113 protein-coding genes, 1 tRNA gene and 1 other RNA gene (2 of these 115 cut by a window edge) are annotated in these 115,343 nt (G+C 28.5%); 57 read left to right on the top strand and 58 right to left on the bottom strand.

Annotated features, from left to right (window positions below):
* The 3 genes in view from Q0958_RS06680 to Q0958_RS06690 are tightly spaced (at most 48 nt apart) and all read left to right on the top strand, a layout consistent with a single transcriptional unit that may run on beyond the window.
* Positions 1 to 169: the 3' portion of a histidine kinase gene (locus Q0958_RS06680; RefSeq protein WP_299121359.1), read on the top strand. Its footprint begins 764 nt before the window's first position; 169 of the gene's 933 nt are visible here — the last part of the coding sequence; its start codon lies off the left edge, out of view; its stop codon occupies positions 167 to 169.
* A gap of 2 nt (positions 170 to 171) precedes the next feature.
* Positions 172 to 876 (top strand): LytTR family DNA-binding domain-containing protein, encoded by a 705-nt coding sequence (locus Q0958_RS06685; protein ID WP_299121364.1) that lies wholly within the window; start codon positions 172 to 174, stop codon positions 874 to 876.
* A gap of 48 nt (positions 877 to 924) precedes the next feature.
* Entirely contained in the window at positions 925 to 2,106 is a 1,182-nt protein-coding gene (locus tag Q0958_RS06690) for a tetratricopeptide repeat protein (protein WP_299121366.1), read from the top strand.
* Positions 2,107 to 2,188: 82 nt separating this feature from the next.
* On the opposite strand, the gene Q0958_RS06695 is transcribed toward Q0958_RS06690, so the two are convergent.
* The 19 genes from Q0958_RS06695 to Q0958_RS06785 all read right to left on the bottom strand — a co-directional run bounded on the left by Q0958_RS06695 (position 2,189) and on the right by Q0958_RS06785 (position 18,386).
* The gene (locus Q0958_RS06695; protein WP_299121369.1) at positions 2,189 to 3,217 is read right to left on the bottom strand and encodes an alpha/beta hydrolase; all 1,029 of its coding nucleotides are present in this window, start codon (positions 3,215 to 3,217) and stop codon (positions 2,189 to 2,191) included.
* Between the two features lie 9 nt (positions 3,218 to 3,226).
* Positions 3,227 to 3,769: a nuclear transport factor 2 family protein gene (locus tag Q0958_RS06700; protein WP_299121372.1), complete on the bottom strand. Its 543-nt coding sequence runs from the start codon at positions 3,767 to 3,769 to the stop codon at positions 3,227 to 3,229.
* A 1-nt stretch (position 3,770) separates the two neighbouring features.
* Positions 3,771 to 4,298, bottom strand: coding sequence for a nuclear transport factor 2 family protein (locus tag Q0958_RS06705; protein WP_299121375.1), 528 nt, complete (start codon positions 4,296 to 4,298; stop codon positions 3,771 to 3,773).
* Positions 4,299 to 4,385: 87 nt separating this feature from the next.
* On the bottom strand, positions 4,386 to 5,294 hold the full coding sequence (locus Q0958_RS06710; protein ID WP_299121377.1) for a helix-turn-helix transcriptional regulator: 909 nt from the start codon (positions 5,292 to 5,294) through the stop codon (positions 4,386 to 4,388).
* A 103-nt stretch (positions 5,295 to 5,397) separates the two neighbouring features.
* Complete coding sequence (locus Q0958_RS06715) at positions 5,398 to 5,814, bottom strand: hypothetical protein (RefSeq protein ID WP_299121379.1); 417 nt, start codon at positions 5,812 to 5,814, stop codon at positions 5,398 to 5,400.
* Between the two features lie 2 nt (positions 5,815 to 5,816).
* On the bottom strand, positions 5,817 to 6,347 hold the full coding sequence (locus tag Q0958_RS06720) for a cytochrome b/b6 domain-containing protein (protein WP_299121382.1): 531 nt from the start codon (positions 6,345 to 6,347) through the stop codon (positions 5,817 to 5,819).
* 60 nt (positions 6,348 to 6,407) lie between these two features.
* Complete coding sequence (locus tag Q0958_RS06725; protein WP_299121384.1) at positions 6,408 to 6,842, bottom strand: MarR family transcriptional regulator; 435 nt, start codon at positions 6,840 to 6,842, stop codon at positions 6,408 to 6,410.
* A gap of 83 nt (positions 6,843 to 6,925) precedes the next feature.
* Complete coding sequence (locus Q0958_RS06730; protein ID WP_299121387.1) at positions 6,926 to 8,053, bottom strand: methionine aminotransferase; 1,128 nt, start codon at positions 8,051 to 8,053, stop codon at positions 6,926 to 6,928.
* Between the two features lie 37 nt (positions 8,054 to 8,090).
* Complete coding sequence (locus Q0958_RS06735) at positions 8,091 to 8,729, bottom strand: hypothetical protein (protein WP_299121390.1); 639 nt, start codon at positions 8,727 to 8,729, stop codon at positions 8,091 to 8,093.
* A gap of 349 nt (positions 8,730 to 9,078) precedes the next feature.
* On the bottom strand, positions 9,079 to 9,852 hold the full coding sequence (locus Q0958_RS06740) for a LexA family transcriptional regulator (protein WP_150898633.1): 774 nt from the start codon (positions 9,850 to 9,852) through the stop codon (positions 9,079 to 9,081).
* Positions 9,853 to 10,028: 176 nt separating this feature from the next.
* The gene (locus tag Q0958_RS06745; RefSeq protein ID WP_299121393.1) at positions 10,029 to 10,337 is read right to left on the bottom strand and encodes a hypothetical protein; all 309 of its coding nucleotides are present in this window, start codon (positions 10,335 to 10,337) and stop codon (positions 10,029 to 10,031) included.
* A 94-nt stretch (positions 10,338 to 10,431) separates the two neighbouring features.
* Positions 10,432 to 11,532 carry a slipin family protein gene (locus tag Q0958_RS06750; protein WP_299121396.1) on the bottom strand — a complete coding sequence of 367 codons (1,101 nt, stop codon included), beginning with the start codon at positions 11,530 to 11,532 and terminating at the stop codon, positions 10,432 to 10,434.
* A 720-nt stretch (positions 11,533 to 12,252) separates the two neighbouring features.
* Positions 12,253 to 12,783: a hypothetical protein gene (locus tag Q0958_RS06755; RefSeq protein ID WP_299121399.1), complete on the bottom strand. Its 531-nt coding sequence runs from the start codon at positions 12,781 to 12,783 to the stop codon at positions 12,253 to 12,255.
* 4 nt (positions 12,784 to 12,787) lie between these two features.
* Complete coding sequence (gene prfH / locus Q0958_RS06760) at positions 12,788 to 13,480, bottom strand: peptide chain release factor H (RefSeq protein WP_299121402.1); 693 nt, start codon at positions 13,478 to 13,480, stop codon at positions 12,788 to 12,790.
* Between the two features lies 1 nt (position 13,481).
* Complete coding sequence (locus Q0958_RS06765; RefSeq protein ID WP_299121405.1) at positions 13,482 to 14,873, bottom strand: RtcB family protein; 1,392 nt, start codon at positions 14,871 to 14,873, stop codon at positions 13,482 to 13,484.
* 675 nt (positions 14,874 to 15,548) lie between these two features.
* A complete protein-coding gene (locus tag Q0958_RS06770; protein WP_150898627.1) occupies positions 15,549 to 15,845 on the bottom strand; it encodes a phage repressor protein in 297 nt (98 codons plus the stop codon).
* A 133-nt stretch (positions 15,846 to 15,978) separates the two neighbouring features.
* On the bottom strand, positions 15,979 to 16,614 hold the full coding sequence (locus tag Q0958_RS06775; protein WP_299121411.1) for a hypothetical protein: 636 nt from the start codon (positions 16,612 to 16,614) through the stop codon (positions 15,979 to 15,981).
* 14 nt (positions 16,615 to 16,628) lie between these two features.
* Positions 16,629 to 16,997, bottom strand: coding sequence for a hypothetical protein (locus Q0958_RS06780; RefSeq protein WP_299121414.1), 369 nt, complete (start codon positions 16,995 to 16,997; stop codon positions 16,629 to 16,631).
* A gap of 3 nt (positions 16,998 to 17,000) precedes the next feature.
* Positions 17,001 to 18,386 (bottom strand): RtcB family protein, encoded by a 1,386-nt coding sequence (locus Q0958_RS06785; RefSeq protein WP_299121754.1) that lies wholly within the window; start codon positions 18,384 to 18,386, stop codon positions 17,001 to 17,003.
* A gap of 173 nt (positions 18,387 to 18,559) precedes the next feature.
* Here Q0958_RS06785 and Q0958_RS06790 point away from each other — a divergent pair, with 173 nt between their 5' ends.
* From Q0958_RS06790 to Q0958_RS06800, 3 genes are read left to right on the top strand one after another with little or no spacing between them, the layout of a single operon-like run.
* On the top strand, positions 18,560 to 19,174 hold the full coding sequence (locus Q0958_RS06790) for a hypothetical protein (protein ID WP_299121416.1): 615 nt from the start codon (positions 18,560 to 18,562) through the stop codon (positions 19,172 to 19,174).
* A gap of 28 nt (positions 19,175 to 19,202) precedes the next feature.
* Positions 19,203 to 21,509, top strand: a complete 2,307-nt coding sequence (locus Q0958_RS06795) for a CAP domain-containing protein (RefSeq protein WP_299121419.1) — start codon at positions 19,203 to 19,205, stop codon at positions 21,507 to 21,509.
* 2 nt (positions 21,510 to 21,511) lie between these two features.
* Entirely contained in the window at positions 21,512 to 22,513 is a 1,002-nt protein-coding gene (locus Q0958_RS06800; protein ID WP_299121421.1) for a WYL domain-containing protein, read from the top strand.
* Between the two features lie 163 nt (positions 22,514 to 22,676).
* Here Q0958_RS06800 and Q0958_RS06805 read toward each other — a convergent pair whose 3' ends face one another.
* The 3 genes from Q0958_RS06805 to Q0958_RS06815 are packed head-to-tail and all read right to left on the bottom strand — an operon-like array spanning position 22,677 to position 25,291.
* Positions 22,677 to 24,449 carry a serine hydrolase gene (locus Q0958_RS06805; protein WP_299121424.1) on the bottom strand — a complete coding sequence of 591 codons (1,773 nt, stop codon included), beginning with the start codon at positions 24,447 to 24,449 and terminating at the stop codon, positions 22,677 to 22,679.
* A gap of 4 nt (positions 24,450 to 24,453) precedes the next feature.
* Positions 24,454 to 24,783 carry a hypothetical protein gene (locus Q0958_RS06810; protein ID WP_299121425.1) on the bottom strand — a complete coding sequence of 110 codons (330 nt, stop codon included), beginning with the start codon at positions 24,781 to 24,783 and terminating at the stop codon, positions 24,454 to 24,456.
* Positions 24,773 to 25,291, bottom strand: a complete 519-nt coding sequence (locus tag Q0958_RS06815) for a sigma-70 family RNA polymerase sigma factor (RefSeq protein WP_299121427.1) — start codon at positions 25,289 to 25,291, stop codon at positions 24,773 to 24,775. Before Q0958_RS06815 ends, Q0958_RS06810 begins: the two co-directional genes overlap by 11 nt.
* 184 nt (positions 25,292 to 25,475) lie before the next feature.
* On the opposite strand from Q0958_RS06815, the gene Q0958_RS06820 reads away from it, so the two are divergent.
* Positions 25,476 to 26,321: an NAD(P)-dependent oxidoreductase gene (locus Q0958_RS06820; RefSeq protein ID WP_299121428.1), complete on the top strand. Its 846-nt coding sequence runs from the start codon at positions 25,476 to 25,478 to the stop codon at positions 26,319 to 26,321.
* 32 nt (positions 26,322 to 26,353) lie between these two features.
* Here Q0958_RS06820 and Q0958_RS06825 read toward each other — a convergent pair whose 3' ends face one another.
* From Q0958_RS06825 to Q0958_RS06860, 8 genes are all read right to left on the bottom strand, one after another.
* The gene (locus Q0958_RS06825) at positions 26,354 to 26,518 is read right to left on the bottom strand and encodes a hypothetical protein (RefSeq protein ID WP_299121429.1); all 165 of its coding nucleotides are present in this window, start codon (positions 26,516 to 26,518) and stop codon (positions 26,354 to 26,356) included.
* A gap of 192 nt (positions 26,519 to 26,710) precedes the next feature.
* Positions 26,711 to 27,385 carry a CPBP family intramembrane glutamic endopeptidase gene (locus Q0958_RS06830; protein WP_299121431.1) on the bottom strand — a complete coding sequence of 225 codons (675 nt, stop codon included), beginning with the start codon at positions 27,383 to 27,385 and terminating at the stop codon, positions 26,711 to 26,713.
* Positions 27,386 to 27,395: 10 nt separating this feature from the next.
* A complete protein-coding gene (locus tag Q0958_RS06835) occupies positions 27,396 to 28,829 on the bottom strand; it encodes a serine hydrolase (protein WP_299121432.1) in 1,434 nt (477 codons plus the stop codon).
* Between the two features lie 104 nt (positions 28,830 to 28,933).
* Positions 28,934 to 29,647 carry a LytTR family DNA-binding domain-containing protein gene (locus tag Q0958_RS06840; RefSeq protein ID WP_299121434.1) on the bottom strand — a complete coding sequence of 238 codons (714 nt, stop codon included), beginning with the start codon at positions 29,645 to 29,647 and terminating at the stop codon, positions 28,934 to 28,936.
* Entirely contained in the window at positions 29,644 to 30,393 is a 750-nt protein-coding gene (locus tag Q0958_RS06845) for a histidine kinase (RefSeq protein ID WP_299121435.1), read from the bottom strand. The genes Q0958_RS06840 and Q0958_RS06845 overlap by 4 nt, the downstream gene beginning before the upstream one ends.
* A 362-nt stretch (positions 30,394 to 30,755) precedes the next feature.
* Positions 30,756 to 32,096: an NAD(P)/FAD-dependent oxidoreductase gene (locus Q0958_RS06850; RefSeq protein ID WP_299121437.1), complete on the bottom strand. Its 1,341-nt coding sequence runs from the start codon at positions 32,094 to 32,096 to the stop codon at positions 30,756 to 30,758.
* 6 nt (positions 32,097 to 32,102) lie between these two features.
* The gene (locus Q0958_RS06855; RefSeq protein ID WP_299121438.1) at positions 32,103 to 33,296 is read right to left on the bottom strand and encodes an NAD(P)/FAD-dependent oxidoreductase; all 1,194 of its coding nucleotides are present in this window, start codon (positions 33,294 to 33,296) and stop codon (positions 32,103 to 32,105) included.
* Between the two features lie 142 nt (positions 33,297 to 33,438).
* A complete protein-coding gene (locus Q0958_RS06860; protein WP_299121441.1) occupies positions 33,439 to 34,572 on the bottom strand; it encodes an AraC family transcriptional regulator in 1,134 nt (377 codons plus the stop codon).
* 290 nt (positions 34,573 to 34,862) lie between these two features.
* Between Q0958_RS06860 and Q0958_RS06865 the strand changes: the two genes are divergently transcribed.
* The gene (locus Q0958_RS06865) at positions 34,863 to 35,762 is read left to right on the top strand and encodes a DMT family transporter (protein ID WP_299121443.1); all 900 of its coding nucleotides are present in this window, start codon (positions 34,863 to 34,865) and stop codon (positions 35,760 to 35,762) included.
* Between the two features lie 199 nt (positions 35,763 to 35,961).
* On the opposite strand, the gene Q0958_RS06870 is transcribed toward Q0958_RS06865, so the two are convergent.
* Together Q0958_RS06870 and Q0958_RS06875 are read right to left on the bottom strand one after the other, a co-directional pair.
* Positions 35,962 to 36,414 (bottom strand): histidine triad nucleotide-binding protein, encoded by a 453-nt coding sequence (locus tag Q0958_RS06870; protein ID WP_299121446.1) that lies wholly within the window; start codon positions 36,412 to 36,414, stop codon positions 35,962 to 35,964.
* A gap of 131 nt (positions 36,415 to 36,545) precedes the next feature.
* A complete protein-coding gene (locus Q0958_RS06875) occupies positions 36,546 to 37,829 on the bottom strand; it encodes a phosphatidylserine decarboxylase (RefSeq protein ID WP_299121448.1) in 1,284 nt (427 codons plus the stop codon).
* 325 nt (positions 37,830 to 38,154) lie between these two features.
* Between Q0958_RS06875 and Q0958_RS06880 the strand changes: the two genes are divergently transcribed.
* From Q0958_RS06880 to Q0958_RS06900, 5 genes are all read left to right on the top strand, one after another.
* Entirely contained in the window at positions 38,155 to 38,376 is a 222-nt protein-coding gene (locus Q0958_RS06880; protein ID WP_299121451.1) for a phosphate ABC transporter substrate-binding protein, read from the top strand.
* A 139-nt stretch (positions 38,377 to 38,515) separates the two neighbouring features.
* Positions 38,516 to 39,685 (top strand): redoxin domain-containing protein, encoded by a 1,170-nt coding sequence (locus Q0958_RS06885; protein ID WP_299121453.1) that lies wholly within the window; start codon positions 38,516 to 38,518, stop codon positions 39,683 to 39,685.
* 12 nt (positions 39,686 to 39,697) lie between these two features.
* Positions 39,698 to 40,147, top strand: a complete 450-nt coding sequence (locus tag Q0958_RS06890; protein WP_299121455.1) for a hypothetical protein — start codon at positions 39,698 to 39,700, stop codon at positions 40,145 to 40,147.
* A gap of 46 nt (positions 40,148 to 40,193) precedes the next feature.
* Complete coding sequence (locus Q0958_RS06895; protein ID WP_299121457.1) at positions 40,194 to 40,571, top strand: DUF2200 domain-containing protein; 378 nt, start codon at positions 40,194 to 40,196, stop codon at positions 40,569 to 40,571.
* 14 nt (positions 40,572 to 40,585) lie between these two features.
* Positions 40,586 to 40,993: a hypothetical protein gene (locus tag Q0958_RS06900; protein WP_299121459.1), complete on the top strand. Its 408-nt coding sequence runs from the start codon at positions 40,586 to 40,588 to the stop codon at positions 40,991 to 40,993.
* On the opposite strand, the gene Q0958_RS06905 is transcribed toward Q0958_RS06900, so the two are convergent.
* Positions 40,990 to 41,892: a helix-turn-helix domain-containing protein gene (locus Q0958_RS06905; protein ID WP_299121461.1), complete on the bottom strand. Its 903-nt coding sequence runs from the start codon at positions 41,890 to 41,892 to the stop codon at positions 40,990 to 40,992. The two genes, Q0958_RS06900 and Q0958_RS06905, sit on opposite strands and share 4 nt — an antisense overlap.
* A gap of 162 nt (positions 41,893 to 42,054) precedes the next feature.
* Between Q0958_RS06905 and Q0958_RS06910 the strand changes: the two genes are divergently transcribed.
* The 18 genes from Q0958_RS06910 (at position 42,055) to Q0958_RS06995 (ending at position 61,384) form a co-directional block, all read left to right on the top strand.
* Positions 42,055 to 42,294 (top strand): DUF2798 domain-containing protein, encoded by a 240-nt coding sequence (locus tag Q0958_RS06910; protein WP_299121463.1) that lies wholly within the window; start codon positions 42,055 to 42,057, stop codon positions 42,292 to 42,294.
* 230 nt (positions 42,295 to 42,524) lie between these two features.
* Positions 42,525 to 43,508, top strand: a complete 984-nt coding sequence (locus tag Q0958_RS06915; RefSeq protein WP_299121465.1) for a hypothetical protein — start codon at positions 42,525 to 42,527, stop codon at positions 43,506 to 43,508.
* A 150-nt stretch (positions 43,509 to 43,658) separates the two neighbouring features.
* Positions 43,659 to 44,564, top strand: a complete 906-nt coding sequence (locus Q0958_RS06920; RefSeq protein ID WP_299121469.1) for an alpha/beta hydrolase — start codon at positions 43,659 to 43,661, stop codon at positions 44,562 to 44,564.
* A gap of 62 nt (positions 44,565 to 44,626) precedes the next feature.
* The gene (gene gmk / locus Q0958_RS06925) at positions 44,627 to 45,196 is read left to right on the top strand and encodes a guanylate kinase (RefSeq protein ID WP_299121472.1); all 570 of its coding nucleotides are present in this window, start codon (positions 44,627 to 44,629) and stop codon (positions 45,194 to 45,196) included.
* A 95-nt stretch (positions 45,197 to 45,291) separates the two neighbouring features.
* Entirely contained in the window at positions 45,292 to 46,113 is an 822-nt protein-coding gene (locus tag Q0958_RS06930) for an alpha/beta hydrolase (protein ID WP_299121476.1), read from the top strand.
* 144 nt (positions 46,114 to 46,257) lie between these two features.
* Positions 46,258 to 46,938, top strand: coding sequence for a DUF4386 domain-containing protein (locus tag Q0958_RS06935; protein ID WP_299121481.1), 681 nt, complete (start codon positions 46,258 to 46,260; stop codon positions 46,936 to 46,938).
* A gap of 186 nt (positions 46,939 to 47,124) precedes the next feature.
* A complete protein-coding gene (locus Q0958_RS06940) occupies positions 47,125 to 48,855 on the top strand; it encodes a hypothetical protein (protein ID WP_299121485.1) in 1,731 nt (576 codons plus the stop codon).
* Positions 48,846 to 49,286 carry a hypothetical protein gene (locus tag Q0958_RS06945; protein WP_299121489.1) on the top strand — a complete coding sequence of 147 codons (441 nt, stop codon included), beginning with the start codon at positions 48,846 to 48,848 and terminating at the stop codon, positions 49,284 to 49,286. Before Q0958_RS06940 ends, Q0958_RS06945 begins: the two co-directional genes overlap by 10 nt.
* 708 nt (positions 49,287 to 49,994) lie before the next feature.
* On the top strand, positions 49,995 to 51,713 hold the full coding sequence (locus Q0958_RS06950; RefSeq protein WP_299121493.1) for a hypothetical protein: 1,719 nt from the start codon (positions 49,995 to 49,997) through the stop codon (positions 51,711 to 51,713).
* 4 nt (positions 51,714 to 51,717) lie between these two features.
* A complete protein-coding gene (locus Q0958_RS06955; RefSeq protein ID WP_299121497.1) occupies positions 51,718 to 52,512 on the top strand; it encodes a hypothetical protein in 795 nt (264 codons plus the stop codon).
* 126 nt (positions 52,513 to 52,638) lie between these two features.
* Positions 52,639 to 53,061: a hypothetical protein gene (locus Q0958_RS06960; protein ID WP_299121501.1), complete on the top strand. Its 423-nt coding sequence runs from the start codon at positions 52,639 to 52,641 to the stop codon at positions 53,059 to 53,061.
* Between the two features lie 81 nt (positions 53,062 to 53,142).
* On the top strand, positions 53,143 to 53,571 hold the full coding sequence (locus Q0958_RS06965) for a hypothetical protein (protein ID WP_299121504.1): 429 nt from the start codon (positions 53,143 to 53,145) through the stop codon (positions 53,569 to 53,571).
* Between the two features lie 141 nt (positions 53,572 to 53,712).
* A complete protein-coding gene (locus Q0958_RS06970; protein WP_299121507.1) occupies positions 53,713 to 54,075 on the top strand; it encodes a hypothetical protein in 363 nt (120 codons plus the stop codon).
* 128 nt (positions 54,076 to 54,203) lie between these two features.
* The gene (locus tag Q0958_RS06975; RefSeq protein WP_299121511.1) at positions 54,204 to 54,809 is read left to right on the top strand and encodes a hypothetical protein; all 606 of its coding nucleotides are present in this window, start codon (positions 54,204 to 54,206) and stop codon (positions 54,807 to 54,809) included.
* 196 nt (positions 54,810 to 55,005) lie between these two features.
* Positions 55,006 to 55,078, top strand: a tRNA-Lys gene (locus tag Q0958_RS06980).
* A gap of 120 nt (positions 55,079 to 55,198) precedes the next feature.
* The gene (locus tag Q0958_RS06985; RefSeq protein ID WP_299121515.1) at positions 55,199 to 55,993 is read left to right on the top strand and encodes a carboxypeptidase-like regulatory domain-containing protein; all 795 of its coding nucleotides are present in this window, start codon (positions 55,199 to 55,201) and stop codon (positions 55,991 to 55,993) included.
* A gap of 58 nt (positions 55,994 to 56,051) precedes the next feature.
* Positions 56,052 to 59,783, top strand: a complete 3,732-nt coding sequence (gene purL, locus Q0958_RS06990; RefSeq protein WP_299121756.1) for a phosphoribosylformylglycinamidine synthase — start codon at positions 56,052 to 56,054, stop codon at positions 59,781 to 59,783.
* Between the two features lie 191 nt (positions 59,784 to 59,974).
* Positions 59,975 to 61,384, top strand: coding sequence for a cytochrome P450 (locus Q0958_RS06995; protein ID WP_299121517.1), 1,410 nt, complete (start codon positions 59,975 to 59,977; stop codon positions 61,382 to 61,384).
* Here Q0958_RS06995 and Q0958_RS07000 read toward each other — a convergent pair.
* The 7 genes from Q0958_RS07000 to Q0958_RS07030 all read right to left on the bottom strand — a co-directional run bounded on the left by Q0958_RS07000 (position 61,379) and on the right by Q0958_RS07030 (position 70,708).
* Positions 61,379 to 62,623 (bottom strand): Hsp70 family protein, encoded by a 1,245-nt coding sequence (locus tag Q0958_RS07000; RefSeq protein WP_299121519.1) that lies wholly within the window; start codon positions 62,621 to 62,623, stop codon positions 61,379 to 61,381. The genes Q0958_RS06995 and Q0958_RS07000 overlap by 6 nt on opposite strands.
* A gap of 126 nt (positions 62,624 to 62,749) precedes the next feature.
* Positions 62,750 to 63,517, bottom strand: a complete 768-nt coding sequence (locus Q0958_RS07005; RefSeq protein WP_299121522.1) for a DUF2807 domain-containing protein — start codon at positions 63,515 to 63,517, stop codon at positions 62,750 to 62,752.
* Complete coding sequence (locus tag Q0958_RS07010; protein WP_299121525.1) at positions 63,510 to 65,921, bottom strand: ABC transporter permease; 2,412 nt, start codon at positions 65,919 to 65,921, stop codon at positions 63,510 to 63,512. The genes Q0958_RS07005 and Q0958_RS07010 overlap by 8 nt, the downstream gene beginning before the upstream one ends.
* Before the next feature lies 1 nt (position 65,922).
* The gene (locus Q0958_RS07015; RefSeq protein WP_299121528.1) at positions 65,923 to 68,340 is read right to left on the bottom strand and encodes an ABC transporter permease; all 2,418 of its coding nucleotides are present in this window, start codon (positions 68,338 to 68,340) and stop codon (positions 65,923 to 65,925) included.
* Positions 68,341 to 68,350: 10 nt separating this feature from the next.
* Positions 68,351 to 69,052, bottom strand: coding sequence for an ABC transporter ATP-binding protein (locus Q0958_RS07020; protein WP_299121530.1), 702 nt, complete (start codon positions 69,050 to 69,052; stop codon positions 68,351 to 68,353).
* Positions 69,053 to 69,063: 11 nt separating this feature from the next.
* Positions 69,064 to 69,456, bottom strand: a complete 393-nt coding sequence (locus tag Q0958_RS07025; RefSeq protein ID WP_299121532.1) for a hypothetical protein — start codon at positions 69,454 to 69,456, stop codon at positions 69,064 to 69,066.
* A gap of 7 nt (positions 69,457 to 69,463) precedes the next feature.
* The gene (locus Q0958_RS07030; RefSeq protein WP_299121535.1) at positions 69,464 to 70,708 is read right to left on the bottom strand and encodes an HlyD family efflux transporter periplasmic adaptor subunit; all 1,245 of its coding nucleotides are present in this window, start codon (positions 70,706 to 70,708) and stop codon (positions 69,464 to 69,466) included.
* Between the two features lie 167 nt (positions 70,709 to 70,875).
* Here Q0958_RS07030 and Q0958_RS07035 point away from each other — a divergent pair, with 167 nt between their 5' ends.
* The 3 genes from Q0958_RS07035 (at position 70,876) to Q0958_RS07045 (ending at position 74,408) form a co-directional block, all read left to right on the top strand.
* Positions 70,876 to 72,246, top strand: a complete 1,371-nt coding sequence (locus Q0958_RS07035; protein WP_299121538.1) for a sigma-54 dependent transcriptional regulator — start codon at positions 70,876 to 70,878, stop codon at positions 72,244 to 72,246.
* Positions 72,247 to 72,248: 2 nt separating this feature from the next.
* Positions 72,249 to 73,571: a HAMP domain-containing sensor histidine kinase gene (locus tag Q0958_RS07040; RefSeq protein ID WP_299121541.1), complete on the top strand. Its 1,323-nt coding sequence runs from the start codon at positions 72,249 to 72,251 to the stop codon at positions 73,569 to 73,571.
* A gap of 432 nt (positions 73,572 to 74,003) precedes the next feature.
* A complete protein-coding gene (locus tag Q0958_RS07045) occupies positions 74,004 to 74,408 on the top strand; it encodes a helix-turn-helix transcriptional regulator (RefSeq protein ID WP_299121544.1) in 405 nt (134 codons plus the stop codon).
* 223 nt (positions 74,409 to 74,631) lie between these two features.
* Here the strand turns inward: Q0958_RS07045 and fabG are convergent, their stop codons facing one another.
* The 9 genes from fabG to Q0958_RS07090 all read right to left on the bottom strand — a co-directional run bounded on the left by fabG (position 74,632) and on the right by Q0958_RS07090 (position 85,583).
* Positions 74,632 to 75,378, bottom strand: coding sequence for a 3-oxoacyl-[acyl-carrier-protein] reductase (fabG, locus tag Q0958_RS07050; protein ID WP_150898578.1), 747 nt, complete (start codon positions 75,376 to 75,378; stop codon positions 74,632 to 74,634).
* A gap of 92 nt (positions 75,379 to 75,470) precedes the next feature.
* Positions 75,471 to 78,443 carry a M16 family metallopeptidase gene (locus Q0958_RS07055; RefSeq protein WP_299121548.1) on the bottom strand — a complete coding sequence of 991 codons (2,973 nt, stop codon included), beginning with the start codon at positions 78,441 to 78,443 and terminating at the stop codon, positions 75,471 to 75,473.
* A 101-nt stretch (positions 78,444 to 78,544) separates the two neighbouring features.
* Positions 78,545 to 79,417 carry a succinate--CoA ligase subunit alpha gene (gene sucD, locus Q0958_RS07060; RefSeq protein WP_150898576.1) on the bottom strand — a complete coding sequence of 291 codons (873 nt, stop codon included), beginning with the start codon at positions 79,415 to 79,417 and terminating at the stop codon, positions 78,545 to 78,547.
* Positions 79,418 to 79,490: 73 nt separating this feature from the next.
* Positions 79,491 to 80,411 (bottom strand): UDP-3-O-(3-hydroxymyristoyl)glucosamine N-acyltransferase, encoded by a 921-nt coding sequence (locus tag Q0958_RS07065; RefSeq protein WP_299121552.1) that lies wholly within the window; start codon positions 80,409 to 80,411, stop codon positions 79,491 to 79,493.
* Between the two features lie 34 nt (positions 80,412 to 80,445).
* Positions 80,446 to 81,012 carry an elongation factor P gene (gene efp / locus Q0958_RS07070; protein WP_299121555.1) on the bottom strand — a complete coding sequence of 189 codons (567 nt, stop codon included), beginning with the start codon at positions 81,010 to 81,012 and terminating at the stop codon, positions 80,446 to 80,448.
* Between the two features lie 66 nt (positions 81,013 to 81,078).
* On the bottom strand, positions 81,079 to 81,864 hold the full coding sequence (lpxA, locus tag Q0958_RS07075; RefSeq protein ID WP_235275295.1) for an acyl-ACP--UDP-N-acetylglucosamine O-acyltransferase: 786 nt from the start codon (positions 81,862 to 81,864) through the stop codon (positions 81,079 to 81,081).
* A 1-nt stretch (position 81,865) separates the two neighbouring features.
* Complete coding sequence (locus Q0958_RS07080) at positions 81,866 to 83,257, bottom strand: bifunctional UDP-3-O-[3-hydroxymyristoyl] N-acetylglucosamine deacetylase/3-hydroxyacyl-ACP dehydratase (RefSeq protein ID WP_299121559.1); 1,392 nt, start codon at positions 83,255 to 83,257, stop codon at positions 81,866 to 81,868.
* A complete protein-coding gene (gene lpxD, locus Q0958_RS07085) occupies positions 83,250 to 84,290 on the bottom strand; it encodes a UDP-3-O-(3-hydroxymyristoyl)glucosamine N-acyltransferase (RefSeq protein ID WP_299121562.1) in 1,041 nt (346 codons plus the stop codon). Before lpxD ends, Q0958_RS07080 begins: the two co-directional genes overlap by 8 nt.
* Positions 84,291 to 84,350: 60 nt before the next feature.
* Positions 84,351 to 85,583 (bottom strand): HD domain-containing protein, encoded by a 1,233-nt coding sequence (locus tag Q0958_RS07090; RefSeq protein ID WP_299121566.1) that lies wholly within the window; start codon positions 85,581 to 85,583, stop codon positions 84,351 to 84,353.
* Positions 85,584 to 85,732: 149 nt separating this feature from the next.
* On the opposite strand from Q0958_RS07090, the gene Q0958_RS07095 reads away from it, so the two are divergent.
* From Q0958_RS07095 to Q0958_RS07110, 4 genes are read left to right on the top strand one after another with little or no spacing between them, the layout of a single operon-like run.
* A complete protein-coding gene (locus Q0958_RS07095) occupies positions 85,733 to 87,280 on the top strand; it encodes a bifunctional response regulator/alkaline phosphatase family protein (RefSeq protein WP_299121569.1) in 1,548 nt (515 codons plus the stop codon).
* Positions 87,280 to 87,843 carry a DUF1287 domain-containing protein gene (locus tag Q0958_RS07100; protein ID WP_299121572.1) on the top strand — a complete coding sequence of 188 codons (564 nt, stop codon included), beginning with the start codon at positions 87,280 to 87,282 and terminating at the stop codon, positions 87,841 to 87,843. The genes Q0958_RS07095 and Q0958_RS07100 overlap by 1 nt, the downstream gene beginning before the upstream one ends.
* Positions 87,844 to 87,882: 39 nt before the next feature.
* On the top strand, positions 87,883 to 88,287 hold the full coding sequence (gene tsaE, locus Q0958_RS07105; RefSeq protein WP_299121575.1) for a tRNA (adenosine(37)-N6)-threonylcarbamoyltransferase complex ATPase subunit type 1 TsaE: 405 nt from the start codon (positions 87,883 to 87,885) through the stop codon (positions 88,285 to 88,287).
* Positions 88,288 to 88,300: 13 nt separating this feature from the next.
* Positions 88,301 to 89,497, top strand: a complete 1,197-nt coding sequence (locus Q0958_RS07110; protein WP_150898566.1) for an alanine dehydrogenase — start codon at positions 88,301 to 88,303, stop codon at positions 89,495 to 89,497.
* Here the strand turns inward: Q0958_RS07110 and Q0958_RS07115 are convergent.
* Together Q0958_RS07115 and Q0958_RS07120 are read right to left on the bottom strand one after the other, a co-directional pair.
* Complete coding sequence (locus Q0958_RS07115) at positions 89,492 to 90,997, bottom strand: HAMP domain-containing sensor histidine kinase (protein WP_299121584.1); 1,506 nt, start codon at positions 90,995 to 90,997, stop codon at positions 89,492 to 89,494. The genes Q0958_RS07110 and Q0958_RS07115 overlap by 6 nt on opposite strands.
* On the bottom strand, positions 90,960 to 91,706 hold the full coding sequence (locus Q0958_RS07120; protein WP_299121587.1) for a response regulator transcription factor: 747 nt from the start codon (positions 91,704 to 91,706) through the stop codon (positions 90,960 to 90,962). Before Q0958_RS07120 ends, Q0958_RS07115 begins: the two co-directional genes overlap by 38 nt.
* Positions 91,707 to 91,862: 156 nt before the next feature.
* Between Q0958_RS07120 and Q0958_RS07125 the strand changes: the two genes are divergently transcribed.
* The 5 genes from Q0958_RS07125 to Q0958_RS07145 all read left to right on the top strand — a co-directional run bounded on the left by Q0958_RS07125 (position 91,863) and on the right by Q0958_RS07145 (position 96,837).
* A complete protein-coding gene (locus tag Q0958_RS07125) occupies positions 91,863 to 93,497 on the top strand; it encodes an AMP-binding protein (protein ID WP_299121590.1) in 1,635 nt (544 codons plus the stop codon).
* Between the two features lie 5 nt (positions 93,498 to 93,502).
* Positions 93,503 to 94,816, top strand: a complete 1,314-nt coding sequence (locus tag Q0958_RS07130; RefSeq protein ID WP_299121592.1) for a hypothetical protein — start codon at positions 93,503 to 93,505, stop codon at positions 94,814 to 94,816.
* A gap of 26 nt (positions 94,817 to 94,842) precedes the next feature.
* Complete coding sequence (locus tag Q0958_RS07135) at positions 94,843 to 95,616, top strand: enoyl-CoA hydratase-related protein (RefSeq protein WP_299121595.1); 774 nt, start codon at positions 94,843 to 94,845, stop codon at positions 95,614 to 95,616.
* Between the two features lie 4 nt (positions 95,617 to 95,620).
* Complete coding sequence (locus Q0958_RS07140; RefSeq protein ID WP_299121598.1) at positions 95,621 to 96,331, top strand: DUF6733 family protein; 711 nt, start codon at positions 95,621 to 95,623, stop codon at positions 96,329 to 96,331.
* A 131-nt stretch (positions 96,332 to 96,462) separates the two neighbouring features.
* Positions 96,463 to 96,837 carry a DUF4258 domain-containing protein gene (locus Q0958_RS07145; protein ID WP_299121601.1) on the top strand — a complete coding sequence of 125 codons (375 nt, stop codon included), beginning with the start codon at positions 96,463 to 96,465 and terminating at the stop codon, positions 96,835 to 96,837.
* Here the strand turns inward: Q0958_RS07145 and Q0958_RS07150 are convergent.
* Positions 96,834 to 97,427 carry a DUF1801 domain-containing protein gene (locus tag Q0958_RS07150; RefSeq protein ID WP_299121605.1) on the bottom strand — a complete coding sequence of 198 codons (594 nt, stop codon included), beginning with the start codon at positions 97,425 to 97,427 and terminating at the stop codon, positions 96,834 to 96,836. The two genes, Q0958_RS07145 and Q0958_RS07150, sit on opposite strands and share 4 nt — an antisense overlap.
* Positions 97,428 to 97,463: 36 nt before the next feature.
* Complete coding sequence (recQ, locus tag Q0958_RS07155; RefSeq protein ID WP_299121607.1) at positions 97,464 to 99,662, bottom strand: DNA helicase RecQ; 2,199 nt, start codon at positions 99,660 to 99,662, stop codon at positions 97,464 to 97,466.
* 144 nt (positions 99,663 to 99,806) lie between these two features.
* Here recQ and Q0958_RS07160 point away from each other — a divergent pair, with 144 nt between their 5' ends.
* From Q0958_RS07160 to Q0958_RS07190, 7 genes are all read left to right on the top strand, one after another.
* Positions 99,807 to 100,778: a KpsF/GutQ family sugar-phosphate isomerase gene (locus tag Q0958_RS07160; protein ID WP_299121609.1), complete on the top strand. Its 972-nt coding sequence runs from the start codon at positions 99,807 to 99,809 to the stop codon at positions 100,776 to 100,778.
* A gap of 1 nt (position 100,779) precedes the next feature.
* Positions 100,780 to 101,601 (top strand): twin-arginine translocase subunit TatC, encoded by an 822-nt coding sequence (gene tatC / locus Q0958_RS07165; protein ID WP_299121611.1) that lies wholly within the window; start codon positions 100,780 to 100,782, stop codon positions 101,599 to 101,601.
* Positions 101,576 to 101,923 (top strand): carboxymuconolactone decarboxylase family protein, encoded by a 348-nt coding sequence (locus Q0958_RS07170; protein ID WP_299121614.1) that lies wholly within the window; start codon positions 101,576 to 101,578, stop codon positions 101,921 to 101,923. Before tatC ends, Q0958_RS07170 begins: the two co-directional genes overlap by 26 nt.
* A 75-nt stretch (positions 101,924 to 101,998) precedes the next feature.
* Positions 101,999 to 102,733, top strand: coding sequence for an LPS export ABC transporter ATP-binding protein (lptB, locus tag Q0958_RS07175; protein WP_272149322.1), 735 nt, complete (start codon positions 101,999 to 102,001; stop codon positions 102,731 to 102,733).
* 117 nt (positions 102,734 to 102,850) lie between these two features.
* Positions 102,851 to 104,140, top strand: a complete 1,290-nt coding sequence (locus Q0958_RS07180) for an APC family permease (protein WP_299121620.1) — start codon at positions 102,851 to 102,853, stop codon at positions 104,138 to 104,140.
* The gene (locus Q0958_RS07185) at positions 104,140 to 105,027 is read left to right on the top strand and encodes a mechanosensitive ion channel family protein (RefSeq protein ID WP_299121622.1); all 888 of its coding nucleotides are present in this window, start codon (positions 104,140 to 104,142) and stop codon (positions 105,025 to 105,027) included. Before Q0958_RS07180 ends, Q0958_RS07185 begins: the two co-directional genes overlap by 1 nt.
* Positions 105,027 to 105,896 (top strand): YihY/virulence factor BrkB family protein, encoded by an 870-nt coding sequence (locus Q0958_RS07190; protein WP_299121625.1) that lies wholly within the window; start codon positions 105,027 to 105,029, stop codon positions 105,894 to 105,896. The genes Q0958_RS07185 and Q0958_RS07190 overlap by 1 nt, the downstream gene beginning before the upstream one ends.
* 7 nt (positions 105,897 to 105,903) lie before the next feature.
* Here Q0958_RS07190 and Q0958_RS07195 read toward each other — a convergent pair whose 3' ends face one another.
* Positions 105,904 to 106,329: a GNAT family N-acetyltransferase gene (locus Q0958_RS07195; protein WP_299121626.1), complete on the bottom strand. Its 426-nt coding sequence runs from the start codon at positions 106,327 to 106,329 to the stop codon at positions 105,904 to 105,906.
* The gene (locus Q0958_RS07200) at positions 106,329 to 107,069 is read right to left on the bottom strand and encodes a CDP-alcohol phosphatidyltransferase family protein (RefSeq protein ID WP_299121629.1); all 741 of its coding nucleotides are present in this window, start codon (positions 107,067 to 107,069) and stop codon (positions 106,329 to 106,331) included. Before Q0958_RS07200 ends, Q0958_RS07195 begins: the two co-directional genes overlap by 1 nt.
* Before the next feature lie 102 nt (positions 107,070 to 107,171).
* Between Q0958_RS07200 and Q0958_RS07205 the strand changes: the two genes are divergently transcribed.
* Complete coding sequence (locus tag Q0958_RS07205; protein WP_299121632.1) at positions 107,172 to 108,149, top strand: alpha/beta fold hydrolase; 978 nt, start codon at positions 107,172 to 107,174, stop codon at positions 108,147 to 108,149.
* Between the two features lie 84 nt (positions 108,150 to 108,233).
* The gene (locus Q0958_RS07210; protein ID WP_299121635.1) at positions 108,234 to 109,418 is read left to right on the top strand and encodes a DUF4105 domain-containing protein; all 1,185 of its coding nucleotides are present in this window, start codon (positions 108,234 to 108,236) and stop codon (positions 109,416 to 109,418) included.
* Here the strand turns inward: Q0958_RS07210 and aroQ are convergent.
* Complete coding sequence (gene aroQ, locus Q0958_RS07215; protein ID WP_299121638.1) at positions 109,395 to 109,811, bottom strand: type II 3-dehydroquinate dehydratase; 417 nt, start codon at positions 109,809 to 109,811, stop codon at positions 109,395 to 109,397. The two genes, Q0958_RS07210 and aroQ, sit on opposite strands and share 24 nt — an antisense overlap.
* Positions 109,812 to 110,197: 386 nt before the next feature.
* A complete protein-coding gene (locus Q0958_RS07220) occupies positions 110,198 to 110,674 on the bottom strand; it encodes an outer membrane beta-barrel protein (protein WP_299121641.1) in 477 nt (158 codons plus the stop codon).
* Between the two features lie 97 nt (positions 110,675 to 110,771).
* On the opposite strand from Q0958_RS07220, the gene Q0958_RS07225 reads away from it, so the two are divergent.
* Positions 110,772 to 111,683 (top strand): tyrosine recombinase, encoded by a 912-nt coding sequence (locus Q0958_RS07225; protein WP_299121643.1) that lies wholly within the window; start codon positions 110,772 to 110,774, stop codon positions 111,681 to 111,683.
* A 24-nt stretch (positions 111,684 to 111,707) separates the two neighbouring features.
* On the opposite strand, the gene ffs is transcribed toward Q0958_RS07225, so the two are convergent.
* Positions 111,708 to 111,806, bottom strand: an RNA gene (gene ffs, locus Q0958_RS07230) — signal recognition particle sRNA small type.
* A gap of 164 nt (positions 111,807 to 111,970) precedes the next feature.
* On the opposite strand from ffs, the gene Q0958_RS07235 reads away from it, so the two are divergent.
* From Q0958_RS07235 to Q0958_RS07250, 4 genes are all read left to right on the top strand, one after another.
* The gene (locus Q0958_RS07235) at positions 111,971 to 112,492 is read left to right on the top strand and encodes a DUF4199 domain-containing protein (protein WP_299121646.1); all 522 of its coding nucleotides are present in this window, start codon (positions 111,971 to 111,973) and stop codon (positions 112,490 to 112,492) included.
* Positions 112,493 to 112,573: 81 nt separating this feature from the next.
* Positions 112,574 to 113,530, top strand: a complete 957-nt coding sequence (locus Q0958_RS07240; protein ID WP_299121649.1) for a glycosyltransferase family 2 protein — start codon at positions 112,574 to 112,576, stop codon at positions 113,528 to 113,530.
* A 32-nt stretch (positions 113,531 to 113,562) separates the two neighbouring features.
* The gene (locus Q0958_RS07245) at positions 113,563 to 115,272 is read left to right on the top strand and encodes a phospho-sugar mutase (protein WP_299121652.1); all 1,710 of its coding nucleotides are present in this window, start codon (positions 113,563 to 113,565) and stop codon (positions 115,270 to 115,272) included.
* On the top strand, positions 115,272 to 115,343 hold the beginning of the coding sequence (locus Q0958_RS07250) for an ABC transporter ATP-binding protein (protein WP_299121654.1). Its footprint extends 1,758 nt past the window's final position; the window shows 72 of its 1,830 coding nt (coding positions 1-72); the start codon lies at positions 115,272 to 115,274; its stop codon lies beyond the right edge, outside the window. The genes Q0958_RS07245 and Q0958_RS07250 overlap by 1 nt, the downstream gene beginning before the upstream one ends.

The raw sequence follows: 115,343 nt of genomic DNA on the forward strand, positions 1-115,343 counted from the left end.
AGTGAAAAACAGTATTCAAGATCAGCAACACTTTAATCAAAATTCAAGAGAAGGAAAAGGGTTAGAAAATTTAAAAAACAGATTACAATTATCTTATCCAAAAAAGTATGAATTATTACTAGAAAGTGAAAACAATGTATATTTAGCGCAACTTAAAATTAACTTTTAAGCATGAAAAAGTATAAAGTTATTATTATTGATGATGAACCTTTGGCTATAGATGTTTTGGTTCATTATATAAAAAGATTTCCTGAGTTTGAAATTGCTAAAACTTTTATAAACTCAGTAGAAGCCTTTAAATACTTGAATGAAAATATAATAGATTTAGTATTTACGGATATTGCCATGCCTCAAATATCAGGTATAGAAATGGTGAAACTGACCCAGAATAAAACACAATTTGTAATGGTTACCTCCTATTCTGAATATGCGATAGAAAGTTTTGAATTGAATGTGATTGATTATCTCTTAAAGCCATTATCGTTTGAAAGATTTACTAAGACAATAGAACGATTCAAATTCAATATACAGGAAGTAAAAACAAAAGAAAAAAATCAAGAAAAGTCTTTTTTTATCAAAGAAGGAGATGAATTTGTAAAAGTATTTGTACAAGATATAGACTATATCGAAGGAATGAAAGATTATGCAAAAATTGTATGTGGTAAAAACTATTATTTAGCTTTAAAAACACTAAAGTCAATAGAAGAAAAGTTAAGTAGTTTAGACTTTATTAGAGTGCATAAATCTTTTATAATTCCACTAAAAAAGATATCTCAATACAATAGCAAGTGTGTGTTAATTAATTCTCATGAAATCCCAGTTGGTAATAGTTATAGAAATCAATTAAAAGAGTATTTAGAGAATAATAAGTTGTAAAAACTACTGAATTATTAGAATTACATTATATTGAACCTCAAAAATTGTATGTATATCTTTATTTTATTCATATTACTATTTGGGGCTGTATTAATGCCATTATCAACGTTAATACATGAATTGGGTCATGGAATTCCAGCTTTACTGTTTACTAAAGAAAAAGTTACTATATACTTAGGTTCTTTAGGTAATCCCAAAAAGAGCCTTTTGGTTAAGATAGGAAGATTAGAATTCTTTTTTAATAAGGAACTATTTAATTGGAAAACCGGTCTTTGTAGATTTGAAAAAGGAAATATGTCTATTAACAAGCATATTATTATAGTTTTAATGGGACCAATAGCTTCTTTAATATTATCATTAATATTAAGTTATTTTATTTTTTTTTATGAGTTAAGCGATAATTTAAAAGCTTTTTTATTCCTTTTTAACGTCTCAACATACTATGATTTTCTTGTGGACATTTTACCTAGTAATCGCCCAATTAAATTAGATGATGATTCTAGTACATATAATGATGGAAAACAAATATTGGAATTGATTAAATATAAGTATACTCCTGAAGAATATAATATTGCAATTAGACATTATAATAACAAAGAATACTATTTAAGTACTATAGCTTTAGAAAAAGTTTTAAAAAAGGGATATAAAAAACAATTAGTATATCGGTTATTGATAAGTGCTTATTTACAAGAAAAAGATTATGTAAATGCTATGAAAATAAACGATTTATATATTGTGAAATTTAAAAAAGAGCTTGATTCAAATGATTATACTAATTCAGGTCTTCTAAAATCACACTTGAGTAAATATAATGAAGCGATAAAAGATTATAATAAAGCGATTGAAATGGATCCTAATAATGATTTAGCATTCAATAATAGAGGCTATACTTATAATATTTTAGAAGATTATGAAAAAGGCTTGAAAGACTTTGAAAAAGCTATATTGTTAAATTCAAATTTCGCTTATGCATTGAATAATAGAGGATTTTCAAAAATTAAATTAGGAGATAAAAAAGAAGGATTTGAGGACTTAAAAAAATCAATGAAAATAGATGGAACAAATTCTTATTGTTATCTAAATTTTGGTCTTTATTATTTTGAAAATAATGAATATGAAAAAGCACTAGACTATTTAAAAAAAGCTAAAGAATTAGATGATACTACACATTTGTTAAATACTTATTTAGAAAAAGTAAAAAAGAAATTAGTTATTGAAAATAGATGAGCTAGATAAAATAATAATAAAAAAGAGACTATAAGTTTATAGCCTCCTTTCATTCTGCGCTTTAATAAAAAACTAAGGGGAATTAAAGTTTATTCTTAAAAAAAGCACTTGTTTTTTCTACAGCTAAAGACACTTCTTTTTCTTGATCGTAAAACATGAATTGGTGCATAGGTGATTGAATTTCAGTATCAACCCAAAACAGTTCTTTATCTTCTGAGCTAATTTCTTCAAAATACTTTTTAGTATAATCTGGTAATACAGAACCATCACTATGTAACATAAAAACAGGTTTGTTTAAGTTTTTTGCTGATGGAAATGGATCTAAGGTTAACCAATCTTCCCAAGTTGCAACTGCAAACTTATCAGCACTCCATTGTGGAATTGCTCCTCTATCTGGATTTAAATAATAATCAAATTCACCAAACATAGCAGCTGTATCATCAGTAGTTGAAATAGTTTTGATGTAAGTAAACTCACCTGTTTCAGCAAATTTCTTTTTTGCCTCTTGAGCTGCTTTGATACGTTTTTGTATGCCCTCTTCTCCACCGTAAAATAATTTTACTGCTTCTCCATCATGTAACCATGAGGCTACGGTTGCAACTGCTTTAATATCGTTATCTTCTGAAGCAGCTATTAAAGTATACATTGATCCTGCACATACTCCAAAAGCGCCAATTGCATCTCCTTTTACTTCAGGTCTGATTTTTAAGTAAGCAACTGCATTTTCAATATCCTGAATCTTCATTGTTGGATTTTCCCAAGCTCTTGGCTCTCCTTCACTTTCTCCATAATTTCTAAAATCGAATGATAAGGTAATAAAACCTTGTTCAGCCAAACGTTTAGCATATAAACCTCCCATTTGCTCTTTTACAGTAGTCCAGCTTCCAGAACATACAATAGCTGGATATTGTTTTCCTATTTGAAAATTAGGTGGATAATAAATATTTCCAACTAAATTTAATCCTTCACTTTTAAAATTTACTTTTTTCATTTCTACCTGTTTTTTTATTGCTGTTTTGTTTGTTGAAGTTTTTACTTCTTCTGTTTTTTTCTCTGTTTTACAGCTCCATAAGCATAAAACACTTAGTAAGCCTAAAATGTATGTTTTCATTTGTTAGTTTTATTTAATGTTTTCTAATAATCCAAAGCCACGAGCTGCAACAATTGGATTAAAAATTTCTACATATTCAGTTATTTTACCCTCAGTATTAAATTTAAATGTGGAATAATAATTATTGGTATATACTCCGGCATTGTTCTTTAGTTTGATATTCCCTGAATATTTTACAAAAACCATTGTAGGGTCTTCCATTGCATATATTTCCTTGATAGGAAAAGTCATACCGTCAAAATTTGGAAATACAGGAGTCCAATAGGTTCTAATTCCATCTTTTCCTGAAGTACCTTCTGGAAAAATACCTGAATGATATGGGTTTATATGCTTAGCATCGTCAGCAAATAAATCAACCAGTTTATCAATATTTTCATCTTCTAAAGCCTTAAAAAAAGCTTTTACTGATGTTTTATTTTTAGTTGCTATATCCATAATCTTAGTTTGTTGTTCTTTTAACTTATGTAATTCAATTTCGAATTTTTTTATTTTTTCTGAATTGCTACATGATGTAAAAATCCCGATTAATAATAGGACTAATAACCTTTTCATCTTAGTTAGATTTAGCATTATCAATAGCTTTTTGTATTAGCATATTATTTCCATCTTGGTACTTGTAGTTGAACTTCATAGAAGTAATTTTCCAATTATTTTCAATGTTTTTAAGGATAAAATCATAACTACCAACAACAGTCCATATATTTCCATTTTCATCTTTTAAATAATGTGTTGCGGTGCCATAACAAAAAGAATGTGCCTTATTTCCATCTATTTTTGTAATAAAATTTCCAATTTGATGATGTGTGTATTCAAATCCTGGTAATACAGTTTTCCAACCAGTTGTAATTTCATTAGGAGTGATTTCTGAGGCTGGATTACCAGTCATAGATGAATAATCAAGAGCTACTTTAGAAGCAAACAATTCTTCTACTTCTTTCCAGTTTTTATTATCTGTATTTACAAATAAGTTACTTATAGTCTGTTGAATTTTGTTAGTGTTATTCATAATATTTGTTTGTTTTTCAGTGTTTTGGCATCCTATGAAGAAAACCATTGTAATTAAAATTATTGCTGCTCTCATACCTCTTTGTTTTTGATAGTACAAAGATGCGACAGGCTTTTTCTGAAAAGTTTATGAAATCAAACTAAGAAGTATAAAAATCAAAGATTAGTGATTTTTTCTATATGAATTTGGTGTTTGTGAGGTGTTTTTTTTGAAAAAACTATTGAAATTGTTAGGAGCATCAAAATGTAAAGAATAAGCTATTTCTTTAACGCTCATTTGTGTTTGTAGCAATCTTGATTTTGCCAAACGTAAAATATGATTTTGTATGTGTTTCTTTGCGGTATGCCCCGTAATTTGTTTTACAGTAGCATTTAAATGATTTGGGTGTATGGCAAGTTTCTCTGCGTAAAAGCTTGGAGAATGTGCTTTTTTATTAGCTATGCTGCTTTCGTAGAAATTAGTTTCTATTAATGTTTGAAAACGTGATAAGAGATTTACATCCGCTTTTCTAAATTCTTCCAAAGCTTCTTCTTTATTTACTTGTGCATTGAAAAAACGCTTTACATAATTAAGTAATACTAATAACTGAGCTTCCATTATTAATAAAGAATCATCCTTTAAATTTTGCTGCTCTTCATGTATTGTTTCATAAATAGCCAGTAATTTAGATACCTCTTTAGGTTGTACTTCAAAAGGTATTGACTTATCTATTTTTAGAAAAGGAAACTCTTTTAAAAGCTGTTGCAAATGCTTTGATTGTGTAATAAATTCTTTTGAAAACATTAAATAATAGCCTTCCCAATCTGGAAGTATATCCCAAGAGATTAGTTGAAAAGGCGAATTGAAAAAAACGGTAGCTCCTTTAGGGAAATTAGTATGATGTCCAGAAATGGCCTTCCCAGTTCCTTCTACTTTTATAGCAATGGCATAAAATTCGTGCTTAAAAGATTCCATTTTAGAAACAACTGTAGGCATATTCTCTTCAAAGCTCCTAATATCAAAATAAGGATGCTTTGAAGGTGGAATATTAATTGCCTTACAATAATTTTGTATGTTTTTAAAATGCTTCACAAATCAAATCTACATTTTCTTTTTCAAAAAAGCATGCTTTATCTTCATAGCTACATTACCTTCTATTTTTGAAAGGATTTAAATATAGCTAGTACTGAGGTAATTAAAGCTCCAAGAGCAAAAAATGTTCTTTGCAATGATATTTTAACCAGTTGTTAAGTTCTGGACTTACCTTGTTTATTGCTATTGTTTGTTCTTCAAAAGATGTATTAGTCGGTAAGAAATATAGTGGAAAATACAAAACATTTATAAGTGTTAGTATTACAGTTAAAGTCCATAGCATTTTATTTTCTTTATTGAGTACTAAAGCTAGGATTGCCAAAATAAGTACTCCAGGTCCAAGAGGAATCATAAAACTTCCTATATTACCACTATAAACAGAAAACCAGTTTAAAAATGTTTGTGGTTCTGATGCTTTCCAAAATGGAACTAGTATAAAGGCTATAAATAACATAGCTGATATAAATGCTGCATTGAGTATTACAGTAGATAACTGTACAATTTTGTTTGTTGTTTTCATGTTTATGATATTCTTTTTAAAGTATTTTCTTTAGTTAATATATAGTGTTTAGCAACACCAATTACATGCATTAATAATAGAATCATCATTATGGTAGCCAATAATCCGTGAGCTTTTAATGATTTTAAGTCATTTGTTTTTATTATGTCAAAAGTGCCTGTTAGTAAGGCATTTGAATAACCTCCAATAAACATTGTAGCAATTCCAGATATCGAAATTCCCATTAATAAAAAGTAAAAGGCGTTATGTATCCATTCTGCCAATTTATCGTTCCATTTTGAACCAGTTTTCAAGCTTTCTGGTCTTTTCGAAGTAAAGAATAAATAGCTTCTTATTAGTGTAAGTATGAACACAATTATTCCTAGTATAACATGTAATTTTATCATTAATATTTTTTCAGATACTGGAATCCCTTCCATAAATTTTCCTAGAGGATATAAGGTTAATATGAGTATTGCTGTTAACCAATGTATAACAATTGTTGACTTGTTATACTTATTGTCTAAATCATTTTTAATATTTGTTTTGTCCATAATATGTTAGGTTTTGTTTTGTTGTAACAATATTTGTCATGACAAATATATGTAAAAAAATTATTTCATAAGATTTTTAAGAATAACATTAGAAGTTCTATTGAAATCATCTACTTGCTTATTTGTTAAACCATTAGTGGCTTTTTTAAGTACTTCAATAGCCAAAGGTTCTATTTGATTGCGTATATTTTTACCATCTTTAGTAATTGAAATTTTCCAAGCTCTTCTATCATTAGGGTCAGCTAATCTTTCAATTAATCCTTTTTTTTCAAGCTTATCAACAATTCTAGTAATGTTAGCATTATCTTTAAAAGTAATCTTTGCAACTTCTTTTTGCGTAAGTGCTGAATTTTCATTCAAACGATTAAGAATTGCCCATTGTTCTGTAGTTAAATCGATTTTTTTAGACTTAATAGCACTATTTAGTTCTCTTTTTAATAAAAGAGCTGTCATATTAATTAAATATCCTGCAGAGTTGTCTAAAAATGATTCCATTTATTTGTTGTGTTATTAGTTAACATGACAAATATATAATCAAATTTTAAAAATACAGTATGTATTTATTGAAACTTATTAGTTTAAATAGTTCTCAATCGTTCTGCAGCAGCAATTAAAGTTTCATCTGTTTTTGCAAAACAAAATCGAAGCATTTGTTTATCGGTTGCATCTTTATAAAAAACAGATATAGGAATAGCAGCAACACCATGATTGGCTATTAAATCTGTAGCAAAATCCATATCGTTTTTAGTACTGATTTCTTTATAATTGACTATTTGAAAATAAGTTCCTTCTGAAGGTAAAACCTCAAAACGACTATCTTTTAATAAGTTTTGAAATAAAGCTCTTTTTTTAGCATACATGTCTGCTACTTCATTAAAATTGACAATATCTAAGTATTCTGAAATAACGTGTTGTGAAATACTGTTTACACTAAAAACTAAGAATTGATGAATCTTTTTAATTTCTTTCATTAAAAATTCTGGAGCAATTAAATATCCAACTTTCCAACCTGTAACATGTAGTGATTTTCCAAAGGATGATGCTATAATCGCTTTATTTACTAGCTTAGGACGAGTATTTACGGATATATGTGAATGTTTAAACGAAATGTACTCATATACTTCATCACTCAGTAGTAAAACATGAGCATGTTTTTCTAAAATAGTTTCTAAAGCTTCAAACTCTTCTTCCTTCCAAATTTTTCCTGTTGGATTGTGCGGATTATTTACAATAATCAATTTTGTTTTTGAAGTAATTGCCGATTCTATTCGATTGAAGTTTGGCGAATAATCGTCATTCAAAGAAATTCTTACTGGCTTCCCTCCTGCTACTAAAACTGAAGGCTCATAGCTATCATAACTAGGGTCTAAAATAATTACTTCATCTCCTTGGTTTACCAAAGCATTGATTGCTGTGTAAATTCCTTGTGTAGCTCCTGATGTAATTAATAATTCTGTAGAAGTGTTTATACTTCTTTGATAGTTTTCTTGCGTTAATAAAGCTATTTTTTGAAGCAAAGAAGGTAGCCCAGCCATAGGCGTATATTGATGAATATTCTCTGTTAATAAACGCTGAGATATTTCTAATAATCTTTCATCAACAGGGAAATTTGGAAATCCTTGTGATAAATTAATCGCATTATGCTGTTTTGCTAATTGCGACATTACAGAAAATATACTAGCTGTAGTACCAGGTAATTTTGACATAGAAATAAAACTTATTATTGCTAAAATACTATATTGATTATAATTTGGTTATTAATCCAAATACATAATTAGAATCTTTTCTATTAATTATTTTTGCTTTATATAAATATGTTTTTTCATTTAAAATCTCTACAATTTCAACTGAAATAATTCCTCCTTCTTTATGTTTATCTTTTTCTAAAGACATTTTGATAGTCTCTAGTTCATATTTATAATCATTTAACCAATTAATTTTATAAACTTGCCTGCCTCCAATGCCTCCTTTTTCTATTTGACGTCTTTTTCTTCTTTTTATTATAGTTTCATTATACGCTGGGCTTTCATATTTGAATTTACCACTATGAAATACCTTACACTTAACATAATCATCTTTAGATAGCTGATATGTTTTATATTTTGAATTTACAAAATAATAAACTGATTGCCAGCATTTATTAGTCATTTTCATCGGATGATATAATTTTGCTTTTTTAAAATGATCTAAGCAACCTAATCTCCAACCATTATGACTATATGTGCTTTTTTCTTCATTAATTTTTATATTATATCGTTTACCATTTTCATCAACACAGTAGTCTATTACTACTATTGCAACTCTATCAATATCATCAACAAAAGTTTGTGAAAATGTAAAAAAAGGAATTATTAGAAATAGAAAGAAATATAGCTTTTTCATTTTTTTAGGCTAAAGTACTTTATCTCTATTTATCTAGAAAATATTCATTAGATAATATTATGAAAATTAAAAAGAAACTTGTTAAGCAAAAAAATACTTTCCAAAACTTGAAAAGTATTTTTAATTAAAGCGGGGGGCTCTTACTACTTTAATAAAAAAGTATTTAATACAAGAAACCTAAAAAAATGTAGAAAATAAAATGTATTGAAGGCTAAGTTTGCCTAAGGATAAAATCAGATAAGAGAATGAGTAAATAGTATCTATTGATGATAATAAAAAACGAGAATTGAATACAATTCAATCCTCGTTTATACTTTTGCTTTAGAAGCTTAAATAGTCTAATCGATACTTATTTTTCTAATTGTGCTAACGATTTTAATTCTACACCTAATTGCGTAAGCATCGTAGCGATACTGCTTATTTTTAAATCTCTTTCGTCGTATTCTTGAGTATTGATACTACAAGTAAACTCCCATAGTTCTACAACTTCAGAAATTGGGACATTGTAGCTTTGATAATTTCTATTGTCTGGAACTAACAATAATGTTTTATTCTCCTCAATTTTATCATACACTCTTTTATAGGTAATTCCGTCGTTTTTAGTAACAATTATGTAGGAAACACCATCTTTAACTTCGTTTATATTTTCAATAAATCGAGCTACAACAAAAGATCCGTCTTTCATAGGATGCATAGAGTCTCCCTTAATTGGAAAAGCTCTATGCTTACCAACCGGTAAAAAAGGTAGTTTTATTCTTTGCAATTGTTCAATATATTCAGGATCATCATAACCTAATAAATAACCAGCAGATGCTTCTGTAGGTATAATTTCTATTAAGTTATCATCTTCACTATCTACCATTATTGGGAAAAGCACTCTTTGACTCCCAATTTCTATGAATGATGATTCTTTTGAAAACGTTAAATCGTTTTTCACTAAAACATCAATAGGTAACTTAAAATAATCTGATATAGTGATTAAAAACTCAATAGAAGGCTCTGATCTTCCTTCTTCATATGAAGAAACCCTAGACCTTGTTATGTCTAGTTTTTCTGCAAATTGTTCTTGAGTTAATCCTCTTAATTTTCTTAAATGGCGTATATTTGTTGATATTTTTCTCATTTGCTACAAATATAAACAAGTGTTGCTACAATTTGTAGTTTTAAGAAAAAATATTCGTAATTCTTTACATTAAATAATCACTCAAAAACCGATTGTTTTAATTGATTTTATGCACTAAATATACGCTTCGACTTGAAAATCAAAGTAGTTATTACTAATAAAAAGAATGGATTTATTTAAGATTCTGTAAGTTCCAGAACCGTATTTTTTTCTTTTAAAAGTTGTTGGCGGTATTTTAACCATCCTCCATTTTTAAGTATTCTTTTACCTTTTGCGGTAAGATTTAGAATCATTGCTCTTTTACGTTTTATTAAAGATTTGGCTTCCATTTCATCACCAAGTCTGTTACATTCGTAAACATCACTTAATTCTTTGTTGTCTAATCCTACGAGTCTCCAGATACTCGTGTTTTCTTTTTTTGACCTTGTAAGCTTCTCTATTAAAGGAAGATTTTTGTCAATTAAATTGTTAATGTTGAGGGACATAATCTTATTTTTCTCTAATATAAGAAAAAAAAGAGTTTCATCAAAAACTCCTTTTTTTCACATTTAGATACCTCTATTTACATTTATAAACTTATTAATTATTAACCGTAAAAATTTCTTTTAACTGCTTTACAACATTGCCATTACCTGAAACTGTAATCTCACCAATTTTATCGGCAATTTTTTCTACATATTCCATTTCTTTTAATTTGAACAACATTTCATTGTCTTCCATTAATTTGGCTGTGTTTAATAAACTTCTGGTGGAAGCAGTTTCCTCTCTCCTAGTTATAATATTAGCTTGTGCTCTTTTTTGTGCTATTAAAACCTGATTCATGATGTCTTTCATATCACCAGTTAAAATAACATCTCTAATTCCGCAATTCACTATTTTTACACCTAATTGATTAGTGTTTTTAGAAACATCTTCAAATACTGCATTAGCAATGTTTTCTTTTTTCTCTAACAATTCATCTAAGGTATAACCTCCAACATAAGTTCTTAAAGCCAATTGCATTAAAATGTACAATTGCTTTTCATACTCTTTATTATCTAACAAAGCTTTCTCAATATCAACTACTTTATACTGCGTATAAAAGTTAATTCTTACATTGGCTTTGTCTTTTGTTAACAATTCTTGTCCAGCTATTTCTAATTGCAATTGTCTCATATCTGCTTTGGCAATTTTAATAGATGTATCATTTCTCCAAAATCGATAAGTTCCTCCTGTTAATGTTTTTGTATATACATCATTTACTAACAATAAGGCTTTTTCATAGGCTGCTACTTCAAAAGCTCTAATATGTTTATTTAATTGATAATTACTAAACAATGCTTTATCTATATTTTCTGTAATATAAATTTTGCTTTTATCTATTTTTTGAAAAGTTCTATTAATTAAACCTTTCCAATAAAAATACCTACCGGCTTCTAATACTCTTTTAAAATTATGGTTTTCATAAACTAATACGAATTCATTATCCTTTACTTCTACAATATCTAACATGTCTGCTAAAACTGTATCTTTTAATAAGATTTCTATAGCAATAGTTCCGATAAACTCACTTGTTAAATCATAAATAATGACGTTTTGATTTAAATACAACCAATGTGTACCTTCAGTAATTACTTTTTGATATTCTCCTTTTTTAAATACCAATCCTACTTTTCCTGTGTTAATTTTTATTCTTTTCATTCTTCTATTTTTTTTTATGATTTTATAAAAACGATATATTTTAAATGCTTAAGAAAGCACGGAAATTGATCTTTTTAAAAAGGCTATAATTCGTTTTTTAAAATGGATTGAAATCATATATGAAATCAACTGATTTATAAAAAGGAACTACTTTCTTATTTAAAAAATTAAAAATTTCAAAGTTCTTTTTTAAGTGTTCTCGAAAGAACTCATAAAAAACATATCGTTTTTGTTAATGGTCATCAGTTTTACAAGTTGATGAGCTTCCTTAAATAATAGGCACTTTACTGCCCGAATTCTCTAGAACCGAAATCTAGTGTCCTACCAATTAGACGATATCCTAACGGATAGTGGGACTCGAACCCACACGGAATTCTCTATTGCATAACCGCTTTGCTACATAACTTTCGTTATGGAAGGATTCGAACCTCCGTACATAGAATGCTGATTATTTTTTGGTAAATAATCAAAACCTTCAAGGCTAGTTGCATATAATAACCGAATACAAATATTGTACGGAATTATACAATGGTGCTATACTGAAACACTCAACAAGACTTGCTTGATATTTTTAAAATCTTATTTCTAAATCTAACCTCACTTCAGTCTCTTATAAAGTGAGGTGTTTTGCAATTTTCCCACTTAGGCGCGATCTTTTTCATAATTACACTGCAAATATTATATGTTATTGCGCAACCTTTTTGCGTAGTGAAAAATATTTTACTTTTTCTTCTTCTTTTTATTACTTTTAGTTGCTTTTTTCTTCTTTGAATTTGGCATTTTTTCTTTTATACGATCTTTAGTGGTATCAATAGTATACATGAAATCAGAATTATAGCTATGCTCTTTTGCTAACTTGATAAACTTTAAAGCTGATTTATATTTTTTCTGATGTTCTTTTACAACAGCTTTCTTTAAATACAACATTGCTTTGTCTGATCCTTTTACTGTTAATGCAAAGTCAATAAAATCTTCAGCCTCTTTTAAATCTTCATTCCATAGCAACACATTGATATAAGGTGAGTACACTTCAAAAGCATTGATATTGATAGCTAAAACTTCTTTATAATATTCAATGGCTTCTGAATATTTATATAACTTTTCAGCATATACTCTACCCATTAATGTTAATGCCATTGTATTTTTATCGTCATAAGACAAAGCATAATTCAAAGACTCCATTGTTTCCTCTAAATCGTAATAAAATGCGTCTAATGCTTTAAAAACATAGTTGTTTATATAGTTTTCCATGATTTTATTCTAATTGTTTACGCAAATCTGTTTTCAACTGATTACGTGTTGTTTTAAAAGATTTCTCTTTCTTTTTTTGTTTAAAATCGGAACCTGTAAATATTTTAATGGGGTTCCCTCTTTCTAAATTCAAATGGTTTTCCCATTCTTGTTTTACAGCTTCTTTTAATTGAGTTGTATTATGTTCCGAAACTTTTTCTTTTAATCGTTCTACTGCTATTTTTTTGTTTTGATGTTGTGATCGGCTATCCATAACTAAAACCTGAATTCCAGTAGGTAAATGTTTTGCTCTTATTGCTGAGCTTACCTTATTTACATGCTGCCCTCCTGCCCCAGAACTTCTAATAGCTTGAAATTGAATTTCTTTTTCATGAATTGTATTTTGCTGAACCTGATTCAATTCATAACATCCTATATACCAATTTTTACGTTTATGGTATTTTCTGAATGTAGATACTCCTATCCACTGAATTGTCCCTATCCAATTCTTTAAGAAATTCGAAATCTCTTTACCATTTAATTTTATACTTACCGATTGTATCGTGCCATTTTCTATTCCGTTTTCTTTATGAAGTATTTGATATTCAATCTTATTAATTATCAATTCTTTTAAGAATATTTTTAGCACTTTGGCTACAACCCATGCACATTCTGCAGGTCCTTTTGCAGCTGTTAATTGTATTATTTTTGTTTCCATTTTATGTATCCATTCTTACAATTTTTGGGGTAAATGTTCCTATTACTTCCACCAATTCTTGTTGATTCGCCATTACCTTTTTAATATTTTTATAGGCCATTGGAGCTTCATCAATTCCTCCTCCTATAAGAGTTACATCGTTCATTTTTAACTGATGTTTGATATCACTTTTAGTAAACTTTTCTTTACATTTTCTACGTGAATACAAACGACCAGCTCCATGTGAAGCCGAATTAAGACTCTCTACTTTACCTAAACCACGTACAATAAAACCTGGCGCTGTCATAGAACCTGGAATAATACCTAATTGCCCTTTATTAGCTGGTGTAGCTCCTTTTCTATGCACAATTAATTCTTGATTATTTACTTGTTCTTTCCAAGCGAAATTGTGATGATTTTCAATTTTAGCAATAGCTTTAGCTCCTAACAATTTTCCTATTCGTTTATGAATATTATCATGACACGCCTTAGCATAATCTCCAGCTAAATTCATTGCTAACCAATATTCTTGTCCGTCATGTGTATTCAAATCTAACCATGCTAAATGTTGAACATTTTTGGGTAAAGGACATTGTTTTGCTGCCAAATAGGTATAGTGCTTTGCTATATTTGCTCCTAAACCTCGACTTCCACTATGCGTTAATAAGCCAATATATTCGCCAATTGGTAATTGAAATTCATTGTTCTCATCTGTAATATTTACAATTCCAAATTCAACAAAATGATTTCCACTTCCAGAGGTTCCTAATTGTTGATATGCCTTTGTTTTTAACCGCTTAACTAAAGGAATGTCCTTAAATTCTGAACGCTCAAATATTTCATGATCATGTTTTACCTTGTGTGTTTCTCGCATACCGAACTTTGTGTGTTCTGAAAGGATGCTTTCTAATTGATGTCTTTTTCCTTTTAAATAAGATGCTTTTATCGGATAGACAGTTAAACACATTCTACAACCAATATCTACTCCTACTCCATAGGGGATTACAGTGTTTTCAGTAGCTAGTACACCTCCAATTGGTAAACCATAACCTGAGTGTGCATCGGGCATTAAAGCGCCTTGTACAGCAATTGGTAATTTTAAAGCGTTATATAATTGATATTTTGCTTGATCATCTATTTCATTTTCTCCGTAAATTGTAAAAGGAGCTCTTGTATTTTTTAATTCGTGAAAACGAACTTCTACAGGCTTTAGTAATCCTTCTACTACTTTACCCCAAATAGCATTTCCTTGAAATCTATCAGGCTCAAGTAATACTTCTTTAGCCTCCTCTAAAATACGTTCCTTCTTTTCTCTTTTCCGGTATCTGTTAATTTGCCCTAAAGCAATATTGATACTATTATTTTTTGGAAACCCTAATTTTATTAGGTCTTTTCCTTTTAATTTATTTCCCATGATTTAATTTTGAGATGTTTGATTTTAGGGAATCAACTTTGGTTGACTCCTATTTAATCTCGAATGTACTCGAGCTAACACTTCGGGAAATCTTTAGAAAATAGCCATAAAAAAATCCGAAGTTTTTGCTTCGGACTTTTTCATATATAGTATAATTAATTATCTATTTGTGAAGAAAGTCGCGAAGTAAATACTGTACACTAGAACCTGGTTCTATTACTGTACATATGTTGATTTGAAATTTAAACATGTTACTTCGTTTTAAAATTGTTTTGTGCTTTATTGCGGTGCAAACATAAAAGGACTTTTTCAATTATGCAAATCAAAAACCAATTTATTTCACTGATAATCAACTGGTTATGTTTAATTTTAAACAAGAGGATACCTGTCCGCTTTTGTGCGGATATAATGAGTTTAGATAACTCTTTGATTTATTGTTATGTAGCTAAAACTTACACGATGTATTGGCATCTATTAGTTTTTGAAAAAAAATATAAAAAAAACGTCCAAAAAATCAATTTTGGACGCCTTTAATATGCTTTTTAAAGTTTTTAACCTAGAACACCGACCTAAAAAGTCGCAGTTTAGCGCCCATTTTATGTAATTTAATTATGCTCATAAGCTTTTTACTTTATTTTTATAAAATATAATTAATAATTTCTTTTTTAATAATGCCTATGGCATTGGAAGTATTTCTACTACTTTTCCATAAACATTTTTTGTCCATCCGTTAATTCTACCATGATTGTTACCAATCAATAATCCTCTTTTATCATTTTTACCTTTTACAAGATGTGTAAAACAATTTCCACGAACCTTGCAATAAACAATATCTCCAGCTTTACAATCTTTCCAATTAATAGGAGCTAATTTTACTGGTTGTTTAGATTTTAAAAGGGGTAACATAGAATTACCTGGTTCTTTTGATATAATGGTTTCTCCATTAGTCAATTTTTGAATTTTCCAATTCATATTACTATATTTTATAAATTATGTAACGCATTATTGTGTTACATATCTTATAAAAATTAGATAAGAACCTGTCAATGAACTAACGCAAAGATGAATAAAATACTTTTAAACTTCCAAATTTTGTTTGTAAAATTTAAGTCAACCCTAAAAAATTAAGAAGAGAATCATAAAACTTATTTGTTTTTCTTTTTTTCAGACTATAAGATTCTATATCCTCGTTATCTTTTTTAGCATAATTAAAATTGTTATAATTTTTATCTGTCAAAAAGTTATCCCAGTCTTCATTTTCTTTATAAAAATTAAACATGTCAATAACAATTTTTGAATATTCCTTTGTGTTTTTTATAATTTGCTCTTTATCTATTTCACTGTAACTATACCCCATTTCTGAAATAAAAATACTTTCGTTATTAAGTCTATAAAAGTTATAGAAAACATTGTATTCATAATTACTTTCCACATATTGATCAGAAAGGTATTTAAGACTATTGCCAAATTCTTCTATGTTTTCATATTGTATTATTTTTAAACAATTCTCATAAACATTTAAGCTTAATAGTTCATTTTTGGTGAAAAGCTTTTTTATTAAAGTATATAATTCTTTTTTCGAGTTTTTAGATTTATAGTTAATACTAACAATATCAAACAATAAACTATTACTACTAAATTCTGCTTTCTCGGTTAATTTATATATAAATTCCTCAAAAGTTTCAATATCAATTTTGTCTATCAAAACTTCATATGCTTTTTGTTTTAGTTCCTCTTTCATTTTAATGTTATTAATTACCAAACTGGTCGTTCACTTACTTTATTCTTATCTATACCTATAAAATATGGTGTATAACAATCTGCTACTAAAACGCCTACTTCTTGTTTACATTTTGGACAAAGTTGATTTAATCCATCTACTCCTGAGGGGCCACAACATCCTTGCATTTTCGTATGATTATAATGATTCTTTAAATTAATATTATTAACATTTAATAAATAAGTTATTCCTAAGTTTTCAAAATTCCAGATATTATTATTATTATTAATATATTTTCCAATTGGAATTAAATCATATTCATCTGCATAAATAACCTCTTTATTTATAGCTTTCACTAACCCTTCTACTAATAAATAATTACATTTTTTACAGTATAATTTCATAATCTATCTTTTTCTATTTTGTCTTCCTCTACGTTTCTTCCAAGGTGCATTTTTCTGCCAATCACCAGCCATAATACAGCCATATGGTAAAACTTCATCTATTACATTTCCTAAACCATACTCTTTCATTTGATTACGTACTGTTTTAGCGTTTTTATAAGCTGAAGGTAATTCAGTAATATCAATTTCTTCTGAGAAAAAACGAATATCTAAACCTTTTGTTTCTTCTTCGAATATTTCTTGTATTGTTCCTTTTTTACTTTTTCTATGTTGTGTTCTACTCACATTTCTTCCTGCTCCATGTGGCGCAAAACCTAAATTATTTTCAGTTGTATTTCCTTCTACAATTAATACTGGTTCAGCCATATTTAAAGGAATCAACCTTGGCCCAGTAATATCAGGCATAAATTTAGGATTTAATGGCGTTGCTCCTTTGGCATGATAGAACAAATCACCATCTCTAAAAACAAAATTATGCTCATTCCAAAATCGATTTTCTTTTATAAGTCCTAATTTTCCTAGAGTTGCATCATGCAATACTTCATGATTCTTTTTAGTCCATTTACGTATAATTTGTAGTGCTTCCCAATAATTCTTTCCTTCTTCAGTTTCAAATGGAATCCATGCGTTTTGTCTTAAAGTTTTAGGAGATAATTCTTTTCTAAATTGCTCAGCTATATGCATTCCTCGTTTATATAAATTAGCTCCAAATCCCCTACTTCCATGATGTGTAACCATCATTGTATTTCCTGTTTTTTTAGACCTACCAACAAATAAAAAATGATTCCCATCTCCTTGTGTTCCCAAATGACTTCTAGCTGCAGAAATCGATTTTTGATTATTTAGAAATGGATTAGCTTCTATTTCAGCTAATAAATCCATGGGAAAACGAAATTGGGTATTTCTATCTCTACCACCAGATCCAAAGTGAGTTATTGAATGTGCAGCATCTAAAACATCTTTAGGATTAGCTTTTCCAAAATCTGTTAACATTACTGAACAGCAAATATCAGCACTATGCATTCCTGGGTGTATGGCATTTTTCGCTACTACAATCCCTCCTACAGGAATAGTTCCTGAGGGACCAGTTGGACAAGCGTCTGGCATGATTGCTCCGTTAACTATTGTTGGAGTTTTCATCAAGACTTCCATAGAAGTAACTACAGAATTAACATTAGTTTCTTCTAATTCATTTTCAGCCTTTATATTTACTTTAAAATCCATTGGATTATCCAACAATGGTATCTCTGGTCCTGATTTAAATTGTTCTAAATACTCTAATATTTCACTTTTAGATAGCTCATTTTTATTTATATGCTCTAGAGCTTCTGGAAACCATTTCCCTGGTTTATGTCCCCATGCTATTAATTCTTTTCCTGTTATTTTCATTTCATTTTTCATAATTTTCATTTTTTGTGCTCCACAAACTCCTTGTTTTGTGGAGCGATTACTGTTAAGAATTTCTTCTTTTTTTATGATTCCGGTACAAATATTCAACTAAGATGCGCAATCTTTTTGCGTAGTAGGGATTATTTTCTAATTTTATCAAAAAATTGATATAAATGAATTTAGAACAACGTTTTTCAGAATTGATATCTAAGTATACGAATGATGCTACTATTAAAGAATTACTATGGAAAGAGATAGAAACAAATTATTCTGAAAAGCATAGAGCTTACCATAATCTTACGCATTTAAAAGAGATTTTCAATTATGTTGATACTTATAATGATCAGATTGAAAATATAGATTTAGTATCATTCTCTGTATTTTATCATGATATTATCTATAGCATTTGGAAAAAAGATAATGAAGAAAAAAGCGCTTTATATGCTCTTGATTGTCTTTCTAAAATTAATTTATCTTCTAATAATTTAGATACTATTCACAAACAAATCATAGCCACTAAAACACATGAAGCAAATGACAGTGATACGAAATGGCTTATTGATTTTGATTTAGGAATTTTAGGTACTTCCTCCGATACTTATTTTAAGTATACTAAGTTGATACGAGAAGAATACAAATCGGTTCCTAATTTTCTTTATAAAAAAGGACGTAAGAAAGTATTGCAACACTTCATTAATAAGCCCTTTATTTATGCTACAGCAACGTTTAGAGATTTATATGAAGAACAAGCAAGAACGAATTTGAAAAATGAATTAAAAAGCATTTAGGCATCGTTTTTGTTTAATTGGCTTTACTATGAAAAATAAAATACTACTATTAATTGCTATAAGTGTAAACATTTATTCAATTTATTCGCAACAGTTAACTACATCGCAAGAAAAATACTTGACTGATTTATTAACAAAAAAAATTAATCTCCAGAGAAAAAAAATGGGGATACATTTATTAGAAAAAGACATAAACCTTGCTAAAGCTGCAAAACTTCATGCTGTTTACATGTCTAAATCTAATAATGTAACTCATTCTCAAAAAAGTGAAGAACTAGAAACTCCTTATAAAAGAGTTTTAAAATATTCTGACTCTTTTACATCTGTTGGTGAAAATGTATTGAAAACAAGATCAATAAAGCCTCCTTTTTCTAATAAAAAACTAGGGTTAATTGCTAACTTAATGTTTAAAGCATGGAAAAAATCGCCAGATCATTATAGTACCATGATTGGTAGTGAATTTTCTTATGCTGATTTTGGATTTTCTTATAATATCAAAAAAAGACAGTTTTTTGTAGCCCATGTTTTTGGTAACAAAATTTATAAAGTTCCAAATCAATTGTCTAAAGATGCATTTGGTATAAGAAATAATACTGATTGTAAATCTCTTCATAGATTCAATAATATTATTGCAAGCATGGGAAATAATATTTCTATTGAAGAAAATGAAATAATACTTAGATTTCATAATAAAGAAATCTTTAATACTATTTTCAGTGATTCATGGGATGGTATTGCTGTTGATTTAGTAACTAAAGATCAAATAAAGTGTGGTGTTAAAAATAAATTAGATTCCTCACCTATTTATGATGGTGTATTGTTACCTCCATTTTATAGAGACGAGTTAATTTCTAAAAATAAAGCTAAAGGGGATTATCGAGTAGTAATTTCATTGGGCAAAATCCCAGATTTTTTAAAGGATAAAACAATAGCACCCAATATAATTATTATAAAGAGGCGTAATAAATGTGCTTATAAAATACCAGTTACAATTCCTTCAAGTGAATATAATCTTATTCCAATTAAACCTAAGATATTTATACCTAATATAAAGCTAAAAACTGAAGGAGTATCATTTGTAAAAGAGATATACTTTGACTTCTATTCTTCTAAAGTTACAGCTCATAAAATCACTCCTATAAAAGTTAATAAAGACAAAACAAATTTAATTGATATTAAAAGTTTTACATCTATTGATGGAACGTTTAAAAATAATCAATATTTGTTTAATAAACGAGCTGCTTTTATAAAAAAGTATTTAAATAATAACTTAAAGCTTAATCAAATTAAAATTGTAACTGAAGCTAAAGAAAACTGGGAATTATTTGATTTTCAATTAGAAATTTATGGTTTGGGTAAAAAACTTAATAGCTCTAAAAAAGAAAAACGTAAACTAGCAAATACAAAGTTGAAAAATAAATGGAAACAACAGTTTGAAAATCAACGAAAATCTAAAGCTATTATTTTTGAAAAAGGAACTTGGACGGCTACGGATAAAAACCATGCTTACTATAATTTAATAAATGCTTTATTAAATAACGATATAAATATTGCCAATAAAGCTCTAGCGACTTTATATAATCAGAAAAATGACCTTAATTATATCTTAGATCAAGATTTTATTTTAGAAAGGTTGTTACATCAAAAAGATTTAGTTCAAAATACAAGTGCTTTAATAATTAAGAATATTAATTTTTATCAAATAGACACTATAATTTATTATATAAACTATTGGTTGAAAAATTATGATAAGCTTAATTCTGGTGCACAAAAAAACTTATTAAACCTTTATTCAATAACTGCAAAACAGTTATTAATGTTTTGGGATACAGATAAAAAAAGATTGGCCAGAGTATTGCACCCAGAGAAAGTAGATAAGTTATTTTCTCATTATAAAGATAGTGAGGAAATTGATCCACTGTATTTAAATTATCAAATGGCTATAATTAATTATTATGGACAAATTAATAATTACCAAAAAATAAATGACTCATTTGTCTTTATAACAGATTATTATAGCAAAAAATCGTCAAGTATTGAAGATGATATTAATTTAGCCTTGTTCTTTAATCGTTGGAGTATGTATCATTTAACTATTAATTTATTATCTAAAGCATACATAGATGGTAAATTAAATGAAGATGCTAGCTTTATTTTGGCTCAAACTTTAATTGCTTATCCTGATAAACAAGAAAAGATTTTATTGAAAATGATACAACAAAAAGCTATTAAGTATAATAAAAACAGATGGTGTAATTGGATTAATAGAAATTATCAGAATTTACGCTTCGATTATATAAAAGATTTATACTGTTCAACTTGCAATAAAAATTAAATATGGCTTCTAATAAAAATGCGCTAATTCGATATAAAACAATAGATCAATGTTTGCGAAATAAAATGAAACGTTGGACTTTGGATGATTTAATTGATGCTTGTTCTGATGCTTTGTATGAATATGAAGGCAAAGATGTTTATGTAAGCAAGCGAACTGTTCAATTGGATATTCAATCAATGCGAAGTGATAAACTAGGCTACAATGCTCCTATTGAAGTATATGATCGTAAGTTTTATCGTTATTCTGAAGAAGAATACAGTATTATGAATATTCCTGTAACAGATAATGATATTCAAATTATGAATGAAGCTATTCAAGTTTTACGTCAGTTTAAAGATTTTTCATTGTTTAAAGAAATGGATGGTGTTTTACAGAGATTAGAAGATTCTGTTTATGCTTCACAAAAAACAAATCGAGCAATTATTCATTTAGATAAAAATGAACAATTAAAAGGTTTAAAATATATTGATCCTATTTATGCAGCCATTCAAAATAAAAAAGTTATAACAATTACGTATCAATCATTTAAAGCTCGTAAAGCAAGTAATATGACCGTGCATCCTCAATTATTGAAGGAGTATAATAACAGATGGTTTTTATTAGCTTCTCATAAAAAACAATATATCACTCTTGCTCTAGATAGAATATCAAATATAGTACAGGAAGAGAGCCAAGAATACAACGATTTGCAAATTGATGGAGATATATATTATAGAGATGTAATCGGTGCTACAGTGGCTAACACTAGAGCACAACGCATTGAATTTTGGATTGATAAAGAGAATGCACCTTATGTTATTACCAAACCTTTTCATAGAAGTCAACGTTTAATTAAACGAACCGATGATGGAGTAATATTCAATATTTTAGTTCAAGTTAATTATGAACTGGAACGTAAAATCCTTGGTTTTGGTAACAGTATTGAAATATTAAAACCAGAACGTTTACGAAAGCGTATGATAGACAAATTGCATAAAGCAATTGAGAATTATACTTCTTAAGTTTCTGTTTGTTGTTTGAAATCTGATTATAATTAAATATAGGTCACTAGTACAAGTAACCTATGTTTAAGAAAGTTATTAGTTTATAAATTAATTTTTTACAGGAGCTTTTTCGCTATTTATTTCATTTTGTAACGATGCTATTGCCCCTTTTAATTCCTCATTATAACTTTTTAGCAATCATTTGTTCCCCATTTTCAGTAATTGTAAAACTATCTATATCAGTTGCATTATTCTTAAATATAAGGGACGCATTTCTATTAGCTATAGAAAATTTAGTTTCTGATTTAGGAATTAATTGCATTAAAGGTCTTCCTGGGAATTCTATATACAAACTACTTTGTTTTATTAATACTTTGATTGAATGTCCAGATTTTAATTGGTATTTTCCTATATACTTTTTTAATATGTTTTTAGAAATATTTATAGTTTTAGGAGTTTCATTAGTATATGCAATACCTAATTCTTTTAATGATTTTATCGAAGTAGTAATAGTAGGATCTAATTCTAATGCTTTTTTATAAGATTTAATAGCGCTTTTTGTATCGTTGATACTTTTATAACCATCACCTAATGAATCCCATAAATTAGCGTTATCTGGAAACAAATGGACATTTAATTTGAATAATTCAATCATCCAATTAGAAGATTGATTTTTTTCTAAAAGCATATAACCTATTTTGTTTAATACATTGGTGTCTGTAAATTTTGCTCCGTATTTCTGTTTAATTACAGATGATAATTCTTTTGATTGATTAACTTTATTTTTCTCAATAAAATCTAAGACTAAAAAATAAGGGCTTTTCTGAATAGGTTTAGGTGAATAATTTTGATCAAATAGCATTTTTTCTAATTCCCATGTAATTTCCATTTCTCTACTGTAAGCGTTTGTGAAAAATATTAATACGGTGTCTTCTTCTGGTAACCACATGAACTCATGAAAAAAGATACCATTTGACCCATTATGTGTTACTATTTTAGTTTTTCTATTTGAGTTAAAAATAGCCCAACCATATGCATAATGACTAAGATCGCTACCCTCCTGTTCTTGTATATAGGGAGTTGTTAAAAGTTTAATCGATGATTTTGACAATATAAGACTTGAGTTCAATGCTTGATACCACTTATACATATCTTTTGGTGTTGATTGTATTCCTCCATTTCCTTTTAAAGCCCAAGATATGTTACCCGATTTTTGAAAACGGGGAATCATAGCTCCCCAATTTCTAATTCCATTGACATAACCGTTTGCTAATTTTTTATTTCCCCATTTAGGCATTAAATAACCTGTATGCATCATACCTGATGGTTTAAACAAATATTCTAACAAAAACTCTTCATACTCTTGTTTAGAAACCAATTCAATAATACGTGCTAAAACACTATAACCAGCATTTGAATATCTATGTTCTGTTCCTGGTTTAAAACGTAATTTTGTATTGAACAACGTTTTAAAAAAAATATTTGTAGATATATCTTCAAAATCACCTATACCAATTCCTCCTACTAAACCAGAAGCATGTATTAATAATTGATGTATAGTAATGTTTTTCTTGTCTTCTGGTAAATTTTTAAAAAAAGTTGCTAATTTATCCGTTAGTTTTAACTTATCTAATTCTACTAATTTGAGAGTAGCTGCCGCAGTAAATTGTTTTGTTACTGACCCTGTAGAAAAAACAGTTTCAGAAGTTATAACTTCTTTCTTTTCTCTATTAGCTATCCCATATCCTTTGTTCAAAAGGATTTTTCCGTTTTTAGCTATTAATACAGATCCGGAAAAACCTTTTGCTTGTCCTTCAATAAGATATTTATCTATTTTCTTCTCTAAAGCCTTGTTATTTTTATCTAAAGATTGAGAGTAATTAAGTTTAGTTGTTAAAAATAGAATTAGAATGATAATTTTTATTGTTGTTGATTTTGGTTGATTTGAAAACATAATTTTAATTTTTATTACGTTTTATTCTTTCTACAAACTTTTTCAAGATGTTTTTAAAAATATTCAAGCCTCTTTTAACAAAGTTTTTTTCAAAATTGCTAATACTTCTTTTGATAAACTCCATATCTCTTTTTATAGAGTCTTTTTCAAACTGGCTAATGTTTCCTTTAATAAATTCTAAATCTTTTTTAATTGAGTTTCTTTCAAACTCCGTTGTTTTACTTTTTAATTCAATGATTAATTCTGACATAATTATATTTATTTGTTTACCTTGAGATGATTTATTCCATATGTTTTTTAAATCATCCCAAGCTTCTTGTTGTTTAGTATCCATATGACTTTATTTTAGAGGTTATACAATCCAATAATATTTTACGTATTCGCTTCATTTTTACTGCAATATGATTTTCAGTTAAATCCTTTGTTTTAGCAATTTCTTTATAAGCCAATCCTTCTAAAGAGAGAATTACAATTGATTTATTTTTAGGAGTTAATGCTGAAATACAATTTTGCAATGCTTTGTATTTTTTGTCTTCTAAGGCTGTTGTTGTTGTTTCTTTTGAAGTAAATTGAATAGCATCTAAACGTATTGTTTTGTAATTCTTTTTGTTAAGCTTCTCTTTTGAACGCATACACACATTTAAAGTAATTCTGTAAATCCATGTATCAATACTAGATTTTCCTTTAAATGAAGCATATGACTTCCAAATTTGGTACACTACTTCTTGAAACAAATCTTCAGGTTCTATAGGGTTTACAGCATAAATTCTACAAATCCTGTATATCTTTTCTTTATTGATTTCTATAACCTGTTCGAAAGTTTGATTTTTTTGATTTTGCATATAATTTCTTTTCTCTCTATTTATTTAGTACAGAAAGTTTTAAAATATGACAGAAAATTTGAAAAATATTTATTCTTATGTAAAAAATTATAAAATACTTTAATGTTTATTGATAATATAAGCCTTACAAAAATTAGCCAATTATTAATTTTAATAATATTTTTAAGAGATTTAAATTAAACAAATGAAAAGAATACTTGTTACTGGAGCCTCAGGAAGATTAGGTAAAGAAATTGTTTTACTACTTAGAAATAATAACTATGAAGTTATAGGTATTGATTTAATTGAAAGCGAAACTACAGATGAATTAATAGATATTCGAAATAAAAAAAGTATACTTAAAATTAGTAAAGGAATGGATGCTATAATCCATACAGCTGCTTTACATGGAAAACATACAGATTTAAACTACACGCGAGAACAATTTATAAATACTAATATAAATGGTACTAATAATCTTCTTTTTTCCTGTGTACAAAATGATATAAGTAAATTTATATATACAAGTACTACATCTATTTATGGCACTGCTATGGTAAATAGTACTCAGGCTGTTTGGGTTGATGAAGATTTAATTCCAGAACCTAGAGATATTTATGATATAACCAAATTAAGTTGTGAATTACTTTGTAAAGATTATTTTGAAAAAGAAAAAATAGAAACAACAGTTTTAAGAGTCTCTAGATTTTTACCTGAAGACGAAAATATCAAAGCAAATAACAGAATTTATAGAGGCTTAGATGAAAAAGATGGAGCTAAAGGACATTTATTAGCTTTAGAGAAAAAGTTTGAATCATTCGAAATTTATAACATCTCTAATGATAGCCCTTTTAAAAAGGAAGATTTAATAAAATTGTATACAAATCCGAAAGAAGTAATTAGTAAATATTATCCACAGGCTATTGATTACTATAAGAAGAATAATTGGGAGTTTTTGCCTAGTATTGACAGAGTATATTCTATAGAAAAAGCTAAAAAGGAATTGAATTATAAACCTTTAAAGAACTTTGACTCTTTAATAAATAACTGATTACTAGTTTAATATATTCTAAAATAATTTTCTTAGTTATAAGGATATACTAAAAATTTATATTGTTCTGGACTGCTAGAAATTTTTGCGAAAAAATCTTTATTTACTGTCATATTAAGTTCTAATTCAGGAAATTTAATATCATATTTATTTCCATATACCTTAACTAGTCTTACTAAAATTGGTTGAGCTTTCATTATTTCTTTAATTTTTAGCTAAGATACCATGCATATCTACTTAATTTTAAAGGTATTAGGTTAAACAGATTTAAGTATCGACGAAATGAAGAAAACGTTCGATAAACTAAAATTGAATTATATAATTGTATTACAGGTTTTTATATATTAGTTTGGCTTTTAATAGATTTAAAAACCAAACTAATAATACTTTTAGATTAAAGACATTGTATTCATAGCACAATGTGCAATAATAAGAGGCCATAAATTTCTACCAAACTTCACATAAGCTATTCCCATAATAATTCCAACCAAAGCTACTGACAAAGATCTGTCAGAAATATCATATGAATGTCTAAAACCCCATATACATGCTTGAATTATGATTGCTAAAGTTGTTTTAAACGATGTTTTTTCAAAAAGCTTCTCTAACCAAGTAATTAAAAAAGCTCGCTCTAGTAGCTCTTCTAATGCCGATTGAAGCCAAATAAAAATTATAATAGAAAATACATATCCATAATCCCCATTACTCAACGATTTTCCTGATTTTATTCCTCTAGTAGGATTCTCTTTAACTAATGAAAAAGATTCTTGAATAAATTTAAAAATAATAAATGTAGCTATTATTGCTAAAAATAAAAGTCCTGCCTTTAAAATCGTTAAAGGTATGTTTTTAGGCCTTTTCAAACCTATTGATTTCCAAGTTACTCCTCTCCTATGCATCTGCCATGTAGCCACAATAAAAGTTGTTCCTGAATATAAAAATCCAGTTACTAAATAATGTGTATTGGGGATATATGTTTCTCTAATTAGAAACATTATACTTATATAGATAATTAGGTCTAATAGATAACTTAATTGATGATTTTGTTTTATAAAACTGGTCATATCTTACAAATTATAAAAACTTATTCATCTGTTTCCTAAACCTTTCTAGCGTTGTTTTATACGATTCTAATGATCTGTGTGAATGCTTTTTTGCTAATGCTACAGCTTTTTCATAATTCTTAAGAGCTAAACTATATTGCTTATTTTTTTCATAAGCCTCTCCTAAACTATCATAAACATTGGGTTCATCAGGAAATAAATGTACATTCAATTTGAATAAGCTTATTGCAAAGTCTATTTCTTTTTCTTTTAAAAATTCATAGGCTATAATATTTAACCTCTGAGGATGTCTGAGTGAATATTTGTTATTATTAATATAATTAACAATAGCATCAAATGAGATAAGGCTTTTAATTTTATCCATGTTTTTATAGATAAAAAAACGTAACCTTTCTTTTGGTAAAGGGTATTCTTTATTATAGAGAATCCCTTCGATTTGACGTACTATATTTCTAGATATCAAATCATAATTAGATAAGGCTATAATGGTATACTTATCTTTAAGATATCTTGAAAAGTATGAGGAAAAACCTGGCATACCACCTCCATGACCCACTACTTTATTACCTTGTCTATTTTCAACTTGAAAAGCTAAACCATAGGTTACTTTTAAAGCTTTAAACATTTTTTTCTTAGATGTTTCATTAATTAAAGTTGAATTATAAAGCCCTTGATCAAACTTTAGCATATCTTTTACGGTAGATAAAATACCACCATCTGGAAATGGAGAACTACTGTTAAAATTATTATTATAATATTTTCCTGAAATAGATTTCATATACCCTGTAGCTCTATTATTAACAACTTCATCGCCAAACTTCATTACCGTATTCTTCATTTTTAAGGGGGCAAATATATTTTTAGTAATGTATTCTGAATATGATACCCCCGTTATATTTTCAATAATAGCTCCTAATAAAATCATTCCTGAATTGGAATAAGAAAATCTTTTACCTGGTTCTTTAAAGATTAATTTTTGTTGATATATGATTGGTAATAAATCGTTAATCTCTTTAAATCGATGTCTGTCAGATCTATAATCAGAAGCTCTCATATAATTTCCAACTCCAGATGTATGAGATAATAGATGAAATATTGTAATCTTATTTCCAAAAGGAAAGTCTTTAAGATACTCTATAACAGGATCATTAATATTTAATTTCCCTTGTTCTTCTAATTGCATTATGGAAACACCTGTAAACATTTTTCCCATTGATGCAATATTGAATTTTGTATCTATTGTATTTTTTATACCATAGCTTTTATTAGCATCTCCACATGCTTTTTGATAAAGAATTTTACCATTTTTAGCTAATAAAACAGTTCCTGAGAATTGATCTAATTCAATATATTTTTGAATGGATTGATCAATTTTTGCATTGAAATTTTGAGCATAAAAGTTGGATGTTAAACAAATGATTAGATAAACAGCTATTTTATTCATAGGTATATAATTTTATTTCTATTTCGAAGTTGAGAAATTTGATTTTTCTACTAAAATAAAATATACCTAGAAGCGTTTTTTATAGAAGTTTAACTATTTTCTATCTACTTTAAAAAATCACCTTCTATAAATTTTTGGAAATTTTCTTTATACTTTTCTGAGATAGGAATGTATTTTTCACCGAATACAATTCGATTTCTTTCTACGGTTGTTATCATTTTTAAATTAACTAAAAATGAACGATGTACACGCATAAAGTATTTGTTAGACAATTCTTCTTCAAGCGATTTCATACTTTTTAAAGTCAGATATGGTTTTTCTGAATTAACTGTATAAAATTTTAGGTAGTCTTTCAATCCTTCCACATAAATAATGTCTTTCAGATTTATTTTAATCAATTTATAATCTGATTTGATGAATATATAATCATCCATTGAAGTTTTACTAGGTGCACTATTAAAAAATAGCTGTTTGGCTTTGTTTGCTGCTGAAAAAAATTCAGTATAACTTATTGGCTTTACTAAATAGTCAATAGCATTTACCTTATAACTTTCGAGTGCAAACTCTTCAAAAGCAGTAGTAAAAATGACATTTATATTTTTATTTAAAATCATTTTTGAGAATTCAATTCCAGACAAATTAGGCATTTGAATATCAGTAAAAATTAAATCTATATTTTCATTTTCTATGATTTCAAAAGCTACAATAGCATTATTGCATTTAGCTTTTAACTCTAAAAATGGAATGGAATTAATGTAACCTTCTAATAAATTTAAAGCTAAAGGTTCGTCATCAATCAAAATACAAGATAGTTTCATTCTTTAAATTTAAGTTTTAATTCGGCGATGAATAAATTAGCTTCTTCTTTAACTTTTAGTTCAAACTTCTTTGGATATACTAATTCTAATCGTTTTTTTAAGTTTTCTAAACCAATACCAGAGTCAGTTACTTTTTCTTTTTCAGGGAATGAAGAATTTATAACCTTATAATTTATATACTCTCTGTCTATACTTAACTCTACATTGATAAAACTAGGTTTTACAGCATCTATACCATGTTTAAATGCATTTTCTACAAATGAAATTAATAACAAAGGAGCTATTTGTATTGGCTGATTTATGATAGGGAAGTTCTTTTTTAGTGTTACATTAGATGATACTCTTAATTGCATTAATTCAATATAACGTTCTATAAATTCAATTTCTTTAGTTAAAGAAACCTTGCTATTAGAGGCTTCATGCAATAAATAACGCATCATTTTGCTCATAGTATGTATAGATTCTTTAGCTATTTCAGGAGCTGAATCAACTAATGCATAAATATTGTTCAACGTATTAAATAAGAAATGTGGTTGTACTTGGTATTTTAAGTATTTAATTTCTGAATTTAATTGTGTTTGTTTTATTTGCTCTAGTAATAATTGACTTTTACGAAACCTTGTATTAACCTTTAAACCAAGGCACATTCCAATACTTAAGATAATAGGTAAAATTAATTGGATAGTAGTCATTGCTCCGTTTCTTACTTGTCGTACAATTTTACCATCAACTGTGGGGTGGAACAAACTTGATTTTAGCGTATGTCGTAATAAAACATAAAGTAATATAATTAACAGAATGTTGAGTATATAGAATACCGGTTTCTTATTTCTAAAGAAAAAAAGGTCTACTAAAACAAAGTAATTTATATAAAAAGCAATAAAAATGCATGTTAGCGATACCCAGTTTCTGTGAATAAGGTACTCTTCATTTAATGAAGCTAAGGGGTAAGTAAACAAAAGCAGCCATATTAATATATGGAATAAAATTTTTAAATACTTTCTTTCTTGAGCGTCTATCATAATAAAAAACTAAGGTAAAATAATCTACCTTAGTTTTTATTATTTTATAGATGTTCTTTTATTTTTTATAGACGTTTAAGAAGATTTTATCTATCTAAAGTAAACAGTTTAGTAATCTTTTTAGCTTCTCTAATTCCACTTAAATAAGCTCCATGGACAGTACCTCTATAATCTACGATTGTGTGTTCTCCTGCAAAAAATATCTTATTATTAATTGATTCTTCAAATACTTCAAAGTATTCAGGAGTTGTACCATTTGTTGCAAATGAATATGAACCAAATGCATATTTATTCGTATTCCACTTAGTTCTTAAAATATTAGTAGGATTTGGAATGTTGGAACCATAAATAGCTCTCAAATTTGTCATTATCTCTTGAGTTACTTCTTCATCAGACATGTGTTCTGTCTTTTTAGAAAATTCTCCAAAAGCAAAAGTCATTAAGGCATTTATTGGAGCAAACTTATTCATATTCATAAAATAATTAAACTTTCCTCTTTTTTTAGGAGTATAACCAATGTATTGTAAATCAGTATTCCAAAAAGGTTTTTCCCAAGTAAGTAAAAATTTATTTACTGAACCCATCTCTAAACCTTCAATAGCTTTTTGAGTTTTTTTAGGAAGTGATGGTATAAAGGTTATATTTTTATTCTTTAAAACACCTAAAGGGACTGTTACCAATACAAAATCTGCTTCATATGTATTTTCATTGGTGGTTATAAAAACAGTATTGTTAGTATAATTAATATGGCTTACGTTATTATTCAATCTAATGTCTATCCCTTCAGCTAAATAATTGGTTAAATTATCATATCCATTAGTTATTATAAGGTCATCTCCACCAAAAGCTTCATCATCATAAAAATAAGTAGATGATAATTTATAAATATCTCCTCCTGTATCGAATTCTAAATAAGCAGAAAGCATATAAGTCCAAAGATTATTATCTATATATTTTGGGAATTTTTTATAAAACCTTTGACCAAAACTTTGGTTTTTATTTCCTCTAATTCGATTTATTTTCCTGTTATATTTTCTTTCTTGTCTCTTTAAAAATTTAGCTTGATACTTAGTTCCGTCAATATTATAAACTTCCACATTATCATCATCAGTTAAAAATGTTTTAGTCTTAGATAGCTTTGCTATAGTTCTTATAGGATTACCTTTTGGACCATGAATCCAGCTTGCACCTTCATCAAAAGCGATTCCTAAGCTCCTATCTGTTTTTAACCTGCCTCCTACTTTATTTTGGGCTTCTAAAACAATAGGATTAATACCTTTTTCTTTAAAATATTTTGCGGCAGCTAATCCTGAAATTCCTGCTCCAATTATGATTACTTTCTTTTCCTTATTTTTTAGAGTTCCCTGCTTTTTATTGAAAGAAAACAAAGAAGTAGTTGTTAGTATAATTGCTATAATTGAGTTCATAAAACCTTAGTTTTTTTCTAAGATTAACTTAGCCGTATTGTAACCAGATAGTATAGCTCCCTGTACCGTTGATCGTTCTTCATTTAAATCATACGTTTCTCCAGCAAAAAACACTTTATTTTGAAGTGGTTTATTTAATTCTTTTAAACTTGAAGTATCAGTTTCATTACTGGTCCAAGCACCTAAAGTATATACTTGTTTACCCCAGTTCTTAATTAAATATTTACCTAAATAATGTTTTGAAGCTTTTCCATCATATATTTCATCTAATTCTTTAAGTACTTCTTTGATGATTTCTTCTTGACTCCCCAACTGATAGTACTTTTCAGCTGAAATACCTGTTGAAAGCAGCCCTAATACATTATCCTGACTATTTTTATGATAAGCTACATCATAAAAAGTTTTTTCTCCATTTGAAGTCTCGCAAGCAATCATATTTGGGTAGAATTTTTCTGAAAACTTCAAGAATAATTTAAAACCAGGTAAAAATTCTACAGATTCTATTGCTTTTATTTTGTTAGATGTTAAAGCTGGAATAAACTTGATTGCTTTTGATTTTAAAACCCCAACAGAAACAGTTAAAATTACTTTGTCTGCTTGATATTCTTTTCCTTTTTCTGTCACAATTTTAACTTTACTTCCTGTGTAATCTATTGTAGTGACTTTTGTGTTGTAAATTATATTATGTTTTACATTTTTAGCAAAATTATTATCTAAATAATCATGCCAAGTTGTATTTTTAAATTTATATTCTGTAAAAAGCGAATAAGCATATTCTAAACTTGTTTTAGATACTTTTTCGTAATTCTTTCCATCAAAAGAGTATACATTCATTGGTTGGTATAAAATAGTTTCAATACTAGGTTCTTTACCTTCCTTTCCAATTAATGTGTTTAATATAGATTTATCCGCATGAATCCATTCGGCACCTTCATCTATAGGAAAATCGGCAAAATCATTGTTTTTTTGAACTCTTCCTCCATAATGATTGGTAGCTTCTAAAATTTTATAATTAACACCTTTACTATCTAGCATTTTAGCTGCTGCTAAACCAGCAGCTCCAGCACCTATAATAATTACTTCTCCTTCAAAATCATTATGTTTTATAACATCCTTTTTCTCATTACATGAAACCATTGTTGATGTTAGAAAAAATATACTTAAAAAAGAGATTAAAGTGCTATTTAAAAGTTTACTCATAACCTTTGTTTTAATATTTAGAGGCAAAGGAATAGAGAAATCTTTTTTATTTTGTTTTAACTCTTAAGTCGAGACAAATATTAAATAAAATAGTTGTGTTAACTTATAAATAAGTACAAGTAAACATTTAATTATGTAATGATTACATTTTAGAAGGTGTTGTATTGTGAATTTTCTTAAAAGCTGTGTAAAAAGCAGATCTGGAATTGAATCCAACTTCAAAAGCAATGGATTCGTATGTGTAATTTTTATATTTAGGATCTTTTAAAATTTTCATAGCCTCTTCTATTCTGTAGCTATTTATAAACTCATAAAAGTTTTGTTGAAAGGACTCATTAATTACTTGGGAAAGATGATGAGAAGGAATATTAATAGCTTCTGATAATTCTTTAATACGTAATTTGGGTTTTAAATAAGGTTTATACTCCTTCATGAATTGTAGTAAGCGCTCTTTAATATCTTTTGAAGCTTCATTATTCAATCCTGAACTAGCATACTTTACAGTTTTCTCTTCTGAACCGATATCAGTTACGAGTGATAAATTTGTTTTAGATAAATTATTTTCTGCAATGTATTTGTGAGAAAGAATAGCATCTACTGCAATCAATAGTAAAAATACACCACTCAATACTTCTAATAATGAATAAATAAGTTTATTGTAAGTAATCCCATAATAAGTTAAAAAAGTTAAAAGAAACTCTAAAACATATAATCCAATACATATTTTAATTAAAACTTGTGTATAATAAAGGTTGGAATTTCTAATATTAGACAATTGTGTTTTTAATTTTAAGTTATAAATATCTAATTCTCTTAAGGCTTTAAGTAAAAAGTAAATATTTACAACTAGATAAAAATTCCATTCCCATATATATGCTGAAGTATCAAATACTACATTCTTTTCTAAAGTCAATTCAACTAACTTATTAGATGAATTTTGAAGAAAAATTGGAAGATAGGTTAGTAAAGCAAAAACAAAAGGAATAAAAAGTAAAAAATCCGTCTTTTTAAAGTAAAAACATTGATGCACTTGATTTCTAACATAGAGAAATAAAAGCAAACCAAACAACATAAAAAAAGGTTCGTTAGTATCTATCAAATAAGGAAGCTTTTTAATAGCGCCTGTTTCCACTAAAGCTGAAATAAAAGAATCAAAAAGCGATAATAAAACAAACAACAATAAAGGAAAATATCGCTTGCTTTTATATGTTAGACGAATTAAAAAAAAGAATAAAATGAATGCAAAAAGAACTTCAATAGTAAGTAGTACATCCAAAAAAATTAAACCTTTTAACATTGTTAACTTGTAATTGCTATGAACAACAAATCTACATATAAAATAAAAAAAGCATCCTTTTTTCTAAAGATGCTTTTTATTGTTGCATTCTTACAATGTCCCCACATTCTATAAATACGAAGGCAAATATAGTTTCCTATATAATTGCTTCCTGGGGAAAAACCCCTTTTTATCACAAGTAATAATCCTAAAAAATATAAAGCTTATTTCATTGTACTTTTTTTAAAGTATTTTGAATTTGAAATAGTCTAAAAAACTATATTCGCGGCATGTGGATGTATTTAGGTTTATTGGCCGCTCTTTTTTTAGGATTACATAATTTATGTAAAAAACATGCTGTACAAGGAAACGAAGTTTTTCCTGTACTTTTAGGTACTATTTCTTCTGGTTTTTTGTTTTTAGTACCGTTTTTTATTGGTTCTATATTTTATCCTGAGTATACACAGAAAATTGGATTTCATATTAGTAATATTCCTTGGAAAACTCATAGTTTTATTTTTATAAAGTCAATGATTATGACTTCTTCATGGATATTAGCTTATCAGGCATTAAAGCATTTACCTATTACTATTGTTACACCAATTCGTTCTGCTGGTCCTTTTTTTACTTTTATAGGCGCTATTGTAATTTATAAAGAGAGTCCTAACTTATTACAGTGGATTGGTTTTTTCCTTATTATATTATCAGTTATTCTCTATTCTAAGATTGGAAAAAAAGAAGGAATCAATTTCAAAAGAAACAAATGGATTTTTGCCATTATTGGTGCTACATTTTTAGGAGCTTCTAGTGGTTTATACGATAAATTTTTAATTCAGAATTTAAGTTTAAACCCACAAACACTACAGTTTTGGTTTTGTTGGTATACGATACTCATTTTAATTGTTATTTTATCAATTACCTGGTTTCCATACAAACAAAAACGAAAAGATTTTAAATGGAGATGGACAATTATTGCTGTTGGGGTTTTATTACAAACTGCCGATTATTTTTATTTTAAAGCTCTTCAAGATCCTGATGCTTTAATAATGTTATTATCAGCTATAAAACGTAGTCAAATAATTATTGCTGTTGTATTAGGTGGACTTGTTTTTAAAGAAAAAAACAAACGGAAAAAGTTAGTTCCTTTAGCAGGTATAATGATAGGTGTGTTTCTAATTTTATATTCTTAAAAAAAGAAAAGAAGCCTGTCCCCCCGGAATGCTTCTTTTCTAAACTCTTAATTAAAATTGTTAAAAATGTATATCAAACTTTTAATTATACTGTAAAGATAGTTTTGAATTAGGATTAAAATTTTAAAATTAGATGAGATGAATTAATCCTTAGACGAGTTGCTTTCTTTTTTAAGTAAAGTGAAAAGAAATACTGTTGTTATTTATTCGTTTGAACCATTGGACCTAATTTTTCTCCTCCAATCAAATGCATATGCAAATGAAAAACAGATTGTCCTGCATCTTCATTGATATTCATTGATAAGCGATAGCCAGTTTCTGCAACACCTTTTTCTTTAGCTATTTTTTTAGCCACTAAAAACAATTTACCAAGTAACATAGCATCTTCTTCATTAATATCGTTAATAGTAGGGATTTCTTTTTTGGGTACTATTAACACATGTACTTTGGCTTGTAATCTTAATGGTAGAAAGGCAATTACATCTTTATCTTCATACAAAACAGTCGCTGGAAGTTCTTTTTTTATAATTTTAGTAAATACTGATCCTTGATTGATTTTTCTTTCTTTTTTAGCTTGATACTCTTTAGATTGAGCAAATCCCACAAGAAATTGAAATATAAGAATGATTGTAAAAAGATGTTTGTTCTTCATGTTCTAAGTTGAGTTTAATTATATTTTAATGATGCCTCAAAATAAACAAAAAGATATAATATACTTTTATATAAAAACGGAGAACATATTTAATATTCTCCGTTTCTTTATTACATACAAAAATATGTTGTCTATTTAGCCAAAATAGCTGCTTGACCGTATTGAAAATGAATACGGTTATGACCTGGATCTCTTTTGTACATATATAGCTCTTCTGGACTCTTTTCAAATAGCATGATAATATCAGATCCTCCAAATTGGAATTTACCAAACTCCTGCCCTTTCACTACTTCTTTTCCTTCTAAACCTGGAGTCATTAAAACACCTGATACTTGACACATACCTATAGGAAGAACAGCTACTTTACCTAATTCTAGTGTATCTAAAATTATCAATCCTCTCGATTGATTAAACTCATATCCATTGTCTGCTCCATCTGGTGCGTCCCATTGTCCATCTGGCTTAATTTGGACGTTTAAATATACTTTACCTGATATTTTCCTACTTTCTAAAACATATCCTGAAACTGGTGTGTGAAAACGATGATAATCAAATGGTCCTAGAAAATAGTGTACAAAAGTTCCTCCGTTAAAAGCTTCTGCATATTGACTTCCGTCTAAAAGTTCAGTAACTGAACCTATAGAATGTGTATGTTTTAAATTTATAGAAGCTTGTTTTCCATTTTCTAATACATTCCCATTAGCATTAATTGCATAATCCTTTTTATATGTACAATCAGCTGGCGCAACTATAGTTCTGTTATTAGTAGGATCAGTAATAGGTCGTAAAGGACTTATTCCTGTTCCTTCTGCAGCATTATTAAACTCTCGATAAAAGAACTTATTAAAGGTGTCCCATTTTTCTTCATTGTCTGAGTATAAATCCCAGTTGTACATTGGATTGGCTTTAAAAGAAGCTTTTGACTTTTCTGTAAAAGAAGCCTTAGTCTTACAAAACTCTCCCCAACTATTAGCAAACGCTACAAGCCATTCTGCAAATTCTGGAAAACTTTGGATAGTTACATCAGAACCTGGCTCATTTTGATCTACTAACCAATAAAATTGGCATAATAAATCATATACTTTTTGATTGTATCCATTTTGATTTGGACCACTCCTCCATGCTTTTGGATAGTTTTCAGATATTTCTTCATTAGGTACTAATTTTACATAGATATCTAAATAATCATAATAATCTTCTATGGTTGTTGGCCATGCATTATTATTAAAAACTTCATTCAAACCATTATACAATTGATCATTTAGTTTTTCTTTAGCCATACCAGAAGCTATCATTAAAGAAGATATTAATGCTCCTTTTAATTCTAAATTATTATTCAAAAGAACTTTTAATTTTTCTACAATTGGCTGATGTGTTTTAATAGTAGAATCAGCTACATTAATTGTGTTTTCCATGTTTAGTTGATTTTAGTTGGTTCCTACTCTTTTATAAGGTTTTTCAGATTTCACCTTTGTTAAAAATTACTACTAGTCTAACTGAAAATCAATTAGATAATCATTTTAACAACTCAAATTTGAATATTTATAAGACTAAAATGATAAAAAACACCATAGAGCTTGATTATTTTTGAATAAGAGCAAGATTCTTAGGTATAAAAGAAAACTTATTTTAAAGTGTTATACACTTTATTATATTTGTGAAAACGCTATAAAATGAAATACTTAATTCTAATATTAAAAGGAACCTTGTTTTAAGTACTTAACTTAAAACAATAAAAAATTGAAAAATCTTAAGAGATTAAAAAAAGTTTTTGGATTAAATGAATACGGTTTCATAGACTTCCCTAAGAAAATTTCAAATGTAAAAGTTTCAAGGGAGATTAATTATGTAAAAATGGGAGGATGCCCTTTTTGCTTTCCTCATGGATTTGAAACTATTAATTCTACTATTTCTAAAAATACGAGATCTTGGAAAAAGAATCGTAAAAAGCAATGGAAATAAAGACTTTTAACATTAAGCAAACTTCGGTTTGCTTTTTTTATAAATACATATCAAGGTTTAACTATATTTGTGAAAAAATTGCAAGAAGTTTTACTTCACAATTACCTATAAAACAACTCTTAAGACAATAATCCTCCTTATGAAAAAGACATTATTAATCATAATTTCTATAATTGCGTTTGCTTCTTGTTCTAAATCAAACAAAGAAATATTAAAGGAGGTTTCTACAAATCTATCTAATATAAAAACAATAAAATATACCTCTTCTGTTGAGTTTAAAGACAAAGGAAAATTGATATTTAAAGATTTAGACACTATATCTTTTGATTTTAGAATTGATAAGTCAAATAATTTAAAATATCATTTTAATTCACTAAAAGGTGAAGTTATTTTTAATGGTAATAAAACAATGCAGTCACATCATAAAGAGAAAATTACTACCATAAATAATGATATCAGCAATGAATCTGTTAATAACCCTTTAATACTTACCATAAGTTCTTTAAAACAGCTCTTGCCAAAAATTATTCGAAATGACAGTATCTCTATTACAAGAAAAAATGATACTATTATTAATAACAATAAGTACTTAGTCTTTAATTTCTTTCTTAAAAATAAATATATAGACTGGGTTAATTATGGATTTAAGGAAAACGATAATAATGATTCTGAGTATTATTTAATTGTAAATAATAGCAGTTATTTCCCTTATAAAATAATTAGTCAAAATGGAAAAACTGGTTTTATAAGCAGAACTATTGAAAACATAACCTTAAATTACAAATTTGATAATAAACTTTGGACTGGAGAAAATCTACCTAAAGATTATCCTGTATTTACTGTAGAAGAATATCTTACTCTGCGTAAAAATAGTATGCTTAACAATGTTGGAAAACAAATTACTAATTGGGAGTTACCAGAATTAAATAGTAATAGCACAGTAAATCTATCTAAATTAAAAGGAAATGTGGTCTTATTAGAGTTTTGGTTTAAAGGCTGTGTAGCTTGCTTAAAAGCAATTCCAAGTCTAAATAAAATTAAAAAAAGGTTTGAAAAAAACGATTTTAAAATTTATGGAATTGAATATCTTCAAGACTATTCTAAAAAAGAATTAGAAAACTACCTTACCGAGTATAAAGTTGAATTTCCAAGTTTATATAATGGAAAAAAGATGGCATTAACTTATGGGATTCAAAGAGCTCCTACCTTTATGATTTTAGATAAAGATGGTGAAATCATAGCTATTAAAAATGGTTTTTCTGAAAAAAATATAAATGATATTGTAAGTTTTATTAAAAAAAATATCTAAAAATTATAAATAATGAATTTTATTAGAAATTTAAAACGTATTATTAATCCATTATTGTTTTTTTTAATATCTTTTATGCTAATTGGATGTGGAATAGAAACTTATGATGCTGAAAAGGCTTATGATTATTGGGAAAATGGAAATATTAATGAAGAGGTTGAAATAGTAAATGGACAATTTTGGAAATCTGACCACTGGACTTATGAATACGCTGTTTTTTTAAAATTAAAACCTTCTAAAAAATGGAAGAAAAAATTTTTTAAAATCTATAAAACTAAAAAGAATAAAATAGGAAAATATAATCCTAAAAATCAAGAACATTCAACATTGTACCTAGAATGGTTTGAAAAGCCTGACTGGTTTTTTCCTACTTCAGAATTTGAAGTATTTAAAGGGTATGGTGGGAATTATTACTGGAATGAAAAAGATAATGTTTTACTATTTTTCGAAATGCAACTATAAATATTTTCATTATACTTTAAAATATCATCTAAATCCGAATAAAATTATGAAAGTTACAGCAAAGAAAAATGAACAGGTTGCCAATATGGTATTTGCTTCTATTTATCCACATTATGTAAATAGAATAGAGAAAAATGGTAGAACTATTGAAGAACTTAATCAAATTATAGAATGGTTAACAGGATTTGATAAAAAACAATTGGATACATTCATCGAAGAAAAAGTAACTTTTAAAACTTTTTTTGAAAAAGCAACGATACATCCTAATGCGCATCTAATAAAAGGAGTTGTTTGTGGTTATAGAATTGAAGAAATAGAAGATGAATTTTTATTATACAAACAATGTAGACGTATGGAAAAGCTAATTGATGAATTAGCTAAAGGTCGTAAAATGGAGAAAATTCTGCGACAAGAAAAAAAGTAATTCTTATACTATAAATGCTTAGATACATTAATAGTTTAATAACTAATATTCAACAAAATCCCAAAAAACTCTTTTTAATAGATGGCTTTGGAGCAATACTATCTACTTTTATGTTGGGCGTGATATTAGTACAATTTGAAGCTCTCTTCGGAATACCATCTTCAGCATTATATATCTTAGCCATTATACCTTTGTTTTTTATTTTATATGATATCTATAGCTTTAAACAAAAATATTCAAAAACTGGTGTGCTATTAAAAGGAATAGCTATACTCAATCTATTGTATTGTTGTATATCCTTTGGGTTTGCTGTTTATCACTTTCATTTAATTACTTATATAGGATGGTTATACATTTTAATCGAAATAACTATTATACTATTGCTCGCTTTTATTGAATTCAAAACAGGAAGAAAGCTCTAAGTAGGTAAATTAGTATTTTTTCTATATTTAGTTGGTGAAAAATTAGTGTTCTTCTTAAAAAAGTTGATAAAATTTGATCGATCATCAAACCCAGTTATTAAAGCTATTTCATCAACCGTTTTTTCACTAAATGTAAGTAACGACTTGGCTTCCCATATCTTATATTCAGTGATAACTTGTTTTGCAGATTTTCCTGTGGTAGATTTTACACATTCTGATAAATATATTGAAGAAATATTAAGAGTATCAGCATAGTCCCTTACTAACCTTCTTTTATCTTTCTCTTTTAATAAATTTTCAAACTGAAATGTAATTTCCTCAGCTCTAGAAAGTTGTGTATTCCCATTCTTTTTTATTAAATCTTTAGCTTCTAAGAGTAAAATATTAAGATAGGATTTTATAATTTCAAAATTATTCTCTGAAGAGTGATTAAACTTATCATACATTTTTTTCATAAGCTCTAAGAACAATTCACTTTTTTCATTTTCAATAAAATATATAGGAGAAAAATGAATATTAAAAAAAGGAAAATGTTGGATTAGATTAAAAACAGTTCGAAAATTTCTTAAAAAATCAACAGTAAAAAATAAAATATAGCCTTCTTTATCTCCTAAACCTTTCGAATTATCTATTCTAATGGATTGCTTGGGAGATAAAAAACCAATCTGATTTTTTCTCGAATGAAACAATTCTCCATCAATTAACACCTCAGTATTACCTTTCCTAGAAAAGGTAATTTCAAAATAATTTTCGGATTTAATATTTAACCTTTTTGGTATTTTTAGATTCCTATCAGAAAAACTTATTATATGGAAATGTTCATGCTTTTGATTTTCAACTAAATTAAGATGTTTTAATAATTCATTAATAGAATTGATATGTATTTCATCATGGTTCATTTATCAAAAATACCTAATTTTTTACATTTTTAACATAATTTAAATGTACTTAAATAATGATTCATAGATATAATTTTGCTTCATAGTTATTAAACTTATTTCAGGAAATTAAAATGAGATTTAATAATAAACAAAAAACATCATTAATAAATTATTGAAACAATGAGAAAAATAAGTCAAAAAGTATACGGAATCATTTTTAGTCTAATCATAAGTTTTATAATGTCTCTTTTTATGTCCTTTTTTATGATTTTAATAAATGTTGGTTTTATAGAAAGTTTTTTTATGGCATGGATGGGAAATACTGCTATAGGTTTGGTAATAGGATTTCCAATTGCTGCTATTGCTGTTCCTCTAATTCGAAAAACTTTACTAAAATATTTTATTGTAAAAGATTTATAATATATATCAGTTTTAAAATAATGAATCATAGTCCATTTCACTTGTACTTATGAATATAATTCATTCGTACAAGTGATACTTTAAAGTATATTAAGAACAATTTTTAATCCTCATAAAGGCTTCTGTTAAACTTACTATAAAACTGAGGCTTACTTATTAATTTTTAAAATTTTATCATTGTATTAAATTATATTCGCTTTTAACATTATTATCTAAAGTCTAGAAAGAAAATGAGTAAAAGCATTCAATCATTCTTTATAATCATCTTATTAGCTGTTTTTAGCACTAAATCTTTTTCACAGAAAATAGTTGAACATTACGTTCCTTTAAAAAAAGATAGTTTAAGAATAGGAAAAGGTTCAAAAGACTTCTTTCCTTATATTCAAGAAGGTTATACTTTAATGCTACCTAATTATAAAGAAATTGAGGGTGTTCTTATTTTTCTAGAGGATTCAGGATACGATAAAAAGAACAAAAGTGCTAAACAAACTTATAGCGAAGCACTTAAAAAGAACTTTGCAGTATTGTCTGTTTCTACTGAAATTCCTTTTGATTTTTACTTTTCTAATTCTTCAATAATTTCAGCATATAAACTTATAGAAAAAGCTTTTACTGATTATAAACTACCTAATAAAAACATATTTTTCTTAGGAGCGAGTTTAACAGGGCATAGAGCCATGAGATATATCAAAGTTTCAAAAGAGAATAATATTGATTTTCAATTAAATATAAAGGGAATTGTAATTTGTAATTTCACATTAGACTGGACAAGAAAATGGTATCAACACAAACGTGAAATAAGAATCAAACGAAATAACTTATGGGAACCTACTTTTATGAATTATATGCTAGAAACACATTTAAAAGGAACTCCAAAAACTTCACCCAACAGCTATCATAACTTTTCAGCATATAGTTATTATGATGAGAAAAACAGAAATATTCCACTATATAAAAACTATGCTATAAGAGCTTATATAGAGCCCGCTATTAAATATAAATTGACAAAACAGTATAAGACCTTCTATGAAAACAACTCTACAGATATAGTCAGTTTTTTAGCTGAATTAAGACTTGCGGGTAATGAAAATACAGATTTGATTGTATTACAACCAGGAGATAATCCTTCAAAAAAGAAAACCGTTCAATCAACTTGGGATGCTATAAATAAAGTTGAATTAATGGATTGGATTCATAAACAAACAGAACAATAAATTAGCCTCCTCGCCTACTTTATAGATTTATATGATGTAAAAATGATTTAGAAATAAAGTTTTGATCTTCTAAACTTATATAAAACTGTAACCTAAATTATTTACAAGACGTCTAAGTTCATGAATAATTCTTTAGAAAATAAATAGCTTATGAAATTAGTCACTCAAATGATACTATTGTGCTTATTCACAACTATAATTAGTTGTAATAACACATTAAACAAGAATAAAAAGCTTTCAAAAAATAAATCAGCTGAAGTAGTCCAAAAAAAAGAAATTACATTTAAAAGTCAGGGTATTAAATTGGCGGGATCAATTTATATTCCAACAAATCCTGATGCAGCTATTGTCATTGTTCATGGTTCAGACAGTGTACCTCGTATGACCAAGTTTGCCGAGTTATTAGCAAAAAACAATATGTTAGTATTAACATATGATAAAAGAGGTGTTGGAGAATCTGAAGGCACTTATATGGGGCCAGAAGTAGGAACGAATAATATAAGTACAGATAATCTTAAATTATTGGCTAAAGACGCTAGTGCTGCAGTAAATGTGCTACAGCAAAAGTATAAAAATATACCAATAGGACTACTTGGTTTTAGTCAAGCAGGGTGGATTATTCCTATTACAGCAAACGACAATTCATATGTAAAATTTATGGTTTTATTTAGTTGTCCTACTATTACAACACTTGAACAATTAAGGTTTCAGTTTTACACAAATGGCAACCCTAATTTTTGGGAAAACCATACAGAAAAAGAAGCTAAATATCATACTAAAAATGACCCTGACCGCTATCAATTTAAAGCTACAGATCCTAATGATAAGTTAAATAGGTTATCAATTCCAGGACTTTGGCTTTTTGGAAAAAAAGATATTCAAATTCCAGTACAATTATGTATAGAGAATCTTAATATTTTAAAAGAAGAAGGAAAACCTTTTGAATATAAACTTTTTCCAAATCTAGGACATAATACAGGGTATTCAGCTTCTAAAAAACCATTTAATGTTAGTATTCAATGGATAAAAACAGAAGTTGAAAAATTCAATAAATAATTCTTTAAAATCAAATTTTTGCATACCAGTATTTCTTATATTTTTGCTAAAATTGAATTAAAATGAACTTAAATGGAAAAGTAGTTATTTTCTCAGCACCCTCTGGAGCTGGAAAAACAACAATAGTAAAACATCTACTCTCAAAAAACAATAAATTAGCGTTCTCAATTTCAGCTTGTAGTAGAAATAAAAGAAACACAGAAATTAATGGAAAAGATTATCTTTTTTTATCTGTTAATGACTTCAAAAGAAAAATTGAATCTGAAGCTTTTATTGAATGGGAAGAAGTTTATAAAGACAATTATTATGGTACTCTAAAATCTGAAATAGAACGTATTTGGAAAGAAAACAAAGTCATAATATTTGATGTAGATGTTATTGGAGGGTTGAATTTAAAAAAGTATTTCGGAAATAAAGCCCTTTCAATTTTTGTGAAAACGAAATCTATAAATGAATTAGAAACACGTTTAAGAAATAGAAAAACAGAAACAGAATCTACACTTCAAACAAGGTTGAATAAAGCCAAAAAAGAAATGAAATATGTCGATGATTTTGATTGTATATTAATAAATGATAATCCAGAAACATCTTTTAAAGAAGCTGAAAAAATTGTAAATTCATTTATAGGTTAATAATTAGCTGGAAATATATTAATAAAACTAATTTTTTACTTATAATTCAAATCTTTTTACCCACATTTTTGAAGATGATAAATCATTAAAACTCTATGAAAACTCCAGAAAATCAGTTAAATCTACGTGCATGTCATCCTAATTTTCAAGATTTTTTAGATATTAATGAAAGTGAATCGGAAAGAGTCAGAAAAAATTATACTTGCTTTTTAGATAAAAAATATGGAGAGGCTCCATTACAAACCTTAGATATCTTTCCTTCTCAAATTGCTAACTCCCCTATTTTAATATTCATTCATGGAGGTTACTGGAGAGGACTAGATAAAAAGAGTTATAGCTTTATAGCTGAACCTTTTGTGAAAAATAATTTCACAGTTTGTGTTATAAATTACAGACTTATTCCAACTGTTACTATGAAAACACTCATAGAAGATGTTAGTAATGCTACAAATTGGATCATAAAAGAAGCGCATACATACAACGGAAACCCAAATAAAATAACACTTTCAGGACATTCTGCAGGAGGACATTTAGCCTTAATGACTTATTTAATAAATGAAAATTTAAGAGTTAATATTAAAGCTATTTGTAGTCTTAGTGGAATTTTTGATTTAGCCCCAATAAAAAACAGTTATCTCAATGAAACTTTGCAATTGAGCGATAACGATGTAATGGATTATAGCACTATAAATAAAGACTTATCTGTTATAAAATGTCCAGTTTTGTTAAGTGTAGGTTTAAATGAAACTGATTTATTTATAGAAGAATCAAAAAAACTATATGATAAAAACAAGTCTAAAGCTTTGATACAATATTATGGCTACCAGGATTTAAACCATTATCAAATAGTTCATAAACTAGGAGAAAAACAAAGCCCTTTGGTTAATTTTATATTTGAAAAAAATAAAGAGTATTAATTCTTTTTTTCTCTAAAACCTTCTAAGAATAACTTCTAGTTGATTGTATATTAGATATAAGTTTTTCATCTTATTCTAACATTCTTATGTAACAACTTTGTTTTCAAATCGTCTTAAAATCAATCAACTAATTATTTTTAAGTTATGAATTCAAACAAAGCAATAGGACGAATTATTGGGGTATTGTTTCTTATTATTTTTGCAAGCGGTGTTACGGCTTATCAAGTTTTTCAAGGACCAGTATTATTTTCTGACAATTATCTAACTAGTACTTCACAAAACTCAAATCAAATTATTATTTCCGTACTGCTTTTATTTTTAAATGGCATTCTATCAGTTATTATAGCAGCAGTTTTATTACCCATTTTTAAAAGATATAATACTAGTTTAGCCTTTTTATATTTAGCATTCAGTATTTTAAGTTTTATAGCTGTGGCTATAGACAATATTAATAGTTTATCCATGCTAGAAGTAAGTTTAGAATATTCTAAAAATGGAAATGATACCGCTACAATTTTAAACACCTTAGGAAGTCTATTTTATAAGAAGCATTGGTGGTCACACTACTTAAGTTTATTAATTTCTTGCTTTCCTGTTTTTGTTTTATACTATAACTTATTCATTTCTAAATTAATTCCTAAAATCATTTCAATAGTTGGAATTATAGCAGTACTCCTTATGTTTATTGAAATGCTGTTTTCTATTTTTGGACAAAGTATAAGCATGAATATGCTTCTTCCTATAGGATTAATCCAATTAGTGCTTCCTCTTTGGTTAATTTTTAAAGGCTTGAAATCACCTAGTTTAGAAACACAAGCAAAATAGTCAACAACCATATAAATACCTTTAAAACAATAATTTAAACCGTTTATTACATAAAACCTGCCGTTTATTCATTTACACTATGTATAAACACTTTTTTTGATTAAAATTAGGGAGAATTAAAATATATTTTCCTTACTATCGAATCCTTATCCCTATTCAAAAAGTTAATAACCAATTGAATTAGGTATGAAAAAGAAAGTAATAAGTTTAAAGATTGTAATATCTCTAATAGGGATTATGTTATTGTTGAATTGTGAAAAGGAAGAGATAGTACAACCAGTGTCTTCGAATCAAAAATATAATGGAACTATAGAATTTATTTCCGTAAAAACAATTCCAAAAGTAGAAAGTTTAATTAATCAGAATATCAAAAATAATTTTCAAAAAAATAAAACTGCAGATAGAAATTTTACCATTTTAACTGATAATATTTTAAAGATAACAAACACCGAAGGTATTATAAACTATACTTTTTCTATCGAAGTTAATAACCCTGAAAAATTTACATTTTATAATTTAATTATTAATAGAGATAAAAATGGGCAAATAGGTAATCCATATATTAGAAAATATACTTGTACTTCTGATCAATACTCTACCTTCAAGAAAAATTATTTTGATATTGCTTATTTTAAGGGGACTGTTACAAAATATAATCTTAAAGATTTTTCTTTAGACCCTAAATTATTAGAACGTAATAGTACAAATTGCGATCCACAAGATTTTAATCCTTCTCAAGGAAATTTTCCTACAAATGGTAATAATGGAGGAAGTGGATCTCAAAACAATGATACAACACAACCTGTTGGAAACAGTTATAATGGTGGCTCTGTATTTTGTACAACCTATATTCATGTTAATAGATGCAGGGCTGGAGGAAATCATCTTCCAGGTGAAAGTTGTAATGGTCAAGGGTCAGATAGAGCTTCTATAACTCAAGTAACTTCTTGTACAGATGGTAGTGTAGATGTTGTTGTTTTAATGAAAAATAATTCTACTACCTCCCCTTGCCCTACCGAAAATGGAGACATTGGAATTATAACTGAAGATATTACATATATTAAAGTGGCCAATACTTTAAACCTAAATAAAGATCAAAAAGATTTTTTAAGAAAAAACACAAATATTGCCATTAAAATTGATAAGTTTTTAGAAAAAAATAACACTGACAAAGCTAAAAATTGGACTAAAGAAGTTATCAAAACATTAATGCATAACCCCGAAGCTGAAATTGATTTTGAAGATCAAATTATTAATGAACTTACAGAGAAAGCTAAATGTATTTATAATAAGATGATAAATTCAAGTGACGGTTTTAAACAAATGATTAAAAAGTTTGATGGAGAATTTCCTGTGAGTCATTTAAATCTTATAATGGAAGATTTAGGAAATACAAGAGGAGAAACAAGAGCTCCGAATGGAGCTGGTAATTCACCAGATTATGTAATTACAATAGCTATAAATAGTAATTCGAATATTCATGGAGTAGGTTATAGACCTAATTTAATGACAGCCAAAACTATTGCTCATGAAGTTATTCACGCTGAAATGTTTAGAAAACTGTTATCTCTTGCCAAACAAGGTAATTTAAATTTTACTGGCTGGTCTTCACAACAGCAAAAAGATTATATTATTAGTATAAAAAAAGATTTTCCAGGAATTTACGATTATTATAGACGTCATAAAAACTGGCAACACCAGCAAATGGCAACACATTATAGACAAACTATAGCTGAAATTATAAGTGACTTTGATAAAAACCAACATTCTAATCAATTTTATTTAGATATAGCTTGGGAAGGTTTGATCAAATCAAATATTTATACTTGGACAAGTTTATCAAAACAAGAACAAGACAAAATTAAAAAAGTTATAAACGATTATATTAACCTTAATAAAAATGAAACATGTCAATAGAGAGAAATATTTTAATATTATACATCTTATTATTTAATAGTGTTCATTTAAATGCACAAGAAAAGAAAAAAACTATTTATCTCTCATTTAATGAACACAGTAAAGAAAAATATGTAATTGAAGATGGTATTGGGAACGTTTTGCAAATTAAAAAATATAGAAAAAAAAGAAAAGGAAATCGCACTACTTTTTATATCGGTGAAGAATCTTTTATTTTAGACAAAAAAAATAAAATAGACACTTGTAATATTAAATATTTAAATAAGATAAAATTTGAAACATTAAAAAGTATAGAAAAAAAAAGAGTAAAAGGGATGAATACTAATTTTTTTAAAAATACTGTATTCAAATATATATATTTGATTGAAAAACAAAAAGATAAAATAATAAAGTACCCTGTGCTTTGGACAACAAGTTTTACTGAAAAATAAATAGATAAAAAACACCTCTAACTAGGTGTTTTTTTATATCAAAAATTTAGAGGAAAATAAGTGTAGATATTTCTTTAATCTTTTAAAACCAAAATAATAGAATTTATAAAGTAAGAAAGAGGATAGCAAAATTTAAAACCTATTTAAAGATTGGAATCTATAAAAAACAAAGTTTAAAATATGAAAAAAGGAGACATAATATATTGTATTGATGAATCAGTTTATTCAAATCATATTACAAAACGTAAAAATTATATTATTTCTGATGATAAAACTGTTATGGTTCGAATTATTAATAATAAAAAAAACTTGTTTGGCTTCCAACTTTATCGTTTACTATTTCAAAAATCCCAGACATAACTTCTATTACTATTGATGATAAAGTAAATGATACTTATGATAGTTGTATAGAAGTAACAATTAAATTTAGTGATAGAGATAGAAGATATCTTACTTTTATGACTGTTGAGAGGTTAAACAAACTTTTTAATGAGTATAGGGATTATAATTTTATTTCAAAGTAAAAACATTGTCACGAACTCGTAAAGCAACAATTTAAACCGTTTGTTACATAAAACCTACCGTTTATTCATTTACACTATGTATAAACACTTTTTTTGATTAAAATTAAGGAGAATTAAAATATATTTTTCCTTACTATCGAATCCTTATCCCTATTCAAAAAGTTAATAACCAATTGAATTAGGTATGAAAAAGAAAGTAATAAGTTTAAAAATTGTAATATCTCTAATAGGGATTATGTTATTGTTGAATTGTGAAAAGGAAGAGATAGTACAACCAGTGTCTTCGAATCAAAAATATAATGGAACTATAGAATTTATTTCCGTAAAAACAATTCCAAAAGTAGAAAGTTTAATTAATCAGAATATCAAAAATAATTTTCAAAAAAATAAAACTGCAGATAGAAATTTTACCGTTTTAACTGATAATATTTTAAAGATAACAAACACCGAAGGTATTACAAACTATACTTTTTCTATCGAAGTTAATAACCCTGAAAAATTTACATTTTATAATTTAATTATTAATAGAGGTAAAAATGGGCAAATAGGTAATCCATATATTAGAAAATATACTTGTACTTCTGAGCAATACTCTACCTTCAAGAAAAATTATTTTGATATTGCTTATTTTAAGGGGACTGTTACAAAATATAATCTTAAAGATTTTTCTTTAGACCCTAAATTATTAGAACGTAATAGTACAAATTGCGATCCACAAGATTTTAATCCTTCTCAAGGAAATTTTCCTACAAATGGTAATAATGGAGGAAGTGGATCTCAAAACAATGATACAACACAACCTGTTGGAAATAGTTATAATGGTGGCTCTGTATTTTGTACAACCTATATTCATGTTAATAGATGCAGGGCTGGAGGAAATCATCTTCCAGGTGAAAGTTGTAATGGTCAAGGGTCAGATAGAGCTTCTATAACTCAAGTAACTTCTTGTACAGATGGTAGTGTAGATGTTGTTGTTTTAATGAAAAATAATTCTACTACCTCCCCTTGCCCTACCGAAAATGGAGACATTGGTATTATTACTGAAGATATTACATATATTAAAGTGGCCAATACTTTAAACCTAAATAAAAATCAAAAAGATTTTTTAAGAAAAAACACAAATATTGCCATTAAAATTGATAAGTTTTTAGAAAAGAATAACACTGAAAAAGCTAAAAATTGGACTAAAGAAGTTATCAAAACATTAATGCATAACCCCGAAGCTGAAATTGATTTTGAAGATCAAATTATTAATGAACTTACAGGAAAAGCTAAATGTTTAAACATACATTTAAATAAAAATGGTAATACTTTTATAAAAGACATTTTTAAAAACTTTCAAGGTGATTCAGAGTTTGATATAAACATTAAATCAGTAGAAAAAGTATATAGAGAAAATACGAATATAGAGATTAATGGAAAAACAATAGAACCAATAAAAGGTGTTATAAAAATTCATATAAGTACTAATAAATTATCAAATATGCCAGCTTTGGCAGCTGTAAGAACTTTAATTCATGAATATATTCATGCTGACATGTATAGAAAACTAAATATTTTAAGTCCAACAAGTGGTGATATAGATTTTAGAAAAACATATGAAAAATTCAAAAGTGGTAATTTTAAAGCAACTCCTCAACACGAATCAATGGCTAAATTATATGTATATTCAATAAGAGATGCTCTAAAGAGTTTTCATAAAAATGTACTAACGGAAGACTATAATAAATTTATTAATTATTTCGGTGTTATTCCTTCCGATAATTTTTACGAATCTCTAGCATGGCAAGGATTAAAAGATGCTAAAGTAAAAGCTTATACTGATTTACCTGATACTAAAAAAAAATCTCTTAGTAACGAAATAAACAAAGTAGGTTTATTAACTAAAGATTGTTCAAATTGATATTATGAAAAATTCAATCTTATATTTTTTGTTAATCATTAGTATTTCTTGTTTTTCTCAAAGTGAAAAAAAAGATACGATCTTTTTTAAATTAGATAAGAATTATACACTTTTTTTTAAAGATTATGAGAAATGGTTGAATTTAAGCTATAAAAGATTTGAAAGAGAACTTTTAAAAAAACATGTAAATAATACTCATGGATATTTTATGTTCAAAAAGTTAGACACACTTTATAATTTATCTGCTAAAAAAATATATGATTTAAAAAATTATGTTGAAAATAGAGAGTTTTATTATCCTGGTAAATATTCTAAAATAATGAATATCCAGTTTTTAAAAGAAAAACTATTTAACAAATACAAAGTTTTCATAGTAACGAAAAAAGAATTTATTGAAATTAGACAAAGTCCATATGAAAATTTTTATCATTCTTTTTATCCGATAAAATATGAGAATAAAAATAAATATAAACCACTTATAAAGGACAGTCTTTTCTTTAATTATACTGACAAGTTATTATCAAAAAAATGGAAAAATCCAGTTAGTAAAGAATTTTCGTATCAAATTAAAGGCAACAAAAATGAAGGTGTTGTTTATTTTTTAGAGCTAAAAATTTACAATAACATCAATCCTAAAAAGGCTAGTTCTTTAAAAAAGATTATACAAATATCTGGTATTCATTTCGAAAAAAACAAATTCGATGGTTGGGAATTATCAAAATATTTAAGCAATTACGAAATCTTCATCATAAATAATGAAAAACTCATAAAAGTCCAATCAATATATGAAATAGATTAAAAACGAAAAAAATACAATCTTACTCTATATAAAACAATAAAAAAAGCCCTAATACACATATAATAAAACCAATATTTATATCTGTTATAGAAAGTAAAAAAACAACTTAAAGATAAAATGGAAATAATGAATATAATTAAAATTTTTGTATTTAGCTTTTTCTTATGTTTTATGGCAAACATTAGAGCACAAACTATTAATCCTAAATACCTTTTATTTAATACTAAAAAGGATAATATAGTTGTATTTGATATTATAAAGTATTATAAAATTGATGAAAATTTATTTGATATCAATAGATATAATCAAATAGATACTATTTCAATAAAACAACTTAATAAAATAAAATTTTCTTCAGTTCAAAAACTTTGGAATCAAGGCAGGAAGGAAACACAGAAATACCTTAAAAATTTAAAAAAAGGAACTCCAATATTAGTAAATAAAACAGTAATAGAAACCTATAATGATCTTTTTAAAGAAATTTACATTATTGAAAAACTAACAAACTGCAAGTATAAAAGAACTAGGGTTTGGTGGGTAGATTATTAATAATTATGAAAATTCAGGGAATAATGAATACATATCATATAAAATATGTATACAATAGTTACATGCTAATCAAACTTAAAAATGATAAAAACTATTATAATATCAATAATATATCTAATTAGTCTCAACGTATTTTCGCAAAGAGTAAAAACCCTATATTTTTTAATTAATGAAAAGGATTCATTAATTAAAAAACAAGTAGCTAAAGGTAGTAATAGATTTGAAGGATATACATTAATTAATGATGGAAAAATAATTAAAGAGTATATTTCTCCTTCTAAAATTACAGGTAATGATATTGAAATTGATTCTTTTGAATCATTTTCATTTACATTCAATAGAAATAATGATACAATTGTAGATAAAACTTATTTTAATAAAAAAAAGATTATTAAAACAAGAAAAAAGGTTTTTGAAATAAATATAGACAATAAAAGAATTGTTTTTATTGAACCTACAAAAAATGGAAAATTTATACTTAGAGAAGTTATACCTATTTTTTTTGAATAGTCTAACTCTTAAAACACTAAGTGATTACCCTTATACAAAAACAGGAAAAACACCTATACAATCCTAAGGTTTTTACCTGATATAGTTTCAAATTATATGATAGATTTAAGTAGATAACAATAATTTAAAACCCTTCATATTATGAGTAACAATCCAGAAACCATAGCAGTAGCAGCAAACTCAAGTACAAACAAAAAATACAGCTCAGGGAAGTCTCCTTCTGTAGCTTCTAATAGTAAAAATGTAGTGATTGAAGTACACGAAACTTCTAATATTGCTACTAATACCTTGTATTATAAAGTAGGAATTATAGAAAATGGTAAGATTTCTTGGGGAAAAGACCATTCATTTGACAAAGGTTTTAATCCCTCTGTAGCTATTAATGATGAAGGCATGGTAACTACAGTACATGAAACAACCAACACTGTAACATCTTCATTGTATTACCGTTTAGGAAAAGTAGATACAAATAAAAAAGAAATTAGCTGGAGCACCGATTTATAAATAGTTTCTAACATAAATATATTAAACCCACTCATTCTTGAGTGGGTTTTAATTTATTTTCAATTACTTCTCTCCTATTTTCATTCTTTATAAATACTTTGTATTTTCACTTTTAAAAATTGTATTTGATGAAAATGAAGCTTAAAATATTATTATTGATATCAGTAATCATAATTTCTTATAAAACGAAAAACAGTGAAGTAATTATTAGTAATACTGATAAAGCAAGAATATTGAATGAGATATTGTCTGACACAACAGATTTAAAATTAATACCATACCAAAGAGTATTTATTTCTGACTTTAACTTTTTACCACAATTACCTTACATGATTGAAAAAGAAGGTGAATTTGAAACAGTTAGTCATCTTAAATACCTTTCACATTATCTTAAAGAGAAGGATACTTTATTTCTTAAAAAGCAAATTGAGAAAAACAAAACATTTAATCTAAAAATGTTAGCTAAGTATAATTACCAAATTCTCAATACTTCTGAACTTCTTAAAGAGGGAGTTACTCATGATTCTTTAAGTAAAATAGTACATGAAAGAATGACACCTTTAGAAAGACTACATAACGAAAGTTATTTTTTAATTGATAAACCTATTTTTAACAAAAAAATGAATAGAGTATGTTTTGGTATCCATAGAAGATCTTCTGGAGAAGATTTTGTTTTTGAAAAAATAAATGGAAAATGGAAAAAAATAAATTCAAGCTCCACTTGGACTACTTAAACCCACAAAAATTTCCTTAATATTCTAAATTCAAAAAAAATCTAAAAAAAAGATAAAAGCATACCTTTTTGAAAACCAATTAGATAAAATAACACTCAAAAATAATTGTAAAAAAAACGCAATTTTTTGTCGTTTTTTTTTGTGTATTTAAAGAACCGTTGTATATTTGCAACCGCTTTCAGGAAAGCAATTAAATGACCGGGTAGCTCAGTTGGTAGAGCATCTCCCTTTTAAGGAGAGGGTCCTGGGTTCGAGCCCCAGCCCGGTCACTAAAAAAGTTAAGCATTTGCTTAGCTTTTTTTGTTTTTATACGCTTCTTCCCCTCTACTAAACCATCAATTTCACAGTTTATTAACTAGTTTCATTGCAATTATTCTTATTATTGCAACATGCAAAATAAATATACTCTTTTAACCCTCTTATTATTTATTTCGTTTTTAGGATTTTCCCAAGAACAGAAATTAAAAGGTCAAATAATTCACGCTGAAACTAAAAAGCCATTAAGTGCAGCACACGTATTAAATTTGAATTCGGTAATAGGAACCATTACAAACGAAAAAGGACTGTTTGAATTAACTTCAAAAGCAAATGATACCATTTTAGTGTCTTTTTTAGGTTTTTCATCTATCAAATTAAAAGTTACCAACGATCTTTTAAAAGGAAACGAAGTAGTAATCTCTTTAGAAGAAAAACCAGAGGAAGTAAAAGAAGTTATAATTAAATCGACCAAACTAATTGGGGTTTTAGAAGTTGATATAAAGCAAGTACCAAAAGACAGATTTACACGTATACATATAAATGGATTGCCTCAAACATATGAAATCGGTAAACCTCAAAGAATTTCTTCTTCTCCAATAGCAAAACTATTAAATCCGGTAGATTTGGTATACAACCTCTTTGGTAAGAAACCAAAACAGCTGAGAAAGCTGAAAAAACTGAAAAAAGAAGACGATTTACGAAAAATGTTAGCAGGAAAGTTTGATAGAGAGGTAATGATGGAATATTTAGAAATGGACCGCCAAGAACTTACCAAGCTATTAGATGATTGTAATTACTCAGAGTACTTTATAAAGAAAGCAAGCGACTTGCAAATGATTGAAGCTATATTGAACTGCTACGAAAACTATAAAGCACTTAAAAAAGGAAAAATAGAAATGAATAGAATTCCTGATAAAAGAAATTAAATAATAAAAAGCGGCAAAAAAATGCTGCTTTTTTTATGCTTTTAATTCAACCAAAAGAATTAAATTTACGCCTTTAAAACAACACACAAACACAACAAACATAATGATTCATTTCTTTGGAAACGTAAACAGTAAAGTATTTGCTGTTCAAACAACAGAAGAATTAAGTACAGAAACAGTTTCAAAACTTACTTGGTTATTTGGCAACCAACCTAAAATAAATGCGGCGTCTTTGGACGTCTTTTTTGTTGGTCCACGTGCAGCTATGATTACCCCTTGGAGTACCAATGCTGTTGAGATAACTCAAAATATGGGAATCTCAGATATTATTAGAATAGAAGAATTTGAAGCCGTTTCTGAAGAGTTTTCAGATTTCGACCCAATGATTTCTCAAAAATTCAACGGACTTAATCAAAATACATTTACTATTGAAATTCAACCAGAAGCTATTTTAGAGATTGACGACATTGCTGCGTACAATCAACAAGAAGGATTAGCTTTAAGTGAGGAAGAAGTTACGTATTTAGAAGAAGTATCAGAAAAAATTGGACGTAAGTTAACCGATAGTGAGGTTTTTGGATTTTCACAAGTAAATTCAGAGCACTGTCGTCATAAAATATTCAACGGAACTTTTATCATTGATGGAGAAGAAATGCCTACTTCATTGTTTAAATTGATTAAAGAAACTTCAAAACAAAATCCAAACGATATTGTTTCTGCTTATAAAGACAATGTAGCCTTTATTAAAGGACCAAAAGTAGAACAATTCGCACCTAAAACTGCTGACAAGCCAGATTTTTACGAAACTAAAGAATTTGATTCAGTAATATCTTTAAAAGCAGAAACACACAACTTCCCTACTACTGTAGAACCATTTAATGGAGCTGCAACTGGTTCGGGAGGAGAAATTAGAGACCGTTTGGCTGGTGGTAAAGGTTCATTGCCATTAGCAGGAACGGCGGTATATATGACTTCATATTCTCGTTTGGAAGAAGATCGTCCTTGGGAAAAGAAATTTGAAGCTAGAGATTGGTTATACCAAACACCAATGGATATTTTGATTAAAGCTTCTAATGGTGCTTCAGACTTTGGAAATAAGTTCGGACAACCATTAATTACGGGTTCTGTACTTACTTTTGAACACAAAGAAAATTCAGCAGCTAGCGAATCAGAAGCTAGAAAATTAGCTTATGATAAAGTAATTATGCAAGCTGGTGGTATTGGATACGGAAAAGCAGAGCAAGCATTGAAAGAAACACCTAATGAAGGTGATAAAATTGTGATTCTAGGTGGTGAAAACTACAGAATTGGTATGGGTGGAGCAGCCGTTTCTTCTGCAGATACTGGAGAATTCTCTTCGGGTATTGAATTAAATGCTGTACAACGTTCGAATCCAGAAATGCAAAAACGTGCTGCCAATGCGGTTCGTGGTATGGTAGAAAGCGATGATAACTTTATTGTTTCTATTCACGATCACGGAGCTGGTGGACACTTAAACTGTTTATCGGAATTAGTAGAAGATACAGGTGGAAAAATTGATTTGGACAAATTACCCGTAGGTGATCCTACCCTATCTGCTAAAGAGATTATAGGAAACGAATCTCAAGAACGTATGGGATTAGTAATTGCCGAAAAACATATAGAAACCTTAGAAAAAATTGCTGAACGTGAGCGTTCTCCAATTTATACTGTAGGTGATGTTACTGGAAACAATCGTTTTACGTTTGAATCTGAAACCAAAGGTGAAAAACCTATGGATTTAGCTTTGGAAGATATGTTTGGTAGTTCTCCAAAAACAATTATGACTGATAAAACAGTTGTAAGAAATTATAAAAACCCTCGATACAAAACAAGAAATCTACAAATCTATTTAGAACAAGTATTGCAATTAGAAGCCGTAGCTTGTAAAGATTGGTTAACTAATAAAGTAGACCGTTGTGTAGGTGGTAAAGTAGCTAAACAACAATGTGTTGGACCATTACAATTGCCACTTAACAATGTAGGTGTAATGGCATTAGATTATAACGGAAAAGAAGGAATTGCAACTACTATTGGGCACTCTCCTATTTCAGGTTTAATTCACCCAGGAGCTGGAAGTAGAAATTCTATTGCAGAATCGTTAACTAACATTATTTGGGCGCCTTTAAAAGACGGATTAACATCAGTTTCATTATCGGCAAACTGGATGTGGCCGTGTAAAAATGAAGGTGAAGATGCTCGTTTATACAAAGCTGTAAAAGCTATTTCTGACTTTTCTATCGATTTAGGGATTAATGTACCAACAGGAAAAGATTCGCTTTCTATGAAGCAAAAATATCCTGATGGTGAAGTAATTTCTCCTGGTACCGTTATTATTTCTGCTGCAGCTAACTGTAATGAAATTTCTAAAGTTGTAGAGCCTGTATTACAAAATAACGGACAAAGTATTTATTATATCAATGTATCACAAGATGCTTATAAATTAGGAGGTAGTTCATTCAATCAAGTATTAAATACTATTGGTAATGAAGCTCCAGATATTCAAAATACTGCTTTTGTAAAAGATACTTTTAACACAATACAAGATTTAATTAAAGCCGATAAATTATCAGCTGGGCATGATATTGCTTCTGGTGGATTTATTACAACCTTATTAGAAATGTGTTTTGCAGATGTGAATTTAGGTGCCGACTTTGATTTAACATCTTTAAATGAAGAAGACTCTATAAAAGTTTTATTCTCTGAAAATGCAGGAATTGTTTTCCAAGCAAACTCTAGTGTTGAAGCTGTTTTAGCCGAAAAGAATATTGAGTTCTTTAAAATTGGTACTGCCAATAATAGCGGAACCGTAACTATTAAAAACAACGAAGACACTTTCTCTTTCAATGTTGCTGAAATGAGAGATGTTTGGTATAAAACTTCATTCTTATTCGATCAAAAACAAACAGCAAATGGTTTAGCTCAAGACCGATTTGATAATTATAAAGTACAACCGTTAAACTATACCTTCCCTACACATTTTACAGGGAAATTAAGTGATACTGTTGGAAACGTAACAAACAGGCCTAAAGCTGCTATTATTCGTGAAAAAGGATCGAATTCAGAGCGTGAAATGGCCAATGCTATGTATTTAGCTGGTTTTGATGTAAAAGACGTACATATGACCGATTTAATCTCTGGTCGTGAAACTTTAGAAGATATCCAATTTATTGGAGCTGTTGGAGGTTTTTCTAATTCTGATGTATTAGGATCTGCTAAAGGATGGGCTGGTGCATTTTTATACAATGAAAAAGCCAATACTGCTTTAAAGAACTTCTTTAAACGTGAAGATACTTTATCGGTTGGTATCTGTAATGGTGCACAACTATGGATGGAGTTAGATTTAATCAACCCAGATCATAAAGTACACGGAAGATTAATTCACAATGATTCGAAAAAACACGAGAGTTCATTTACTTCAGTAAAAGTTCAAGAGAATAACTCGGTAATGTTATCTTCTTTAGCAGGAACAGAGCTTGGTGTATGGATTTCACACGGTGAAGGAAAATTTAATTTACCTGAAAGTGAAGCAAACTATAATATTGTTGCTAAATATGGTTATGAAGGCTATCCAAACAATCCAAATGGTTCTGATTATAACACAGCAATGTTGTGCGATAGTACTGGACGTCACTTAGTTACAATGCCTCATATTGAGCGTTCTACATTCCAATGGAACTGGGCAAATTACTCCGCTGGTAGAAAAGACGAGGTGTCACCATGGTTGGAAGCCTTTGTAAATGCTAGAAAGTGGATTGAAAATGTTAAATAATTCTTAAGTGTAACAAATGTTACAGACCCTTTCTTTAATTCACATTACTTTTGTGACTTATTATTAATCTATATTTGAAGGGTTAGATTAACAATATAAATTTAGAGGACGCATTTATGTGTCCTCTTTCTTTTTATATATAGCCATTGTTACAATTTGTATTATTATTTTTACAAAAACTAACAACTAAAATGGACACCCTCACTAAAACCATAAAGGATTTAAATACTCCAAAAGGCAGTTTTTTATTAGGAAACTTAAAAGACTTCAAGAAAAAGAATAAACATCGTATTTTAGAACAATGGGCTAAAGAACATGGTGAATTCTTTACAGTTAAATTAGGTCCTTTAAAAGCACTTGTTTCTGCTAATGTAGATTTTAATAATACTATTTTAAAACAAAGACCTGATACCTTCAGAAGACTTTCTAAAATTAATGAAGTCTTTATCGAAATGGGATTTCATACTGTATTTAATGCCGAAGGAGCTCATTGGAAAAAGCAACGAAAACCTGTAGCTGAAGCCTTAAGTGTAAAAAAGGTAAAAGGCTACTACCCTATTATCCAAGAAAAAAATAAAAACCTAATTTCCAAAATAGAAGGATACGCTACCCAAAGTAATACTATAGATATTATAAACGACTTTATAGCTTTTACAATTGATGTTACAACAGAGATTGCTTTTGGTTATAAACTAAATACAATACATAATAAAGAGGATCGTTTTCAAAATTATTTAGAGTTAATTTTCCCAATGATTAATGAACGTATTACTGCTCCAATTCCAATGTGGCGAATTTTACCTTCAGCTAAAGATCGTTTGTTAAAAAAGTCGCTTAAAGAAATTGAAACTATTATTTACGATTTTATCAATGAAGCTAAAATTCGATTAGCAAACAATCCTGAATTAAAAGAGGCGCCTTCTAATTTTTTAGAAGCTTTATTAGTTGAAAGCGAAAAAGAAGACACTGTTTTTGATGAAAAAACCTTGTATGGAAATGTAATAGCTATGTTATTAGCTGGTGAAGACACTACTTCTAATACTTTAGGCTGGACTTTGTATTATTTAACACAACATCCTGAAATAGTTCAAAAAATTAGAGAAGAAGCTTCTCAATATGATGGTTTTGTTCCAGATAATTATGATGTTATTTCTAGTTTAAAATATACCAATGCTGTAATTCAAGAAGCAATTCGCTTGAAACCTACTACTCCAATGCTGTATTTTCAAGCAAATGAAGCTACTACTGTTAATAATATTGCTATTCCAAAAGACACAAGTATTATTCTGTTAAATAGTTATGCAGCTATGGAAGAAGACTATTTTTCTAATTCTAACGATTTTGATCCAAATAGATGGTTAAAATCTGAATGTCCTTATCATAAAAATCATACTCCTAAAGCTATTAAAGCATTTGGTGGTGGTTCTAGATTGTGTCCTGGTATGCATTTATCAATTATAGAAATGACAACCGCTATTTCTAGTATTTGCAAACAATTTGACCTTAGTTTAAGCGTAAAACCTGAAGATGTTGAGGAAAACTTTGCTTTTACTGTGTATCCAGAAAACTTAAAGGTTCAATTTAAAAAAGCCAATTTATAGATTCGTATCTTTTTTAGCTTTTTCTAATAAGCCTAAAGCTACCGAATCCATTGAGTTATTTTCTATCAGTTTTGCCTTTGAAAAAGTTTCTTTAAATAGTTGCTTTACCAAAGGCATTTTACTGGTACCTCCAGTTAAAATAAGGTAGTCAATCGATTTTTCATTAACTCCAGCTTGCAAACAACAATCATTAGCTGTAGCTACTATTTTGCTAATAACACCATTAATTGCATCTTCTAATAAGCTTTTTGAAATTGTTAAATTGATATTAGATAAAAATTCACTACTAAACATAAGCTCTTTAGCATCTGATAGTTTTATTTTTGTTTGCTCTATTTGATTTAATAAAGAATGGGCTTTCTTATGCTCTATTAAGCTCTTTAACTGTACTACTTTTTCTTTATACTTCGCATTGTTAATCATTTTTCGAACTAAAAATTCAGTCTTTTTAGTATATAATGAGGTAGTAATCTTATTCCAGTCGGAAGCTTGTCTGTATGGCAATGCTGGTAAGGTTAATCCTTTGAATTTATCTATTGTTTTATACCCCAATTCAGGAAAAAATACTTCTAAAGCAAAGTTACTATCAATATCAGTTCCTCCTAAAGAGATTCCAGAAGTAGCTAATATATTTAAATCTTTTTTATCTTCATTTATTCCTACCACAGTAAAATCACAAGTTCCACCTCCTAAATCGGCCACAATAGCTAAGGAATTCTTATCTATTTTCTCTTTATGATAATAAGCTGCAGCTATGGGTTCTTCTAAAAAAGAATAGTTTTTATACCCTACACTCCTTAAAATTGATTCTAACTGTGTTATTCCTGAGTTTGCTCCTTTTTCTTTTTCTGAAAGTCTAACTGGTTTTCCCACAACTACATAATCAGTTTCACCTCCTAAAAAGTCTTCAGTTTTCTCTTTTACATGTTTTAAATAGTTTACAATAATATCGTGAAAGAAGATATTGGTTCCTGGTTTTAAAGCTGTTCCTTGTTCAAAAAACTGAGTTCCAAGAATTCGTTTAAAACTTTTCATGTATCTACCATAGCCATTGTTTACATAAGTATTGGTGGCTAAATCTCCATAAATAGGCTTATCTATTGCCTCAAAAGGAAAAAACACACTACTTGGTAGCGATTTATTATTGTTTTCAAAAGGAACCATAATGGTCTTTCCTCCCTTATAAACTGTACTAATTGTATTAGAAGTCCCGAAATCTAATCCACAAATATTTTGCATAACACCTAGAAAATTGAAAGACGCGCAATTTACATTAATCTTTAGTTTTCCTAAGCAAAAAAGTATTCTTTTATAAAACAAAAAACTGCCTTTTAAAGGCAGTTTTTTTCTGAACTACATAAAATATTAATCTACTTTTTTAATAGTAGACCTTCCTATAACAATTCCTTTTTTAACTGTTGCGTTTCCTTTGTATAATACTTTAGCTTCTCCATACGCAGTAACTTTTAGTCTATCTGATACATTAAGTTTAAAAGACGCTGCTCCATACGAGGTAACTTTAGTTTCTTTTGTTTCTAAATTGGTTGCCATAAATTTTGCTTCTCCATAAGCTGTAACTTTTAAATTATCTACAACTCCCTTATCAACAGTCACTTTACTGTCTCCATAGATAGTAAAACGTAATTTATTAGCTTTTACATTTTCAATAGTTGTTTTTGATGCACCATACAGTCGTATTTTACTCTCATTAGATGATGTTAAGTTTTTAAAAAGTACATCCTCCTCTCCTCTTATTGAAAATATTTTAACTGGTGTATATTTTACAACAATCTGTGCCTTAGTACCTCTATAAATCGGCACTTTTCTTTTACCATTGTTATACTTTACCTTTTTATTCTTTGTTACTGTTTTTGCCCCTTCTAAATAAATATGAAGTGTTTTATTTTTCAGTTCATACTTAAATTTTTCTTCAAAAACATCTAAGTTTTTAATTTCAATAATAGATTCTTCTCCTTCTACAAATACAGTTTCTATGTGTGGACTAACTATTATTTTATTATAAGCTCCTTCTAAAGGAATTACCTTATTTTGAGCTACTAAGTTGAAATTCACTAAGAAAACTAGCAATAAACCTGCAAATAAACCATTTCTCCTCATAATTATTTTATTCAAATTTTAAATATTTAATTAAATCTACCCTTGTTGCATTATAAGCCTTTACCCCTACAACTGCTAACACTAGTATAACTAATACTAAAGGAGTTACAATATATGGAAGTATTGGCATATCTATTCTATAAACAAAATTATCTAACCAATTTTGCATTAAATAATATGCGATTGGAGTTAAAAAAACCGAAGCTATTAATGTTATTTGTAAAAAGCTTTTTACCAATTGGAACATAATTTCTTTTACTGATGCCCCTAAGGTTTTACGTATAGCTACTTCTTTTAAACGCTGCTGAATGGTTAATGTTGCTAAAGCAAATAGTCCTAACAAAGCTATAATTACTACAATTACTGATAATATTAAAAACATGCTTTGTTGTTTTTTATATTTATCGTACGTTTTTGCAAACTTTTTATCTAAAAACTGATAAGAAAAAGGGTATTTAGCATCTACATTTTCTTTCCAAAAGCTTTCAATTTTGGCAATGGTATTTTCTATATCACTTGACTTAATTTTAAACTGAATTGCTGGTATCCAAGATTTTGCTTCTTTATGAGTATCCCAAAGAACAAAAAACATCGGTGCTATTTTGGCTTCAAATCCATCAAAATGGTAATCTTTCACCATTCCAATTACTTCTAAAGACATATCATCTGACCATCCTAAACCTAATTTCTCTCCAATTGGATTGTTGTAAATACCTAGTTTCTTTGCTGCTGTTTCATTAATAATAATTTTATTAATACTATCAGAAGCTATATTTTTAGAGAAGCTTCTTCCTTTTAACACTTCTATATTCGCAAAATCTATATAATTATAGTCTACCAAATTTGAAGCAGAATTAAATCGTTTGTCATTTACCTCATGTACTAAAGAAGTTCCGTTTACAAAACCTTCCCCAGGCACAAACATACTTGCTGTAATATCGACTATATCAGGATCGTTTGATAATACTTGCTTCGTTAATAAATACTTTTCAAATTCATTCCCTATGTTATATACATCTACAGTTAATACTTGTTCTTTATCAAAACCTAAATCTTTCTCAATCATATAATTAATTTGGTCACTTACTATTAAAATACTGATGATAAAGAATCCAGAAATTAAAAATTGTAGCCCCAACATGATGTTTCTTGCTAAATTTCCTTTCTTATTTTTAGAAATATTCCCCTTTAAAACTTCTACTGGTTTAAAGTTTGATAAATATAAAGCGGAAATACCACCTATTGAAATTGATATTAAAATTACACTTATCAATAAAGTTATTAATGATTTAATTTCAAAAATTGATATCTCAACATGAATAAACTCATTAAAAAAAGGTAATGCCAACTCTACAATGATAAGAGCAAAAACAAAGGAAATTAGACCTTGCACAACAATTTCAAGTACATATTGGAGCAATAAACTAGTTTTAGATAATCCCAGTGTTTTCTTTACACCTACTTCTTTTGCTCTTTGACTTGCAGAAGCTATAGATAAATTGATAAAGTTTACACAAGAAATAATAATTAACAATATAGATAGTCCTAACAATACCATTAATAGTTGGTAATTCCCTGTTCCACTAGGTCCAGCTCTATTTGCTGTACTATGTAAATATATGGTACTTAACTTATCTAATAAAATCCCTGGAGCATCAAACTTTTCATCAAACTCTTCTTCTGATATTCCTTCTTGTAATGCATACTTTTTATGTACACTAACTAGAATCTGAGTCATTTTTTGCTTCACCAATTCTAAATCTGCATCTTTTGTAATTCTACAAAACAATTCATTATTATGATTTCCCCAATGTACTTCAAAAGGAGTACTATATTGCATTATTAAGTCTGGTTCTTGATGTGAGTTTTTAGGAACCTTATAAACACAAGTCACTAAATAATCTTTACCATCAATTTTTACTGAATTTCCAGCCGCACTTGCTCCTTTAAAAATTCGTTTTGCATAGTCTACTGAAAGCGCTATATTTTTCCTAGTTTCTGCAAACTTATGAGTTGATCCTTCTACAATTTCAAAAGGAAAGAAGTCGAAAAAATTAGGATCCGTAAAAATTGTTTTGTTATTAAACTCATTTACTTCATCATACTGTATTACTCTACTCCTATAGTAAGGTTTTACCATAACAGCATCTGTTACTTCTGGTATTTCTTTTGGATATGTAAGGTACATTCCTGGATTTACGGTATACCAAACTTCACTAGATTTTGGGTTTATTAAATTAACCCTATACACATCATCCTTATTTGGATTCCACTGATTATAACTTTGCTCTTCATTTAAATACAAAAGAACTATTAATAATCCCGCTAACCCTAAGGTTAAACCACTTATATTTATAAAGGTGTTTAACCAATTTTTCTTGCTATTTCTATAAAATATCTTAAACCATGTTTGAAGCATATTACTCGAATTTTAGATATTTAATTAAATCTACTTTTGTTGCTTTAAAAGCTTTTAATCCTACCACTAAAAACACTAAAATCATTAATATTATTGGTGTTATTAAGTATGGTAATAAAGGCATATCTATACGATAGACAAAATTATCCAGCCAACTTTGCATAAAATAATATGCTACTGGGATTAATATTATTGAAGCTATTAACACTATTCTTACAAAGTTTTTAATCAATTGATACATAATCTCCTGTACACTCGCACCTAATGTTTTACGTATCGCAACTTCTTTTAACCTTTGTTGAATACTTAATGTTGCTAAAGCAAACAATCCTAAAAGTGAAATTACTATTACAATTACAGTAAGAACCGTAAAAATTGTCTTTTGCTTTTGATATTTTCGATATGTACGCGCAAATCGTTTATTTAAAAACTGGTAACTAAAAGGATATCCTTGTTCTACATTTTGCTTCCAATAATCTTCAATATCTGCAATGGTTTTTTCTATGTCATTTGACTTAATCTTAAACTGAACAACCCAAAAATTTTGTTTCATCCAATCAAAAGAATTCCAGTGCATCATAATAATTGGTGGTATTTTAGCATCCATTCCATAGATATGGTAATCTTTAACCATTCCTATAACATTTAAGTTTTTACCATCATTATCTTTAGAGTTAAATCCTGTACTAATTTTCTTTCCTAATGGATTATCGTAAATTCCAAATGCTTTAGCTAATGTTTCATTTATCAATACATTTTTAATAGTATCTGATGCCAAGTTAGCTTGTAACCCTCTACCTTTAATTACTTTCATATCTACCATATTCATGTATTCAAAATCCATTGCATTGCTATTGGTTTGAACAGATAAATCTTTATATCCTACATTAGTTGAGTTGGAATTACCTCCACCTGGTAAGAAATAATTACTAGTTACAACTTCAATATTCGGATGTTTAATCAATTCTTTTTTAGCCAATAAATACTTTTTGTACCTGTTTTCTGGATCGTTTAGCGAAACCGTAATTACTTGATTTCCATTATACCCTAAATCTTTATTCATCATATAATTTACTTGCTTATAAATTATTAATGAGCCAATTAAAAAGAATCCTGATATTAAAAACTGAAACCCTAACATTATACTTCTAGCAAGTCTTCCTCTTTTACTTCGTGAAATATTTCCTTTAAGGACTTCTACCGATTTGAAATTAGCTAAATAAACTGCTGGTATATTCCCTATGATAAATGATATTACAACTGCTATTATAGCTACTTGATATATAGCAGTTCCATCTCCAATTGAAATACTTTTTCGCATAAAGTCATTAAAGTAAGGTAACAGCAGCTCTACTAATATGACTGCTAGTACAAAAGCTATTATTCCTTGTAGAACTATTTCTAAAACAAACTGACGTGTTAAAGTTAATTTTGATAACCCTAATGTTTTTTTAACTCCAACTTCTTTAGCCCTTTGAGTTGCTGATGCTGTAGATAAATTAATAAAGTTTACACATGAAATGATAATCAATAAAATTGATAAGGTTAACATGATAAGTATTAACTGATAGTTTCCTTTTCCTTCTGGACCAGCATCTGTACCTAAAGACTTTAAACGAATATCTGTTAAAGATTCTATCAATACTTTTGTTCCGTATTTTTCTTCCCATTCACTAGTAGGAACTCCGTCTATCTTCGATTGTGGTTCAACTTGGTTTGTAAACCAAACATTATCCATTTTTTCAATTAAACTATTACTCTCAGCATTTTGAGTAGTTTTAATAAATAATCCAAAAGAAAAATTACCCCAATGTCCTTTCGGCTCTTTCTCATATTGTACTACTATTTGCGGCATGTAGTAATGTTTGCCTGTAATTTTATAAACTAAGGCTACTTTGTATACTCTTTTGTTTATTTCTATTGTTTCTCCCAAAGCCAAAGACACATTTCCAAAAAGAGCTTTTGCCTTTTCCTCTGAAAGTGCCATATGGTTTCTTACTTTCTCAAAATCTTTTACACTTCCTTTTACCACTTCAAAAGGAAAGAATTCGAAAAAGTTCGGTTGTCCCATTAATATATCTCTAGAGTATACTTTTTTCCCAGCTGCTATTAGTAAACTACTATCATACCAATCATTAGACATATAAACAGAAGTAATTTCTGGAATTTCTTCTTTATACTTTGCTCCTTCTACAGCAGTACTACTCGTCCAAATATCACCATCGGACATTTTGTGTACTACCCTGTAAATTGATTCTTTATTTGGATTTTTACTATTGTAACTCTTTTCATCTTGAAAATAAAGTAATACAATAAGTAAACCTGCTAACCCTAAAGTTAATCCTAAAACATTAATTAAAATGTTCAGCCAGTTTTTCTTACTATTTCTATAAAATATTTTAAACCAAGTTTGTATCATAGCAGCTTTTTTATTGAATCAAAATATCTACTTTGTGTTCATTTTTCTTTTCTGAAACAATTTCCCCATCTTTTAATGTAACTACTCTTGATGAAAATTTAGCATCGTATGAAGAGTGTGTTACCATAATAATAGTAGTTCCACTTGCATGTAACTCTGTTAATAATTCCATGACTTCATTTCCGTTTTTACTATCTAAATTTCCTGTAGGTTCATCGGCAAGAATCAATTTTGGCTTCGTAACTAATGCTCTAGCTACCGCTACTCTTTGCTGCTGACCTCCAGATAATTGTAATGGGTAATGTTTAGCTCTATGTGCTATTCCAATACGCTCTAATATTTCATTTACTCTTTGCTTACGTTCTGATGATTTTACATTATTATAGATTAATGGTAATTCAACATTTTCATAAACAGTAAGCTCATCTATTAAATTAAAATTTTGAAAAACGAAACCTATATTAGCTTTACGTAAACTTGCTCTTTCTTTTTCTGTATAATTTGCAACTTCAGTTTCATCAAACAAATAACTTCCTCCATCAGGCGCATCTAACAAACCAATGATATTTAATAAAGTTGATTTTCCACAACCTGAAGCCCCCATTATAGAAACAAATTCTCCTTCTTGTACTTCTAAACTTAATGCATTTAATGCTGTTGTTTCAACATCTTCAGTTCTATATACTTTAGTTAATTCTTTTATCGTTATCATTTTGTTATTTTTTATTTCCATTTTAAATCAAATTTTCCAGAAGCATCGTATCCTTTTACTTCTATTTTATAAATTCCTTTTTCTGTTATTGGAACATTTACTTCTTTAGTTCCAGTTTTTATTTGTTTTGTGGAATTCCATAGTTTTTCCCCTTTAGTATTAATCAATAAAAACTCTATAGCTCCCTTTTCTAAATTGGTATTCCAAATTAACTTTAATTCATCATCCTTTTCTATTGCTATGTCTTGATATACACTACCTGAGAAATAGCTGAATGATGCATCGAGCTCTTCTTTTTCTTTTTGAATACTCCAATCTCTAGCGCTTATATTATTGTAAGATATTTTTGGTGCGCAAGAAACCATTAATATCAGTATTAAAAATATGTTTATTCTTTTCATCATAATATTTTTATTGAATATTTATTTCTTCTACATTTTTAAAATCATCGTAATTAGAAGTAATTACCTTGTCCCCTTCTTTTAAACCTTCTAACACTTCATAATAAAAAGGATTCTCTCTTCCTATTTTTACATTTCGCTTAACAGCTTTGTTGTCTGAACTTAATACAAAAACCCATCTTCCATTTGTTGAATGATAGAACTGTCCTTTTGGTATTAACAAAGCTTTACTATTATTTGATAAAAAGACTTTACTCTTTAAAGACATTCCTCTTTTTATATCTTTTGGTAATGAGTCTTTTTGAAATTGTAACTCAATTTGAAACTGTCCGTTAACTACTTCTGGTTGTATTTTTGAAAGTTTGATTTCATAATTTTTAGCATTGATAGCAACATTCCCTTTAATACCTTCGTTCAATTTTGCAATGTAGTATTCATCTACCTTTGCCATTAATTTATAGCCATCTAATACATCTACTTTTCCAATTGGTTGACCTTGATTATAATTCTCACCTAAAATTGGGTTAAAAGAAGAAAGTAATCCGTCAACAGGAGCTTTAACTGTAAAGTTTTCTTTGTTTTTCCTAAGTAATTCTAAACTCTTTTGCATATTAGTTATCGAAGTATTTATTCTCGATAATTGAGTATCTCTACTCTTTTTTTCCTCACTAACACTTTGCTTTATAACGTTTTTTCTTTCTTTCTGAAACTGAAATTGTTGTGCTGTTTTTTGATAATCATTCTGTGCGACTACTCCTTTGTCAAAAAGTTTTTTATCTAAATCGTGTTGTCTTTTAGCATTTTTAAAATCGTTATCAATACTTAACAATTGTTGATCTAGTGTTAATTGTTGATTCTTAATACTAACTCTAATATTTCTTAAATTATTTATTTGTTCAATGATTGCAGTTTCTTGAGTTAAATAATTTAATTCAGCATTTGGATTGTATACTCTAAGTAAAGGAGTTCCCTTTTTTATCATTTGTCCACTTTCAACAAAGATTTCTGATACTGAACCTCCTTGAATTACATTTACTAAAACCGATGTTTTTGGCTCTACAGTACTATTAAATAAAACAACATCTTCAAAATCTCCACTCTTTACCTCACGTATACTCATATCCATACGCTTTAAATTTATTTGGCTTTTACGTGTAAGATTCATTAGAATTATTGCTAGTAATAATACTATTGGAACTCCCCATAAAATCATTTTTTTCTTCTTTTTATTTTTTGGCTTAATCTTCTTATCCATTATTAATTGCTTTGTTTGACCTAGTTAAAACGATAAATATGCCACAAAAAGAACAAGCACTTAAAGTGTTAGAAATCAATAATTTATATTTTTAAAACAAAAATTAAGTGTTCATAAACGAACATTTATTTGTCCAAATTCAAACAACTATGTAATTATGTAGTATTATGAGAAAAAAAGATGCAACTATTTTAATTGTAGATGATGACGATGATATTCTATTTTCTGCAAGAATAAGCTTGAAAAAATATTTTTCAGAAATTATCACTACAAACAATCCTAAGAAAATTAGTAACCATTTAACCAATACTACTATAGATGTTGTATTACTTGACATGAACTATAGAATTGGTTTTGAGGATGGTAAAGAAGGACTGTATTGGTTAAAACAAATAAAAGAGATTAGTCCTGAAACTACGGTTATTCTAATGACAGCTTTCGGATCGGTCAATTTAGCTGTTGATGCTATAAAACAAGGTGCTACCGATTTTATTTTAAAACCTTGGAAAACAGAAAAGCTGTATGGTGTTGTAAATGCTGGTGTTGAATTGGCTCGTTCATTAAGAAAAACTTCTCAACTTTCTACAGTTCAAGAACAACAGGATAAAGATTTCCATAAACAAACAGAACATATTATTGGAAATTCTCCAGCGATGAAATCTGCAATGAAATTAATGCAAAAGGTAGCTCCAACCGATGCTAATATTTTAATATTGGGTGAAAACGGTACTGGTAAATACGTGTTTGCAAAAGAAATTCATTTATTATCTGAAAGAAAGAATCATCCTTTTATTCATGTTGATTTAGGTTCTTTAAACGAAAATTTATTTGAAAGTGAGTTATTTGGTTATGCAAAAGGTGCTTTTACAGGAGCTCAAAAAGATACTTTAGGACGTTTTGAATTGGCCAAGGGAGGCACAATTTTTTTAGATGAAATTGGAAACCTCCCACTCCACTTACAGGCTAAACTATTAACTGTTATTCAGAACAGAAAAATTACACGATTAGGTGAAGGTACACAACGTGATATTGATATAAGAATCATCTGTGCGACTAACGCTCCAATTCATGATATGGTTGAAGAACAAAGTTTTAGACAAGATTTATTGTTTAGAATTAATACCATAGAACTAAATCTACCTTCATTACGAGAAAGAAAAGATGACATTTTATTATTAGCTAATCACTTTTTGAAAAAACTTTCTAAAAAATATAGAAAAAGTATAATTGAATTTTCAAAGGAAGCTATCAATGCAATGAAAAATTATCAGTGGCCTGGTAATATTAGAGAAATAGAACATATTATTGAACGTGCCGTGATTATTACCGATTCTAATACTATTCAATTAGAAGATTTACATTTTTCTACAAAGAAATTGAATGTATCTTTAGGTGATAATCTTAATTTAGAAGAAACTGAAAAAATGCTAATTCAACAAGCAATGAATAAACATCAGGGTAATATTTCTAAAGCTTCAAAAGATTTAGGTTTAACAAGAGCGGCTCTTTACAGGCGCTTAGAAAAATTTGGGCTTTAATTTTGGGAAAATCACAAATTACACAGATAATACTACGAATTCTATTTCTGACAATTAATGGAATCATTATTTTTTATACTTATACTAAAGGTTTGATAGCTAATAGTGTTGGTTTTTCATTAATATTTGTTTTTCAAATATTTCTGTTTATCGATTTTTTAAAAAAATTGTTTGCTGATATAGAAAAATCTATTGATTGCTTATTAAACAATGACTATTCGAATACCATTTCTAAAGAAAAAAGAGAAACTCCTTTATTTAATAAAACAGCTCTATTACTAGAGAAACATAGAAAGTTAAGTTTACAAACAACTTCAGAAACATTAATTTTTAGTAATATAATAGAAAGCTTAACTATTGGAGTTCTTATCTTAAGAAAAGATCCTGAAAATACTATTGATGTATTTCAAATAAACAAAGCCTTTATTGATTTTTTAAAAATTCCTAAGTTTTATAATTGGAATTTATTAAAAGATAGAATTGGAAACTTGTCAGATTTTATTTCTGAATGGAAGCACTTAAAGCATACAATCTCTTTAAAAGTAAATAATAAGGAAGAAGATTTCTTTTTTAAAAGTTCTGTTACACAAACAAATGAAGATCAGTATTTAGTTATAACTCTGGAAACCATTCAACAATTAATTAATAAAAAAGAAAAAGAAGCTTGGTATAAATTAATGAATGTAATGTCTCATGAAATTATCAACACCATAACACCTATAAGCAGTTTAGCTGAAAATTTAGAAGATTTGATTCAAGATGAAGTAGATGAGGAAACATTAGAAGAATTATCAACTGGTTTAAAAATTATTAAAAAGCGTTCTAAGCATTTAACTTCCTTTGTAGACACTTACAGAAAACTAGCAGAACTTCCATTACCAAATAAGCAAAAACTAAATTTAGTTTCACTTGTCGATAATACGTTAAACTTATTTAACAAAGAATTTCAGTCGAAAAACATCAAACTACATAAGTTTACAAATGTAAACAGCGATATTTATGCAGATAAAGAGCAAATAGAGCAAGTAATTATAAACTTATTATCTAATTCTTTGTATGCTTTAGAAGGTATAGATAACCCTGTAATAACAATAGAAATAGATGCTAATAAGGCTAATAAGCCCTATTTAAGGGTTAAAGATAATGGTATAGGAATTTCAGAAGAGATTAAGGATAATATATTCGTCCCTTACTTCACTACACGAAAAGATGGCTCTGGTATTGGATTAACATTAAGTAAGAGTATAATTGAGGCTCATGATAGTATTATACATTTTAAATCTAAGCCAGGTGATACAGTTTTTACTGTTACATTTATTAATTAATCACGTTTTTACAATTGTAAACTATTAATTATCCCCTTTTTGATTAGATTAATAACCTTATATATTAAGTTTTTAAGGCTTAAAATAGATTATATACTATCATATTAGATATTGTATCTAACTCATACACCCGTTTTTAATGAAATTACATATGTAATACTTATAAATACCTTAAATATTCGTGTTTTCAAGTATGTTACAAGTGTATACTGTCAATTTACTAATTAAGAGTTTAATATTTAGTAGTATATAGTTTTTTTCTATTAAAAACATCTAACTTACTGTTTGTTAGAGTATTAAACACTATTAAGTAAAGTGATTTTCAGGGTTAAAACACCCTTTTAATGAGAAATTATCAAATATATTTGGTTACAAAAGTAAATCTACATATATTTACAAACGTAAACAATAATTATACGTTCACAATTGTAAATGATAGAGAGATTAAAAAGCATATTAGACTATTACAATTTAACAGCTTCAAGTTTTGCTGATAGAATTGATGTACCAAGATCAAGTATTTCTCACCTGCTCTCTGGAAGAAATAAACCAAGCTTGGATTTTATTATAAAAGTTGAAAAGGCTTTTGAAGAAGTAGAATTAGATTGGTTAGTATATGGTAAAGGAAATTTTCCTAATACTATAAAAGATAATTTTACAAATGTTGAAGAAACTACCACTTCTCCATCATTATTTTCAAATCCCTCTCCTGACGATATTTCAAAAAAAAACGAAAATATTTCCATACAGGAGCAACAGAGAATACTAGATAAAAAAATAAAAAACATTGTTGTGCTATATGAAGATGGCACTTTTGAGGACTATAAAAAAAGATAGTGTAAAAATATTTTCCCTGCCCCTTAATAGACAATCACCCCTCTAAGAAAAACCCCTCTTTTCTTAGACCCCTACTAAGAAAATATTTATCTTCTTGATTCCCTCAAGAAACCCCTTATTATCTTGGTCCCCTCCAAGATGCCCTTTAAGTTAAAAAGCCTGTATCAAAAAATGATACAGGCTTTTTTATTTTATAAAACTAGCTTTTGCAAAGCTACTCTTCCTATGTTAACATTCCTCCATCTACAGATAAAGTCTGTCCAGTTACATAAGCACTCATATCAGAAGCTAAGAATACACATGCATTTGCAATATCTTTTGGAGTACCTCCTCTTTTTAAAGGAATTTCATTTCTCCAACCTTCTACAACTTTCTCATCTAACTTAGCTGTCATTTCTGTTTCAATAAAACCAGGAGCAACTACGTTACTTCTAATATTACGAGATCCTAATTCTAAAGCTACAGATTTTGAAAATCCTAAAATTCCTGCTTTTGAAGCTGCATAATTTGCTTGACCTGCATTTCCTTTTAACCCAACAACAGAACTCATATTAATAATAGAACCTGCTCTTTGTTTCATCATTGGACGAATAACTGCTTTGGTTAAATTAAATACAGATTTTAAATTTACTTGAATTACTTTATCAAAATCATCTTCAGAAATACGCATTAATAAATTATCTTTAGTAATACCTGCATTATTTACTAATACATCAATAGATCCGAATTCTTCTAAAACATTTTTTGCCAACTCTTGAGCTGCATCAAATTCAGCTGCATTTGATTGATATCCTTTTGATTTTACTCCTAATTCTGCCAATTCTTTTTCTAATGCAACTGCTGCATCAACAGATGAACTATAAGTAAATGCAACATTACATCCCTGATTTGCAAACTCTAAAGCAATTCCTCTACCAATTCCTCTGGTAGCTCCTGTAATAATTGCTGTTTTATTTTCTAAAAGTCTCATTTATTAGTTGTTTTAATAGGTCAAATATAAAAATAAAATCCTGCTAAAAAATAATCTTTAGCAGGATTTTAAGTAGATAAATTTTTATTTTACTAAGACTTTATCTTTTTTTCATTTACATAATTAAATAAGTAATCAACATCTAACTCTTGAATCTTACCTAATTTTTGTAATGACTTAACATCTAAGTCTTTTTTATTTCCAATTACCATTACGTTATATGACTCACCTTTAACGTTTTTATCAAAAAATGCTTTTAGATCTTCAATAGTCATATTCTTAATAGTATTGTACATTGCTTCTCTGTTGTCATTATCAATACCTAACTTTTTTAATCTTTCATAAGACCAGAAAATATTAGATTTTGTAATTCTTTGAGCTGCTAATTTCTTTAATGTAGCATTTTTAGCTGCATTAAATTGTTTCTCAGCTTCAGGCATGTTGTTCATTAAATCCATCATAGCATCTACTGCTTGCGATAATTTATTTGCCTGAGTACCAACATATGCCAATACATAGTTAGGATCATCTTTCTTTCTTGCATTACTATATGAAGCAAATGCAGAATAAGCTAAAGACTTACTTTCTCTAATTTCTTGGAATACAATTGATGATAATCCACTTCCAAAATACGTGTTAAATAAAGTTGAAGCTGCTAAGTTTTCTGGCTTGAAAGGCTCTCCTTTTGCTAAGAAAATCATTTCTGTTTGAACCATATCGTAGTTTGTATAGAATACATTACCACCAGTTTTTAACTCTTCATACTTTTTAGCTTCAGGATAATTTTTCAATTCTCCATAAATTTTATGGTAATCGTTTAAGGCAGTTACAGCTGCATCTATATCTTTTCCATAGTAAAAAATACGTTGCTTGTAATTTTTCATTCCTTTAACAATGTTCACTAAATCTTCAGGATTGATAGCTTTTAACTCATCAATTTGCATAATATCTCTTAAACGAGAATTTTCTCCATACTTACCATAACTGTATAAACCATTCCAAAGAATATTTCCTTTTTGAGTTTTACCGTCCTGACGTCCTTTGTAAATTTTCTCTACATATTTTGTGTAAGCATCTTGGTCAGCTTTTGCATTATCCCATAAGTGCTCTAATAACTCTAATCCTTTAGGTAAGTTTTCTTTTAATCCTCTTAAACCTACATATGTTTTATCATCCTGAGCAATTACATAGTAATCTACTCCTAACTTATAAAATTCTTTTTTGATTTCCTCAGCAGAATATTTATCTGTTCCTAGGTATTCAAGGTATCCAGCAGCAAGACTTAACTTTTTGTCATTATCTTTACCCATATCAAAAATGATATTTAAGTCAAATAAATCATTGTTTTCATTTAAAACATATGATACTTTAATATCATTAGCCATTTTTGTTTCCTTAATAGCTGTTTTATAGTCTACAAACTTAGGCTGTAATGGTGCTGATTTTTTCTCATTAAACTCTTTTAAGAATTCAGAACTCTTATCTCTGTTTAATTTAACTGGAGTAATTCCTGGGTTTTGAACTTTTACGATGTTCTTATCTTCTCCTTTACGTTTGTATGTTACCACATAATTATTTTGGTAAAATTTATTAGCAAAGTCTACTAATTCTTTTTTAGAAATTTTCTTTAAATCTTCTAAGAATTTTACTTTATCTGCCCAGTTTTCATGGTGAATAAACGCATTAAAATATGCACTAGCTAATGCTGTATTATTCTCATACTGACGAGTTTGACTTAATTTTAAATCATTAACTACAGCTTCAATCATCCATTCTTCAAACTCACCTTTCTTTAATTTTTCAATTTGCTCTAATAATAAATCTTTTACTTCATCTAAAGATTGTCCTGATTTTGGATTTCCTGAGAAAGAGTGGTATCCATAATCATTTAAGAATGTAGGAGAACAGCTAGCTCTTTGTACTGCTTGCTTTTGGTTTAAGTTTAAATCGATTAAACCTGCATTACCATTTGCCATAATCATATCACAAAGAGTAACATATTTTTCCTCTTCTGTATTAACTCCTCCTGATCTATAAGCAATAGATACTGATTCTGAAGTTGGTCCAAATACTTCTTTAATAATAGGTTGAGTAATTGGATCCTCTTTTGGTAAAACTGGGTGCTCTAATTCTTTTTTCTTAAACTTTCCAAAAGTTTCGTTTACTTTCTTAATTGTAGCGTCAAAATCTAAATCTCCAACTAAAACTACTGCCATGTTATTTGGTACATAGTACTTGTCAAAATAGTTATGAATATCTACCATTGAAGGATTCTTTAAGTGCTCTCCTGTACCAATTGTAGTTTGTTGTCCGTAAGGGTGCTTTGGAAATAATCCGTCTAACATTGCTGCATAACGCTTTCTAAAATCGTTATCTTGTCCTCTGTTAAACTCCTCAAATACAGCTTCTAATTCTGTATGGAATAAACGTAAAACTAATGTACTAAAACGCTCAGATTCTAAATCTAACCACTTGTCTAACTCGTTCGCTGGTATTTTATTTTTATAAACAGTTTCTTCAAACCAAGTATGAGCATTTGTACCTGTAGCCCCTAAAGAAGCAGTCATCTTATCATACTCATTTGCTACTGAATAATTAGAAGCTTCTAAAGATACTTTATCTATTTCTTTATAAATAGCTAACTTCTTTTCTGGATCCTCTTCTGCTCTATGCTTTTCATATAAGTCAGAAATTTGTTTCAAATACTCTTTTTCTTTTTCCCAATCTGCAGTACCAATTTTGTGAGTTCCCTTAAAAACCATGTGCTCTAAATAGTGAGCTAAACCTGTTGAGTTTTTTGGATCATAATTTGAACCTGCTCTTACTGCTATGTAAGTTTGGATTTTTGGTTCATCAGTATTTTTACTTAAATATACTTTTAAACCATTGTCTAAAGTGTATAATCGTAATCCTGTTGGATCATTAGTTACAGTTTCATATTTAAAACCGTCTTGACTTGTGTGTTGTTCAGTTATTACTTCATTTGCTGTAGAGGTAGTTGTTTTTTTACAACTCACTACAGAAACAAGTAACATGCTAAATAATAGCAATTTAAATGTTTTCATTTGTATTTGTGTTTGATTAAATTAAAAAATCCGTTGAATTTACAAATTCAACGGATTTTAAAGAAATATATTTTAGTTTTTTAACAGTTTTTATAAAAAAACTATGCTAAAGCTTTTGCTACCATTTCTCCTATTTTAGCAGGAGACTCTACTACGTGTACTCCATTTTCTGCTAAAATTTTCATTTTTGCTTGTGCAGTATCATCAGCTCCACCTACAATTGCTCCAGCGTGTCCCATAGTTCTTCCTGCTGGTGCAGTTTGACCTGCGATAAAACCAATAACTGGCTTACGATTACCATCAGCTTTAATCCAACGAGCAGCTTCAGCTTCTAAGTTTCCTCCGATTTCACCAATCATTACAATTGCTTCAGTTTCATCGTCATTCATTAATAACTCAACAGCTTCTTTTGTAGTTGTTCCAATAATTGGATCTCCACCAATACCAATTGCTGTAGTAATTCCAAATCCTTGTTTTACAACTTGATCAGCAGCTTCATATGTTAAAGTACCTGATTTAGATACAATTCCTACTTTTCCTTTTTTGAAGATAAATCCTGGCATAATACCAACTTTAGCCTCATCTGGTGTAATTACACCTGGACAATTAGGTCCTACTAAAGTACAATCTAAGTTATCAATGTAAGCTTTTACCTTAACCATATCAGCTGTAGGAATTCCTTCAGTAATACAAATAATTACTTTGATTCCTGCTTCAGCAGATTCCATAATTGCATCAGCAGCAAATGCTGGTGGTACAAAAATAATAGAAGTATCAGCTCCTGCTTTTTCAACAGCTTCTGCAACTGTGTTAAAAACTGGCTTACCTAAATGTTCTTGACCTCCTTTACCTGGTGTAACACCTCCTACGATGTTAGTTCCATAGTCAATCATTTGACCTGCGTGAAAAGTTCCTTCACTACCAGTAAATCCTTGTACAATAATTTTCGAATCTTTATTTACTAAAACACTCATTGGTTTGTTTTTTATTTATTTTTAAGTCAGACAAAAATAGTTTTTTAATTGTTTTTTCACAATTAAATTTACGTTACTTTTTATTTGGTTTTGTTGCGTTTTTTAAATAGATAACTTCACGCATAGTTTGACGGTATTCTCTTTGTGGTGTTCCATAATAAGTTCCCTTCTTTAAAGACTTTGAAACTCCCGTTTGCGCCATTAATACTGTTCCTTTTTCTATAGTTAAACCACTAATTATTCCTACTTGCCCCCAGATAGTTACTTCATCTTCTATTACTGTACAACCTGCAATACCTGTTTGAGCTGCTATTAAACATTTTTTACCTATAATTGTGTCATGTCCAATATGTACTTGATTATCAATCTTAGTTCCTTTACCTATGGTTGTATCACCAGTTACTCCTCTATCTATTGTACAAGAAGCTCCTAAATCTACATTATCTTTTATTACAACTCTACCTCCAGAAATTAATTTATCAAATCCTTCTGGTCTATTTTTATAATAAAAAGCATCTCCTCCTAATACTGTATTGGCATGAATTGTTACATTATCTCCAATTATACAATCATTGTTAATTACTACATTGGCATGGATTAAACAATTTTTACCAATAGTAACATTTTCTCCAACAAATACATTTGGTTGAATTATTGTCTCTTCCCCTATTACAGCTGAATCTGAAATACTTTTATGAGAAGCTATAAACGGGTTATAGTGTTTTGTTATTTTATTAAAATCACGAAATGGATCATCTGAAATTAATAATGATTTACCTTCTGGGCAATCTACTTTTTTATTAATTAAAATTGTAGTAGCTGCTGAGTTTAAAGCTTTATCATAATACTTTGGGTGATCTACAAAAACAATATCTCCTTTTTCAACTACATGAATTTCATTTATTCCTTTTACAGGAAAATTTTTATCGCCAACAAATTCTACATTTAATAATGTAGCTATTTGTTCTAAAGTTTGTGCTTGCTTAAATTTCATTTAAAAGAAATTCCCGCTAAAGCGGGAATTGTTTTTATTCTTTGATACGTTCTTGGTACGTACCTTTTGTTGTTTCTATTTTAATTTTATCTCCTTCATTAATAAATAAAGGTACATTTACTCGTGCTCCAGTTTCAACAGTTGCTGGCTTCGTAGCATTTGTTGCTGTATTACCTTTTACTCCTGGCTCTGTATGAGTTACCTCTAATATTACACTAGCTGGCATTTCAACAGATAAAGGCATTTCATCTTCTGAATTGATTATAATAGTTACAATTTCTCCTTCCTTCATTAATTCTGGTGCATCTAAAGCACTTTTTTCTAATGTGATTTGAGAATAATCAACCTGATTCATAAAGTGGAAAGTTTCTCCTTCCTTATATAAATATTGAAATTTATGTGTTTCAACTCTAACTGCATCAATCTTTCTTCCTGAAGGAAATGTATTTTCAATTACTTTTCCGTTAGTAACACTTTTTAACTTAGTTCTTACAAACGCTGGACCTTTTCCTGGTTTTACATGTAAAAATTCAACAACTTTGTATATATCGTTGTTGTATTTCATACATAATCCATTTTTAATATCTGATGTTGTAGCCATTCTATTTATGTTTGTTTTATAAATTGTTCTAACGATAAAGTCATTAAACAATCTTAATTTTTTATTTTAATTTGTTTTAAAATATCCTTTCATAATTCCTCTATGAGAATCTTTTATGAACTGAACTATTTCATCTCTTTCAGATGTAGCTTCCATTTCTGCTTCAATAATAGCTATTGCTTGAGTGTTATTGAAATTTTTCTGGAATAATATTCTGAAGATATCTTGAATTTCTCTAATTTTTTCAGTTGTAAAACCTCTTCTTCTTAATCCTACTGAATTAATTCCTACATATGATAAAGGTTCTCTTGCTGCTTTTACATATGGAGGTACGTCTTTACGTACTAAAGATCCTCCTGTTACAAAAGCATGATTTCCAACCGATGCAAATTGATGTACCGCTACCATACCTGCCAAAACAACATTGTCTCCAATATTTACATGACCTGCTAAAGTAGTATTGTTAGAAAAAATACAGTTGTTTCCTACGAAACAATCATGAGCAATATGGCAATAAGCCATAATTAAACAGTTGTCTCCTACTACTGTTTTCATTCTATCTGTAGTCCCTCTATTTATTGTAACACATTCACGAATAGTTACGTTATCACCTATTTCTACTGTGGTTTCCTCATCGTTATATTTTAAATCTTGAGGTATAGCTGATATAACTGCTCCAGGAAAAATTCTACAATTTTTTCCTATACGAGCTCCTTCCATAATTGTTACATTAGAACCAATCCATGTTCCTGAGCCAATTTCTACATTAGCATGAATTGTTGTAAAAGGTTCAATAACTACATTTCTAGCAATTTTTGCTTGGGGATGTACGTATGCTAGTGGTTGATTCATACTATTTTACTTTTGATATTTGCGCCATTAATTCTGCTTCTGCTACTATCTTTCCATTCGCATATGTATATGCTTGCATATGACAAATACCTCTTCTTATTGGAGTTATTAATTCTGCTTTAAAAATTAAGGTATCTCCTGGCAATACTTTTTGTTTGAATTTAACATTATCCATTTTCATGAAATAAGTTAAATAGTTTTCTGGATCTGGTACTGTGTTTAATACTAGTACTCCTCCACACTGAGCCATTGCTTCTACTTGTAAAACTCCTGGCATTACTGGTGCTCCTGGAAAATGTCCAACAAAGAAATCTTCATTCATTGTTACATTTTTCATCCCTACCACATGCTTATCTGATAACTCTAAAATTCTATCAATTAATAAGAATGGTGGACGGTGAGGTAAAATATCCATAATTTTATGGATATCCATTAATGGCTCTTCATTTAAATTAAATGTTGGCACATTATTACGCTTTTCCTTCTTAATAATTTTAGCAAGCTTTTTAGCAAATAAAGTATTTACTAAGTGTCCTGGTTTATTAGCTATTACTTTACCTCTAATACGAGTACCTACTAAAGCTAAATCACCAATTACATCTAATAATTTATGACGAGCAGCCTCGTTAGCCCAATGTAATTCTAAATTATCTAGAATTCCATTTGATTTTATTTTTATATCGTCCTTTTTAAAAGCTTTCTTTAATTTTTCTGTTGTACTTTCTGATAATTCTTTATCAACATATACAATAGCATTATTTAAATCTCCACCTTTAATCAGGTCATTTTCTAACAACATTTCAATTTCATGTAAGAAACTAAAAGTTCTTGCTGCTGAAATATTTTCTTTGAAATCAGAAATTTTATCTAATGTAGCATTTTGAGTTCCTAAAATCTTAGTTCCAAAATCTACCATTGTTGTTACTTGATACTCTTCAGAAGGCATTAAAATAATTTCACTTCCAGTAGTCTCATCTTTATATGATATAACTTCTTTTACAACATACTCTTCAATTTCAGCATCTTGTTCCACAATACCAGCTTCTTCTAATGCTTTAACAAAAAACTTAGAAGAACCATCCATAATTGGTGGCTCTGACGCATTGATTTCGATAATTAAATTATCAATATCTAAACCTACTGCTGCCGCTAAAACATGTTCAGATGTTTGAATCTGTACTCCATTTTTCTCAAGATTTGTACCTCTCTGAGTATTTGTTACATAATCAGCTTTTGCTTCTATGATTGGTTGTCCTTCTAAATCAACACGTTTAAAAGCAAATCCATTATTTACTGGTGCTGGTTTAAATACCATTGTAACTTCATTACCTGTATGTAACCCTACACCAGATAATGTAACTTCATTTTGTATTGTTTTTTGTTGTTTACTCATTTTTTATTTTTTGAGCATTGAACTCCTTTTCAATTTTATCTATTGTCGATGCTAGTTTTGGTAACTTTTTAAAATATACATAGGATTTGTTATAATCTGAGTATCCAAATGCTGGCGTACCTTGTACTACATCTCCATCTTTTAAATTTCTACCTATTCCTGACTGTGCTTGAATTTTCACATTATTACCTATAGAAATATGTCCAACAATACCTACTTGTCCACCTATCATACAGTTCTCTCCAATCTTAGTTGAACCTGCAATACCAGATTGAGAAGCTATCACAGTATTTTTTCCTATTTCTACATTATGAGCTACTTGAATTTGATTATCAAGTTTTACTCCTTTTCTTATAATTGTAGCCCCTAATGTAGCTCTATCTATTGTAGAGTTTGATCCTATATCTACATTATCTTCTATAATAACATTTCCTATTTGAGGAATTGCTTTATATTCTCCATTCTCATCTGGAGCGAAGCCAAATCCATCAGCTCCAATAACACTTCCTGAATGTATTTTGCAATTCTTCCCTATTTGTGTTTCAGAATAAATCTTAACTCCTGCAAAAATAACAGTATTATCTCCTATTACAGAGTTATCGCCTATATACGAGTTTGGAAAAATCTTTACATTTTCTCCTAATACAACATTGTTCCCAATGTAGGCATAAGCTCCTATATATTCATTCGATCCTATTTTTGCTGAATCAGCTATAAAATGAGGATTCTCTCTTCCTTGTTTATTATTTTTTGCTTCGTTATAAAACTCTAATAATTTTGAAAAAGACTGATATGCATCATCAACTTTAATTAATGTTGTCTCAATCTCTTTTTCTGGTTCAAAACTCTTATTAACTATTGCTACTGAAGCATTAGTTGTATATATATATGAATTATACTTAGGGTTTGATAAAAAAGTCAAAGACCCTTCTGAGCCCTCTTCTATTTTAGAAAGTTTATATACTTCTATATTAGGATTCCCTACAATCTCACCTTCTAATATATCAGCTATTTGTTTTGCTTTAAATTTCATTATCTGCAAAAGTAATTATTTTTGTTCAAATACATCTCCTTTGTCCTTTTTATGATTTTTTTAAACCATTTTTTTAGGATAACATAAGTAATGTTTTATTACTGGTTTTGTTAATGCTTTCAAGTTCAATTGATCTGATGCTTTGGCTATATCTATTAACTCACCTGTTTTTGCATAAATTTTAATAGGCTTATCAGTATTATATGCTTGATGCTTAACTTTACTAGAGATTACAAAATAGTTTATGTTTTCTTTTGTTATGTGTTTATTCTTTAAAACCTTATTAAAAATTTCCTCTTCATATTCTTCTTTAAAAGACTTCCCTTGAATTTCAATTTTTAAAAGATTGCGATGAATAATCATTTTTGCTAAAAAAGATAATACATAATCCTCATGATTAACCCATTCTTTAATAGCTGCCATGACATCATAGTCATCCAACTCTGAGAATATATTTAATGTATCATTAGTAAAGTTCTCTTCTGTTATTTTTGTATATAAAAAGTATTTAAAAGCTTTACTAGCTGGTAATTCAACACCTTTCATAGCTAGCTCTTTAGCTCTTTTTAAAACGTTTACCAAAGTATTTTCTGCAACTAAACCTGTTTTATGCAAATAAACTTGCCAATACATTAAACGTCTTGCTATGATAAATTTTTCTACAGAATATATTCCTTTTTGTTCTATCACCAATTCATCATTTACAACGTTCATCATCGTTATCAAACGATCTGATGAAATATTCCCTTCAGCTACTCCTGTATAAAAACTATCTCTCTTTAAATAATCTAAGCGGTCTATATCTAATTGACTTGATATTAATTGATATAAAAACTCCCGATTATATTTTCCTTCAAAAATTTGAATTGCTAAGCTTAATTGTCCTTTAAACTCCTTATTTAACGCTTTCATAAACTTTAGTGAAATTTCTTCATGCGTTATTCCATTAACAATACTATGCTCTAAAGCGTGAGAAAAAGCTCCATGACCTATATCGTGTAATAAAATAGCTATGTATAATGCATTTGCTTCTTCATCAGATATTTTTACTCCTTTTGTCCTAAGGATACGTACAGCTTTTTGCATTAAATGCATACAACCAATTGCATGATGAAAACGAGTGTGATTTGCTCCAGGATACACTAAATTGGATAATCCCATTTGGGTAACTCTTCTTAAACGCTGGAAATATGGATGTTCTATAATGTCAAAGATTAATGAATTGGGTATGGATATAAATCCATAAATCGGGTCATTTATAATCTTTAATTTGTTCGTTTTTTGGTTATTCAAAATATGTAAATACTTCTATTTAAAACAAAAGAATCATAATTTATTAACAAAAGCAAATTAACAAAAGCTTTATTAACGTATTTTTAGCTTTTTGAAATACAACAAAAGATCATTTAAACGTTATTTTTAGTGTAACACACAAAAATTTTATGAGAAACATAGACATACTTTGGGTTGATGATGAAATCGATTTATTAAAACCACATATATTATTTTTAGAAAAGAAAAATTACTCTGTTACTACCTCTACCAATGGTGCTGATGCCATAGATTTAGTTGATGAGCAAAATTTTGATATTGTTTTTTTAGACGAAAACATGCCTGGTATTACCGGACTTGAAACTTTATCGGCTATCAAGCAAAAAAATGCTAATCTTCCAGTAGTTATGATTACAAAAAGTGAGGAAGAATACATTATGGAAGAAGCTATTGGCTCTAAAATTGCTGATTATTTGATTAAACCAGTTAATCCAAATCAAATATTATTAAGTTTAAAGAAAAATTTAGATCATTCGCGTTTAGTTTCTGAAAAAACGACTTCTAACTACCAGCAAGAATTTAGAAAAATCTCTATGGATTTAGCTATGGTAAATTCTTATGAAGAATGGAGTGAGTTATATAAAAAACTTGTTCACTGGGAACTAGAATTAGAAAATATTAATGACACTGGAATGTTGGAGATTTTAGAATCTCAAAAATCTGAAGCCAATTCACAATTTTTTAAATTCATTAAGAAGAATTATCAAAGTTGGTTAACTAGTGATGATAAACCTACTTTTTCTCATACTTTATTCAAAGATTATATAGTTCCTAACTTATCCAAAGACCAAGGTGTCCTGTTAGTTGTAATTGATAATTTACGTTACGATCAATATAGAGTTCTTGAACCTTTTATTAATAATTATTTTAAGAAAGAAGAAGAACATTCTTATTATAGTATTTTACCTACTGCTACTCAATATGCTCGTAATGCTATATTTTCTGGACTGATGCCTTCTGAAATGGAAAAAAGGCATCCTGAATATTGGAAAAACGATACAGATGAAGGTGGTAAAAACCTATTTGAAGCTAATTTTTTAGATGCTCAAATAAAACGTTTAAGTTTAAATATTAAGCACGAATACTATAAAATTGTTTCCTTAAAAAGTGGTAAAGATTTAGCGGATAATTACAATAGCACCAAACAAAATGATTTAACTGTTGTTGTATATAATTTTGTTGATATGCTTTCGCACGCTAAAACTGAAATGGAGGTTATTAAAGAGCTAGCTGGTGACGATAAAGCTTATAGATCTTTAACGGTTAGTTGGTTTAAAAATTCACCATTATATGATATTATTCAAAAAGCTCAAAAACTAGGTCAAAAGCTTATTATCACTACTGACCACGGTACTATTAACTCTAAAAACCCATCGAAGGTAATTGGTGATAAGAATATCAGCTCTAACCTACGTTATAAAACTGGTAGGAGTTTGAGTTATGAAGATAAAGATGTGTTTGCAATTAAAAATCCAAAAGATATTTTTCTACCAAGTGTAGCTATTAATAGCCCTTTTATTTTTGCTAAGGAAGATTTGTTTTTTGCTTATCCTAACAATTACAACCACTTTGTTAAATATTACAAGAACACCTATCAACACGGAGGAATTTCTTTAGAAGAAGTAATTATACCTTGTTCAATTTATAATCCAAAATAATGAGATTATTACTCCTTTTTGTTCTTTTCTCTCAGATTTTATTTGCTCAAGAAGATAAATTAAGCTCTGCTGGTTTAGAATTAACAAAACAAAAGGTTGTTTATGATCCTAGTTATTTTTCAATAGATTATCCTAATGGAGATGTACCTGCAGGTAAAGGTGTTTGTACTGATGTTGTGATTAGAGCATATAGAAAACTAGGAATAGACTTACAAAAAGAAGTACATAATGATATGAAAAGTAACTTTTCTTTGTATCCAAAAATTTGGGGGTTAAAATCTACCGATAAAAATATAGATCACAGAAGAGTTCCAAACTTAATGATCTTTTTTAAAAGAAAAGGAATTGTAAAACCTATATCCAAAAAAGCTGAGGATTATATTCCTGGTGATATAGTTTGTTGGAATCTTCAAGGTGGAATTACACACATAGGAATTGTTGTTGATAAAAAATCAAAAGATAAAAAACGATATATGATTGTTCATAATATCGGTAGTGGTCAAGTACTTGAAGATTGTCTTTTTGATTTTAAAATCATTGGACACTACAGATACAAAAACTAAATTTTCTTAACATTTTTTAGTTCTTTATTTTTGCGCATTATGAATAAAAACTATTCTTTAAACGAATTAACTAAAATAGCCGAAGAAGTTGTACAAAACACTAAAAACAAAGTGCTTTTATTTTACGGCGATATGGGAGTTGGTAAAACAACTTTAATTAAAGAAATATGTAAAGTTTTAGGTGTTGACGATATAGCCCACTCACCTACTTTTTCTCTTGTAAATGAATACCAAACTGAAAACAACGACATTGTTTATCATTTTGATTTTTATCGTATAGAAGACGAAGAAGAAGCTTATGATATGGGAATTGAAGACTATTTATATAGTAATAACTGGTGTTTAATCGAATGGCCAGAAAACGTTAAAAATTTATTACCTTTAGATGCCGTTGCCATAAAAATTACACTTTTAGAAAACGGTCAACGTAATATTCAACTATAAACTAACTAATTCAATGGGGTACATCTCACCTTTTACAAAAGAACAATTAATGCCACAACCTGAAATGCTTGAAATAAAAAAGCAGAAGGGCGAATTATTCATAGGGCTACCTAAAGAAACACATTTTGAAGAAAAACGTATTAGTTTAACTCCCGATGCTGTATCTGCTTTAGTTGCTCATGGCCATAGAATTGTTGTTGAAACTGGTGCTGGTGAAGGAGCCAATTATAGCGATAAAGAATATTCTGATGCAGGAGCTAAAATATCATACGATATTAAAGAAGTTTTTGGTTGCAATATTGTTCTAAAGGTTGAACCACCATCTTTAGATGAAATAAAGATGTTAAACCCTCAAGCTGTTTTAATTTCAGCATTACAGCTTAAAACTCAAAATAAAAAGTATTTTCAAGCTTTAGCAAAAAAGCGCATTACAGCTATTGCTTTTGATTATATAAAAGATGAACATGGGGTTTACCCTATTGTAAAATCATTAAGTGAAATAGCAGGTATTGCCTCAATGCATATTGCAGCAGAATTGATGACTACTTCAAACGGTGGTAATGGTTTATTATTAGGAAATATTGGTGGAGTTCCTCCTAGTGAAGTGGTTATATTAGGTGCTGGAACTGTAGGTGAATTTGCCGCACGTTCTGCTATTGGATTAGGCGCACGAGTAAAGGTTTTTGACAATTCAATAACCAAACTCCGCAAGTTACAACACTGTATACAATCGCCTATTTATACTTCTACTGTACAACCAAAAACATTAGCCAAAGCTCTAATGCGTTGCGATGTTGCTATTGGAGCCATTAGAGGTAAAGATAGGTCTCCTGTGATAGTTACTGAAGGGATGATTGAACAAATGAAAGAAGGAGCTGTTATTGTTGATGTAAGTATCGATCGCGGTGGATGTTTTGAAACATCAAAAGTTACTACACATAGTAAACCTGCTTTTACACAACACGGTGTTATTCATTATTGTGTTCCCAACATTCCATCAAGATACGCCAGAACTGCTTCTGTTTCTATTAGTAATATCTTTACTCCTTACCTATTAGATATTGCGGAAGAAGGTGGTTTTGAAAATGCTGCTCGTTTTGATAATAGTTTAAGAAACGGTATGTATTTCTATCACGGAATTTTAACCAATAAAACAGTAGCTGATTGGTTTGATTTACCTTTTAGCGATATTAATCTATTAATTTTATAATAGCTTATTCTCAGTACATTTATAGGGTAATGTAAATTCAAAGCAAGTACCTTTATCCTTATTATTAGTAATTCTCAACTCAGTTTGATGCAATTCTAGTATCTTTTTTACAATTGATAAACCTAAACCTATTCCTTTATTTTTATCAGAAGTATTGAGTTGTGTGTAACTTTTTAATATGTGTTTTTGTTCTCTTTTACATATTCCCTCTCCTGTATCTATAATTTTTAATATTACATATTCTTCATTTTTACCTAAAAGTTCTATGCTAATTTCTCCATGATTAGGTGTAAACTTAATAGCATTTTCAATAATATTTTGAATAGCTCTTTCTATTAATAATTGATCAGCGTATACATATGCTATATTATTTTTAATAGCTACAGAAAGTGTTATTTTTTTAGTAGTTGAAATAAGTTCATATCTTTTTTGCAATTCAAAAACTAGGTCTGTAACACTAAAAAAACTTTTTTTAACTGTTACTTTTTTTGCCTCAAACTTAGTATACTCAAAAAGTTCATTTATCATATTTCCTAAATGACTAGCACTATTTTCTATAATAGACATAAAAAGAAATCGATCTTTTATAGTTATATTCTCTTTTATTTTCAAAGTTTCTATATAGCCTTTTATAGCAGTTAAAGGAGTTCGTAAATCATGAGCTATATCTGCTATAAACTCCTTTCTAAATTGATTTACTTCTGTTATATGCTGAATATTGTTTGCTATTGTCTCGGCCATACTATTATAAGTTAAAGCTAGTGTAGATAAATCAGAACTGGCTGCATTTGGGATTCTACTAGATAAATCTCCTTCTTTAAATTTATTTACATAATGTATAATTGTACGTAAATTTCCTGTTAAAAACCAAATACTTATCCACCCTACTACTATAGCAAACAACATAGTTATTAAAGTAGATCCTATACTTAAATCAAAAAAAAACTTAGTAAGTAGTTGCTCACAAATTTGTTGATACTTTTGACTTGCTAATATTATGTAGATATAACCAGCTTGACCATCTTTTTCAAAATAAGCCGCCGAAAAAATCTTTTTATTGGTTTCATCTCTTGGGTCATCTCCTAAAACATAGGATTGATTATTCTTAATAAACTCCTTAATAGGTTTTAAATCTACAGATTTAATATTCTTATCATTCTCATTATGCTCTAAAACAACAGAATAAACTATTCCTCCCTCTTCATTTAATAAATACACTTCAATAGCTCTATTTACTGCCATCATATCGTGCATCAAATCGTTAAATAGACTTTTATTTATTGCTCCATTTTCTAAAAATGGAGAATCATTTTTAAATTTTTCCTCAACTAAATGAGTAGCTACATTAGCATTTAACTGTTGAGTTGTTTGACTATAAAATTGTTTTAAAAGAAAAAAAGTAGTGTAAATGTAAACTCCTCCAATAATTAATATAATTACAAAAAAAGCACACTTAATTTTTTTAATTAACTTGTTTGAAACTGTTCTGTATAAATTCACCTTTCAAAGATTTTAGTTCTTCATTAAACTTATAACCAACTCCCCAAGAAGTTAGTATAAATTTAGGTGCATCAGTATTTGTTTCAATTTTACTCCTTAATCTATTTATATGTGAATTTACAGTATGTCTATAACCATCAAAATCATAGCCCCATATTAAATCTAATAAAGTATCTCTACTAAAAACTTTACCTGGTGTAGAAGCCATTAAAACTAATAATTCAAACTCTTTAGGTGAAAGATTAATTTTTTCAGAGTTAATTATTACTTTTCGTTTTTCAATATCTATATACAACTCTTCAAATTGTAATTTATCATGAATATCATGTTTTTTAGAATTTATAACTGTTGTATTTCTTCTAATAACAGCTGCTACTCTAGCAAGCAATTCTCTAACACTAAAAGGTTTTGTTATATAATCGTCAGCACCAAGTTCAAGTCCTAAAACTTTATCTATTTCATTACTCCTAGCCGTTAACATTATTATAGGAGTTTGCTTGTGTTTTCGAATAACTTTACAAATTTCTATACCATTTAAATTAGGAAGTGTTAAGTCTAAAATAATTAAGGAAAAATCTTCTTCTAACGTCTTATTTAAACCATCTAAACCATCTAAACAAGTTGTTACATTATAGTGGCTATCTAGTAAATTATATTCAATCAGTTTGGCAATAGCGATATCATCTTCAATAATAAGTATTTTTTTCATCTTACAGAATTTCGGGGGTTCGTTAGCTAACATAAAGAAATATACTGTGATTTAAAAATGATTTTTATGTGATACTTCTGTGATAACATTCAAAGTTATTTACATCATTAAAACAAAGCTGCAGCGTAAAATCAATATTAATTTAATTAAATCACCATGAAAAAAACAGCCTCAAATGATGATATTCTATACGAAAGAAAGATAGAAATTGGTAAAAAGAAAATACACTACCTAAAACCATCAATACAAAAAAGTACAATTGGTAATTTATCTCTTAAAGATCAAGAAAAGTTTATTGAATACGGTATTGCACCATTAGTTCCTCCGAAACACAAAAACATTTTAGAAGCCTTTGAATACTGGGTTTCAAAAACACCAAAAGCTAATGCCGCAATTCATTTAAACAAAGTAATTACTTACAAAGAGCTAGATAATCAAGCCACTATTTTAGCTCTTTTATTAAAACAAAAAGGAATTTCTTCTGGAGACAGCATTGGCTTGTACATGCATCGTTATTTAGACATGCTAATAGGCATTATTGCTTGCTTAAAATTAGGAGCAATCTATGTTCCTCAAGACCCTAGAATAGTTCCTAAAAACATGCTTAATTCTATTTACAAATTAAGTAATGCTTCAATAATAGTTTCGCATTCAAATTATCAAAATCAAGATTTATTTGAAAATGAAAGCAAAGTTGTGTTCATAGATAATGAATTATCTAAAGACATTTATAAACACTTATATGGAAATGTAAAACTGATTAATCAAAAAGGAAACACACCTAATTCCACATGCTTTATTTTATTCACTTCTGGAACAACAGGTGTACCAAACGGTGTTCAAGTTACTCATAAAAACTTGTGTAACATTTTATACACTTCACCAGGAAACCTCAATATAAAATCAGGAACTAAGGTAGCTCAAATACTCAATATTTCTTTTGACATGGCTGCTTGGGAAATTCTTGGTTGTTTAGGAAATGGAGGAACCTTATTGATTAGAGGTAAAAACATACAAGAAACTGCTGAAAAAGCTAATGTAATTATTGCTACACCAACCATACTTACTACTATAGATGTAAATAAATGTAAGTTGGTAGAAACTGTTGCTGTAGCAGGAGAACCTTGTCCTGAGATTCTAGCCAATAAGTGGGCCAAAGTTTGTGATTTTTACAATTCATGTGGCCCTACTGAAACCACTATTGTAAACACCATGAAAAGATGCGATCTAAAAAATAAAGAACTATCCATTGGTAAACCTACCCCAAACAACACTGTATATGTTTTAAACGAAAAGAAAGAACCTTGTGAAATTGGTGAAGTAGGAATTATGTGGGCTGGTGGTAATTGTGTTACCAAAGGCTATATAAACAATGACGAGTTAAACAAGAAACGCTATGCCTATGATCCTTTTTTAAACAACGGAGATCAAATGTTTAATACTGGTGATCTTGGTAAATGGAATTCAGAAGGAGAACTTATCCATTATGGAAGAGTTGATGATCAAGTAAAAATCAAGGGATTTAGAGTTGAGCTAGATGCTATTTCAAAAATAATTGAACGAAATCCAAATGTAAAAAGAGCTGTAACTCTAAAGCATCAAAACTTTCTTGTTTCTTTTATTAGTGGATCTTTTAAAAATAGAACAGAGGTTTTAGAATTATTGAAAGAGAATATTTCTAAAGAACTCCCCTATTATTATTTACCTAGTGAATTCATTTTTATGGAAGAACTTCCAAAAACATCTCGTGGTAAAATAAATAAGACTGAATTAAAAGATTTTTTAAACTAATTAAGATGGGAACAATAGTATTACCTCCTAAAAAAGGATTTTTATATCGTTTAGGAAAACATCCATGGCTCATACCTTATCATAGGCTATTTATCTTAATTACTTTGATAAACGCTTTTGTAATGATAAAAGCATTTACAACATGGAATTGGTTTTCTTTAAACAACATTCAACTTGATAAAATAGCTGAAGTGATTTTATATAATTTTTCTCTAGCTATATTAATAAGGCAACAATATATTATTAATATACTCTTTAAAATAGCTACAGGTGTGCCTAAAAGCTGGCCTTTGTTTATTAGAAGAATATGTGCTAAAGTTTATCATTTTGGTGGATTACATAGCTCTAGTGCCACTATGGGAACCTTATGGTATGTTATTTTTGTTATTAGTTTATACTATAATTTCACACATAAACTTCATAACGTTAACCTTCCTATTATTTTAGTTACTTCATTAATATTGATATTGTTAATCGGTATTTTAATAACTGCTTTACCTAAAATGAGAGCTAAATATCATAATCAATTTGAAATAGCACATAGATTAGGTGGATGGACAGTTTTATTTCTTTTCTGGGTTCAAATGATTTTGTTTTTAAACATGCAACATTCATTAGAAACTATTGCACAAAGCTCAAACTTTTGGATACTAGTAACGCTAACAATAAGTGTTATACTTCCATGGCTGCGTTTGAAAAAAGTAGAGATTGACATTGTAAAACCATCAAATCATGTTGCTCTAGCTTCTTTTAATTATGGTGTAACTCCATTTGCTGGATCATCTACCGCTTTAAGTAGAAATCCTTTATTAGAATGGCATTCTTTTGCTAATGTTCCTTCGCCACAAAAAGAAGGTTTTCGTTTAACAATTTCAAGAGCTGGAGATTGGACAGGTAATTTTATTAATGATAAACCTGAAAAAATATGGGTAAAAGGTATACCAACTGCTGGTGTAGGAAATATTGACAAGATATTTAATAAAGTTATTTGGGTTGCTACTGGTAGTGGAATTGGTCCATGTATTCCTCATCTTCTATTAAATGAAACTCCATCTTTGTTAATATGGGCTACTAGAAATCCTGAGAAAACATATGGCGAAGACCTTGTAAATGAAATTAAAGCGGTTCAACCAAATGCTATTATCTGGGACACTGACGCCAATGGCAAACCCGATTTAGTTAAACTAGCCTACAAAGCTTACAAAAGTTTTAAAGCAGAAGCAGTAATCTGCATATCTAATCAAAAGTTAACTCAAAAAGTGGTGCATAATATGGAGTACTTAGGAATTCCAGCATATGGCGCTATTTGGGATTCTTAAACAATTAATCTAAAAATTTTAAAAACATGAATGTACTATTTAAACAAATAGACAGGGTTCTTATTGCCCAATTAAATCGTCCTAAAGCTTTAAATGCTTTGAATTCTGAGATTATGCATGAGCTTTTAATTGGATTAGAAAAATATGATTTAGATCCCAAAATAGGCTGTATTGTACTTACAGGTAACAAAGACTTTTTTTGTGCTGGTGCAGATATTAAAGAAATGAATAAAATGAATGCTTCTCAAATGATTGAAGAAGATTATTTTAACCATTGGGAGCGATTTACTAAACTAAAAACTCCAATAATCGCGGCTGTTTCTGGTCATGCTTTTGGAGGCGGTTGTGAACTCGCTATGATGTCTGACATCTTATATGCTTCAAGCAATGCTGTATTTGGACAACCAGAAATAAAACTTGGAGTAATTCCTGGAATTGGTGGTACACAGCGACTTACTAAGCTTATAGGTAAAGCTAAAGCCATGGAAATTATTCTCACAGGTAGAGATATAACGGCAACAGAAGCTAATTCAATTGGTTTGGTTTCACAGCTATTTTCTGAAGAGAATTTTATGGAATCTGTGATGAATAAAGCTCATAACATTTCAAATTATTCAAAAACAGCTTTAAAAATAGCTAAAGAAGCAATTAATCAATCATTAGAAACTGGACTTACCTCGGGAATTGTTTTTGAACGAAAATTATTCCATTCACTATTCAACACTAATGATCAACAAGAAGGAATGAATGCTTTTATAGAAAAGCGAATTCCACAATTTAACACTCCTCATAAAAACTAATAACATGAAAAAAATATATTTAATTACAGTCATAAATTTATTATTAACCTTTACTCTTTATTCACAAGAAAAAAAAGCTAGTAAAACCACTTTTGCAATCATGCCTATACATAATAGCGGTGCAGGTTTTAACAATGTATTTTTAGGCTCTTATGAATTAAAACCTCGAAAGAAATTAACCTTTTATAGTGTTTTTTGGGTAAACCCTTCTTTTGGGAACCAAGGAAAAGATTTATTCTTAGAAACTGGAGTTGGTTTGGGGTTTGTATCCAAAAATAAAAAATGGTTTATCAATCCTAGTTTAGGTTTTGGACATGGTAAATTATTATCACAAACAGCTGGAACTAAAATAGCTGAAAGTATTATACCTAGTCTATTTTTGGTACATAACTCAGGAAGATTTGAACTTGAAGCTTATACAGCTTACTATAAAAGTTTAAGAGGTGAAGGAAATTCACAAGACTTGATGTTAAACTGGGTTATTCCAGGGTTTAAAGTAAATAAATACTTATCGCTTGGTGGTTTTTATGAACATTTAGGTCAAACAAGAGTTGATAATGGAAATAAAGTAACCTTGTATCAATTCTTAGGCGGTTATATCAAAACTACTTTAGATAATGGTGTTTGGTTCCGTTTTGCTTTTGGGCCTAATATTTCCAATGATAATGTAAATGCAAACGAATTTTATAAAATACAAGCTTTTATACCTATTTAATAGGTATTGTTTGGGGAGAATGCTATTAGTAGAAAGTTAATAGCAACAAAACAGCGTAATCTGTAAAAAGATTGCGCTGTTTCATTGGGAATATTTTTTTTATCAATACTTTTGCAGCTCAAAATTAAATTATGAATTTATTAAAACGTTTTGGTTACTACCTTATAGGTTTAGCTCTTGGATCAATAGTTGTACTTTTTATTTGGAAAGGAAAAGATGTTACTTTTGATTATGGTATGGATGCACGTACTTTAAAAACTATCCGTATTAAAAAGCGCTTATTTTCAAACAGTGCTCAACAAACGTTAACAAATTCACCTATAGATACTGCTACTATCTCTAATGTTTTAAAATATGGAGATGTTGATTTTGGAAAAAGCAAACCTCGTTTAAAACCTTGTGCTGAGTATTTTATTACTGGAAAAGATAGCTTAGATCACATTGATCTTTACATTGTTAGATGCGATTCTACTTCTACTATTAAATCAATAACCATAAACAACTAGCAGTTTTTATATTTATCATATAATCCAACTCCATTTAAAATCATTGGTATTATTTTTTCTAATCGTTTTAATTTAGTTGCTTCTCTTTTAGCTTCTGAAATATGATCAGTGAATTCTCTTTTTTTACTTAAGGTAAATTTTTCAAAGCTTTCTTTTAGCTTTTCATCTTTATCTAGTTCAGATTGTAATTCGTTTGGTATTATCAATGGCTTTGTATTTTTCTTAGGCTTTAATTCTTTTCCTTCTTCAGAATTTTTAATAGCTTCAAGAACATAAGATTTTAGCAATTCAACATCTATTTCTTCTATCTTATAAAAGCGCCATTGACGCATTGCTTTGGTCTTTCCTTCTTGAGCATTTTCTAAAACTTTTTGACCGTCTTTTAAAAAACTTCCTTGAAAAAACCACAAACCACAATAGTTTTTAAAGGCAGACATTCCAACAATGTTTTTACCTTTATAAACATAAACTGGCGATCCCCATTTTATAGTTTCCTCTAAAGGTAATTCTATTAAAACCGAACGCAAGAGGTTTAACTCTTGCGTCCAATTATTTTTATCAGTAATATATTGTACTACTTTTTCGTTCATTCTTTAATTTTACTTTTTAATTAGTTGATACTACTATTAATTTGCAATATCACTTGTAAACTTTATACGCATTAAACGTAATTCTTCATCATCATAATCTCCATCAAACTCATCCAATGCCTCTTGTATTTTATCAGTCTCTGACTCCATAAAATAATCATGAATTTCTTCTTGCTGATCTTCATCTAATAAGTCATCCACAGCATAATCAATATTCAATTTTGTTCCAGAAAATACAATAGCTTCCATTTCCTTTATAAGCTCAGCCATTTCCAATCCTTTTGATTTGGCTATATCTTCTAAAGGTAATTTTCTATCTGTATTTTGAATAATAAATAGCTTTAATCCAGAATTAACACCTGTACTTTTTACAATTAAATCGTCAGGACGCATAATATCGTTCTCTTCAACATAATTTGTAATAAGTTTTATAAAGTCTTTTCCGTACTTTTTTGCCTTACCTTCTCCAACTCCATGAACTTTTGATAATTCTTCTAAAGTAATAGGGTATTTTAACGCCATATCATCTAAAGAAGGGTCTTGGAACACTGCAAAAGGAGGTACTCCTAAACGCTTACCTACACTCTTACGTAAATCTTTTAGCATTTCTACTAATTTATTATCTACGCCTCCTCCAGCTGATTTGGTATTTGTTATAATTGTTCCATCATCATCTGTATCATATACATGATTTTCTGTCATCATAAATGATTCTGGATTTTCAATAAACTTTTTACCTTCTTCCGTTAGTTTTAAAACACCATATTGCTCGATTTCTTTTCTAATTAAATCTGCGACTAATACCTGACGTATAAGAGCCATCCAATAATGATTGCTTTTATCTTTACCAACTCCAAAGAAAGGTTGTCCTGTAGTTTTGTGAGACTTTAAAAGAGCATTTTCTTTACCAATTATTGTATTTACAACCTCTTTAGGTTTATACATTTCATTAGTATTTTTGATTACAGACAGTAAAGTAACTACTTCATCTTTTGCTTCGTGCTTCTTTTTAGGATTACGCATATTATCATCCATATCCGCTCCTTCTCCATTAACTTCATCAAACTCTTCTCCAAAATAATGAAGTAAGTATTTACGTCTATTCATTGACGTTTCTGCATATCCCACTACTTCTTGCAATAACGCATGACCAACCTCTTGTTCTGCAACAGGTTTATTAGCCATGAATTTTTCAAGCTTTTCTATGTCTTTGTATGAATAAAAAGTTAAACAGTAACCTTCTCCTCCATCTCTTCCAGCTCTACCTGTTTCTTGATAATAACTTTCTAAACTTTTAGGAATATCGTGGTGAATTACATAACGAACATCTGGTTTATCTATTCCCATACCAAAAGCAATAGTTGCCACAATAACATCGCAATCTTCCATCAAAAACATATCTTGATGTTTTGCTCTTGTTTTGGCATCTAAACCTGCGTGATAAGGAAGTGCATTGATACCATTTACTTGTAATACTTGGGCTATTTCCTCCACTTTTTTACGACTTAAACAGTAAATAATTCCTGTTTTTCCTGATCGTTGTTTAATAAAGCGAATAATATCCTTTTCAATCTCCTTTGTTTTAGGACGTACCTCATAAAACAAATTGGATCTGTTAAATGATGCTTTAAAAACATTTGCATCACTCATACCAAGAGTTTTAAGTATATCTTCTTGGACTTTTTCAGTTGCAGTAGCTGTTAAACCTATAATAGGCACATTATCTATCTGCTTAATAATAGTACGCAAATTTCTATACTCAGGCCTAAAATCGTGTCCCCATTCAGAGATACAATGTGCCTCATCAATTGCTACAAAAGAAATCTTTTGCTTTCTTAAAAAATCAACATACTCCTCTTTAATCAATGATTCTGGGGCTACATACAGTAACTTGGTTATTCCAGTCTCAATATCTGATTTTACTTGCGCAACTTCAGACTTGTTTAAAGACGAGTTTAATACATGGGCTATCCCATGATGTTCCGAAATACCTCTAATGGCATCGACTTGATTTTTCATTAATGCAATTAATGGTGAAACAACTATGGCTGTTCCATCCTTCATTAACGCTGGTAACTGATAACATAATGATTTTCCGCCCCCCGTTGGCATTATTACAAAAGTGTTTTCATTCCTTAGGATGCTATTTACTACATCCTCTTGTAGACCTTTAAATTGGTTAAAACCAAATATTTTTTTTAATGATCCATATAACTCCGACTGCTCTATATTCATCTTCTAATATCAAAAATTAAAAATGAGAACTAAACTACAAAAAAACTATTACAAATAAGAAAGAAATTTTCTTTTTATTAAAAAGTTTTTCTTCTTAAATATTCCTACTTTTACACTTTAAATTTTACTTAAAACTTTTTTAACTTGAAAGACGCAAACGCTATTCTCTCAACAGCAAAAGAAACTATACTTTTAGAAAGTAATGCTATTGCTAATTTAGCAAATTTATTAGACAGTTCATTTGTTGACGCTGTTAATTTTATCTTTAATTCTAAAGGACGAGTAATTGTTACTGGAATTGGTAAAAGTGCAAATATTGCCAATAAAATGGTAGCTACTTTTAATTCTACTGGTACTCCTGCTGTTTTTATGCATGCCGCTGATGCCATACACGGAGATTTAGGAAATGTTCAAAGAGATGATGTAGTAATTTGTATTTCTAAAAGTGGAAATACACCTGAAATAAAGGTATTAGTTCCTCTTATTAAAAATTCAAATAACAAGATTGTAGCCATTACTGGAAATCCTGATTCGTTTTTAGGAAAAAACGCAGATTTCTTATTGAATTCTTTTGTTGAAAAAGAAGCTTGCCCTAACAATTTAGCACCAACCACCAGTACTACTGCTCAGTTAGTATTAGGTGATGCTTTGGCTGTTTGTTTGTTAGATTTACGTGGTTTTACAAGTAGTGATTTTGCTAAATATCATCCAGGTGGAGCCTTAGGTAAACGTTTATATTTACGTGTATCAGATTTAATTAAAAACAATCTTTTACCTAAAGTTACTATTACTGATAAAATAACCAATGTTATTGTTGAAATTTCAGAAAAAAGATTAGGGGTAACTGCTGTTGTTAATAATGATAATAAACTATTAGGAATCATTACAGATGGTGATATTCGTAGAATGCTTAGTAAAACTACTAAGATTGATGAATTAACTGCAGAAGACATTATGAGTAAAAATCCAAAAACTATTAATGTTGATGCTATGGCTGTGAAAGCCCTAGAAACACTTGAAAACAATAGTATTACACAAATTTTAGTTACAGATAATAATGATAATTATGTAGGTGTGGTTCATTTACATGATTTAATTAAAGAAGGAATATTTTAAAATGGCAGAAAAAGAAATGTCTTTTTTAGACCATCTTGAAGAATTAAGGTGGCATTTGGTAAGAAGTTTTGCTTCTATTTTTATAGTTGCTATAATTATATTTATTAATATTAATTTTGTTTTTAACGAAATTTTATTAGCTCATTTAAAGCCAGACTTTGCTACCTACCAATTCTTTTGTAGAGTTTTTTCAGCTATTGGAATTGATAGTAGTTTTTGTAAAATAGAATTTGCACAAGAATTACAAGTTTTAAATCCTACTGAAGAATTAATGACAGGTATTTGGTCGTCATTAATTTTAGGTTTTGTTATTGCTTTTCCATACATCTTATGGGAATTTTGGAGATTTGTTGCTCCTGGCTTACATAGTTCAGAAAGAAAAAAGTCTAGAGGTTTTATTTTTACTTCTTCTTTTTTATTCTTTTTAGGAGTATTATTCAGTTACTATGTAATTTTACCAATGTCGGTATACTTCTTTTATAATTTTTCTATTGGAGATGCTATTGTGAAAAACTTTAAATTAGGTGCATACATTAGTTTAATTACAAATACCTTGTTAGGTGTAGCTGTATTTTTCGAACTACCTGTAATCATCTTTTTCTTAACTAAAATAGGGTTAGTAACCCCACAGTTTTTAAGAAAATACAGAAAACATGCATTGGTTCTTGTATTAATTTTATCGGCTATCATAACACCACCAGATGTTGCTAGTCAGGTAATTGTATCAGTACCAATTATGATTTTATATGAATTAAGTATTTATGTATCTCAATTTGTTATAAAAAAACAACAAAAAAATGTCACAAAAAGTCCAAGAGTTTAACGACTATAGAGCTAAAATGAATGATAAGATTTTAGCTTCTGATAATAAAGTAATCAAGCGTATTTTTAACTTAGATACAAACGCGTACAAAGAAGGTCATTTATCTGTAAAAACTAAAGAATTATTAGGTTTAGTAGCTTCTGCGGTTTTACGTTGTGATGATTGTATAGCTTATCATTTAGAAAGTTCATACAAAAACGGTGTTTCTAAAGAAGAAATGATGGAAACAATGAGTATTGCTACATTAGTTGGTGGTACTATAGTAATTCCTCATTTAAGAAGAGCTGTTGAATTTTGGGAAGCACTAGAAGAAAACAGTTAACAGATTATTAAGTCTTCTATTAGTAGTTTTACAGTACTTTCGTAAAACTATTCAGAAATAAATTAGTTATAATTAATGAAGTTAAGAGCAGATAACATACAAAAAGTTTACGGTAGTAGAAAAGTTGTAAAAGGGATATCTTTAGAGGTTGAGCAAGGAGAAATTATAGGTTTACTTGGTCCAAATGGAGCCGGTAAAACCACTTCTTTTTACATGATTGTAGGTATGATAAAACCTAATGAAGGTCATATTTTCTTAGATGATGAAGAAATTACTACTGATGCTATGTACAAACGTGCTCAAAAAGGAATTGGTTATCTAGCTCAAGAAGCATCTGTTTTTAGAAAGTTATCTGTTGAAGACAACATCTTATCTGTTTTAGAATTTACTGATAGAACAAAAGCTGAAAGAAAAGAACGTTTAGAAGAGTTAATCGATGAATTTAGCCTTGGTCACGTTCGTAAAAATAGAGGTGATTTACTTTCTGGAGGTGAGCGTCGTAGAACTGAAATAGCACGTTGTTTAGCTTCTGACCCAAAGTTTATTTTATTAGATGAACCTTTTGCAGGAGTTGACCCAATTGCCGTTGAAGATATTCAAGGTATTGTAGCTCAGCTTAAAAACAAAAATATTGGTATCTTAATTACCGATCATGATGTACAAGCAACCTTAGCTATTACTGATAGAACTTACTTAATGTACAATGGTGGTATCTTAAAAGAAGGAACGCCAGAAGAACTTGCTGATGATGAAATGGTACGTAAAGTATATCTAGGTAAAGACTTCGAATTAAAGAAGAAAAAATTTTAAAACATAATATTAAGGAGCATAATGCTCCTTTTTTTAATAAACGAAACCTTACAATAAAGAAAATAGTAAATTCCTATTTTTTATATATTTAAGTTTTTCAAACTAATACGCAAAATTATGTCTAAAAAAATTGGTTTAAAAGAAGCCATGTCTATTGGTATAGGTGGTATGGTCGGTGGTGGAATTTTTGCTGTACTTGGCTTAGCCGCTGCTATGGCCAAAGGAGGAACACCAATCTCTTTTTTAATTGCTGGACTTATAGCTTTAATTACTTCTTATAGCTATGTAAAACTTTCTTTAAAATATCCAGATCGTGGTGGAACTGTAAAGTTTATTAATCAAGGATTTGGTATTAGTATTTTTAGTGGAGGAATTAATAACTTATTGTGGGTAAGCTATATTATCATGTTAGCTTTATATGCATCCGCTTTTGGTTCTTATGCTCCTAACCTACTTCAATTAACTAGCGACAAAATAGTTGACTCTCATATTTATGCTACCGGAATTGTAATTTTAGCTACAGCTATAAATTATTATAGTATTGCTGTAGTAGGTAAAATTGAATCTTATGCAGTAATTATTAAGCTTATTATTTTGTTAAGCTTTGTGGTTGTTGGTTTGTATGGATTATTTGGTAATCCACATTTAGAACAATTATCTCCAGAGCACTGGGAGTCTCCTTTTAAATTGTTAACAGCTGGTATGGTTATTTTTGTTGCCTATGAAGGTTTTGAACTAATAGCCAATGCTGCTCCTGATATTGAAAATCCTGAGAAAAATATTCCAAGAGCTTATTATTGGTCTGTTCTTTTTGTAATTTTATTATATATCATAATTGCAGCTGTAACTGTTGGATCTTTAGCTTTTTCTGATATTGCTACTGCTCAAGATTATGTGTTAGCTGAAGCTGCTAAACCTATGCTTGGTAAAATTGGGTTTACAATTATTACTGTTGCTGCATTAATATCAACATTTTCTGCTATTAATGCTTCTTTATATGGTGGTACTAGAGTTAATTATGAAATTGCTGAGGATGATGAATTACCTTGTGAATTTACTCGAAAACTATGGAACCAACCTGTTGGCCTGTTAATAACAGCAGTTGCTACTATTATTTTAGTAAATACTTTAAAATTAGAAAGTATCTCTACAGCAGGAAGCGTTGGATTTTTACTAATTTTTGCTGTGGTAAACTATGTTGGATTTAAATTATACAAAGAGGTAAATGGTAAAAAAATAATTCCTTTATTAGGTTTTATTCTTTGTACCGTAGCCATGATAGCATTATTAGTACAACATTATTCAGTAAGTAAATCGGATGTATTTATAGCTTTAGGAATTATTTTGTTTTGTTTCCTGGCTGAATTTATTTACAAGAAAACTGAACGAAAAAAATCGGTTAGTTAATGAACGATATTAAAAACATTGATCTTTTATTAAACAAGTGGCAACAATCAATTGTAGAATTTTTACCCAAAGTCTTGTTGGCTTTAATAGTTCTCATTAGTTTTTATTTTGTTGCTAAGTTTTTTAGAAATTTTGGGCAAAAATTTTATCCAAAAATATTTAAAACCAAGCCTGAAGCAGTAAAAATTATTGCTTCAATCACATACTTCTTCTTTTTATTTTCAGGAGCATTTTTAGCCCTTGAAGTATTAGGCTTAGAGAGTTTATTAACTAAACTATTAGCTGGCGCTGGTATTGTTGGTATCGTTGCTGGTTTTGCTTTTAAGGATATTGCTTCCAATGCATTTGCTGGTTTTTTATTAAATGTTCAGCACCCCTTTAAAATTGGCGATTGGGTTGAAATTGATAATATCTTTGGAGTTATAGAAAACATTAGTTTGATTACTACTTCTGTAAAAACAGTAACTGGACAGGAAGTATTTATTCCTAATCAGTTAATTTACAACAATACATTTACCAACTACTCTACTTACGGTAAACGACGAATTGTTTTAAAAAGCGGTGTTTCTTATGGTGATGATTTAACAAAGGTTAAATCTGTAGCTCTTGATGAAGTTAATAAAATTGATAGTTTACTTAAAAATGAAACTATCGATTTTTACTATACAGATATTGGTGCTTCGACCTATAACTTTGAAGTTCGTTTTTGGATAAATTTTAAGCATCAGAAAGATTTTTTAGAAGCTAAAAGTGATATTATTATCCGCATAAAAAAACGTTTTGAAGATGAAAATATCTCTATTGCCTATAATGTTACTACATTAGACTTTGATGTTAAAGGCGGGGTTAATATTTTTGATAAACCTATTCATACTAAAACACAATAATGATTACTTTTTTTAAAAATGTTTTCAGTTACTTTTTCAATAGTAATACTTTTCAAAAAGGTGCTGCTTTAGCATATTATACCGTTTTTTCTTTGTTTCCTATCATCATAGTTATCACTTCTATACTTGGTTTGTTTTTTGGAAAACAAGCAGTCTCAGGTGAAATTTTCAACCAATTAAAAGATATAATGGGTAATGAAGCTTCTCTAGAAATTCAAGAAATTATAAAAAATCAACACACAAATCATAATTCACTATTTACAGCGCTTTTAGGTTTTGCTACACTAATATTAAGTGCTTCTGGAATGTTTAGTCAAATACACAATGCTTTTAATAGTATATGGAATATTAAAGAAAAACCTAAAAACAGTCTTATAAAGTATTTTACAAAACATTTATTATCTTTTTTAATTCTTATTTCTCTTTTCTTTATACTAATTATAAGTACTTCAGTAAACAGCTTTCTACTAAAACATTCTAATCATTTACAAGATAATTATTTACTTTCTTATGCTTTTGAACATATTATATCTTTCCTAGTTACTTCTGTCATGTTCTCTATTATGTTTATGTATTTAGGAGATGCAAAAATCAAGTTGAAACCTGTAATTATAAGCGGACTGTTTACCTCTTTTTTATTTTTGATTGGTAAGTATATAATTAGTTTTTACTTAAGCAAAAGTCATATTTCAACCACTTTTGGAGCTACTAGTATCTTAGTTTTAATAATGTTGTGGGTATATTATACATCACAAATTATTTTTCTTGGTGCTTCTTTTCTTAAGGTTTTAAGTGATAAAATGAACCTTCCTATTTTACCAAATGAAAATTCAGTAAAAATAGTTCAACAAGAAATAGAACATAAATAATTAATACCTATTTAAGGTTTTTCTTTAAAAAAATGAATTCTTGATTTTCTTTTGGGTATCCAGAAATACGTCCAAACTCTTCATAACCATTCTTTAAATAAAAATCTTCTGCTTGAAAAGAAAAAGTATCTAAAATAGCTATTGTAGCACCTAATTCTTTAGCTTTATTCTCTGCTGCTTGAAGTAATATTGTTCCTAATCCTAGCCCGCGAGTATCTTCACGCATCCAAAGAATATCGATTTTAAATCCAGCATAATAACCTATATATCCAAAAACTCCACCAATAATCTCATTTGCATCATTTTTAGCTACTAACCTTATATTTTCATGAACTTTTTCAAGAATCCTATCGGTTTGCGAATCGTTATAAGTGTTTATTCCTTTTAAAACAATTTCACCTTCTTCTTTACTAGTGCACTCTGCTATTTTCATTAAGCTTTGATCAAGTTATTAACCACTGAAAAAGCTACATATAAAAGAATAATTAAAGGAATTGCTACAAATTTCAATACGATTAATAATAAAACAGCAACCAATAAGAATATATACTTCAAACGATTTTCTTTAAATCCGAAAGTTTTAAATTTCAAAGCAAATAAAGGAATCTCTGCATTCATTAAATACGTTAACAATAAAGTAACTACGATTAAAAAATATTGATTCTGAATTAAATTTACAAAAAACGATTGTCCTGAAAATTCAACAATTAAGGGTAAAGCTATTACGAATAATGTCATAGCTGGTGTTGGAATACCAATAAAAGAATCTGACTGACGTGTATCAATATTAAAATTTGCTAATCTATACCCAGCACCTAAAGTCAATAATAATCCTAAATATGGTAAATTACTTCCTGTTGCTCCATAAATATCAATACCAAAATATGCTGCTGCATCTACATTTAAAGCTATAATCAATAATTGTAGCATTACAATCCCTGGCACTACACCACTAGTAACCATATCTGCTAAACTATCCAATTGTTTTCCTAACTCTCCTTGAACATTTAACATCCTTGCTACAAAACCATCAAAAAAATCAAAAACAATACCAGTTACCACCAAAATAGCAGTACCTACAAAGTCTCCTTTAATTGCAAAAATAGTTGCAATGGTACCACATAATAAGTTTCCTAAGGTTAATAAATTTGGAATATGTTTTTTGACGCTCATAGTTTTTAATATTTATAGCGAAAATAAGAAATCATTTTATCAAGTTTTACATTTTACTTTTTTTTTGTCATATTTGTTAATAGTAGCTATAAACAGAAAAACATGCCTATCCTTCCTTCAAATTTCAACCCAAGTTTTCCTTTTAAAAGTGCACACTTTAATACGGTGTATCGTCCCTTATTTATGAAGGATACGATTAAATACTCTCGAAAAAGAATTACAACTTGGGATGCCGATTTTATTGATTTAGACTTTTCTATTATAGGTTCTAAGACATTGGCTATATTAATTCATGGATTAGAAGGTAGTTCAGAATCAAATTATATGATAACCAATTCAAATCATTTAAACTCTATTGGTTTCGATACGGTTTGTATGAATTTAAGAGGTTGTAGCGGAGAAGATAATTTATTATTAGCTACATATCATAGTGGTAAAACAGATGATGTAGATTTTGTAATTAAACATATAGTAGCTAACTATAATTATGAAAACATCGTATTAGTTGGTTTTAGCTTAGGAGGTAATTTAACTTTAAAATATTTAGGTGAATACGATGATGTTCCAAATCAAATAAAAGGAGCTATAGCGGTATCTGTTCCTGTCGATTTAACAACTTCTCAAGCTGAATTAGGTAAATTAAAAAACAAAATTTACATGAATGAGTTTTTAAAAACCATGAAAATTAAATTATTAGAAAAATCTGAAAAGTTTCCTGATTTTAAACTTAATAAAGACTTATTATTTAAGGCTACTAAATTTCGTCATTTAGAAAAGCAATATACTGTACCTGTATTTGGTTTTGAAAGCTCTGAAGATTATTGGATAAAAGCTAGTGCTAAACCTTATATACCTCAAATAAAAGTTCCCACATTGCTTATAAATGCTATGGATGATAGTTTTTTATCTAAAGAATGTTATCCTATTGAAGAAGCCAAAAGCATATCTAACTTTTATTTATTAACTCCAAATTATGGAGGACATGTAGGTTTTATGTCTTCTTTTTCTAATGCTGAAAATAGATGGTTAGAACAAAGAATTACAGAGTTTATAACAAAAAACATAGGAATTAACACTTAAAAGAATGTTCAAAAAAAGCGAACTTTGTAATCATAAATCATCATATTTGTATAGCTTAATTAGCTCTTTTTAGATTTTTATATCATGTTAAAAAAACACTTTTCACTCTTTGCTATATTATTCTGTTTAAACTATAGTTTTTCGCAAGTTTCTCCTAAATTAAATTTATCTAATTCTTCTCAAATTAGTATCATTACTTCAGGACCTGGAAATGTTTTATATGAAAAATTCGGACATACAGCTATTCGCGTGAAAGACCCAGTTTTAAACTTAGATTTGATATATAACTATGGTATTTTTGATTTTGATAATCCTAATTTTTATGCAGATTTCACTAAGGGTTATATGAAATATAAATTGGCTAGATATCCTTTTTATTTAGCACTGAAAAGCTCTCAGCAAGATCAAAGATGGGTGAAAGAGCAAATCTTAAATTTAACACAAGAACAACGAAATCAGTTTTTTCAATTTTTAGAGACAAACGTAATGCCTAAAAATGCAGGTTATTTTTACGATCCATTCTTTGATAATTGTGCTACAAAACCAAGAGATATTATTCAACAAATATTAGGAGATAAATTAATTTTTAATGAAAGTTTTGTGTCTGAAGACCTATCTTTAAGACAATTAATGAATAAAGAAATTCATCCGAACACTTGGGGAAGTTTGGGTATTAATATTGCATTAGGTAGTAAATTAGATAAGATTGCTACTCCTAATGAATATTTATATTTACCAGACTACGTATTTAATGCATTAAATTTATCTAAAGTTACAAAAGACGGAAAAGAGGAAAATTTAGTATTGAAAAGTAATACTTTACTAGATTTTGAAGAAAAAAAATCAATTAGTGATTTAATTAGTCCTTTTCTAGTGATTCTTATAATTTCTATTTTTGGAATATTTATTACTTATAAAGACTTTAAAAATAAGAAAAGAACAAAGTGGTTAGATACTACTTTATCCTTTTTTACTGGAATTATAGGCTTTTTAATTATTTATTTATGGTTTTTTACAAACCATAGTACAGCTCCTAATAATTTTAATTTTTTATGGGCTTTTGCGCCAAATATTGTTTTAAGTTTTTATCTTTCAAAAAATCAAGTACCCAATTGGACTTTAAAATATATTAAGTTATTATTTTTATTATTATTTATAATTCCAATAATATGGATTACTCATGTTCAGTTATTCTCAGTAACCTTAATACCTTTCTTTATTTTATTAGGGGTTAGATATTGGTTTTTACAAAAAACTTTGAATAGCTAATTCATAACTTTGTATTCCAAACCCAGTAATAACACCTTTTGCTCCTCCTGCAATATAACTAACATGCCTAAAATCTTCTCTTGAGTGTACATTAGATATATGCACCTCTATTACAGGAGTTTCAATCCCCTTAACAGCATCTCCTATACCAACAGATGTATGTGTATAAGCAGCTGCATTTAAAATAATTCCATCGTATGAAAAACCTACTTCATGCAATTTATTAATAAGCTCTCCTTCTATATTTGACTGAAAATAATACAATTCTACTTGGTTATATTTTTTCTTCAATCCTTTAAATATATCTTCAAAAGAATTAGATCCATAAATCTCAGGTTCTCGTTTCCCTAACAAATTTAAGTTAGGCCCATTGATAATAATAAGTTTTTTCATTGTTAAGTTTTGTGATAAGTAAAAGTACTCTTTTTATTTTCTAAGCATAAAAAAAGGAAGCTAAAATGCTTCCTTTCTTAAAATTATTATTAATTAATTGGGTTTGATTAAAAATATAAAACAAACCCAGTAAAGTTGTATGAACAATTTCTTCATCAACCTTAGTATTACCTTAAATTAACCATTTACCTTTGGCAGTTTAACCATTCCCTTGAATATTCATAGCGAAACCGAATGACATCATAGCAATTACAAGTAATTTTTTATATTTCTTTTTTTATTTTTTACAAAAGTATACTTTTTCTAAAAACAATAGACTAATTATTTAAAATAAAAAAAGCCTAGTTATCAATATAACTAGGCTTTAATTAACTTAATTTCTTTTATTATAAAGAAAAAGAGTAAACTCCTCCTAAACCAATTTTAGAAACAGTAGCTCCATCAAGACTGATTCCTGAATAATCAGCTTGGATAGTGATTTTATCAGTTACTTTATAACCAACTACTGGTCTGTAGTAAAAACCACTTGTTTGACCGTCTTGGTATACTCCAATTCCATATCCTAAATCAGCACCTAAAGTGAATTTGTCAGTTACAGAATAACGAGCAGCAGCAGCTAATGGTAAATATCCTAAATCAGCTCCATCTCCATTGAAGTGTAAGTAAGAAACAGATGGTCCTACTTTAAAATCTTCAGAAACTTTAAATAAGTAGTTTACTTCGATAGCTCCAGCTACATCTAATTTAGCATCTTTAGCATCTCCTACAGGTAAACCGATAGTACCACCAACGTTTAATTCAGTTTCTTGTGCGTTAACAGCCATACCAAAAGCCATCATAGCAACTAATAATAATTTTTTCATAATTTTTAATTTAATTAATTATAATTTCGTCTGCAAATTTAGCTCTATTTTTAATCCTGATTATCTTTTTTTAACATAAAAAAAATATAATTTTATAATGAACTGGAAACAAACAACTTACAACTATATAAATTATCTAAAAATAGAAAAAAGTCTCTCTAAAAATACTGTTGACGGCTATTTTAGAGACCTAAAAAAGCTTATTTTATTCATAAAAACTCTTAAAAATCCCCCATCACCTACAAATATATCCTTGGACATTATTCAACAATTCATTTATGAAGTTAGCAAAACTATAAATCCAAGGAGTCAAGCACGACTTATATCTAGTTTGCGCAGTTTTTTCGATTATTTAGTTTTTGAAGATTATAGAAAGGATAATCCTACAGATTTATTAGAAAGTCCTAATATAGCTAGAAAACTTCCCGACACTCTAGAAAAAGAAGAAATAGACGATTTAATAGCAGCCATTGATTTAAGTCATCCACAAGGAGAAAGGAACAAAACAATCATAGAAACTATATATAGTTGTGGACTTCGTGTTAGTGAATTGATAAACTTACAGCTTTCTGATTTATTTTTTGATGAAGAATATATACGTATTTTGGGTAAAGGAAATAAATATCGCTTTGTTCCTATTCATATTACTACTATCCAACGTTTGGATTTTTACATAAATAATATACGTTGCGATATAACTCCAAAAGTTGAAGATGAAGACACAGTTTTTTTAAACAGACGAGGAAAACGGCTAACTAGGCAAATGATATTTATAATCTTAAAAAACTTAGCTACAAAAATCAATCTTAAAAAAAATATTGGTCCCCATACTTTACGTCATTCATTTGCTACTTATTTATTAAAAAATGGTGCAGATTTACGAGTAATACAACAATTATTAGGACATGAAAGTATTACAACAACAGAAATATACGTACATTTAGATACTAGCTACCTCAAAGAAGTTGTTGAATTACATCACCCTAGAAGTAATCTGAATTTAAAATAAGAAAAGGAAAATATCGGATACAAAAAATGGCAAGCTACCTACATCACACTGCTACAACCTAATACCCTTGCTGCGTTCCCGCCCTGGGGGATTCAAAGGGAGCTAGTTGTGTAGAACTTGCCGCTGCAAATTTACAGCCTTTTTTGAGAAAAACAACAAAAAAAAACTAGTATTTTTTGTAACATTTTTAACTCTTTGAATACTAATGAATTGTTCGATAGATTTTTTTTAATTTAAAATCATCTAAAACAAAATAATATATTTGTTAAACTAACTAAATACAAAAAATGGAAAAACAAGCAAACAGTAAAGGCATTATTTTAAACTACGGATTATACTTAGGTATTGCAGGAGTTTTTATTCATCTAGTTTTTTATGCAACAGGAAACTTAATATCTCTAGGTTGGCTATCTGGTATAATAGGTATTGTAGCTATGATTATCTTAATAGCTTTAGGTATTAAAAAATTCAAAGCAGATAACGGAGGTCTCTTAACTTTTGGACAGGCATTAAAAGTAGGAGTTGGAATTGCTGTTATAAGTGGAATTATATCTTCTATATACACTTTAGTATTTACTAATATGATTGACCCTAGTATTCAAGAACAAGCTCTTGAATTACAAAGACAAGCATGGATAGATAGTGGTTTAAACGAAGATCAGATAGAAGCTTCTGAAGCCATGACTAAAAAGATGCAGAGTCCTATAATAGCTGTTCCATTCGCTATAATTTTTTCGGCTTTTTTAGGTTTTGTTTTCTCAGCTATTTGTGGTGCTATTATGAAAAAAACAGAGGAAAGCGATTATTAAGAAGAGTTTAAGAGGTAATAGTTTAGCTGTTTTAAGAAAGACTTTGTAACTTTACCCTTTTAAATTTTGTAACATATTAATATGGATATATCGGTAGTAATACCACTTCTAAACGAAGAAGAATCTTTACAAGAATTACATGATTGGATTGCAAGAGTTATGCAATCCAATCAATTTTTATACGAACTTATATTTATTGATGATGGAAGTACTGATACTTCATGGCAAGCAATTCAAGACTTATCATCTAAAAACAAATCAGTTAAGGGAATACGTTTTCAACGAAACTATGGTAAGTCTCAAGCATTAGATGCTGGTTTTGGATTAGCAGAAGGCGATGTTGTTATTACCATGGATGCCGATTTACAAGATAGTCCTGATGAAATTCCTGAATTATATAATCTTATTGTTAAAGAAAATTTTGATTTAATTTCAGGTTGGAAAAAGAAACGTTACGATAATGTTGTAACCAAAAACATTCCTTCTAAATTATTCAATTGGGCAGCTCGTAAAACTTCTGGTTTAAAATTACACGATTTTAACTGCGGCTTAAAAGCCTACAAAAAAGACGTTGTAAAAGCTGTTAAGGTAAGCGGTGAAATGCATCGTTACATACCTGTTTTAGCTAAAAATGAAGGTTTCAATCGTATTGATGAGAAAGTTGTACAACATCAAGCTCGTAAATATGGTGTAACTAAATTTGGAATGGATCGCTTTATAAATGGCTTTTTAGATTTAATTACCATTTCGTTTTTATCAAAATTTGGAAAAAGACCAATGCACTTTTTTGGTCTTTGGGGTAGTTTTATGTTTATTTTTGGTTTTTTCTCTGCCTTTTATATTGGTATGATGAAACTATATAGACTATCCGCTGGAGCAAAAACTATTCTAGTAACTAATAATCCTTGGTTTTATATAGCGCTTACTTCAATGATTTTAGGTACCTTGTTGTTTCTAGCAGGATTCTTAGGTGAATTAATCATCAAAAGTAGTCCTCAACAAAAACACTACTCTATTAAAGAGAAATTGAATTTTTAAACCCGTACCTTTGTACGTTTTTATTTTTACACATGGAAGAGATCTTAAACAAAGCAAAATTATGGTTGTCTGATTCTTTTGATTCAGAAACTAATGAAGAAATTCAACAATTAATCGATACTAACTCTGATGATTTGGCTGATCGATTTTATAAAAATTTAGAATTTGGTACTGGTGGAATGCGCGGTGTTGTTGGAGCAGGAACCAATAGAATTAATAAATATACCTTAGGTAAAGCTACTCAAGGTTTAAGTAACTACTTACATAAAGTATTTCCTAATAAAGATTTAAAAGTAGCTATTGGCTACGACTGTCGTCATGATAGTAAATGGTTAGCTAAAGTTGTTGCTGATGTATTATCTGCCAATAATATTAGTGTAGTTCTTTTTGAAGACCTACGCCCTACTCCAGAATTATCTTTTGCAGTAAACCATTTAGGTTGTGATGTTGGAATTGTATTAACTGCCTCTCACAATCCACCTGAATATAATGGGTATAAAGTATATTGGACAGATGGTGGTCAAATCGTACCTCCAGAAGATAAAGGGATTATTGATGAAGTGAACTCTTTAGAATTTACTGACATTAATTTTAACGCTAAAGAAGAGCTTATTTCAACTATAGGAAGCGAAGTAGACGAAGCTTTTTGGGATGCCTCTATCAAAAATGGTACTTTTAATATCAAAGGTCGTGAAGATTTAAAAATTGTATTTACTTCATTACATGGAACTTCTATTAAATTAATTCCTGAAGTATTAAAACGTGCTGGATATACACAAGTTCATATTGTTGAAGAACAAGCTGAGCCTAATGGTAGTTTCCCTACAGTAAAATCGCCTAATCCAGAAGAGCCTGAAGCATTACAAATGGCTGTTGACTTAGCAAATAAAATTGGAGCTGACATTGTTTTAGGAACCGACCCTGATTCTGATAGAATTGGTATTGCTGTTCGTGATACAGAAGGAAAAATGAAATTATTAAACGGAAATCAAACTATGAGTATGATGACCGATTTCTTAATTAACGACTGGAAAAAACAAGGTAAATTAAACGGGAACCAATTTATAGGCTCAACTATTGTATCTACTAATTTAGTTAATGAAATTGCCGATTCTTATGATGTAGAAACTAAAGTTGGACTGACTGGTTTCAAATGGATTGCTAAAATGATTAAAGACTTCCCTACTCTAGATTTTATAGGTGGTGGAGAAGAAAGTTTTGGGTATATGGTTGGTGACTTTGTTCGCGATAAAGATGCTGTTACTTCAGCTTTGTTAGCTTGTGAAATTGCTGCCGATGCTAAAGCAAGCAATAGTTCTTTTTACGAAGAATTATTAAGTCTTTATACACGTCATAACTTTTACAAGGAACATTTAATTTCTATTGTTAAAAAAGGTATGGATGGCGCAGAACAAATCAAACAAATGATGATTGATTTACGTAACAATCCTATTAAGGAGATAGATAACTCTAAAGTATCATATGTTTACGATTATCAATCTTCTATTAAAAGAAATTTAATTACAGGTGAAGAAACAACTATTGATGTTCCTAAATCTAATGTATTGATTTATCATACAGAAGATGGTACTAAAATAGCGGCTCGTCCTAGTGGGACAGAACCAAAAATTAAGTTTTATTTCAGTGTAAAAGCAGCATTAGATTCAATTGAAAATGCTCAAGAAACTGAAAACAAATTAGATATTAAAATTCAACGAATTATTAAAGAATTAAATTTATAATGGGGTATTTTAAAGATATTTTAAAATATGAAAAAAAATACAGAAAGTTTACCGTTTTAAATATTGTATTC

Source organism: uncultured Tenacibaculum sp. (assembly GCF_947499065.1).
Taxonomy (GTDB): domain Bacteria; phylum Bacteroidota; class Bacteroidia; order Flavobacteriales; family Flavobacteriaceae; genus Polaribacter.

What these genes read in the sequence shown, in the direction of transcription:
- Q0958_RS06995 (WP_299121517.1), top strand. Translation starts at nt 59,975, where the DNA reads ATGGACACCCTCACTAAAACCATAAAGGATTTAAATACTCCAAAAGGC.
- lpxA (WP_235275295.1), bottom strand. Translation starts at nt 81,864, where the DNA reads ATGAATCAACCACTAGCATACGTACATCCCCAAGCAAAAATTGCTAGA.
- Q0958_RS07100 (WP_299121572.1), top strand. Translation starts at nt 87,280, where the DNA reads ATGAGATTATTACTCCTTTTTGTTCTTTTCTCTCAGATTTTATTTGCT.
- Q0958_RS06895 (WP_299121457.1), top strand. Translation starts at nt 40,194, where the DNA reads ATGAAAGTTACAGCAAAGAAAAATGAACAGGTTGCCAATATGGTATTT.
- Q0958_RS06960 (WP_299121501.1), top strand. Translation starts at nt 52,639, where the DNA reads ATGAATATAATTAAAATTTTTGTATTTAGCTTTTTCTTATGTTTTATG.
- Q0958_RS07200 (WP_299121629.1), bottom strand. Translation starts at nt 107,069, where the DNA reads ATGAGCGTCAAAAAACATATTCCAAATTTATTAACCTTAGGAAACTTA.
- Q0958_RS06750 (WP_299121396.1), bottom strand. Translation starts at nt 11,532, where the DNA reads ATGAAAAGAATAAAAATTAACACAGGAAAAGTAGGATTGGTATTTAAA.
- efp (WP_299121555.1), bottom strand. Translation starts at nt 81,012, where the DNA reads ATGGCTACAACATCAGATATTAAAAATGGATTATGTATGAAATACAAC.
- Q0958_RS06865 (WP_299121443.1), top strand. Translation starts at nt 34,863, where the DNA reads ATGTGGATGTATTTAGGTTTATTGGCCGCTCTTTTTTTAGGATTACAT.
- Q0958_RS06965 (WP_299121504.1), top strand. Translation starts at nt 53,143, where the DNA reads ATGATAAAAACTATTATAATATCAATAATATATCTAATTAGTCTCAAC.
- Q0958_RS06695 (WP_299121369.1), bottom strand. Translation starts at nt 3,217, where the DNA reads ATGAAAACATACATTTTAGGCTTACTAAGTGTTTTATGCTTATGGAGC.
- Q0958_RS07080 (WP_299121559.1), bottom strand. Translation starts at nt 83,257, where the DNA reads ATGAGTAAACAACAAAAAACAATACAAAATGAAGTTACATTATCTGGT.
- Q0958_RS06755 (WP_299121399.1), bottom strand. Translation starts at nt 12,783, where the DNA reads ATGGAAAACTATATAAACAACTATGTTTTTAAAGCATTAGACGCATTT.
- Q0958_RS07150 (WP_299121605.1), bottom strand. Translation starts at nt 97,427, where the DNA reads ATGAACGAAAAAGTAGTACAATATATTACTGATAAAAATAATTGGACG.
- gmk (WP_299121472.1), top strand. Translation starts at nt 44,627, where the DNA reads ATGAACTTAAATGGAAAAGTAGTTATTTTCTCAGCACCCTCTGGAGCT.
- Q0958_RS07125 (WP_299121590.1), top strand. Translation starts at nt 91,863, where the DNA reads ATGAAAAAAACAGCCTCAAATGATGATATTCTATACGAAAGAAAGATA.
- Q0958_RS06770 (WP_150898627.1), bottom strand. Translation starts at nt 15,845, where the DNA reads ATGAATTGGAAAATTCAAAAATTGACTAATGGAGAAACCATTATATCA.
- fabG (WP_150898578.1), bottom strand. Translation starts at nt 75,378, where the DNA reads ATGAGACTTTTAGAAAATAAAACAGCAATTATTACAGGAGCTACCAGA.
- Q0958_RS06820 (WP_299121428.1), top strand. Translation starts at nt 25,476, where the DNA reads ATGAAAAGAATACTTGTTACTGGAGCCTCAGGAAGATTAGGTAAAGAA.
- Q0958_RS07010 (WP_299121525.1), bottom strand. Translation starts at nt 65,921, where the DNA reads ATGCTTCAAACATGGTTTAAGATATTTTATAGAAATAGCAAGAAAAAT.
- Q0958_RS06950 (WP_299121493.1), top strand. Translation starts at nt 49,995, where the DNA reads ATGAAAAAGAAAGTAATAAGTTTAAAAATTGTAATATCTCTAATAGGG.
- Q0958_RS06825 (WP_299121429.1), bottom strand. Translation starts at nt 26,518, where the DNA reads ATGAAAGCTCAACCAATTTTAGTAAGACTAGTTAAGGTATATGGAAAT.
- Q0958_RS07180 (WP_299121620.1), top strand. Translation starts at nt 102,851, where the DNA reads ATGTCTAAAAAAATTGGTTTAAAAGAAGCCATGTCTATTGGTATAGGT.
- Q0958_RS06745 (WP_299121393.1), bottom strand. Translation starts at nt 10,337, where the DNA reads ATGTCCCTCAACATTAACAATTTAATTGACAAAAATCTTCCTTTAATA.
- Q0958_RS06830 (WP_299121431.1), bottom strand. Translation starts at nt 27,385, where the DNA reads ATGACCAGTTTTATAAAACAAAATCATCAATTAAGTTATCTATTAGAC.
- Q0958_RS07220 (WP_299121641.1), bottom strand. Translation starts at nt 110,674, where the DNA reads ATGAAAAAATTATTATTAGTTGCTATGATGGCTTTTGGTATGGCTGTT.
- Q0958_RS06855 (WP_299121438.1), bottom strand. Translation starts at nt 33,296, where the DNA reads ATGAGTAAACTTTTAAATAGCACTTTAATCTCTTTTTTAAGTATATTT.
- Q0958_RS06940 (WP_299121485.1), top strand. Translation starts at nt 47,125, where the DNA reads ATGAAAAAGAAAGTAATAAGTTTAAAGATTGTAATATCTCTAATAGGG.
- Q0958_RS06730 (WP_299121387.1), bottom strand. Translation starts at nt 8,053, where the DNA reads ATGTCAAAATTACCTGGTACTACAGCTAGTATATTTTCTGTAATGTCG.
- Q0958_RS06785 (WP_299121754.1), bottom strand. Translation starts at nt 18,386, where the DNA reads ATGAAAATAACAGGAAAAGAATTAATAGCATGGGGACATAAACCAGGG.
- Q0958_RS06805 (WP_299121424.1), bottom strand. Translation starts at nt 24,449, where the DNA reads ATGTTTTCAAATCAACCAAAATCAACAACAATAAAAATTATCATTCTA.
- Q0958_RS06955 (WP_299121497.1), top strand. Translation starts at nt 51,718, where the DNA reads ATGAAAAATTCAATCTTATATTTTTTGTTAATCATTAGTATTTCTTGT.
- Q0958_RS06915 (WP_299121465.1), top strand. Translation starts at nt 42,525, where the DNA reads ATGAGTAAAAGCATTCAATCATTCTTTATAATCATCTTATTAGCTGTT.
- Q0958_RS07135 (WP_299121595.1), top strand. Translation starts at nt 94,843, where the DNA reads ATGAATGTACTATTTAAACAAATAGACAGGGTTCTTATTGCCCAATTA.
- Q0958_RS06985 (WP_299121515.1), top strand. Translation starts at nt 55,199, where the DNA reads ATGCAAAATAAATATACTCTTTTAACCCTCTTATTATTTATTTCGTTT.
- Q0958_RS07145 (WP_299121601.1), top strand. Translation starts at nt 96,463, where the DNA reads ATGAATTTATTAAAACGTTTTGGTTACTACCTTATAGGTTTAGCTCTT.
- Q0958_RS06970 (WP_299121507.1), top strand. Translation starts at nt 53,713, where the DNA reads ATGAGTAACAATCCAGAAACCATAGCAGTAGCAGCAAACTCAAGTACA.
- Q0958_RS06725 (WP_299121384.1), bottom strand. Translation starts at nt 6,842, where the DNA reads ATGGAATCATTTTTAGACAACTCTGCAGGATATTTAATTAATATGACA.
- Q0958_RS06875 (WP_299121448.1), bottom strand. Translation starts at nt 37,829, where the DNA reads ATGGAAAACACAATTAATGTAGCTGATTCTACTATTAAAACACATCAG.
- Q0958_RS06835 (WP_299121432.1), bottom strand. Translation starts at nt 28,829, where the DNA reads ATGAATAAAATAGCTGTTTATCTAATCATTTGTTTAACATCCAACTTT.
- Q0958_RS06775 (WP_299121411.1), bottom strand. Translation starts at nt 16,614, where the DNA reads ATGAAAGAGGAACTAAAACAAAAAGCATATGAAGTTTTGATAGACAAA.
- Q0958_RS07195 (WP_299121626.1), bottom strand. Translation starts at nt 106,329, where the DNA reads ATGAAAATAGCAGAGTGCACTAGTAAAGAAGAAGGTGAAATTGTTTTA.
- Q0958_RS06920 (WP_299121469.1), top strand. Translation starts at nt 43,659, where the DNA reads ATGAAATTAGTCACTCAAATGATACTATTGTGCTTATTCACAACTATA.
- aroQ (WP_299121638.1), bottom strand. Translation starts at nt 109,811, where the DNA reads ATGAAAAAACTTATTATTATCAATGGGCCTAACTTAAATTTGTTAGGG.
- Q0958_RS07140 (WP_299121598.1), top strand. Translation starts at nt 95,621, where the DNA reads ATGAAAAAAATATATTTAATTACAGTCATAAATTTATTATTAACCTTT.
- Q0958_RS07110 (WP_150898566.1), top strand. Translation starts at nt 88,301, where the DNA reads ATGGGGTACATCTCACCTTTTACAAAAGAACAATTAATGCCACAACCT.
- Q0958_RS07025 (WP_299121532.1), bottom strand. Translation starts at nt 69,456, where the DNA reads ATGATGAAAAGAATAAACATATTTTTAATACTGATATTAATGGTTTCT.
- Q0958_RS06935 (WP_299121481.1), top strand. Translation starts at nt 46,258, where the DNA reads ATGAATTCAAACAAAGCAATAGGACGAATTATTGGGGTATTGTTTCTT.
- Q0958_RS07240 (WP_299121649.1), top strand. Translation starts at nt 112,574, where the DNA reads ATGGATATATCGGTAGTAATACCACTTCTAAACGAAGAAGAATCTTTA.
- Q0958_RS07030 (WP_299121535.1), bottom strand. Translation starts at nt 70,708, where the DNA reads ATGGATAAGAAGATTAAGCCAAAAAATAAAAAGAAGAAAAAAATGATT.
- Q0958_RS06840 (WP_299121434.1), bottom strand. Translation starts at nt 29,647, where the DNA reads ATGAAACTATCTTGTATTTTGATTGATGACGAACCTTTAGCTTTAAAT.
- Q0958_RS07245 (WP_299121652.1), top strand. Translation starts at nt 113,563, where the DNA reads ATGGAAGAGATCTTAAACAAAGCAAAATTATGGTTGTCTGATTCTTTT.
- Q0958_RS07120 (WP_299121587.1), bottom strand. Translation starts at nt 91,706, where the DNA reads ATGAAAAAAATACTTATTATTGAAGATGATATCGCTATTGCCAAACTG.
- Q0958_RS06945 (WP_299121489.1), top strand. Translation starts at nt 48,846, where the DNA reads ATGTCAATAGAGAGAAATATTTTAATATTATACATCTTATTATTTAAT.
- tatC (WP_299121611.1), top strand. Translation starts at nt 100,780, where the DNA reads ATGGCAGAAAAAGAAATGTCTTTTTTAGACCATCTTGAAGAATTAAGG.
- Q0958_RS07035 (WP_299121538.1), top strand. Translation starts at nt 70,876, where the DNA reads ATGAGAAAAAAAGATGCAACTATTTTAATTGTAGATGATGACGATGAT.
- Q0958_RS06715 (WP_299121379.1), bottom strand. Translation starts at nt 5,814, where the DNA reads ATGAAAACAACAAACAAAATTGTACAGTTATCTACTGTAATACTCAAT.
- Q0958_RS07045 (WP_299121544.1), top strand. Translation starts at nt 74,004, where the DNA reads ATGATAGAGAGATTAAAAAGCATATTAGACTATTACAATTTAACAGCT.
- sucD (WP_150898576.1), bottom strand. Translation starts at nt 79,417, where the DNA reads ATGAGTGTTTTAGTAAATAAAGATTCGAAAATTATTGTACAAGGATTT.
- Q0958_RS06795 (WP_299121419.1), top strand. Translation starts at nt 19,203, where the DNA reads ATGAAAAATAAAATACTACTATTAATTGCTATAAGTGTAAACATTTAT.
- Q0958_RS06900 (WP_299121459.1), top strand. Translation starts at nt 40,586, where the DNA reads ATGCTTAGATACATTAATAGTTTAATAACTAATATTCAACAAAATCCC.
- Q0958_RS07235 (WP_299121646.1), top strand. Translation starts at nt 111,971, where the DNA reads ATGGAAAAACAAGCAAACAGTAAAGGCATTATTTTAAACTACGGATTA.
- Q0958_RS06810 (WP_299121425.1), bottom strand. Translation starts at nt 24,783, where the DNA reads ATGGATACTAAACAACAAGAAGCTTGGGATGATTTAAAAAACATATGG.
- Q0958_RS07170 (WP_299121614.1), top strand. Translation starts at nt 101,576, where the DNA reads ATGTCACAAAAAGTCCAAGAGTTTAACGACTATAGAGCTAAAATGAAT.
- Q0958_RS07130 (WP_299121592.1), top strand. Translation starts at nt 93,503, where the DNA reads ATGGGAACAATAGTATTACCTCCTAAAAAAGGATTTTTATATCGTTTA.
- lpxD (WP_299121562.1), bottom strand. Translation starts at nt 84,290, where the DNA reads ATGAAATTTAAAGCAAAACAAATAGCTGATATATTAGAAGGTGAGATT.
- Q0958_RS07205 (WP_299121632.1), top strand. Translation starts at nt 107,172, where the DNA reads ATGCCTATCCTTCCTTCAAATTTCAACCCAAGTTTTCCTTTTAAAAGT.
- Q0958_RS07185 (WP_299121622.1), top strand. Translation starts at nt 104,140, where the DNA reads ATGAACGATATTAAAAACATTGATCTTTTATTAAACAAGTGGCAACAA.
- Q0958_RS06890 (WP_299121455.1), top strand. Translation starts at nt 39,698, where the DNA reads ATGAATTTTATTAGAAATTTAAAACGTATTATTAATCCATTATTGTTT.
- Q0958_RS06780 (WP_299121414.1), bottom strand. Translation starts at nt 16,997, where the DNA reads ATGAAATTATACTGTAAAAAATGTAATTATTTATTAGTAGAAGGGTTA.
- Q0958_RS06765 (WP_299121405.1), bottom strand. Translation starts at nt 14,873, where the DNA reads ATGGGAAATAAATTAAAAGGAAAAGACCTAATAAAATTAGGGTTTCCA.
- Q0958_RS07225 (WP_299121643.1), top strand. Translation starts at nt 110,772, where the DNA reads ATGAACTGGAAACAAACAACTTACAACTATATAAATTATCTAAAAATA.
- prfH (WP_299121402.1), bottom strand. Translation starts at nt 13,480, where the DNA reads ATGGAAACAAAAATAATACAATTAACAGCTGCAAAAGGACCTGCAGAA.
- Q0958_RS06910 (WP_299121463.1), top strand. Translation starts at nt 42,055, where the DNA reads ATGAGAAAAATAAGTCAAAAAGTATACGGAATCATTTTTAGTCTAATC.
- Q0958_RS07020 (WP_299121530.1), bottom strand. Translation starts at nt 69,052, where the DNA reads ATGATAACGATAAAAGAATTAACTAAAGTATATAGAACTGAAGATGTT.
- Q0958_RS06740 (WP_150898633.1), bottom strand. Translation starts at nt 9,852, where the DNA reads ATGAGAAAAATATCAACAAATATACGCCATTTAAGAAAATTAAGAGGA.
- Q0958_RS06975 (WP_299121511.1), top strand. Translation starts at nt 54,204, where the DNA reads ATGAAAATGAAGCTTAAAATATTATTATTGATATCAGTAATCATAATT.
- Q0958_RS06790 (WP_299121416.1), top strand. Translation starts at nt 18,560, where the DNA reads ATGAATTTAGAACAACGTTTTTCAGAATTGATATCTAAGTATACGAAT.
- Q0958_RS06720 (WP_299121382.1), bottom strand. Translation starts at nt 6,347, where the DNA reads ATGGACAAAACAAATATTAAAAATGATTTAGACAATAAGTATAACAAG.
- Q0958_RS06870 (WP_299121446.1), bottom strand. Translation starts at nt 36,414, where the DNA reads ATGAAGAACAAACATCTTTTTACAATCATTCTTATATTTCAATTTCTT.
- Q0958_RS06735 (WP_299121390.1), bottom strand. Translation starts at nt 8,729, where the DNA reads ATGAAAAAGCTATATTTCTTTCTATTTCTAATAATTCCTTTTTTTACA.
- Q0958_RS07000 (WP_299121519.1), bottom strand. Translation starts at nt 62,623, where the DNA reads ATGCAAAATATTTGTGGATTAGATTTCGGGACTTCTAATACAATTAGT.
- Q0958_RS07065 (WP_299121552.1), bottom strand. Translation starts at nt 80,411, where the DNA reads ATGAAATTTAAGCAAGCACAAACTTTAGAACAAATAGCTACATTATTA.
- Q0958_RS07095 (WP_299121569.1), top strand. Translation starts at nt 85,733, where the DNA reads ATGAGAAACATAGACATACTTTGGGTTGATGATGAAATCGATTTATTA.
- Q0958_RS07055 (WP_299121548.1), bottom strand. Translation starts at nt 78,443, where the DNA reads ATGAAAACATTTAAATTGCTATTATTTAGCATGTTACTTGTTTCTGTA.
- Q0958_RS07190 (WP_299121625.1), top strand. Translation starts at nt 105,027, where the DNA reads ATGATTACTTTTTTTAAAAATGTTTTCAGTTACTTTTTCAATAGTAAT.
- Q0958_RS07015 (WP_299121528.1), bottom strand. Translation starts at nt 68,340, where the DNA reads ATGATACAAACTTGGTTTAAAATATTTTATAGAAATAGTAAGAAAAAC.
- tsaE (WP_299121575.1), top strand. Translation starts at nt 87,883, where the DNA reads ATGAATAAAAACTATTCTTTAAACGAATTAACTAAAATAGCCGAAGAA.
- Q0958_RS06815 (WP_299121427.1), bottom strand. Translation starts at nt 25,291, where the DNA reads ATGCAAAATCAAAAAAATCAAACTTTCGAACAGGTTATAGAAATCAAT.
- Q0958_RS06905 (WP_299121461.1), bottom strand. Translation starts at nt 41,892, where the DNA reads ATGAACCATGATGAAATACATATCAATTCTATTAATGAATTATTAAAA.
- Q0958_RS06885 (WP_299121453.1), top strand. Translation starts at nt 38,516, where the DNA reads ATGAAAAAGACATTATTAATCATAATTTCTATAATTGCGTTTGCTTCT.
- Q0958_RS06700 (WP_299121372.1), bottom strand. Translation starts at nt 3,769, where the DNA reads ATGAAAAGGTTATTAGTCCTATTATTAATCGGGATTTTTACATCATGT.
- Q0958_RS06930 (WP_299121476.1), top strand. Translation starts at nt 45,292, where the DNA reads ATGAAAACTCCAGAAAATCAGTTAAATCTACGTGCATGTCATCCTAAT.
- Q0958_RS07210 (WP_299121635.1), top strand. Translation starts at nt 108,234, where the DNA reads ATGTTAAAAAAACACTTTTCACTCTTTGCTATATTATTCTGTTTAAAC.
- Q0958_RS06705 (WP_299121375.1), bottom strand. Translation starts at nt 4,298, where the DNA reads ATGAGAGCAGCAATAATTTTAATTACAATGGTTTTCTTCATAGGATGC.
- lptB (WP_272149322.1), top strand. Translation starts at nt 101,999, where the DNA reads ATGAAGTTAAGAGCAGATAACATACAAAAAGTTTACGGTAGTAGAAAA.
- Q0958_RS06690 (WP_299121366.1), top strand. Translation starts at nt 925, where the DNA reads ATGTATATCTTTATTTTATTCATATTACTATTTGGGGCTGTATTAATG.
- Q0958_RS06850 (WP_299121437.1), bottom strand. Translation starts at nt 32,096, where the DNA reads ATGAACTCAATTATAGCAATTATACTAACAACTACTTCTTTGTTTTCT.
- Q0958_RS06685 (WP_299121364.1), top strand. Translation starts at nt 172, where the DNA reads ATGAAAAAGTATAAAGTTATTATTATTGATGATGAACCTTTGGCTATA.
- recQ (WP_299121607.1), bottom strand. Translation starts at nt 99,662, where the DNA reads ATGAATATAGAGCAGTCGGAGTTATATGGATCATTAAAAAAAATATTT.
- Q0958_RS06800 (WP_299121421.1), top strand. Translation starts at nt 21,512, where the DNA reads ATGGCTTCTAATAAAAATGCGCTAATTCGATATAAAACAATAGATCAA.